Origin of the sequence: Devosia indica, assembly GCF_003056405.1 — a bacterium.
Lineage (GTDB): Bacteria > Pseudomonadota > Alphaproteobacteria > Rhizobiales > Devosiaceae > Devosia > Devosia indica.
The window spans coordinates 1-114,106 of the sequence record NZ_PYVZ01000013.1 but is presented as its reverse complement, the minus strand read 5'-3'; the positions used below and the strand labels follow the sequence as shown (position 1 = coordinate 114,106).

The 114,106-nt window shown below is 62.2% G+C and carries 106 protein-coding genes, 1 tRNA gene, 1 other RNA gene, 1 pseudogene and 1 riboswitch; of the genes and pseudogenes, 42 read left to right on the top strand and 67 right to left on the bottom strand.

The genetic code is table 11. From position 1 onward, the window contains the following. Positions 1-330: 330 nt before the first annotated feature. Together hemA and DDE76_RS13575 are read left to right on the top strand one after the other, a co-directional pair. On the top strand, positions 331-1,611 hold the full coding sequence (gene hemA, locus DDE76_RS13580) for a 5-aminolevulinate synthase (protein WP_104892067.1): 1,281 nt from the start codon (positions 331-333) through the stop codon (positions 1,609-1,611). 860 nt (positions 1,612-2,471) lie between these two features. Beyond that, positions 2,472-2,957, top strand: a complete 486-nt coding sequence (locus DDE76_RS13575; protein ID WP_104892068.1) for a flavodoxin family protein — start codon at positions 2,472-2,474, stop codon at positions 2,955-2,957. 31 nt (positions 2,958-2,988) lie between these two features. Here DDE76_RS13575 and DDE76_RS13570 read toward each other — a convergent pair whose 3' ends face one another. Together DDE76_RS13570 and mscL are read right to left on the bottom strand one after the other, a co-directional pair. After that, complete coding sequence (locus DDE76_RS13570; RefSeq protein WP_158672379.1) at positions 2,989-3,624, bottom strand: response regulator transcription factor; 636 nt, start codon at positions 3,622-3,624, stop codon at positions 2,989-2,991. 287 nt (positions 3,625-3,911) lie between these two features. Then, complete coding sequence (mscL, locus tag DDE76_RS13565; RefSeq protein WP_198650918.1) at positions 3,912-4,349, bottom strand: large conductance mechanosensitive channel protein MscL; 438 nt, start codon at positions 4,347-4,349, stop codon at positions 3,912-3,914. 182 nt (positions 4,350-4,531) lie between these two features. Here mscL and DDE76_RS13560 point away from each other — a divergent pair, with 182 nt between their 5' ends. Further along, positions 4,532-6,148 carry an ATP-binding response regulator gene (locus DDE76_RS13560; RefSeq protein WP_104892071.1) on the top strand — a complete coding sequence of 539 codons (1,617 nt, stop codon included), beginning with the start codon at positions 4,532-4,534 and terminating at the stop codon, positions 6,146-6,148. A gap of 24 nt (positions 6,149-6,172) precedes the next feature. On the opposite strand, the gene sthA is transcribed toward DDE76_RS13560, so the two are convergent. After that, the gene (sthA, locus tag DDE76_RS13555) at positions 6,173-7,642 is read right to left on the bottom strand and encodes a Si-specific NAD(P)(+) transhydrogenase (protein ID WP_104892072.1); all 1,470 of its coding nucleotides are present in this window, start codon (positions 7,640-7,642) and stop codon (positions 6,173-6,175) included. A gap of 98 nt (positions 7,643-7,740) precedes the next feature. Continuing rightward, complete coding sequence (locus DDE76_RS13550) at positions 7,741-8,607, bottom strand: LOG family protein (protein ID WP_104892073.1); 867 nt, start codon at positions 8,605-8,607, stop codon at positions 7,741-7,743. A gap of 323 nt (positions 8,608-8,930) precedes the next feature. Here DDE76_RS13550 and DDE76_RS13545 point away from each other — a divergent pair, with 323 nt between their 5' ends. From DDE76_RS13545 to recR, 5 genes are all read left to right on the top strand, one after another. Next, a complete protein-coding gene (locus tag DDE76_RS13545) occupies positions 8,931-9,962 on the top strand; it encodes an HD-GYP domain-containing protein (RefSeq protein ID WP_104892074.1) in 1,032 nt (343 codons plus the stop codon). A 94-nt stretch (positions 9,963-10,056) separates the two neighbouring features. After that, positions 10,057-10,152, top strand: an RNA gene (ffs, locus tag DDE76_RS13540) — signal recognition particle sRNA small type. 134 nt (positions 10,153-10,286) lie between these two features. Beyond that, positions 10,287-12,041 carry a DNA polymerase III subunit gamma/tau gene (locus tag DDE76_RS13535; protein WP_104892075.1) on the top strand — a complete coding sequence of 585 codons (1,755 nt, stop codon included), beginning with the start codon at positions 10,287-10,289 and terminating at the stop codon, positions 12,039-12,041. After that, positions 12,038-12,361 carry a YbaB/EbfC family nucleoid-associated protein gene (locus tag DDE76_RS13530; protein WP_104892076.1) on the top strand — a complete coding sequence of 108 codons (324 nt, stop codon included), beginning with the start codon at positions 12,038-12,040 and terminating at the stop codon, positions 12,359-12,361. Before DDE76_RS13535 ends, DDE76_RS13530 begins: the two co-directional genes overlap by 4 nt. Positions 12,362-12,373: 12 nt before the next feature. Further along, positions 12,374-12,970, top strand: coding sequence for a recombination mediator RecR (gene recR, locus DDE76_RS13525; protein ID WP_104892077.1), 597 nt, complete (start codon positions 12,374-12,376; stop codon positions 12,968-12,970). Between the two features lie 73 nt (positions 12,971-13,043). Here the strand turns inward: recR and DDE76_RS13520 are convergent, their stop codons facing one another. Next, positions 13,044-13,520, bottom strand: coding sequence for a hypothetical protein (locus tag DDE76_RS13520; RefSeq protein ID WP_104892078.1), 477 nt, complete (start codon positions 13,518-13,520; stop codon positions 13,044-13,046). Between the two features lie 74 nt (positions 13,521-13,594). Next, positions 13,595-15,004 (bottom strand): DNA recombination protein RmuC, encoded by a 1,410-nt coding sequence (locus DDE76_RS13515; protein ID WP_157955800.1) that lies wholly within the window; start codon positions 15,002-15,004, stop codon positions 13,595-13,597. A gap of 149 nt (positions 15,005-15,153) precedes the next feature. Here DDE76_RS13515 and def point away from each other — a divergent pair, with 149 nt between their 5' ends. The 3 genes from def (at position 15,154) to truA (ending at position 17,443) form a co-directional block, all read left to right on the top strand. Next, positions 15,154-15,669, top strand: a complete 516-nt coding sequence (gene def, locus DDE76_RS13510) for a peptide deformylase (protein ID WP_104892080.1) — start codon at positions 15,154-15,156, stop codon at positions 15,667-15,669. Between the two features lie 110 nt (positions 15,670-15,779). Then, on the top strand, positions 15,780-16,703 hold the full coding sequence (gene fmt / locus DDE76_RS13505) for a methionyl-tRNA formyltransferase (protein WP_104892081.1): 924 nt from the start codon (positions 15,780-15,782) through the stop codon (positions 16,701-16,703). After that, positions 16,703-17,443, top strand: a complete 741-nt coding sequence (gene truA, locus DDE76_RS13500) for a tRNA pseudouridine(38-40) synthase TruA (protein WP_104892082.1) — start codon at positions 16,703-16,705, stop codon at positions 17,441-17,443. The genes fmt and truA overlap by 1 nt, the downstream gene beginning before the upstream one ends. Here truA and DDE76_RS13495 read toward each other — a convergent pair. From DDE76_RS13495 to dapD, 5 genes are all read right to left on the bottom strand, one after another. Further along, positions 17,440-18,006 (bottom strand): hypothetical protein, encoded by a 567-nt coding sequence (locus DDE76_RS13495; RefSeq protein WP_104892083.1) that lies wholly within the window; start codon positions 18,004-18,006, stop codon positions 17,440-17,442. The two genes, truA and DDE76_RS13495, sit on opposite strands and share 4 nt — an antisense overlap. Before the next feature lie 14 nt (positions 18,007-18,020). Next, the gene (locus DDE76_RS13490; RefSeq protein WP_104892084.1) at positions 18,021-18,560 is read right to left on the bottom strand and encodes a hypothetical protein; all 540 of its coding nucleotides are present in this window, start codon (positions 18,558-18,560) and stop codon (positions 18,021-18,023) included. Then, entirely contained in the window at positions 18,557-19,711 is a 1,155-nt protein-coding gene (gene dapE, locus DDE76_RS13485) for a succinyl-diaminopimelate desuccinylase (protein ID WP_104892085.1), read from the bottom strand. Before dapE ends, DDE76_RS13490 begins: the two co-directional genes overlap by 4 nt. 17 nt (positions 19,712-19,728) lie before the next feature. Next, the gene (locus DDE76_RS13480) at positions 19,729-20,205 is read right to left on the bottom strand and encodes a DUF805 domain-containing protein (protein WP_104892086.1); all 477 of its coding nucleotides are present in this window, start codon (positions 20,203-20,205) and stop codon (positions 19,729-19,731) included. An 89-nt stretch (positions 20,206-20,294) separates the two neighbouring features. Further along, the gene (gene dapD, locus DDE76_RS13475) at positions 20,295-21,137 is read right to left on the bottom strand and encodes a 2,3,4,5-tetrahydropyridine-2,6-dicarboxylate N-succinyltransferase (protein WP_104892087.1); all 843 of its coding nucleotides are present in this window, start codon (positions 21,135-21,137) and stop codon (positions 20,295-20,297) included. A 308-nt stretch (positions 21,138-21,445) separates the two neighbouring features. On the opposite strand from dapD, the gene DDE76_RS13470 reads away from it, so the two are divergent. Then, positions 21,446-22,384, top strand: coding sequence for a GGDEF domain-containing protein (locus tag DDE76_RS13470; RefSeq protein ID WP_104892088.1), 939 nt, complete (start codon positions 21,446-21,448; stop codon positions 22,382-22,384). A gap of 52 nt (positions 22,385-22,436) precedes the next feature. On the opposite strand, the gene DDE76_RS13465 is transcribed toward DDE76_RS13470, so the two are convergent. Then, positions 22,437-23,258 (bottom strand): prephenate dehydratase, encoded by an 822-nt coding sequence (locus DDE76_RS13465; protein WP_104892089.1) that lies wholly within the window; start codon positions 23,256-23,258, stop codon positions 22,437-22,439. Positions 23,259-23,541: 283 nt separating this feature from the next. Between DDE76_RS13465 and DDE76_RS13460 the strand changes: the two genes are divergently transcribed. The 3 genes from DDE76_RS13460 (at position 23,542) to DDE76_RS13450 (ending at position 26,115) form a co-directional block, all read left to right on the top strand. After that, positions 23,542-24,318, top strand: a complete 777-nt coding sequence (locus DDE76_RS13460) for a c-type cytochrome (protein WP_104892090.1) — start codon at positions 23,542-23,544, stop codon at positions 24,316-24,318. A 79-nt stretch (positions 24,319-24,397) separates the two neighbouring features. Then, positions 24,398-25,336: a 2-hydroxyacid dehydrogenase gene (locus tag DDE76_RS13455; protein ID WP_104892091.1), complete on the top strand. Its 939-nt coding sequence runs from the start codon at positions 24,398-24,400 to the stop codon at positions 25,334-25,336. 83 nt (positions 25,337-25,419) lie between these two features. Then, positions 25,420-26,115, top strand: coding sequence for a YqaA family protein (locus DDE76_RS13450; protein ID WP_104892092.1), 696 nt, complete (start codon positions 25,420-25,422; stop codon positions 26,113-26,115). Here DDE76_RS13450 and DDE76_RS13445 read toward each other — a convergent pair. Next, a complete protein-coding gene (locus tag DDE76_RS13445; RefSeq protein ID WP_104892093.1) occupies positions 26,103-27,452 on the bottom strand; it encodes a leucyl aminopeptidase family protein in 1,350 nt (449 codons plus the stop codon). The genes DDE76_RS13450 and DDE76_RS13445 overlap by 13 nt on opposite strands. 145 nt (positions 27,453-27,597) lie before the next feature. Between DDE76_RS13445 and DDE76_RS13440 the strand changes: the two genes are divergently transcribed. Continuing rightward, complete coding sequence (locus DDE76_RS13440; protein ID WP_157955799.1) at positions 27,598-28,368, top strand: tetratricopeptide repeat protein; 771 nt, start codon at positions 27,598-27,600, stop codon at positions 28,366-28,368. A 161-nt stretch (positions 28,369-28,529) separates the two neighbouring features. Then, positions 28,530-29,486, top strand: a complete 957-nt coding sequence (locus DDE76_RS13435; RefSeq protein WP_104892095.1) for an ABC transporter substrate-binding protein — start codon at positions 28,530-28,532, stop codon at positions 29,484-29,486. A gap of 161 nt (positions 29,487-29,647) precedes the next feature. On the opposite strand, the gene DDE76_RS13430 is transcribed toward DDE76_RS13435, so the two are convergent. The 9 genes from DDE76_RS13430 to DDE76_RS13390 all read right to left on the bottom strand — a co-directional run bounded on the left by DDE76_RS13430 (position 29,648) and on the right by DDE76_RS13390 (position 38,156). After that, the gene (locus tag DDE76_RS13430) at positions 29,648-30,661 is read right to left on the bottom strand and encodes a type II secretion system F family protein (protein ID WP_104892096.1); all 1,014 of its coding nucleotides are present in this window, start codon (positions 30,659-30,661) and stop codon (positions 29,648-29,650) included. Positions 30,662-30,677: 16 nt separating this feature from the next. Then, complete coding sequence (locus tag DDE76_RS13425; RefSeq protein WP_104892097.1) at positions 30,678-31,652, bottom strand: type II secretion system F family protein; 975 nt, start codon at positions 31,650-31,652, stop codon at positions 30,678-30,680. A 2-nt stretch (positions 31,653-31,654) separates the two neighbouring features. Next, on the bottom strand, positions 31,655-33,145 hold the full coding sequence (locus DDE76_RS13420; RefSeq protein WP_104892098.1) for a TadA family conjugal transfer-associated ATPase: 1,491 nt from the start codon (positions 33,143-33,145) through the stop codon (positions 31,655-31,657). Positions 33,146-33,183: 38 nt separating this feature from the next. Continuing rightward, positions 33,184-34,458 carry a CpaE/TadZ family protein gene (locus tag DDE76_RS13415; RefSeq protein ID WP_104892099.1) on the bottom strand — a complete coding sequence of 425 codons (1,275 nt, stop codon included), beginning with the start codon at positions 34,456-34,458 and terminating at the stop codon, positions 33,184-33,186. A gap of 24 nt (positions 34,459-34,482) precedes the next feature. After that, positions 34,483-35,904 (bottom strand): type II and III secretion system protein family protein, encoded by a 1,422-nt coding sequence (locus tag DDE76_RS13410; protein WP_158672380.1) that lies wholly within the window; start codon positions 35,902-35,904, stop codon positions 34,483-34,485. A 13-nt stretch (positions 35,905-35,917) separates the two neighbouring features. Next, positions 35,918-36,832 (bottom strand): Flp pilus assembly protein CpaB, encoded by a 915-nt coding sequence (cpaB, locus tag DDE76_RS13405; RefSeq protein WP_104892101.1) that lies wholly within the window; start codon positions 36,830-36,832, stop codon positions 35,918-35,920. A 209-nt stretch (positions 36,833-37,041) separates the two neighbouring features. Further along, a complete protein-coding gene (locus DDE76_RS13400) occupies positions 37,042-37,554 on the bottom strand; it encodes an A24 family peptidase (protein WP_245891916.1) in 513 nt (170 codons plus the stop codon). 92 nt (positions 37,555-37,646) lie between these two features. After that, positions 37,647-37,856 carry a Flp family type IVb pilin gene (locus tag DDE76_RS13395; RefSeq protein WP_104892102.1) on the bottom strand — a complete coding sequence of 70 codons (210 nt, stop codon included), beginning with the start codon at positions 37,854-37,856 and terminating at the stop codon, positions 37,647-37,649. 114 nt (positions 37,857-37,970) lie between these two features. Next, positions 37,971-38,156, bottom strand: coding sequence for a Flp family type IVb pilin (locus DDE76_RS13390; protein ID WP_104892103.1), 186 nt, complete (start codon positions 38,154-38,156; stop codon positions 37,971-37,973). Between the two features lie 383 nt (positions 38,157-38,539). Here DDE76_RS13390 and DDE76_RS13385 point away from each other — a divergent pair, with 383 nt between their 5' ends. The 4 genes from DDE76_RS13385 to DDE76_RS13370 all read left to right on the top strand — a co-directional run bounded on the left by DDE76_RS13385 (position 38,540) and on the right by DDE76_RS13370 (position 40,962). Next, positions 38,540-38,986 carry a pilus assembly protein N-terminal domain-containing protein gene (locus DDE76_RS13385; protein ID WP_104892104.1) on the top strand — a complete coding sequence of 149 codons (447 nt, stop codon included), beginning with the start codon at positions 38,540-38,542 and terminating at the stop codon, positions 38,984-38,986. A gap of 166 nt (positions 38,987-39,152) precedes the next feature. After that, positions 39,153-39,683: a TadE/TadG family type IV pilus assembly protein gene (locus tag DDE76_RS13380; protein ID WP_104892105.1), complete on the top strand. Its 531-nt coding sequence runs from the start codon at positions 39,153-39,155 to the stop codon at positions 39,681-39,683. Continuing rightward, positions 39,680-40,246: a TadE/TadG family type IV pilus assembly protein gene (locus DDE76_RS13375; RefSeq protein ID WP_104892106.1), complete on the top strand. Its 567-nt coding sequence runs from the start codon at positions 39,680-39,682 to the stop codon at positions 40,244-40,246. Before DDE76_RS13380 ends, DDE76_RS13375 begins: the two co-directional genes overlap by 4 nt. Positions 40,247-40,341: 95 nt before the next feature. Then, complete coding sequence (locus DDE76_RS13370) at positions 40,342-40,962, top strand: HAD family hydrolase (protein ID WP_104892107.1); 621 nt, start codon at positions 40,342-40,344, stop codon at positions 40,960-40,962. A gap of 59 nt (positions 40,963-41,021) precedes the next feature. Here the strand turns inward: DDE76_RS13370 and upp are convergent, their stop codons facing one another. The 13 genes and pseudogenes from upp to DDE76_RS13310 all read right to left on the bottom strand — a co-directional run bounded on the left by upp (position 41,022) and on the right by DDE76_RS13310 (position 54,940). After that, on the bottom strand, positions 41,022-41,663 hold the full coding sequence (gene upp / locus DDE76_RS13365; RefSeq protein ID WP_104892108.1) for a uracil phosphoribosyltransferase: 642 nt from the start codon (positions 41,661-41,663) through the stop codon (positions 41,022-41,024). Positions 41,664-41,689: 26 nt separating this feature from the next. After that, positions 41,690-42,907 carry a phosphopentomutase gene (locus DDE76_RS13360; protein WP_104892109.1) on the bottom strand — a complete coding sequence of 406 codons (1,218 nt, stop codon included), beginning with the start codon at positions 42,905-42,907 and terminating at the stop codon, positions 41,690-41,692. A gap of 5 nt (positions 42,908-42,912) precedes the next feature. After that, a complete protein-coding gene (gene deoA, locus DDE76_RS13355) occupies positions 42,913-44,226 on the bottom strand; it encodes a thymidine phosphorylase (protein ID WP_104892110.1) in 1,314 nt (437 codons plus the stop codon). Between the two features lie 148 nt (positions 44,227-44,374). Further along, entirely contained in the window at positions 44,375-46,741 is a 2,367-nt protein-coding gene (locus DDE76_RS13350) for an aldehyde dehydrogenase family protein (protein WP_104892111.1), read from the bottom strand. 191 nt (positions 46,742-46,932) lie between these two features. Beyond that, complete coding sequence (deoC, locus tag DDE76_RS13345) at positions 46,933-47,922, bottom strand: deoxyribose-phosphate aldolase (protein WP_104892112.1); 990 nt, start codon at positions 47,920-47,922, stop codon at positions 46,933-46,935. Then, complete coding sequence (locus DDE76_RS13340) at positions 47,919-48,713, bottom strand: purine-nucleoside phosphorylase (RefSeq protein WP_104892113.1); 795 nt, start codon at positions 48,711-48,713, stop codon at positions 47,919-47,921. The genes deoC and DDE76_RS13340 overlap by 4 nt, the downstream gene beginning before the upstream one ends. Next, positions 48,710-49,120, bottom strand: a complete 411-nt coding sequence (locus DDE76_RS13335) for a cytidine deaminase (RefSeq protein WP_104892114.1) — start codon at positions 49,118-49,120, stop codon at positions 48,710-48,712. The genes DDE76_RS13340 and DDE76_RS13335 overlap by 4 nt, the downstream gene beginning before the upstream one ends. Before the next feature lie 177 nt (positions 49,121-49,297). Then, a complete protein-coding gene (locus DDE76_RS13330) occupies positions 49,298-50,272 on the bottom strand; it encodes an ABC transporter permease (protein WP_104892115.1) in 975 nt (324 codons plus the stop codon). After that, positions 50,272-51,360 carry an ABC transporter permease gene (locus DDE76_RS13325; protein WP_104892116.1) on the bottom strand — a complete coding sequence of 363 codons (1,089 nt, stop codon included), beginning with the start codon at positions 51,358-51,360 and terminating at the stop codon, positions 50,272-50,274. Before DDE76_RS13325 ends, DDE76_RS13330 begins: the two co-directional genes overlap by 1 nt. A 116-nt stretch (positions 51,361-51,476) precedes the next feature. Next, positions 51,477-53,027: pseudogene (locus DDE76_RS13320) on the bottom strand (ABC transporter ATP-binding protein); the annotation flags it as partial. Positions 53,028-53,056: 29 nt separating this feature from the next. Beyond that, the gene (locus tag DDE76_RS13315) at positions 53,057-54,058 is read right to left on the bottom strand and encodes a BMP family lipoprotein (RefSeq protein WP_104892118.1); all 1,002 of its coding nucleotides are present in this window, start codon (positions 54,056-54,058) and stop codon (positions 53,057-53,059) included. 178 nt (positions 54,059-54,236) lie between these two features. Further along, a complete protein-coding gene (locus tag DDE76_RS20045) occupies positions 54,237-54,359 on the bottom strand; it encodes a hypothetical protein (protein WP_281261862.1) in 123 nt (40 codons plus the stop codon). A gap of 116 nt (positions 54,360-54,475) precedes the next feature. Beyond that, positions 54,476-54,940, bottom strand: a complete 465-nt coding sequence (locus DDE76_RS13310; RefSeq protein WP_104892119.1) for an SRPBCC family protein — start codon at positions 54,938-54,940, stop codon at positions 54,476-54,478. 216 nt (positions 54,941-55,156) lie between these two features. Between DDE76_RS13310 and DDE76_RS13305 the strand changes: the two genes are divergently transcribed. From DDE76_RS13305 to DDE76_RS13295, 3 genes are read left to right on the top strand one after another with little or no spacing between them, the layout of a single operon-like run. Beyond that, positions 55,157-56,383, top strand: coding sequence for a cell surface protein (locus DDE76_RS13305; protein ID WP_425430633.1), 1,227 nt, complete (start codon positions 55,157-55,159; stop codon positions 56,381-56,383). Between the two features lie 46 nt (positions 56,384-56,429). Further along, positions 56,430-57,368, top strand: a complete 939-nt coding sequence (locus tag DDE76_RS13300) for a DUF6384 family protein (RefSeq protein WP_104892120.1) — start codon at positions 56,430-56,432, stop codon at positions 57,366-57,368. A 4-nt stretch (positions 57,369-57,372) separates the two neighbouring features. Then, the gene (locus DDE76_RS13295) at positions 57,373-58,941 is read left to right on the top strand and encodes a coiled-coil domain-containing protein (RefSeq protein ID WP_104892121.1); all 1,569 of its coding nucleotides are present in this window, start codon (positions 57,373-57,375) and stop codon (positions 58,939-58,941) included. A gap of 8 nt (positions 58,942-58,949) precedes the next feature. Here the strand turns inward: DDE76_RS13295 and DDE76_RS13290 are convergent, their stop codons facing one another. Beyond that, a complete protein-coding gene (locus DDE76_RS13290; RefSeq protein WP_104892122.1) occupies positions 58,950-59,348 on the bottom strand; it encodes a VOC family protein in 399 nt (132 codons plus the stop codon). Between the two features lie 3 nt (positions 59,349-59,351). After that, positions 59,352-60,023 (bottom strand): response regulator, encoded by a 672-nt coding sequence (locus tag DDE76_RS13285; protein ID WP_104892123.1) that lies wholly within the window; start codon positions 60,021-60,023, stop codon positions 59,352-59,354. A gap of 177 nt (positions 60,024-60,200) precedes the next feature. On the opposite strand from DDE76_RS13285, the gene DDE76_RS13280 reads away from it, so the two are divergent. The 3 genes from DDE76_RS13280 to DDE76_RS13270 all read left to right on the top strand — a co-directional run bounded on the left by DDE76_RS13280 (position 60,201) and on the right by DDE76_RS13270 (position 65,617). Then, entirely contained in the window at positions 60,201-63,791 is a 3,591-nt protein-coding gene (locus DDE76_RS13280; protein ID WP_104892124.1) for a peptidoglycan-binding protein, read from the top strand. A gap of 141 nt (positions 63,792-63,932) precedes the next feature. Beyond that, on the top strand, positions 63,933-64,859 hold the full coding sequence (locus DDE76_RS13275; protein WP_104894755.1) for a sulfite exporter TauE/SafE family protein: 927 nt from the start codon (positions 63,933-63,935) through the stop codon (positions 64,857-64,859). Continuing rightward, entirely contained in the window at positions 64,856-65,617 is a 762-nt protein-coding gene (locus DDE76_RS13270) for a TIGR02186 family protein (RefSeq protein ID WP_104892125.1), read from the top strand. The genes DDE76_RS13275 and DDE76_RS13270 overlap by 4 nt, the downstream gene beginning before the upstream one ends. On the opposite strand, the gene pdeM is transcribed toward DDE76_RS13270, so the two are convergent. Both pdeM and DDE76_RS13260 read right to left on the bottom strand, forming a co-directional pair. Beyond that, positions 65,614-66,321, bottom strand: a complete 708-nt coding sequence (gene pdeM / locus DDE76_RS13265; RefSeq protein ID WP_104892126.1) for a ligase-associated DNA damage response endonuclease PdeM — start codon at positions 66,319-66,321, stop codon at positions 65,614-65,616. The genes DDE76_RS13270 and pdeM overlap by 4 nt on opposite strands. Before the next feature lie 82 nt (positions 66,322-66,403). Next, entirely contained in the window at positions 66,404-68,890 is a 2,487-nt protein-coding gene (locus DDE76_RS13260) for a ligase-associated DNA damage response DEXH box helicase (RefSeq protein WP_104892127.1), read from the bottom strand. Positions 68,891-68,959: 69 nt separating this feature from the next. Between DDE76_RS13260 and DDE76_RS13255 the strand changes: the two genes are divergently transcribed. Next, positions 68,960-69,631 (top strand): nucleoside/nucleotide kinase family protein, encoded by a 672-nt coding sequence (locus tag DDE76_RS13255; RefSeq protein ID WP_157955798.1) that lies wholly within the window; start codon positions 68,960-68,962, stop codon positions 69,629-69,631. A 99-nt stretch (positions 69,632-69,730) separates the two neighbouring features. Further along, the gene (locus DDE76_RS13250) at positions 69,731-71,074 is read left to right on the top strand and encodes an MATE family efflux transporter (RefSeq protein WP_104892129.1); all 1,344 of its coding nucleotides are present in this window, start codon (positions 69,731-69,733) and stop codon (positions 71,072-71,074) included. On the opposite strand, the gene DDE76_RS13245 is transcribed toward DDE76_RS13250, so the two are convergent. Beyond that, positions 71,057-72,163 (bottom strand): quinone-dependent dihydroorotate dehydrogenase, encoded by a 1,107-nt coding sequence (locus DDE76_RS13245; protein ID WP_104892130.1) that lies wholly within the window; start codon positions 72,161-72,163, stop codon positions 71,057-71,059. The two genes, DDE76_RS13250 and DDE76_RS13245, sit on opposite strands and share 18 nt — an antisense overlap. After that, a complete protein-coding gene (locus DDE76_RS13240) occupies positions 72,160-72,519 on the bottom strand; it encodes a DUF952 domain-containing protein (RefSeq protein ID WP_104892131.1) in 360 nt (119 codons plus the stop codon). Before DDE76_RS13240 ends, DDE76_RS13245 begins: the two co-directional genes overlap by 4 nt. 118 nt (positions 72,520-72,637) lie before the next feature. Between DDE76_RS13240 and DDE76_RS13235 the strand changes: the two genes are divergently transcribed. From DDE76_RS13235 to aac(6'), 3 genes are read left to right on the top strand one after another with little or no spacing between them, the layout of a single operon-like run. Next, positions 72,638-73,288 (top strand): S24 family peptidase, encoded by a 651-nt coding sequence (locus DDE76_RS13235; RefSeq protein ID WP_104892132.1) that lies wholly within the window; start codon positions 72,638-72,640, stop codon positions 73,286-73,288. A gap of 8 nt (positions 73,289-73,296) precedes the next feature. Further along, positions 73,297-73,749: a hypothetical protein gene (locus DDE76_RS13230; RefSeq protein WP_157955797.1), complete on the top strand. Its 453-nt coding sequence runs from the start codon at positions 73,297-73,299 to the stop codon at positions 73,747-73,749. A gap of 28 nt (positions 73,750-73,777) precedes the next feature. After that, entirely contained in the window at positions 73,778-74,230 is a 453-nt protein-coding gene (gene aac(6') / locus DDE76_RS13225) for an aminoglycoside 6'-N-acetyltransferase (protein ID WP_245891914.1), read from the top strand. A 10-nt stretch (positions 74,231-74,240) separates the two neighbouring features. Here the strand turns inward: aac(6') and DDE76_RS13220 are convergent, their stop codons facing one another. Then, complete coding sequence (locus tag DDE76_RS13220; RefSeq protein ID WP_104892134.1) at positions 74,241-74,621, bottom strand: chlorophyllide reductase; 381 nt, start codon at positions 74,619-74,621, stop codon at positions 74,241-74,243. Positions 74,622-74,797: 176 nt separating this feature from the next. Here DDE76_RS13220 and DDE76_RS13215 point away from each other — a divergent pair, with 176 nt between their 5' ends. After that, positions 74,798-75,292: a DUF2975 domain-containing protein gene (locus DDE76_RS13215; protein ID WP_104892135.1), complete on the top strand. Its 495-nt coding sequence runs from the start codon at positions 74,798-74,800 to the stop codon at positions 75,290-75,292. A 2-nt stretch (positions 75,293-75,294) separates the two neighbouring features. Continuing rightward, a complete protein-coding gene (locus tag DDE76_RS13210; RefSeq protein ID WP_104892136.1) occupies positions 75,295-75,516 on the top strand; it encodes a helix-turn-helix domain-containing protein in 222 nt (73 codons plus the stop codon). An 18-nt stretch (positions 75,517-75,534) separates the two neighbouring features. Here DDE76_RS13210 and DDE76_RS13205 read toward each other — a convergent pair whose 3' ends face one another. Then, entirely contained in the window at positions 75,535-77,181 is a 1,647-nt protein-coding gene (locus DDE76_RS13205; protein ID WP_245891912.1) for a lysine--tRNA ligase, read from the bottom strand. A gap of 147 nt (positions 77,182-77,328) precedes the next feature. On the opposite strand from DDE76_RS13205, the gene DDE76_RS13200 reads away from it, so the two are divergent. Next, positions 77,329-77,739, top strand: a complete 411-nt coding sequence (locus DDE76_RS13200) for a tellurite resistance TerB family protein (protein WP_425430632.1) — start codon at positions 77,329-77,331, stop codon at positions 77,737-77,739. Here the strand turns inward: DDE76_RS13200 and DDE76_RS13195 are convergent. Continuing rightward, on the bottom strand, positions 77,736-78,335 hold the full coding sequence (locus tag DDE76_RS13195; RefSeq protein ID WP_157955795.1) for a TetR/AcrR family transcriptional regulator: 600 nt from the start codon (positions 78,333-78,335) through the stop codon (positions 77,736-77,738). The two genes, DDE76_RS13200 and DDE76_RS13195, sit on opposite strands and share 4 nt — an antisense overlap. Positions 78,336-78,416: 81 nt before the next feature. Here DDE76_RS13195 and DDE76_RS13190 point away from each other — a divergent pair, with 81 nt between their 5' ends. Further along, the gene (locus DDE76_RS13190; RefSeq protein WP_198650911.1) at positions 78,417-79,049 is read left to right on the top strand and encodes a DUF2306 domain-containing protein; all 633 of its coding nucleotides are present in this window, start codon (positions 78,417-78,419) and stop codon (positions 79,047-79,049) included. On the opposite strand, the gene DDE76_RS13185 is transcribed toward DDE76_RS13190, so the two are convergent. Beyond that, positions 79,046-79,864, bottom strand: a complete 819-nt coding sequence (locus DDE76_RS13185; RefSeq protein WP_104892140.1) for a transporter substrate-binding domain-containing protein — start codon at positions 79,862-79,864, stop codon at positions 79,046-79,048. The genes DDE76_RS13190 and DDE76_RS13185 overlap by 4 nt on opposite strands. 61 nt (positions 79,865-79,925) lie before the next feature. Beyond that, positions 79,926-81,134 (bottom strand): O-succinylhomoserine sulfhydrylase, encoded by a 1,209-nt coding sequence (gene metZ, locus DDE76_RS13180; protein WP_104894758.1) that lies wholly within the window; start codon positions 81,132-81,134, stop codon positions 79,926-79,928. 40 nt (positions 81,135-81,174) lie between these two features. Further along, a riboswitch (SAM riboswitch) is annotated at positions 81,175-81,250 on the bottom strand. Positions 81,251-81,327: 77 nt separating this feature from the next. On the opposite strand from metZ, the gene DDE76_RS13175 reads away from it, so the two are divergent. Then, positions 81,328-82,434, top strand: coding sequence for a 2'-deoxycytidine 5'-triphosphate deaminase (locus DDE76_RS13175; RefSeq protein ID WP_104894759.1), 1,107 nt, complete (start codon positions 81,328-81,330; stop codon positions 82,432-82,434). A 68-nt stretch (positions 82,435-82,502) separates the two neighbouring features. Here the strand turns inward: DDE76_RS13175 and DDE76_RS13170 are convergent, their stop codons facing one another. From DDE76_RS13170 to DDE76_RS13160, 3 genes are all read right to left on the bottom strand, one after another. Next, on the bottom strand, positions 82,503-83,306 hold the full coding sequence (locus tag DDE76_RS13170) for an ATP-binding cassette domain-containing protein (RefSeq protein ID WP_198650910.1): 804 nt from the start codon (positions 83,304-83,306) through the stop codon (positions 82,503-82,505). After that, on the bottom strand, positions 83,282-84,340 hold the full coding sequence (locus DDE76_RS13165; RefSeq protein ID WP_104892142.1) for an ABC transporter permease: 1,059 nt from the start codon (positions 84,338-84,340) through the stop codon (positions 83,282-83,284). Before DDE76_RS13165 ends, DDE76_RS13170 begins: the two co-directional genes overlap by 25 nt. 79 nt (positions 84,341-84,419) lie before the next feature. Next, a complete protein-coding gene (locus tag DDE76_RS13160) occupies positions 84,420-85,403 on the bottom strand; it encodes a sugar ABC transporter substrate-binding protein (protein WP_198650916.1) in 984 nt (327 codons plus the stop codon). A gap of 228 nt (positions 85,404-85,631) precedes the next feature. Here DDE76_RS13160 and DDE76_RS13155 point away from each other — a divergent pair, with 228 nt between their 5' ends. Then, positions 85,632-86,828 (top strand): ROK family transcriptional regulator, encoded by a 1,197-nt coding sequence (locus DDE76_RS13155; RefSeq protein WP_104894760.1) that lies wholly within the window; start codon positions 85,632-85,634, stop codon positions 86,826-86,828. 33 nt (positions 86,829-86,861) lie between these two features. Here the strand turns inward: DDE76_RS13155 and DDE76_RS13150 are convergent, their stop codons facing one another. From DDE76_RS13150 to DDE76_RS13115, 8 genes are all read right to left on the bottom strand, one after another. Then, the gene (locus DDE76_RS13150; protein WP_104892144.1) at positions 86,862-87,746 is read right to left on the bottom strand and encodes a LysR family transcriptional regulator; all 885 of its coding nucleotides are present in this window, start codon (positions 87,744-87,746) and stop codon (positions 86,862-86,864) included. Between the two features lie 436 nt (positions 87,747-88,182). Beyond that, a complete protein-coding gene (locus tag DDE76_RS13145) occupies positions 88,183-89,241 on the bottom strand; it encodes an ABC transporter ATP-binding protein (RefSeq protein ID WP_104892145.1) in 1,059 nt (352 codons plus the stop codon). A gap of 9 nt (positions 89,242-89,250) precedes the next feature. Beyond that, entirely contained in the window at positions 89,251-91,452 is a 2,202-nt protein-coding gene (locus DDE76_RS13140) for a glycoside hydrolase family 2 protein (protein ID WP_104892146.1), read from the bottom strand. Positions 91,453-91,460: 8 nt separating this feature from the next. After that, positions 91,461-92,279: a carbohydrate ABC transporter permease gene (locus DDE76_RS13135; protein ID WP_104892147.1), complete on the bottom strand. Its 819-nt coding sequence runs from the start codon at positions 92,277-92,279 to the stop codon at positions 91,461-91,463. After that, complete coding sequence (locus DDE76_RS13130; RefSeq protein ID WP_425430634.1) at positions 92,276-93,106, bottom strand: carbohydrate ABC transporter permease; 831 nt, start codon at positions 93,104-93,106, stop codon at positions 92,276-92,278. The genes DDE76_RS13135 and DDE76_RS13130 overlap by 4 nt, the downstream gene beginning before the upstream one ends. A 158-nt stretch (positions 93,107-93,264) precedes the next feature. Next, complete coding sequence (locus DDE76_RS13125) at positions 93,265-94,539, bottom strand: ABC transporter substrate-binding protein (protein WP_198650909.1); 1,275 nt, start codon at positions 94,537-94,539, stop codon at positions 93,265-93,267. 103 nt (positions 94,540-94,642) lie between these two features. Then, complete coding sequence (locus tag DDE76_RS13120) at positions 94,643-95,635, bottom strand: LacI family DNA-binding transcriptional regulator (RefSeq protein WP_104892150.1); 993 nt, start codon at positions 95,633-95,635, stop codon at positions 94,643-94,645. Between the two features lie 56 nt (positions 95,636-95,691). Further along, complete coding sequence (locus tag DDE76_RS13115; protein WP_104892151.1) at positions 95,692-98,127, bottom strand: EAL domain-containing protein; 2,436 nt, start codon at positions 98,125-98,127, stop codon at positions 95,692-95,694. A gap of 162 nt (positions 98,128-98,289) precedes the next feature. On the opposite strand from DDE76_RS13115, the gene DDE76_RS13110 reads away from it, so the two are divergent. Then, complete coding sequence (locus tag DDE76_RS13110) at positions 98,290-99,012, top strand: class I SAM-dependent methyltransferase (RefSeq protein WP_104892152.1); 723 nt, start codon at positions 98,290-98,292, stop codon at positions 99,010-99,012. Between the two features lie 3 nt (positions 99,013-99,015). Here DDE76_RS13110 and DDE76_RS13105 read toward each other — a convergent pair whose 3' ends face one another. From DDE76_RS13105 to DDE76_RS13060, 10 genes are all read right to left on the bottom strand, one after another. Then, the gene (locus DDE76_RS13105; RefSeq protein WP_104892153.1) at positions 99,016-99,660 is read right to left on the bottom strand and encodes a ThuA domain-containing protein; all 645 of its coding nucleotides are present in this window, start codon (positions 99,658-99,660) and stop codon (positions 99,016-99,018) included. Further along, positions 99,657-101,267 carry an acyltransferase gene (locus tag DDE76_RS13100; protein ID WP_104892154.1) on the bottom strand — a complete coding sequence of 537 codons (1,611 nt, stop codon included), beginning with the start codon at positions 101,265-101,267 and terminating at the stop codon, positions 99,657-99,659. Before DDE76_RS13100 ends, DDE76_RS13105 begins: the two co-directional genes overlap by 4 nt. After that, positions 101,267-102,277 carry a hydroxyacid dehydrogenase gene (locus DDE76_RS13095; RefSeq protein WP_104892155.1) on the bottom strand — a complete coding sequence of 337 codons (1,011 nt, stop codon included), beginning with the start codon at positions 102,275-102,277 and terminating at the stop codon, positions 101,267-101,269. The genes DDE76_RS13100 and DDE76_RS13095 overlap by 1 nt, the downstream gene beginning before the upstream one ends. After that, entirely contained in the window at positions 102,274-104,127 is a 1,854-nt protein-coding gene (locus DDE76_RS13090) for a DUF2264 domain-containing protein (protein ID WP_104892156.1), read from the bottom strand. The genes DDE76_RS13095 and DDE76_RS13090 overlap by 4 nt, the downstream gene beginning before the upstream one ends. After that, on the bottom strand, positions 104,128-105,159 hold the full coding sequence (locus DDE76_RS13085) for an ABC transporter ATP-binding protein (RefSeq protein WP_104892157.1): 1,032 nt from the start codon (positions 105,157-105,159) through the stop codon (positions 104,128-104,130). It abuts the gene before it with no gap. After that, the gene (locus tag DDE76_RS13080) at positions 105,156-106,175 is read right to left on the bottom strand and encodes an ABC transporter ATP-binding protein (protein ID WP_104894761.1); all 1,020 of its coding nucleotides are present in this window, start codon (positions 106,173-106,175) and stop codon (positions 105,156-105,158) included. The genes DDE76_RS13085 and DDE76_RS13080 overlap by 4 nt, the downstream gene beginning before the upstream one ends. Beyond that, positions 106,165-107,301 (bottom strand): ABC transporter permease, encoded by a 1,137-nt coding sequence (locus DDE76_RS13075; protein WP_198650908.1) that lies wholly within the window; start codon positions 107,299-107,301, stop codon positions 106,165-106,167. The genes DDE76_RS13080 and DDE76_RS13075 overlap by 11 nt, the downstream gene beginning before the upstream one ends. 1 nt (position 107,302) lies before the next feature. Beyond that, complete coding sequence (locus tag DDE76_RS13070; protein WP_104892159.1) at positions 107,303-108,295, bottom strand: ABC transporter permease; 993 nt, start codon at positions 108,293-108,295, stop codon at positions 107,303-107,305. Positions 108,296-108,535: 240 nt separating this feature from the next. Beyond that, positions 108,536-110,443 (bottom strand): ABC transporter substrate-binding protein, encoded by a 1,908-nt coding sequence (locus DDE76_RS13065; RefSeq protein WP_104892160.1) that lies wholly within the window; start codon positions 110,441-110,443, stop codon positions 108,536-108,538. Positions 110,444-110,798: 355 nt separating this feature from the next. Continuing rightward, positions 110,799-111,806, bottom strand: coding sequence for a LacI family DNA-binding transcriptional regulator (locus tag DDE76_RS13060; protein WP_104892161.1), 1,008 nt, complete (start codon positions 111,804-111,806; stop codon positions 110,799-110,801). A gap of 187 nt (positions 111,807-111,993) precedes the next feature. On the opposite strand from DDE76_RS13060, the gene DDE76_RS13055 reads away from it, so the two are divergent. From DDE76_RS13055 to DDE76_RS13045, 3 genes are all read left to right on the top strand, one after another. Next, positions 111,994-112,067 (top strand) — tRNA-Gly (locus DDE76_RS13055). Between the two features lie 134 nt (positions 112,068-112,201). Then, positions 112,202-113,563 carry a tyrosine-type recombinase/integrase gene (locus DDE76_RS13050; RefSeq protein WP_104892162.1) on the top strand — a complete coding sequence of 454 codons (1,362 nt, stop codon included), beginning with the start codon at positions 112,202-112,204 and terminating at the stop codon, positions 113,561-113,563. A 71-nt stretch (positions 113,564-113,634) separates the two neighbouring features. Beyond that, complete coding sequence (locus tag DDE76_RS13045; protein WP_104892163.1) at positions 113,635-114,003, top strand: hypothetical protein; 369 nt, start codon at positions 113,635-113,637, stop codon at positions 114,001-114,003. Positions 114,004-114,106 lie beyond the last annotated feature (103 nt).

Genomic DNA, 114,106 nt, shown 5'->3' with positions numbered 1-114,106 from the left:
TCCCCTCACTGCTCCCCCGAGCCACTTGATCTAAGCGCAGCGCAAACAATCTATCAACAAGTACTCCAAGGTCCGGTTAATTGCGGCCTCGAACATTATTGCCTGTTTTTACTGGCAGACCAAATGTCACCGGGCGGTGTTGGCAGGGTGGTGAGCTTACTTTAGAATAGCTCTTATGTTCGCTGGGCCACCCCAATGCATCCAAGGGGTTAGGCACGGCAGCGCGTCGAATTGACCTATATCAATGCGGCGTCACGGGGATTAGGTAGAGCATGAAAGAGCCAGGTCCGGCCGCCCCGCCGTTCCAGTGCTCGCAAAGGAATGGCTCCCATGGACTATCGCGGAATATTCGAGGATGCAGTGGATACACTGCGCGCGGAGAAGCGCTATCGCGTCTTTGCCGACCTTGAGCGAATCGCCGGCAAGTTTCCCAAGGCCGTGTATCGAGACGACGCGGACAATGCCCGCGAGATTACGATCTGGTGTTCCAACGACTATCTGGGCATGGGCCAGCACGACAAAGTCGTGACGGCGATGCAGCAGACCGCTGCCAGCATGGGTGTGGGCGCGGGTGGCACGCGCAACATTTCAGGCACCAACCGGCCGCTGATCGAGCTTGAGCGTTCGCTCGCCGATCTGCACCGCAAGGAAGCAGCGCTGGTTTTCACCTCGGGCTTTGTCTCCAACGAAGCGGCGATTTCGACCATTGCCCGCCTGCTGCCCGACTGCATCATCTTTTCCGACCAGCTCAACCATGCCTCGATGATTCAGGGCGTGCGCCAGTCGGGCATGGAAAAGAAGATATTCCGGCACAATGACGTGGCGCACTTGCGCGAATTGCTCAGCCAGGTCGATCGCAAGCGCCCCAAGCTGATCGCCTTCGAAAGCGTCTATTCGATGGATGGCGACGTCGCCCCCATCAAGGAAATCTGCGACCTGGCCGAAGAATTCGGGGCGCTGACCTATATCGATGAAGTCCATGCCGTGGGCATGTATGGCCCGCGCGGCGGCGGCATTGCCGAACGCGACGGATTGATGGACCGGATTGATGTCATTGAGGGCACGCTGGCCAAAGGGTTTGGCGTGATGGGTGGCTATATCGCCGCCAATCGATCGATTATCGATGCGGTGCGCTCCTATGCACCCGAATTCATATTTACCACCGCCCTGCCCCCGGCCCTCTGCGCGGCCGCCCGCGCCTCCATCGAACATTTGAAGGGCAATGGCGAGGAGCGCCTGATGCATCAGCGCCAGGCGCGGCTCACCAAGGCGATCCTAGCTGATGCCGGCCTGCCGGTGATGGCCACCGATACCCATATCGTGCCGCTGATCGTGGGCGATGCGCGGGCCGTCAAGGCGGCCAGCGACATGCTGCTCGACAAGCACAATATCTATATCCAGCCGATCAACTACCCCACGGTCCCCAAGGGCACCGAGCGGCTGCGCATCACGCCGACGCCGCTTCACACCGACGAGATGATCTTTGAGCTCCGTCATGCGCTGGTGAGCGTGTGGACGAGCCTGGAACTGCCGCGCGAGCGGGCCGACCCGGCCATTACCGCCAGCAAGCTGACCAGTGGCGATCTGACCCTGCCCAGCCTGGGCGGATGAGCCTACGGCGTTGCCGTCCAAAACGTTCAAAGATCCTTCCGCCTTGCCCAAGGCATGCCGAAGTGCCGGACGACGCATGAGTCTCCGGTTTCGCGATTGGACGTGTCCCGAGGCGCGTGCGTCTCAGTAAAACTAAGTAATAGAGACGTCGCCGCCTCGGGACGCTGGGTTTCTCCTGCTGTCGTGGCCCCTATTGATCGCTCGTCGCAAGGTGGCCCGGCTAGCAGACGAGCCCTGGAGCGAATCCAGTCTCACCAACTCCTCCCGCAACTGTTCGCTGCAGTCCGCCCATCGCGGGAGAGATGGGAGGAGTATGGGGGAGGTTTTGGGGGCGGGGATAAAAAACTTGGCCGGGTGTGGTGATGGCCGACCTCGTCCTTCGAGGCTTCGCACCTCGGGGCGAGGTCTTTGAGGGAAGCTGTGTTTCGCAAGCCCTCATGGTGAGGTGGGATCGAAGCGACCCTCGAACCACGCGGGCGCCTTCAGCGAAAGTTGCACCAGTTCAGGATGGGCCCCGGCCTGTGCCGGGGTGACAGCCGGTGGGTTTTATCAGGCCATGCAACAAGTCTGACGTCATGGCAGGAGTCCACCCCATTCCTGCCAGTCCCATTCATACTGCCACTCGACCATAGGTCTCGCGGCTTCCTCGCCTCTGGCCACGCCTTTGCCGCGCTCTGACACCATTACGCCGCCAAGGATGGCGTGTTGATGCGTATGCTGCCGCATCAGGCAAGGCCGGCTCCCAAATAGCGGGGCAAGGATTGCCGATCGCGTCGCCAACGGCCATGACTTGATCGACGTCAAGAGTGGGCCGCAGTTTGGTGCCTATACTCCCTGATACATTGCTGGGAGCATGTGCCATGCCCATTCTGATCGTCTATGACAGTATCTTCGGCAATACCGGCCAGATCGCCAGTGCGATGGCCGACGAACTGAACACGACCCACCAGACGCGGCTCGCCTCGGTTCAGGAAGCCAGGGATATCGACCTTGGCGGGCTCGACCTGCTGATCGTCGGTTCGCCGACGCGCGGATTTCGGCCCACCCCCGAGATCCAGGAGTTCGCTTCCCGGCCCGACCTTTCGGGGCGCGCGGCAACCTTCGATACCCGGATCGACCTCGACACCATTGAGCCTGCGCCCTTGCGCTGGGTGGTGCAAGCCGGCGGCTATGCTGCCGAACGGCTGGCCCGCGAACTGTCGGAGCAAGGCTGCACCATAGTGGGCGAGCCGGCGGGCTTCGTGGTTACCGGCCAGGAAGGCCCGCTCAAGGCCGGCGAGACCGAACGCGCCGCACAATGGGCGCGACGTCTCGTGGAGGCGGTGCCCGAAACCGGAGTGGGCTGATCCACCGACCCCGGTCACGGCGACCAGCGTGCTAGCTCGTAAGGACAATGCGCATCAGGTCGGCGGTGTTGCGGGCGCCCAGTTTCTCCATGACCCGGGCCCGGTGCACCTCGATGGTCCTTGGGGAAATGCCCAGCTCGCGCCCGGCCTCCTTGTTGGACTGGCCATTGGTAATCAATTGCAGCACTTCGCGCTCACGCGGGGTGAGCTGAGAAAAACCGCGCACCTCAACCGGACGGCCACCGGCCTGCATGGCGCCCAGATGCACATCCTTGCGCAAGGCGTCCCGCACCACACCCAGCAGCAATTCGCTGTCGATAGGCTTGCTGAGCACATCGGTTGCCCCCAGCTTCATGGCGGTGACGGCTGCCTCCAATTGCGGCTCGTTGGCCAGCATGACAACCGGGGCGCCGGTGCGCAGTCCCTTGACCCGGCGCAGCAGGTTCAGCCCGTCTTCCTCCCCCTGGTTGAGATTGATGACCGCCACATCCGGCCGCCGTCGCTCCAGCGCGGCGAGGAAATGCGCGGCCTCGAGCGAGAAGATGGTCTGAAACCCCTCAAGGCGAAACAGCACGCTGAGCGCCTCGCAGGTGCCGGGATCCGGATCGACGAGATGGACCAGCCGGTCCCGATTGAGAAATGCGTGGTAGTAGGAATGCGTGTTCATGCCATAGCCCCTTCCGGCAAGTTCGCTTCTGTAGCGGTCGCCAGGGCGCATAACATTCCGCATGACGAGGACCTGCCGGCCTTCGCCTCGCTGCACCTCTGCCCAGGTGTCCCGCAAGTGTAGTTTGCTCTAAGTGGTGGCGCCGTCCGATACGATGAATCCGTAGGATGGACTACCTACGAAATAGGTAAATATTCTTTTGTTTTGTTGTCAACGACTTTATTCCTAGTTTCCTCGCAATGGAAAGGCCGGCATTGCTGCCGGCCCAAGGACAATCAGGCTCTGCGTCAGGCCTTGCTGTTAGCCCGGATGGCGTCACGAATCTCGGTGAGCAGCACTTCTTCCTTGGATGGGGCCGGCGTTGATTCCACCGGTTCCTTGGCCGCTTCGCGCTTCATGGAATTGATGCCCTTGACCACCATGAAGAGCACGAAGGCGATGATCGTGAACTTGACCACGGCATTGATGAAGAGCCCAATATTGAGCGTTGCCACGCCCGCTTCCTGAGCTGCGGTCAGGGACGGCACGGGCACGTCATTGGGGTTGGACAACACAACGAACAGGTTTGAAAAATCGATCCCACCCAGCACAAGGCCTATCAACGGCATGAAGATGTCGTCAACGATCGAAGAGACGATGGCCCCGAAGGCCGCACCGATGATCACGCCGATGGCCAGGTCGATCATATTGCCCTTGATGGCAAAGTCCCGAAATTCCTTGAACACGCTCATTTAGACCCTCTCGAAATATTGGCCCCGCCCCACTCCGGCGACCGCCGCGTTTAACCACAAACACGGATTGAAAGGCTTTTGGGGCAAAAAGCAATGGGCCCAAGGGCGGTCTTGCGCCGGGCCGGTCCGAGGCTGATAAGGTCGATACAAGTCAACCAGCCCTTGTGCGAACCCAGATGAGCCTGCTCGACCACGATCCGACACGCGCCATTGCGCTGGCCATCGACCATATTCCACAAGGCGTCGCCGTGTTCGACGCCGGCTTGCGCCTGGTAACCTCCAACCAGCGCTACAATACGCTGTTGCATCTGCCCGAAGATCTGATCCGCCCAGGCTCGGCGCTGTTCGATATTGCCCTGTTCATGGCCGAGCGCGGCGATCTCGGGCCTGGCGATGCAGCGCAACTGGCCATTGAGCGCATCAAGGAGCTGACCGCTGCGCCTACGAGCGTGACCCAGCGCCTGGGCAATGCCGGCCAGACACTGGAGTTTCACTCGAGCCGGCTGCCCAATGGCGGGCTGGTGGTCAGCTTTTCCGACGTCACCGCCCGGGTGCGTGCCGAGCAGCAACTGGCCCAGGTCAACCAGACCCTGGAGCGACGCGTGGAGGAACGCACGGCCGCCCTCAAACAGGTCAATACCGAACTGGAAGCGGCCCGCGCCAAGGCCGATGCGTCCAATCACGACAAGACGCGGTTCCTGGCGGCGGCCAGCCACGACTTGCTGCAGCCGTTGAATGCGGCGCGGCTCTATACCTCCACGCTGATCGAACGCGCCAAATCGACAGGCTTTGCCGAACTGGCCAATTCCATCGAGGCGTCGCTGACGGCGGTGGAAGACATCATGTCGGCGCTGCTTGATATCTCGCGCATCGACAGCGGCGCGCTCAAGCCGGCGCCAGCGCCAATCCAGGTGCAGGATCTGCTCAAGAAGACCGAGGTTGAATTTGCGCCCATGGCGCGGGAGCGCTCGATTTCGCTGCGGATCGTGGCCACCAGGGCCAGCGTGATGGCCGACCGCTCGCTGGTGGGGCGCATCGTGCAGAACCTGGTGTCCAACGCCATCAAATATACGCCGGTGGGCGGCAAGGTGCTGGTGGGATTGCGCAAACGCGGCAATCGCTGGCGGCTCGATGTGATCGATACCGGTATTGGCTTCAACAAGGATCAGCACAGGCTGGTCTTTGCCGAGTTTTCCCGGCTCGAACGCGGCGCGCGCATGGCGCAGGGATTGGGATTGGGGCTTTCCATCGTGCAGCGCCTGGTGACAGCGCTTGGACTGACGCTTGAGCTGGACAGCCGCGAGGGCAGCGGGTCGCGGTTTTCGATCTATCTGCCGGCCGTGCGCAATGCCCGGCCGACCAGCCAGCCAGAGGCCTCGCCGCCAGAGCCCAGTTTCGGCACGCTGAGCCTGAAAGTGCTGTGCGTGGACAATGAACGCGCCATTCTCGAGGCCATGGAAGGGTTGCTCACCCATTGGGGATGCGAGGTGCGCACGGCGCTCTCGCTCAAGCAGATTGATCGCGAGCGCCTGCTCGAAGGCTGGTATCCCGATCTGGTACTGATGGATTATCACCTCGACCAGACCTCAGGCCTGGATGCCATCGAGTGGCTGCGGCACAATATTGGCGGGCATTTGCCGGCCGCATTGGTCACTGCAGACCGCAGCCCTGCCGTACGGGCGCTGGCCGAGGATCGCGGCATTGCCGTGGTCACCAAGCCGGTCAAGCCGGCCGCCCTGCGCGCCACGATCAGCGGCCTGGCCAATCAGGGCGGCGGCAAGCGCTCCGGTTAGCGGCTTCCGGGCGTCAGTTGCGCGTCAGATTGCCTTGGGTGCGGCTGCCTTCTTGCGCGACGGGGCCGTTTCCACCTCGTCCACGACCGGCGCCACCGGGGTCACCCGCGGCATGCGGTTCCAGGCGTCGAGCGCGGCAATCTTGTAGGCCTCTGCCAGGGTCGGGTAGTTGAAGGTGTTCTCGACGAAATAGTCGAGCGTGGCGCCAAGATTGAGCACGGCCTGGCCGATATGGATCAGCTCGGTGGCCCCCTCGCCAACGATATGCACACCGAGCAGTTTGCGGTTTTCCAGCGAGACGATCATTTTCATCATCCCCGACTGCAGGCCCATGATGTGACCACGCGAGGTTTCGCGAAACCGGGCCACGCCGCATTCATAAGGAATGTTCTGGGCCCGGACCTGCTGCTCGGTGAGGCCGACTGTAGAAATTTCGGGCACGGCGTAAATGCCATAGGGGAAAAACTCCGGCGCCGGCGGCATCTTGGCCTCGAAGGCATGGAGGGCGGCGATGCGACCCTGTTCCATCGAGGTGGATGCCAGCGAGGGAAAGCCGATGACATCGCCAGCAGCATAAATGTGCGGGATCTGGGTCTGGAACGTGGCCGGATCGACCTTGAGGCGGCCACGTTCATCGGGAACGACGCCGCATTGTTCGAGCCCCAGATCCTGGGTGGCGCCGACGCGCCCGGCCGCATAGAGCAGCATGTCGGAGCGAATCTGACGGCCATCAGTCAGATGAGCGATAGCCCAGCCCTGGCCGTCCTTCTCCACCCGGTCGACCTTGGCGCCGAGCCGAATGGTGACGCCGCGCTGGCGCAGGTCATGGGTGAATTCCTCGATGATTTCCCGGTCGATAAACTCGAGGAAGGTCTCGCGCGGCTCCACAATGGTCACGGGCACATCGAGCGCGGAAAAGATGGTGGCGTATTCGATGCCGATCACGCCCGCGCCAACGACGGTGAGGCTGCGTGGCACACGCAGTTCACCCACCAGGCTGTCGCTATCGAGCACGGTATGGTCGTCAAACGGAATATGAGCGGGGCGATAGGGCGCGGTACCCACCGCGATGACCGCATGGTCGAACGCGAAGCGATGCTCGTCCCCGGCGTGATCGACCACCAGCAGATGATGCTCGTCGACAAAGCGGGCCATGCCGCCAAAAGTGCGCACCCCGTTGCGGGCGAACTGATGTTCGAGCACTTCGATTTCGTAGTCGAGCGTCTTGCGCAGGCGGGCGCCGAGGTCCTTGCCCTCAATGTCCTTCTTGACCCGATAAGAGAGGCCGTAAAAGCCTCGCTCGCGCCAACCGGACAGATTGAGCACGGTTTCACGCAGGGTCTTTGACGGGATGGTGCCGGTATGGACCGAGACGCCGCCCAGACGCAGGCGGTTTTCCACCACAAGAACGGATTTGCCCAGCTTGGCGGCCTGAATGGCGGCCCGGCGCCCGGCCGGCCCCGAACCGATGACCACGAGATTAAAGCGCTCCAAAGCCGCCCCCTGCAAATCAGCCCCAATGCCTATGCCGGCAGTGTGACACCCTGATTGCTGATTGGGCAATGACGGAACAGCAGGGCAGGAATGCGCGCTCAGCCCCCGCGCCAGGTCGGCTCGCTCATCTGGGGCAGGTTGTAGAACTGGCGCACCACGTCCCAGCCTTCCCTGGCCGTATCGACCACAGTGAACAGGTCCGTGTCGTCGGGAGAGATGGTCCCGGCCTCGGCCAAAGCTTCGAGATTGATAACCTTGGTCCAGAAGTCCTTGCCGAACAGCAGGATGGGGATGCGGTCCATGCGGCCAGTCTGGATCAGGGTCAGGCTCTCGAAGAATTCGTCGAGCGTGCCGAAGCCGCCCGGGAAGACCGCAACGGCCCTGGCCCGCATCAGGAAGTGAATCTTGCGGGTGGCAAAGTAGTGAAAATTAAAGCTCAGATCCGGCGTCACATAGAGATTGGGCGCCTGCTCGTGCGGCAACACGATATTGAGCCCGATCGAGGGCGCGCCCATATCGGCGGCGCCGCGATTGCCCGCTTCCATCACGCCGGGCCCGCCACCGGTGGTCACCACATATTCCTTGAAGTCCATCGAGGCGGCGGTCTGCGAGGCGAACTGGGCGAATTTGCGCGCCTCGTCATAATAGCGTGAGGCGGCTTCGAGATTGCGGCGCTGGGTTTCGTTCTTGGCCGCCCAGGCCGGTTTGCCCGGCTCGGGAATCCGCGCGCCACCAAACAGCACCACTGTAGAATTGATACCGTGCTCGCGCAGGCGGAATTCGGGTTTGAGATATTCGAGCTGGAAGCGCACGCCACGCGTGTCCTCCGAGGTCATGAACTCGTCGTCAGCAAAGGCGAGGCGATAGGCTGCGCTGCGCGTCTGTGGCGTATCGGGCGCCTTGCGCGAGACGGCAATATCCTCGCTGGAGGTGCGCAGGGATGTCGGATGACGACGTTTAGACAAGACAAACTCCCGATTGGCCGGCGCGCCACACTTCAGCGCCTGTTGCCTGCCAGCCTTCCAAAGTCAAACAGGCATCCATTTTGGCGACAAAGACCTAAGAAGGGCATAACCACCCGTGGTTGTTCGGGCAAGGGCACGGAGACAGTCAATCGGTTCACGAGTGTGGCAGCGGCGCCGACACGTCCCTGAGGATCGTCCGCGGCAAGACATGGCATGAAATACTTGAGGAGAAAGACTTCTCCCGCTATTTTTTCTTCGAATACCTGCTTTATTCACGACTCCTCAATATTCGAATGGCCTTCTGGTGCATGGAGGGCAATTAATTGCTGCTGTTTACGGATCGACACCTGGTTCCGGAGGGTGAGCTCAAAAGGCTGATCATGCGCGGCGTGTGCCGCATGTTCCCCATCCACGCCGCGCCCACCATCAAGGTCGAAAATGCCCTGATCCTGTGCGATGTCGACCTTGAGAATTTCACCAGTGCCCGCATGTTGCGCCTGGCGCTGGCCGTGCATCGCGCGCCAGACAGCCCTCTGGTGTTCCTGCTAAGGGACCGCACCCACCACACCGAATCCCAGGCCCGGGCCTTGGGGGCCAGTGACATGCTCAGCGTTGACGAGGGATTCAACGCCGCGCTGAGGCACCTGATGAACAGGTATCCGTTTCTTGGTGCCCATCAAAGCTGTGTGCCGCCAGAGGCCCGGCTCGCCATTGAAGACCTGCTCGAGGCCAACACCTGGTACGCCGCCGGCAATTATGAGGGCCGGATTGACGCAGGCGCGCAGGCGGTACTCGACGCCATCGAGGCCGAGGGTATCCATCACTGGATGGATGAGGTGCTGTCCTATGACAATCTGACCTATCAGCATTGCCTGCTGGTGGCGGGCACGGCCGCCGCGTTCGGCTCGTCACTGGGCTTTTCCCGCCAGGACAAGGTACTCCTGACCACGGCGGGGTTCGTGCACGACGTCGGCAAGGCCTTCATTCCGCTTGAAATTCTGAACAAGGAAACGACGCTGGACGCAGCCGAAATGGCCAATGTCCGGCGCCATCCCATGATTGGCTACGCCATTCTCAAGGAGCACGGCGTCCGCAACACGGATGTGTTGGGCTGCGTGCGCTCGCATCATGAATTGCTCGATGGTTCAGGCTATCCTACGGGCCTGATGGGCAACAGCCTGCCGGACCTGGTCAAGATGGTGACCATCTGCGATGTCTTTTCGGCGCTGGTCGAACATCGCACCTACAAGCAACCGGTTAGCCCCGAAGCGGCTTATGACTATCTGGCCGCCAATGGACAATTGTTCGACCAGGCGCTGGTGCGGGCCTTTGGCCCCAGTATCCTGCCGGCCTGATGGCTGGGCGAGGGCTCCGACAAGAGAACGTGACCGGCCGCAACTTTGCCCCGCCCCCCTTGCAACCACAGTCCAAAATCCGCATATAGGCGCCGGGAGGTTGGCGCGGACGTGTTCCTCGCCAACCGGGTCAGGTCCGGAAGGAAGCAGCCCCAACGAGATCCTCACGGGTCGATGCCAGCCTCCTACTCAATTCCCTGTTCAGAAGCGGGTATGGAACAGCGCAATATCGGCATTGGCCTTTTGCGACATGGACCGGCTTGCCCTATGTTCCGGGCATGACCAATGGCAGATTCCCCGGCAAGAAGGACAAGGACAGGCCGCATGGCTGACATTCAGACCACGCCCTACCTGGTCCTGGCCCGCAAATACCGCCCGCGCGACTTCTCGACCCTGGTCGGGCAGGACGCGATGGTACAGACGCTGGGCAATGCGTTTGCGCAGAACCGCATCCACCACGCCTTCATCCTGACCGGCGTGCGCGGCGTCGGCAAGACGACCACGGCCCGCATCCTGGCCCGCGCCTTCAACTATGAAGACGAAACCGGCCGCCACCCCACGCTGGAGCTGGAAACCGAAGGCGCCCATTGCCGTGCCATTATCGAGGGGCGGCATGTCGATGTGGTGGAAATGGACGCGGCGTCCAATACCGGTATTGGCGACATTCGCGAGATCATCGACTCGGTGAAATACGGGCCGGTCTCGGCGCCCTACAAGGTCTATGTGATCGACGAGGTGCACATGCTCTCGACGGCAGCCTTCAACGGGCTGCTCAAGACGCTCGAAGAGCCGCCGCCTTATGTGAAGTTCATCTTTGCCACCACCGAGATCCGCAAGGTTCCGGTGACGATCCTGTCGCGCTGCCAGCGTTTCGATCTGCGGCGCATCCCGGCCGATGTGATGTCGGCCTATCTCGAAAAAATCCTCGGCCAAGAGGAAATCGGGTTCGAGCCGGACGCGTTGGCCATGATCGTGCGCGCCGGTGAAGGCTCGGCGCGCGACTCCCTCTCGCTGCTTGACCAGGCTATCGCGCATGGCAATGGCTCGGTGAGCACAGCGACGGTCAAGGCCATGCTGGGCCTGGGGGACCGGGCGCGGATCATCGACCTGTTCGAAGATCTGATGGGCGGCCGCATTGCCGAGGCCCTTGGTGCGCTCAAGGAACTTTATGATCTGGGCGCCGATCCACAGACCCTGTTGGCGGACCTGGCCGAATTCACCCATCTGGTGACCCGCATCAAGGTGGTACCGGCAGCGGCCGACGATGCCTCGCTGACCCCGGACGAGCGGACGCGTGGCGCCGATCTGGCGCAGCGCCTGCCGATGCGGGCGCTGACCCGGGCCTGGCAGATATTGTTCAAGGGCAATGAAGAAACCGGGCGGGCCGGCAATGCGCTGCAAGCCGCCGAAATGACGCTCATTCGCCTGGCCTATGCTGCCGATCTGCCCAGCCCCGACGATGTGATTTCCAAGCTCACCCAGCAGGGCAGCCTGCCCTCCGGCGGTGGCAGTGCGCCGTCTGCGCCCCGTGGACCCTCCGGCGGCGCGTCCGCCCTGCGCGTCGAGGCCATGGAGACCCGCCCATCGCCCGCTTCGGTGGCGGCGCCCTCGCCAGCGCTTCCCGCGTCTCGGCCACAATCCGTCGCACAGCCGGCGCTGGCCACGGTGGCGTCGTACAAGGATCTCATTGCATTGGCCGCCGCCAAACGCGATGTGCTGGTCAAGCTGGCGCTGGAAAGCCAGATGCGTCCGGTCTCGTTCGAGCAGGGCCGGATCGAGGTGGCGCTGAGCGATGGTGCGGACCCGGGCATAATCGCCACACTCTCGGCGCGTCTGCAGACCTGGACCGGGCAGCGCTGGCTGGTGATGGTCTCGACCAAGGCCCCCGAGGGGCTGACCATCCGGCAGGAAAATGAGCAGCGCAAAGAAGCGGCGACTGCTGCCGCGCATGACGATCCGCTGGTCAAGGCCATATTGGAAACATTTCCGGGCGCCAAGCTGGTGAACGTGACGGTGCGCGACGATGAAGCCGCGCCAGCCGAACTGGCTCCACCCCCACCTGAAGAGGACGACGAATGAAAGACATCATGGGTATGATGAAGGCCGCCGGCGAGATGAAAGCCAAGATGGAGGCCATGCAGGCCGAACTCGCCGATCTGGTGGTCGAAGGCAATTCCGGTGGCGGCATGGTGGCCGTGGCCCTGACGGGCAAGGGCGACATGCGGGGTCTCAAGATCGACCCCTCACTGCTCAAGCCGGAAGACGCTGAAATGGTCGAGGACCTGATCATAGCTGCCTTCAATGACGCCAAGGGCAAGAGCGAAGCCGAAGCCCAGCGCAAGATGGCGGAAGTGACGGCCGGCCTGCCGATTCCACCGGGCATGAAACTGCCGTTTTAGGCTGGTGCCGCTGTGGCCTCCGGCGGACCCGAAATCGAACAGCTCATCCAGCTTCTGGCGCGCCTGCCGGGGCTTGGGCCGCGCTCGGCGCGGCGCGCGGTGCTGCACCTGATCAAGAAGAAGGAGCAGCTCATGCTGCCCCTTTCGGCTGCGCTGGACCGCGCCGTGCTGGTGGTCAAGAGCTGCGAGGTGTGCGGCAATGTCGACACCACGTCGCCCTGTTCGATCTGTGCCGATCCGCGGCGGGGCGAGAGCGGCATCCTGATCGTGGTGGAAGACGTCGCCGATCTCTGGGCGCTGGAGCGCGCCGGGGTGGGACAGGTCCGCTATCACGTGCTGGGTGGCGTATTGTCACCCCTCGATGGCGTGGGGCCGGATGATCTCAACCTCGAAGGGCTGATCGCACGGGCGCATGATTATGCGGAAATCGTCCTGGCCATGAATGCCACGGTTGAGGGGCAGACAACCGCACACTACATCACCGACCGGCTCACGGGGACAAGTATCCGCGTGACGCGCCTTGCCCATGGCGTGCCGGTGGGCGGAGAACTGGATTATCTCGATGAGGGCACATTGAGCCAGGCGCTCAAGGCGCGGACCGAGATCTGACGCGATCGCCCTCCCCTTGACGGGGAGGGATCAGCGCGAGGCGGGAACTGTCCGCTCAAAGCATCAAGCAGGCCTAGTGCAAATGCGGGTCGAATTCCTCGCTGCCATGCCAGGCATGGTCATCGTCGACCGGGCCGTCCTCGTCCTCCTCGTAGAATACTTCTTCACCGATCAGGGCGTCACGGGCGTCGGTATCGTCGGGCGAGAGGGCGTCAAGGTGGTCGGCGGGATCGGATGACATGGAGGCATCAATATTGCCGGTGTCTTCAGTGTTATCGAGGTCCCGCTGTAATTCGGCAATGGCGCGGTCGAGCTCTTCGAGCATATAGGCCGGGTCCTGACCGCCGAAGTCACCGCTCTCGCGCGCGGCGGCCTCGTGGCGCATTTCCCACAGTCGCTCCAGCCGGTCCCGCACCGGGCGGTCATCGCCATAAAGCAAATCCTCGATTTCGCTCTGGCTATAGGGCTGGGCAATGCCGGGGGTGTCGGCATTTTCGAAGCTGGTTTCCTGGGGCACGAGACTGCCCGGATGATGATGGTTCTGCACCATGACTGATCTCCCTTATGCAGTTGCACGAGGGTGAAACGCACAGGCGGGACCTGAGTTCGATCACATGGTCGAATTCAGTTCAGGTCCCCAGGTTCGTCCTTGACCAGCCGCAAGGCTGGCGCTTCATCGCTGCCGCCGTCCCATGTGGGTGGCATGGGTTTGCTGGATTTGGCGCCGAGTTCGCGCAGCATTTCGACCTGCCGCACGACATTGCCGCGACCATTGGTCAACTGATCCTTTGCCTTGGCATAGGCGCGCTGAGACTTGTCAATCGCGTCCCCGACCTGGTCCATGGTGCCGAGAAACCCGGCCACCTTGTCGTAAAGCTGGCCGGCGCGCTCGGCGATTTCCTCGGCATTCTGGTGGCGCTTTTCGATGTCCCAGACATTGCGCACCGTGCGCAACACGGTCATCAGCGTGGTCGGGGTGGTCAGCATAACCCCCTTGCCCATGCCGAATTCGACCAGCTTGGTATCGTGCTGAATAGCAGTGGCCAGCGCGGATTCGATGGGCACGAACATCATCACATAGTCCAGGCTGGACTTGGCGGCCCGGTTATAGCCCTTGTCGCCCAAGGTGGTGATGTGGCCGCGCACCGACGCGATATGTGCGCGCAAGTGCTGGTCGCGATCATCATCGGGGCTGTTCACAAAGGCTTCGAATGCAGTCAGGGACACCTTGGAGTCGATCACCAGCCGGTCGCCATTGGGCATCAGGATTTCAACATCGGTGCGCAGGCGCTGGCCATCCTCGCCGCTATGGCTCTGCTGGGTGAAATATTGCTCGCCCTCTCGCAGGCCCGACTGTTCGAGAATGGTGGCCAGAATCATTTCGCCCCAGGCGCCCTGGGTCTGCGAATTGCCCTTCAAAGCGCGTGTAAGGTTCTGCGCCTCGGTGGTGATCTGCAGATTGCTTTCAGCCAGGGCGCGGATGCGCTCGCCCATGGCGGAGCGGTCTTCCACCAGGTTCTTGTGGAACTCGGTGATCTTGTCCTGCAGAGGCTTTAGCAGCGTGTCGACCTGCTCGCGGTTCTGCTTGGTGAAGGTCTCGCCATGGGTGCGCAGCACATCGCCGGCGATGGCTTTGAACTCGTCGGTCATCTGCTGGCGCGCTTCCATGAAGCGCTTCAAATTCGCCTCATTCTGGCGCGACTGCTCGTCGAGCCGCGTGCGCATGGCGGCGAGCTCGGATTGCAGCCCAGAGGATTTTTCACGCTCGTTGTCGAGGAGATCGGTAGCGCGGTCCCGGTCGCGCTCAAGCTGGGCTTCAAGGTCACGGATACGCGTGTCACGGGAGGCGATCTGTTCGAGAAAGCTCGCCTTCAACCCCTCGGCCGCCTCGCGGGCCTGCTGTTCGGCGCGGGCCGCGTTGGCGCGCGCCGAAGCCACCAGCCAGATGATCAGCAGGACAACCAAGGCCAGCACGCCGGCCAGCAAGGCCATCGCCGTGGTGACGGGGAACTGGCCAAGGGTGAACAATGTCATATCAAGATCTCGCATGGCGTGAGCTTAATCCGATTCTGCTGTTCGCAAAATGTTCTGCTGCTGCGGTGGATTGAACCGGGCTGCAGTTGACCCGGGAGCCGGAAATCGCCATATCGAGGGCAATCCATTCATCGCCGGACTTTTCTGCCATGGCCGTTCGCCCCATTCTGATCATTCCCGATGCGCGCTTGCGTGCCGTTGCCGACCCGATCATCGAGGTTGATGACGAGATCAAATCTCTGGCCAAGGACATGCTGGACACCATGTATGACGCGCCTGGCATAGGCCTGGCCGCCCCGCAGATCGGGGTGATGAAGCGCATTGTGGTGATGGACCTGGCCGGCGAGGGTGAACCCCCGGCCCCGCTGGTGATGATCAATCCCGAAATCACCGCATTCGGCGACCAGATGCAGGTGACCGAGGAAGGCTGTTTGTCCATTCCCGAGCTCTATTATGAGGTCGAGCGGCCCAATGAGGTGACGGTAAAATATACCGATCTCGATGGGCAGGAAGTGGTCAAAGAGGCCGAGGGCAAGTTGGCAGTGTGCATTCAGCACGAGCTCGATCACCTCGATGGCGTGCTCTATATCGACTATCTCAGCCGGCTGAAGCGCGACCGCGTGATCAAGAAATTCGAAAAGCAGGCAAAGCGGGCCGCTGGCTGATATCCGGTGGCCGCGACCTCGCCCTTCGACAGGCTCAGGATGAGGTCTATGGGAGTGCTGCGTTCGCGTAGACCTCATGGTGAGCCTGTCGAACCACGAGGTCGTTGACCATGCGCGTCGTCTTCATGGGTACGCCCGAATTTTCTGTTCCAACGCTAACCGAGATTGTCTCGGCCGGACATGAGGTAGTGGCGGTCTATACGCGTGCACCCAAACCGGCGGGGCGGGGTCAGGCGGAGCGCAAGAGCCCCGTGCATGAAGCGGCCGAGGCGTTCGGCATTCCGGTGTTTACGCCGCGCTCTCTTAAGGCCGAAGCCGAGCAGGCCCAGTTCGCCGCGCTTGGGGCCGAGGTCGCGGTGGTCGTTGCCTACGGGCTGCTGCTGCCCAAGCCCATTCTCGAGGCGCCTGATTATGGATGCCTCAACCTGCATGGCTCGCTCCTGCCGCGCTGGCGCGGGGCGGCGCCGATCCAGCGCGCCATCATGGCCGGCGACAAGCAGACCGGCATTGTGGTGATGCAAATGGATGAAGGTCTGGATACCGGCGCAATGGGGCCGACCGAGATCATCGCTATCACGCCCGAGATGACCGCGGGCGAACTGCACGACCAGATGATGCGGTTGGGTGCCGATCTGATGGGCCGGGCGCTAGCGGCGCTGGAACGCGGGAGCCTCGATTTCACGCCGCAGCCGGAGAGTGGCGAGACCTATGCGGCCAAGATCGACAAGGCCGAGGCGCGGATCGATTTCTCCAAATCGGCCGAAGAGGTTCACAATCTGATCCGGGGCCTGTCGCCCTTTCCGGGTGCCTGGTTCGAAATGGAACTCGCTGGCAAGCCGGTGCGGATCAAGGCGCTGCGCTCGAGCCTGAGCGAAGGCGCCGGGGCGCCGGGTGCTCTTTTGGGCGACGAGCTGGTGATCGCCTGCGGCGCTGGCGCGGTGCGTCTGATCCAGGTGCAGCGCGAGGGCAAGGGCGCCATGGATGCAGCGACATTCCTGCGCGGCGCCGGGACGCTGCCTGCCACAGTGACCTGATGCCACGCTACAAGCTGACTATCGAATATGACGGCACCCCCTTCTCCGGCTGGCAGCGGCAGAAGGACAGGATGAGCGTGCAGCAGGCGCTGGAAGAGGCGATTGCCGGTTTTTCGGGCGAGACGGTGACGACCCAGGCGGCCGGACGTACCGATGCGGGGGTGCATGCGCTTGGCCAGGTGGCGCATTTCGACCTGTCCAGGGCATGGGACCCGTTCCGCATTCGCGAGGCGCTGAACTATCATCTGCGCCCCCACCCGGTGGTCGTGGTGGAGAGCGAGGCGGTACCCGACACGTTCGAAGCGCGGTTTTCGGCGACGGCGCGGCACTATGAATATCGCATTCTCAACCGTCGGGCGCCTGCCGCTATCGAGCGAAACCAGGTCTGGCACGTCCCCAAGCTACTGGATGCAGAGAAAATGCACGAAGCGGCGCAGACCATTCTGGGCCACCATGATTTTTCCACCTTCCGTTCCTCGGAATGCCAGGCCAATTCACCCATGCGCACTCTAGATGCGTTCGAGGTGAGCGGGGATAACGAGATCATCGCGATTACTGCGAGTGCCCGGAGCTTCCTGCATCACCAGGTGCGGTCTATGGTGGGCTCCCTCAAGCTGGTGGGCGAGGGCAAGTGGAGCCCGGCCGATTTTCGCGCGGCGCTCGATGCGGCGGACCGGACACGCTGTGGCGCGATGGCGCCGGCGAGCGGACTGTTCCTGACCGGGGTCGACTACCCTTAGACAGGCCCCATGGTCTGCAGGATGATGCCGCCAAGCACCATCAGACCCACAAATTGCGCCACCACCTGAGCAACAATGAAGATGGCGATCTGCACCGGCGCCAGAGTGACGATGCGGCGAGCAATGTTGATCTCGATGATGATGCTGAGAAGGCCCACGACCAGCAGCATGATGTCGCTGCCGCCGAGCAGGACGATGCTGATTGCGCCGATCAGCGAGACGTAGAAATTGACCCAGTTGTCGGCCACCAGATAGGGCATGAAGCCATCGAGCCGGCCCATCATCTGCAAGACGGCATAGGCCGCGCCAATCTGTAGTGCGAACAACAGACCCGAGAGCAGCGTCATGCCGGCGGCGGCGCCGGAGGCCGGGCCGACGCCGAGCAATTGCGGGCCAAAGACGCTGACGGCAATGGCAAGCACCAGAGCGATGAAGCTGCCGATCAGGCCGCGCTGGGAAAAATCGAAATAGTTGGCCGCGTCCTGCCGCCCCAACACCAGGGCCCAGGCGCCGCGGGCGGCGTCGAGCGCTTCTTCAACAAAGGTCGGTGAGGACTGGGGCAAGGAACAGACTCGGCTCAGGCGGCGGGAACGGGTGCTGGCATGATGTAGAGTGCGATGGGCGTTCCGGCAAGGAGCAGCACCGTCAATACTGCAAAGGCGATGGAAACACCGATGCTCCACCCGCCTGCCAACCGTCCCAGGCGAAAGAGCATATAGGCCATCGCCAGCCAGAGCAGCGGCAACAGAAACCCTATGGTGAGCGAGAGCAAAGCGCCCAGGCCAACATAGAAGGTCAGCGCATAAATGCTGGGGACCAGCAGCGGCAGAACCGGATCACGCTGGCGCAAGGCATAGCGGGTTCCGTAGATGCCGATCAGGGGCGCTGCGAGGAACAGGGACTGGAAGACGAGCGTTGCGGTGAGTTCGCCCAGGGTTGGCACTCCATAATTGAGCGACCCCAGCACCACGGCCAGGAAGGCGAACAGGTAGAACAGCACCAAAGCCGTCACCAGGCCCGCCCGGGTGAAGCGGAAGCGCGCCTGCCAGCCGGCCTCATTGCGCAGGATCATGATCCAGCCATAGACCGACTGGCGCAGGGCGTTGATGATCTTCATGCCGGATCTCCGGCAAAGTAACGGCGCATGAAGGCTGAATATACTTCCGTCAGCCCGGTGAGGTCGGCCAGGGCTATGTGCTCATCGGCCTTGTGCATGGACGGGCCGACAAGTCCGCATTCAACCACGGGGCCATATTGGGCGATGAAGCGCGCATCCGAGGTGCCGCCGCCGGTGGAATATTCGGGCGGCTTGCCATTTCGCTGGGCAATGACCGCCGAAAGCGTTTCGATATCCGCACCGAGCGGGGAGAGGAAAGCACGCGAGGGCGTGCCGGACATCTCAAAAGCGATGTTGGTGCCGCAGGGATTGACGCTGGCAATGCGGGCGCGGACCCAATCGGTCAGGGTCTCGGGGGTCCAGATGTCATTGTAGCGGATATTGAAGCGCAGTGTTCCGCTCATCGGGATGACATTGCTGACCGGATTACCGACATCAATGGTGGTCAGCTCGAGATTGGAAGCAGGGAAGTGGTCGGTGCCGGCATCGAGCTTTTCGCTTGAGAGCGCCGTTGCCACAGCGGCCAGCACGGGAAGCGGGTTATTGGCCTTGTGCGGATAGGCGACATGGCCCTGGGTGCCGGTGACGGTGACCTTGCCCGAAAAGGAACCGCGACGGCCGATCTTGATGCTGTCACCCAGGGTTTGGGTGGAACTGGGTTCGCCGACAATGGCGAAGTCGAAATGATGGCCGTGTTCCGCCATCCACGCGACGAGCTTTTCGGTGCCGTTGATGGCATCGGCCTCCTCGTCATTGGTGATGGCGAGGTGAATGGTGCCGGCTCCGGGCGGGATCTCGGCGCAGGCGGCAATGAAGGCGGCGATGCCCGATTTCATGTCGGCAGCACCGCGACCGAAGATCTTGCCCTCCTCAATGCGGGGCGTGAATGGATCGGATGTCCAGTGCGCGCTGTCCCCGGGCGGGACGACATCGGTGTGGCCAGCAAAGAGCAGGCGGCGACCGCCCTGCCCTCTGGTGGCAAAGAGATTGCCGACCGGATAGGAGCCGTCGCCTTCGAACCGCAGGCGGGTCACCGCAAAGCCGATAGCCTCGAGTTCGGCCTCCAGCAGATCGAGCGCACCCGCCTCCTCGGGGGTGACCGAGGGGCAGGCGATGAGGCGGGCGAGCAGGTCAGCAGGGTCGATGGTCACGACGGCTCCGGTTTGGTTCAGGCGGCACCGTCCAGCGGATCGGGACCATAGTTATTGGGTCCGGCGGTGCCTTTAAGGAAGCCGAGCTGGACCAGCATGTAGATTGCGAAAATCGCGAAGATGAGGTTGAGGGCGCCCAGCCAGATGGAGGGTACCGGGACCATGACGCCGCCCATGTCGGTCATGGAGGAGCCGATGCCCGTTGCCGTGAGCAGGTTGAGCAGCACGGAGCCGGCGATCAGGATCTTGAGGTCGGTGCCGTTGTTGTCGCGATCGTGGCGGCGCTTGATGCCGACGCAGTAGCTGGGCCAGATCAGCGCCAGATTGATGAGCACGCCGAACCAAGCCATGACCGTGCCATTGCCGAAGCTGAGAATGCTCAGCACAATGCTGGCCAGGATCGAAATAACGATCAGCACCACGATGCCGATCCACCATTGCTGGCGGCCGATGCGGCCGTCGGTGGTGGTCAGAAGCGCTTTGATATTGTCCATTTTTGTCCCCCTCTCATGATGCAGGAATCAGATCCTGCCAACATCAGAGTAGGATGCTGGCGCCGTGTAAACCAGCGCCAGCCCTCCGTTTAGTCCCGCAGCAGGTCGTTGATGCCGGTCTTGGAACGGGTCTGGGCGTCGACGGTCTTGACGATGACGGCGCAGTAAAGGTTCGGGCCGGGCGTGCCATCGGGGAATGGCTTGCCCGGAAGCGAGCCGGAGACAACCACCGAATGGGGCGGCACATAGCCCATATGGATTTCCCCGGTCTGGCGGTTCACCACCTTGGTGGAAGCGCCGATGAAAACACCCATGGAGATCACCGAGCCTTCGCCCACGACGACGCCCTCGACGATTTCGGAGCGCGCGCCGATAAAGCAATTGTCCTCGATGATGGTCGGGCCCGCCTGGAGCGGCTCGAGCACGCCGCCAATGCCGACACCGCCGGAGAGGTGCACATTCTTGCCGATCTGGGCGCAGGAGCCGACCGTGACCCAGGTGTCGACCATGGAGCCTTCACCGACAAAAGCGCCCAGATTGACGAAGCTGGGCATGAGAATGGCGCCCTTACCGATATGGGCGGAGCGGCGGACGATGGCGCCGGGCACGGCGCGGAAACCGGCTTCGCGCCAGGTATTGTCGGTCCAGCCCTCGAACTTGGTGGGCACCTTGTCCCACCAGGTGGATCCCTGCGGCGCGCCGGTCATCGGCTCATTGTCGTTGAGGCGGAAGGAGAGCAGCACGGCGCGCTTGAGCCACTGATTAACCACCCAGGTGCCATCCACCTTTTCGGCAACGCGGGCCTGGCCGCTGTCGAGCAGGTTCAGCGCTTCATTGACGGCATCGCGCACGTCGCCCGTGGTGTTGAAATTGACCTCGGCGCGGTTCTCGAAGGCGGCGTCAATAGTCTGGGCGAGTTGCTCGTGCGACATGGCGTATCCTGGCGGTTGGAAATTTGCGCGGACCATAGCCGGGGCGGTCGGGGAGTCAACGGATATGACACGGCAAGCGGGCGTGCCCCCGCAATTCGGGCATGGTTCGAAGCCGCCCCGGCATCACTGCCTCGCGGTTGCACGGTGAAAAGCGGCTTTCGCTCCTGTTTAAACAAAGAAGAGGCGAAAGCCGCGTCCCACGAACAAGACCACCCGGGTGACATTTCAAGTCTCTGCGTGACTTTGGAGAATATTTAACCCGCCAAGGCCCATTCTAGACCATCAACAGGTGCGAACGGGATCATGGCATGGGGCGAATAGTGCAGGTGGTGAGAGGATCGCTTGTCATCAAGGTGTTTGCCGTGTGCTTTGGCGCGATACACCTGCCGCTCATATCATTGCTGCTTTACCTCGGGCTGGGCCGTCCTGCCGACCCTGTTCCCATACTGATCGTGGCGCTGGTGGCCACGCTGCTTGGCAGCGCCCTGGCGTTTCTTGCCGTCTATCAATTCGTCAGCCCCATCGACCGGCTGGTGAAGGCCATGGACCGCTACCAGAAGGAAGGCGTGGAGCCGTTTGTCGAGGTGCGCGGGTCTGATGGACTGCGGCGACTGGCGGACAAGCTGCTCTCGCTGGTGCGCGCGCAGGAGCTCAATATGCGGGCGCTGCAACGCCAGGCCAACAGCGATCCGCTGACGGGGCTGGGCAATCGCCGCTGGCTGCACAACGCGGTTTCCGTCGAGATGAGCCGGGCCGCGCGCCGTGACCAATGGGTGTGGGTCGTGGTGTTTGACCTGGATCACTTCAAGACAATCAACGACACCTATGGCCATGCGGCGGGGGACGACGTGCTGATGACCGTGGCCGAGGTCACCCATCGCCAAGTCAGACCATATGATCTGCTGGCCCGTGTAGGCGGCGAGGAATTCTGCATTGTGGCGACAGATGATGCGCCCTCGCTCGGGATTATTGTCGCAGAGCGTATCCGCGCGGCTCTCGAGAGTTGCAATCCGATCATCGGGGGCATCGCCGTGCCGGTCACGGCAAGCTTTGGCGTCCATAGAGGCGACCCCAGGACGGAAAGCTTTGAGGACATGCTGCGGCGGGCCGATGCCGGCCTTTACGCAGCCAAGGGCAATGGCCGCAACCTGGTGGTGGACAGCAAGGATGCGCCCCCGATCGGAGATCAGCCACAGCGCGTATCGCTGACGATCGAACTTGCCGAGGGCGATGGACAAACCGCCTGAGACAAGCAGAGCGGTCCTATCCATTCACCTGCCGAACGCCTCGGCGTCAACCTCAATCGGCCGCCGGATAGACGCCGAGAATGCGGAAATAGTCGGTGAAGAAGCCCAGCTCTTCGAAGGCGTGCTGCACGCCGATGTCGTCGGGGTGACCCTCGATATCGGCGTAAAACTGGGTGGCGGTGAAGGCGCCGCCGACCATGTAGCTTTCGAGCTTGGTCATGTTGACGCCATTGGTGGCAAAGCCGCCCATGGCCTTGTAGAGCGCGGCGGGCACATTGCGGACCCGGAAGACAAAGGTGGTTTTCACCTTGCCCTGGTTGGGCGCGCGCTGCTCGGTCGGCGAGAGCACCAGGAACCGGGTGGTGTTGTGGTCGGCATCCTCGATGTTTTCGGCCAGGACATTGAGCCCGTAGATTTCCCCGGCAAAGCGCGAGGCAATGGCGGCCACGGCCGGATCGGCCTTCTCGGCGATCTCGCGGGCCGAGCCGGCGGTGTCGACGGCATTGATGGTGCGCAGGCCGTTGGCAGAGATGAACTTGCGGCATTGGCCCAGCGCGACCGAGAGCGATTGCACCGCCTTGATATCTTCAAGCCGGGCGCCGGGAACGCCGAGCAGGGTCATTTCCACCCGCAGATAGGTCTCGCCGATGATGTTCAGGCCGCTTTCGGGCAGCAGGTGGTGAATGTCGGTGATGCGGCCATAGAGTGAGTTCTCCACGGGCACCACGGCAAAATCGGCCTTGCCGGACTGCACCGCATTGAGCGTTTCCTCGAAGGTAACGCAGCCAAGAAACTCTTCGCCGGGAAAGACATTGGCAGCAGCCGCATGGCTGAATGCGCCGGGTTCACCCTGGAAAGCGATCTGCTTGGTCATTGATGGTCATCCGTGAATAGAAAGGCAGGCGGGTTGTGGCGCGGGCTCAGTATGGAGTCAATCTGCAGGCAGCATCTGCGGTGGCGCGGAAAATCGTCTCGCATTGGCCATTTTCCACTGCCCGGTCATCGCCGCGGCGGTTTGACCTGTTGCGCCAGAAGTGGTCTTGATACTATGTTCCGCGCGCGTCGAGCCGGCCGGTTGAGGCAGATTCCGTTACGGGATCGCAGTTTGGGCTGGCTCGGGAAATTGTCCACAGGGGATGGACCGGCAGAGAGACCAAATGGATTCGTTTGAGCTAAACAAGATCATCGGCGCCGTGCTCGGCACCCTGTTGTTCATTATGGGTGTTGGGTTCCTGGCGGAAGCCATCTATCACCCGATCGAGAACCGCGGCCCCGGCTACGCCTTGCCCGAACCGGAAGTGGCCGAAGCCGGCGCTCCGGTGGAAGAAGTGCCCGTGACGCCGTTGCCGGTGCTGCTGGCCAGTGCCAGCGTGGACAATGGCGCTGCCGCCGTGCGCAAGTGCCAGAGCTGCCATACCTTTGGTGAGGGCGAAGCGGCCAAGCAGGGCCCGAACCTCTACCACATTGTCGGCGCCCCCAAGGCCCATATGGAGGGCTTTGCCTATTCGGACATTCTGCTGCAACAGCAGGCTGAAGGGCAGACCTGGACCTATGAAAACCTGGACGCCTTCCTGACCAATCCGCGCGACTATGCGCCCGGGACCAAGATGGCGTTTGCCGGCGTGCGCTCGCCCGAGGAACGCGCCGACATCCTGGCCTATTTGCAGACCCTGTCCGCAGACCCCGTGCCGTTCCCGGAACCGGAAGCAGCGCCCGCGGAAGAGGCCGCGCCGGCTGAAGGCGAGGTCACTGAGGTCGAGACGATCCCTGAAGAAGTGGTTGCGCCCGAAGAGGCCAGCGAAGAGACCGTGACCACCGAGCCGGGCGCCGCTGTGGAAACGCCAACCGAAACGCAGTCGGACTCCCCTGTGGAAGGCACGCCCGTGCAGGAAACTTCGCCGGCAAGCCCGGAAGCGCCGGCTGCCAGCCAGTAAGGCTGTGCCTGACTGACGAGGACTTCCAAGAAAGCCGCGCCCCAAGGTGCGGCTTTTTCCATATCAAGGACCGTTTCTGATGTTGCTGCTGCACCTTTCCGATGTCGACGAAGCGAGCTGGGCCCGGGCATTTGCCGAAGCACTGGCCCCCTACCCCGTGGTGCGGCGGGGCGACAGTTTCGACCCGGCCGAGATTCGCTATATCTTTGTCTGGAAGCCCCAGGCCGACGCTTTTGACGGGCTCGTCAACCTCAAGGCAGTGCTGTCGCTCGGCGCCGGGGTGGATGCCTTGCTCAAGCACCCCAACCTGCCCGATGCGCCGATCGTGCGGTTCGTGGATGAGGATCTGAGCCAGCGCATGAGCGATTATGTGGTGGCCCATGTCACCATGCATCACCGCCAGTTCACGCGCTTTCAGGCCGACCAGAAGGCGCGCCGCTGGGACCAGTACTACCCCCCTGCCGCAGGCGAGACCACGGTGGGCATCATGGGCATGGGCGTGTTGGGGCAGGACGCGGCCAGGCGCCTGAAACCACTCGGCTTTGATTTGCGAAGCTGGAGCCGCACGCCCAAGGTCATGGACGGGGTGGAGGGCTTTGCCGGTCAGGCCGAGTTCGACGCGTTTCTCGCCGGCACCGATATTCTGGTCAATCTGCTGCCGCTGACGCCGGAAACCACGGGAATTCTCAATCGTGCGACCTTTGCCAAGCTGCGCCGCGACCGGCTGGCTGGTGGCCCGGTCATTGTCAATGCGGCAAGGGGCGGGCACCAGAAGGAAGCCGATATCGCCGCGGCTCTGCAGGACGGAACGCTGGGGGCGGCGAGCCTTGATGTGTTCGAAGTCGAGCCCCTGCCGCAGGACAGCCCGCTCTGGGCAATCGAAAATTGCTACATCACCCCGCATATCGCCGCCATTTCCAGTGAGCAGAGCGGCGTGCGCTATTTCACGCAGGTGCTCACCGGACACGAGGCGGGCAAGGCGCTGCCAAATGTGGTGGACCGCGCGCGCGGGTACTAGATCGACACATAAAATTCACTGGTCAGGGGCCAGTGTGTCGTTCAAGCAGGCTGGATGAAAACAATGGGAGCCGGTCGAGGGGCATGACCGATACAGCGCAACAGGAAAAACCGGGGCTCTATGAACGGTTGAAGGCCGCTACGGGGCATCCTCTGGCCGAGCCGATCCTGGCGCTGATCTGCTTTCTCGAAGCGATGATCGTCCCGGTGTTTCCCGAAGTGATGCTGGCGCCGATGATCCTGGCCGACCGCCGGCGCGCCTGGCGGCTGGCCACAATCTGCACCGTTTCATCGGTGGTGGGCGGCGTATTCGGCTATGCGATCGGCTATTTCCTGTTCGACACCATTGGCAAGGCGATCGTGGAATTCTACGGCGCAGGCGTCGGGTTCGAGCAGTTGCGCGAGAATTTTGTCGCCAATGGCCCGTTCATGATCATGGTCGGTGCGGTGACGCCCATCCCATACAAGATCATCACCATCACCAGCGGGGTGGCGGGGATCGATATCTGGACCTTCATACTCTACGGGTTCATCGGGCGCGGCCTGCGCTTCTTCGTGCCTTGCGGGCTGTTCTACTTTTTCGGGCCGGTGGCCAGCACCTTCATCGAAAAGCACAAGAAATGGGCCGGCTGGGTGATGCTGGCAGCGGTCATCGGCGGGTTTGCCGCCGCGCCGCTGCTGTTTCCCAAGCACGGTACCGAAGTGACCGATCAGGTGATCGAGCGGACCACCGGCACCGATATCATTCCCGGCTCGATGGCCCCGGTTCAGTCCGAATAACGCTGCCGGAGCAGGCCGTAGATCGCGCGGATGGCCTGATCGGTGCCGCCGGCCGGACGACCGGGGCGCGCATCGGGCGCCCAGCCGAAAATATCGAGATGCACCCAGGCCCCCGCCTTGCCCACGAAGCGCCTGAGGAACAGCGCCGCGGTGACAGACCCGGCATGTCCACCGCTGGCCGCATTGTTCAGATCGGCAATGCGGGAGGACAAGAGGCTTGCATAGGGTGACCAGAGCGGCATGGGCCAAAGCGGGTCTTCGGCCGCAAGGCCCGCAGCGGCCAGACCGGCAGCCACCTTGTCGTCTGTTGAATAAAGCGCGGGCAGTTCGGGGCCAAGGGCAACGCGGGCGGCGCCGGTGAGGGTGGCCATATCGATCAGCAGGTCCGGCGCTTCCTCGTCAGCCAGGGCCAGGGCATCGGCCAGGATCAAGCGGCCTTCGGCATCGGTATTGCCGATCTCCACGCTGATGCCGGCGCGCGAGCGCAGGACGTCGCCGGGCCGGAAGGCATTGCCGGCAATGGCATTTTCAACGACAGGCAGCAGCACGCGCAGGCGCAGCGGAAGCCCCGCATCCATGATGGCATGGGCGAGCCCGAGCACATTGGCCGCACCGCCCATATCCTTCTTCATCATCAGCATGCCGGTGGCCGATTTGATGTCGAGACCGCCGGTATCGAAGGTGACGCCCTTGCCGACCAGAGTCACCTTGGGATCTGTATCCTTGCCCCAGCGCATATCGATGAGCCGTGGCGCCTGGGTGCTGGCGCGGCCCACGGCGTGGATCATGGGGAAATTCTGTTCGAGCAGATCGTCGCCCTTGATGACGGTGAGGCTCATGCCGTGGCGGGTGGCCAGATCCCGCGCACGGGCCTCGAGGGCATCGGGGCCCAGATCATTGGCGGGGGTGTTGATCAAATCCCGTGTCAGGCTGGCGGCCGCCACCTGGCGCTCGACCTCATCGGCATCGGCCGCTTCGGGGAGGACAAGGCGCGGCGCCGGCGAGGCGGCGCGATAGGTCTCGAAGCGATAGGCGCCCAGGCGGAAGGCAATGGCGGCCAGGGTCGGATCGCCATAATCGCCCTGCAATTGATAGTCACCCTCGGGCAGGCCTGCAGCGGCCAGGCCGGCCACAAAGACAGGGCGCCCCTGAGCCGCGCCGGTGCCGAACAGCCAGGCCGCAATGGCGCCCGTGGCATCGGGCATTGCCAGCAGACGGCCCTGCTGGCCGGTAAAGCCATTGGCCTGGGCCCAGGCCCGCTGCCGATCGTCCAGCGGCCCGGCCTCCACCCCGTTTTCAGGAATGAAAATGAGCGGGATGGCGGCTTGGTCAGTCATGGCAGAACTCCGTTGTGTCCCCCCTGTCTAGCCGGGACCACGCGCCCGCACAACGCCGCAAGGTCGCGGCTTAACCGGGCGTTAGGGTTAATGATCTATTGCTCTGGGAGAGTTCAAATGGCCGGTTCGCGGCCCGGAGTGCAATGTGTTCAACCCAAGACGGATCAGCGGATTGTTGCGCCCCCTGCTCCTGGCAGGTGTTGCAGCCCTTGTGCTTTCGGCCTGTGCATCCAATCGCGGGCAGTTGGCCAGCACAGACTATTCCGGCATGAGTACGGCGCAGAGCCACGCTAATCTGAGCGAATTGACCGCGCGCTATCGCGCCAATCCGACGGACCGCGCCACGGTCATTCATTATGCAGCCGCCCTGCGCGCGGCCGGGCAGCCGCAACAGGCGGCGGCGGCGCTGGAACAGGCTATGCCGCACCATAGCGGCGATGTGGCGATCAGCGTGGCCTATGCCAAAGCGCTGACCGCATCCGGGCGGTTCGAGCAATCCATCGAAGTGCTGCGCAACGTGATCCGGCCCGATGCACCGGACTGGAACGCGCTGCTGGTGCTGGGCGCGACGCTGGACCAGACAGGGCGGCATGAAGATGCAAGGCAGGTTTACGTGCAGGCCGGGGTGATTGCGCCGGGCGAAGCGTCGATCGAGACCAATCTGGGCCTTTCCTATGCCATGACCAATGATCTGGAGGCGGCCGAAAAGCATCTGCGCCGGGCGGTGCAGATGCGCGGCGCCAACACCCAGACACGGCAGAACCTGGCGCTGGTGGTGGGCCTGCAAGGCCGGTTCGACGAGTGCCGCGCGCTCTATGCCGCCGAGCTGCCACCCGACCAGGTGGAGGCCAATATGGCCTATGTCCGGGCGCTGCTTACCCAGCAGAACCGCTGGGACATGATCGAGAAGAGCTGACGTTCTGGCATCTTCGAGGCCTCCGCTCGGTAACATTGTCCATGCGAAGTCAGACCAAAGGTCGATCACTGCCCTCGCCGAAATATATCTTGAGTTTCTCAGTCACCTAAGCAATATGTCTGCCACGCGCAGCGGCAAGCACGACGCCATGGGAGAAACAGATGATCAGAGTTCTTGTCAGCGCTGTCGCGCTCACCTTGTCCGCTTCGGCAATTGCTCAGGATGCACGAACGGTCGTCGACGCCCTTGACCGTACAATTGTGATACCGACTCAGGTTGAGCGCATCACCATTCTTGATCCATTGGCAGCTCTTGAGGCAGCATTGTCGATGGGCATCGTGCCCACCCAGATCGGGCAACGCAGTTTTGTAGCCAAATATCTTGGAGATCCCCTGCTACAATGGCCTTGGTTGGAGCAGGCTCTCGTGGAGCTTGGTGCCGATCCACTTCGAATGAATGCTGATGAAACCGACCTTGAAATGGTTGCCCTTGGTGAACCTGACCTGATCCTTGGGGGTGATTGGTGGGTCGAAAGCGCAGAGGAACAACTGACAGTCCTGGCTCCAACTGTGGCCGTCCCAATCGTTGATGTTCGCTCAACCATCGAACTCTACGGGGACGTCTTTGGCATGCAGGAGAGGGCAAGAGAGGTAATTGAAAACTGGGACAGTCGCATTGAATCCGAATTACGCCTTTTGACCCCAGCGTCGGCTACGCTTGCCCTTATCCGTACTGATGAAGCGGGCACCATCACAATCTTCAATGCTTCAGGCCACGGGGCATATGATTATTTCCAACAAGCAGGCTACACCACCCCGCCGGAAATTCTCGATTTGCCCGTTAACATTGGTGGTTATGCCTCGGGTGTATCTCTCGAGCGCATCGACTTGTTGGCCTCTGCCGACGTGATAGTCGTTCTGGGCTTCTCCGTCGAAGAGACGGAGCAACTGCTGGCCGATCCCATCTTCCTGACTTTGCCTGCAGTCTCTGAGGGCCGGGTTGTGACGATCGGTCAAGGTCCGGTCGCTCAGGCGACAGCGGTCCAAAGCCCGTTGAATTTCGACATCCTGCTTGAAATGGCCAAGGAAGTTGCGGCGGCGGCGGCAAAAGCGAATTGAGCGCCAAAAGCGGCGCGATGGCCGTTTGCATACCACCCCTTCCGGCCCCCTTCCATATTGTTGAGTACTGCCAGTACACTTGGCAGACCGGCTGAGGGACATCCGCTCTCTGCCGCCTGCGGCGGCACGGCAAAGCTTCTGCAGACGAAGCCGCAGGCGCCCTAGTTCCCGCTCATTGTCGATGCGACCGAGCCGGAGAAGACCTCGATCATGGCCGGGGACAGGATGACGATGAACAGCACCGGCAGGAAGAACAGGATCAGCGGCACGGTCAGCTTGGGGGGCAGTGCGGCGGCTTTCTTTTCGGCTTCCATCATGCGCGTTTCGCGGCCCTCCTCGGCCATGACGCGCAGGGCCTGGCCCACCGAGGTACCGTAGCGATCAGCCTGGATCAGCGCGGTCATCACCGATTTCACGCCATCCAGGCCGGTGCGGCGGCCCAGGTTTTCGTAGGCGCGGGTGCGGTCTTCGAGGAAGGACAATTCGGCGGTGGTCAGGGTCAGCTCCTCGGCCAGTTCGGCGGACTGGCCGCCGATTTCCTTGGCGACGCGCTTGAAGGCGTGCTCCATCGACATGCCGGCTTCCACGCAGAGCAGGAGCAGGTCGAGACAATCCGGCCAGGACCGGCGGATGGAGGCCTGGCGCTTCTGGGTCCGGTTCCTGAGCAGCAGCAGGGGCAGATAGGCGCCGACCAGGCCTGCGCCGATGGCATAGACCAGGTTGAGGAACAGCGGGCGATCCCCCGGCGTGACGAAGAGCAGATAGAAGGCGGCAAAGGCAAAAACGCCGATTGGATAGACCAGGCGCTGAAACAGGAATTTTGTCAGCTCCCCCTGCCCGCGCAGCCCTGCCATGGCCAGCTTGTCGACGGTGGTATCGTCCTGGAAGGCCTTCTTCAGGTCGAGGCGCTCAACGGCCCGCTTCATATAGGACTTGGGTTCCTTGCCGCGCCGGATGGAACTGCGGCCATCGCCACTGCCCGATGCGCCGCGCAGGCGCGCCATTTCCTCGGCGCGCATCCGGTCGCGTTCGACCGCGACGCGCTTGATGCGCTTCTTCATGTCCTGGCGGACAATCATGGACGATCCGAAGGTGAAGACAACTGCCGCCGCCGAAACGGCGGCCAGAACGGCGATGAGAAATTCCCGCTGGGTCAGAAGCTCGATGATGTTCATTGACGGCGCCCCCGGGTCAAACTTCGAACTGCACCATGCGGTTCATCACAAATATGCCGGTGGCCAGCATCAGCACGCCGACAGCCAGACAGATATTGCCGACCGGTGTGACGAACAGAGGCTGCAAATAGGTGGGCGTGACCAGCGACACCAGAGTGGCCACCACGAAGGGCAGCGAGCCAATAATGCCGGCCGAGGCCTTGGCCTCGGAGGACATGGCCTTGACCTTCTGCTTCATCTTCTTGCGGTTGCGCAGCACGCGCGCCAGATTGCCCAGCGCTTCGGACAGATTGCCACCGGCCTGCTGCTGCACCGAGATGACCACGACGAAGAAATTGACTTCGGGCAGTGGCACGCGGTCGAGCAGAACCTGCACCGCTTCGGTCATGGACAGGCCAAAATTCTGCTGATCGAGGACGCGGGCAAACTCGGACTTGACCGGCTCCTTGGTGTCCTTGGCTACCACGCGCATGGAATCGTTGAGCGGCAGGCCGGTCTTGACGCCGCGCACAATGGCCTCGACGGCGTTGGGCAACTCGTCGAGAAAGCGGTCCTGATATTTCTTGCGGCGGCGCGATACATAAAAGCGCGGCAGCAGATAGCCGCCCGCCACCGCAAAGATCGCGGCGAAGTAGAATGGCACCTGGACTACGACGAGCACCACGAACAGCACGACCCCGAAAATGATGCTGTTGCGGATGAAAGCCGCGGGCTTGATGGTCATGCCGGCCTGAAAGATCAGATCGGACAGGCTCAGGCGCTTTCTGGCATTGAGCTCGTCGGTCTGGGATTTGAGGGCCTGCTGCACCGAGCGGCGCCGATCTTCGCGCGTGCGGCTGGCATCGGCCTCGCGGCGATTGGCGCGGATGTCGCCCTGAAACGCCTTCATGCGCTGTTCAGCGCGCTTATTGCCCAAGGCCGAGGGCACAAGGGCAAAGCCGGCAGCCCCGATGGTGATGACGAAAAGTGCGACCAGAGCGAGCGTAATCATGATCAGCGCCCCAGAATCTCGTGCTCTTCGATATTGGCCTTTTCGAGCGCCTCGACCAGATTGGCTTCTTCGTTGAAGTAGCGGGCGCGCTCGGTGAATTGCGGCTTGGTGATGCCGGTGGAGCGATGCTTGCCCAGCAGCATGCCATTGGCGTCCTCGCCCATGATATCGTAGAGGAAGACGTCCTGGGTGACGATGACATCGCCTTCCATGCCCAGCACCTCGGAAATGTGGGTGATGCGGCGCGAGCCATCGCGCAGGCGCGCGGCCTGGACGATGACGTCGATGGACGAAACGATCATTTCACGAATGGTGCGGCTGGGAAGGGCATAACCGCCCATGGTGATCATGGATTCCAGACGAGACAGGGCTTCGCGCGGCGAGTTGGCGTGCAGCGTGCCCATCGAACCGTCATGGCCGGTATTCATGGCCTGGAGCAGGTCAAAGGCCTCGGGGCCACGCACTTCGCCGACGATGATGCGTTCGGGACGCATACGCAGGCAGTTCTTGATGAGATCGCGCATGGTGATCTCGCCTTCGCCCTCAAGATTGGGCGGGCGGGTTTCGAGCCGCACCACATGGGGCTGCTGGAGCTGAAGTTCGGCCGAGTCCTCGCAGGTGATGACGCGCTCGTCCTTCTCGATAAAGGCGGTCAAACAGTTGAGCAGCGTGGTCTTGCCCGAGCCGGTACCGCCAGAGATCAGCACATTGGCGCGCACGCGGCCCAGAATGCGCAGCACTTCGGCGCCTTCGGGCGAGATGGAATTGTACTTGACGAGCTGCTGGAGGGTCAGCTTGTCCTTCTTGAACTTACGAATGGTGAGCGCGGCGCCATCGATGGCCAGCGGCGGGGCAATGACGTTGACGCGGGAGCCATCGGGCAGGCGGGCGTCGCAGATCGGCGAGCCTTCATCGACGCGGCGGCCGACCTGGGACACGATGCGCTGGCAGACATTCATCAGATGCGCGTCGTCGCGGAAGCGCACATTGGTCAGGCGCACCTTGCCGGCGACTTCGATGTAGCACTTCTGCGAACCGTTCACCATGATATCGGCGATGTCGTCGCGGGCCAGCAATGGTTCGAGCGGGCCATAGCCGAGGACGTCGTTGCAGATATCCTCGAGCAGATCTTCCTGCTCGGAAATCGACATCACGATCGATTTGAGCGCGATGATCTCGGCGACGATGTCGCGGATTTCCTCGCGCGCGGCCTGGCTCTCCATGGTGGCGAGCTGGCTGAGATCGATGGAATCGATCAGCGCGTTAAAGATTGCGGACTTGGTCTGGAAATATTCCTTGGCGCGCTGGGCATCGGCGGGTGCGCGGACATCGAGCACCTCATCGGTGGTGCGCATGCGCGCGCTCATGCCATCGCCATCGCTGGCGCGGCGCTGCGGCGCAGGTGCCGGGGCGGGCGACGGACTGGCCACTGGCCGTGGTGCCTCGCTCAGTCCGGGCGTATTGCCGCCAAATGTGGTGCGCTTGCCAAACATGAAAGTCCCTACCGTCCTGGTCTCTACGCTTGCAGGCTTCAGGCCCGCTTCTTGAACAGGGATGGAAGCTTGAGCAGGCTCCCCGTTTTTGCCGGCGCATGACCCGGCTGCCGGCCGGTCACATGCATGCCGATATTGGAGAAGATCTCGTTGATCTTGTTGTTGGCCGCGACCTCGGCGATCATCTGCCCGTTATTGGCCGCCGTGCCGAAAAGCTGCGCATCAAAGCCGATCTGGCCGATCAGCTCGCATTCCACCGAGGCGGCGAATTCATTGGCTCCAATCTCGGGCCGGCGTGGAATGCCGAGCTTGTTGATCACCAACCTGGGGCCGGCATCGGTGGGACGCAGCGCCTTGATGGCGTCGGCCATGTTCTTGGCATTGCGCAGATTGGCCAGGTCCGGCTCGGCAACGATGACGACATCGTCGATCGAGGCCAGGGTCTGGCGGGTCCACCCGTTCCAGCCATGGGGAATGTCGAGCATGATGATCGGCACGCTCTTCTGGCAGGTCTCGATGACCTGTTCGAACTCACGTTCCTCGAAATCCCAGGTGTGATCCAGGGTGGCGGGCGCGGTGAGCAGATTGATGTGGTTGGCTGCCTTGCTCATTAGCCGATCCAGCATGGTCTGATCGACCTTCTGGTTGGCCAGAACCGCATCGGCCAGGCCATGGGGCGGGTCCTGATTGAAATTGAGGCCGGCCGTGCCGAAGGGCAGGTCCATATCCACGATCAGGCAATCCTGGCGCAGGCCGGTGGCGATGGCCCAGCCCACATTGTGCGCAATGGTGGAGCTGCCTGCGCCGCCCTTGGCCGAAATGAAGCCAACCGTACGCCCGATCGGGGCGGCGCCTTCGGCGGCATAGAGCTCGGTAATGGCGGTGACGATCTCGGACGAGGTGGCCGGGAGCACGACATATTCGGAAATGCCGGAACGGATCAGCTCGCGATAGAGCAGCACATCGTTGACATGGCCAAGCACGATGACGCGGGTCGAGGCATCGCAGACCTCGGCAAGCCGTTCGAGCGCGGATGGAATCTGATCGGGCGGCAGCGTGGTTTCAACGATGATCAGATTGGGCGTGGGGTTTGACTTGTAGGTCTCGACCGCGCCGTCGATGCCGCCATTGTGCGTCGTCAGCGCCACCTTGGACATGCGCCGGTCGTGCATGGCGCTTTCGACCAGCTGGGCCGACTGGGAATGCTCGCAGAAGGCCTGAATGGTGATGCGCGGCACAAGACGTGCGCCCGAGGCGATCTCGGCTGCCGGCTCATCTGCCTGTGCTGGCTGGTCAGGGGTGAGGAAACTCATAGATCTGGTGCTCCTGATCCGCAATCAGTCCAAAACAAAGCCGACATTGCCGGAGAACCCGCCGCGGAATTCGCCGGTGGCGCCGACGCCGTAAATAGTCTCGAGCCGCCCGAGGAAAATGCCTTCGGCATCGCTGGCCATCATCGTGCGGTCTGTCGGCACGGGGATGGAGTTGGCCGGGCTGGGCGAGACAAGATAGGGGGTGACCAGAATAACCAGTTCGGTCTGCTGGGTCTGGTAGTCGCGCGAGCGGAACAGGGCGCCCAGGATCGGGATATCCCCGAGCAACGGAAACTGCTGGATGTCCTGGCTGGCAGATTCCTGCAGCAGGCCACCGATTGCGAGCGTCGTGCCGCTGGGCAGTTCCACCGATGTCGCCGCCTGACGCTTGGTGATGGAGAAGTCAGCCTGGGGCTCGGACACCGAGGTATCGACCTTAAGGCCGATCGACCCGTTCGACTTGACCGTTGGCACGAATGACAGCTCTACGCCGTAGGGCTTGAAGATCACAGTGCGCGTGTTCTCTTCGTCATCATAGGTGTAGTAGGGCAGTTCGCCACCGGCCAGGAACTTGGCCTCCTGCCCGGAAATCGCCGTCAGGGTCGGCTGGGCCAGCACGCGCAGCGCCCCGCGCCCTTCCAGCGCCCGCACGGCGGCCGCCACCGCGTTCCCGTTGCCGTCATTGTAGCCGACGTTCAGCCCATCGGTGGGGAAGGAATCGGTCAAAAGGCGATTGGTGAACTCGAACAGGTTCAGCGTGCCAACATTGAGCAATGCGCCGAAATTGATGCCGAACTGCTTGGCGATGTCGCGCTTCACCTCGGACACGGTCACCTGCAGCATCACCTGCTGGGCACCCGCGATGTCGATAATGTTGGCGACGTTCTTGGGATCGCCGGCAAACTGGATAGCGACTTCCTGGGCCCGGTCCTTGTCCTCGGCGGACTGGACCGTGCCGGTGAGCACGACCCGGTTGGTATCATCGTTCAGGGTCACCGATTCCACGCTGATGTGGGAGCCGGGAATGACGCGACGCAGGGCGTCTTCGAGGGCATTGCCGACCTGGGAGGGCTCTTCGATGACGCGCAGGTCCAGCACCTGGATAGTGCGACCCTGGTCGTCTAGGAAGAAGACATTGGTGTTACCGCCGGTGATGCCCTGAATGATGCTGCGGGTGCGGGTGCGCATGATCGCAGCAGCCACATCGGGCTGGGAGACGATGACTTCGGCAACACCGGCCGGCAGATCGACAATGACCGACTTGTTCAGCTCGACATCAAGCGAACGCACCGCGCCATAGGCCGAGGCGGCGATGGTTACCTGTGCCGGGGTGGCCTGCGCCATGGCCGGGACGATGGCTGCGGTGGCGCCCATCAGGGCGGCCAGGCCGAGCGTGGCGGCGCCTCGCGAGACCCTGCGCAGTGTCGAATTAATTGGCTTGTCCATCATTGTCTCGCCTCTATTGCGGCAGGATCTGGGGCGTCGGGGACACCTCCGGGGCCTGATTGTTGCCGGGCAGATTGTTGACTTCGGGGGTGCTGTAATCATTGGCGTCAGCAGACATGGCGCTGCCGGCCAGCACGCTCTGCTCGCGGCCATAGCGGATCAGCCGGACGGCCTGATTGGTGGGCACGCCCGTTTCGACGCGATTGAAATCGGCCACCGAACGCAGGGTGAGGCTCAAGCGTCCCCGGGTCGAGGCGTTGACCAGGGTTTCGGCCTGGGCCGGATCGAGTTCGAGCGTGGCAATCGTTGAGTCATTAAACGTTGTCGGGTTGGGGCTGTCTTCGGCGCCGGTTTCGTCGCCCCCGCTGACACCCATTTCACCCAGCCGCTTGCCCAGGGCCAGGACGCGCACATTGGACAGAATGACCTCAGAACGCTGGCCCATCTCGGTGGAGGTGGTGAGGAGCACATCGACATGGTCGTTGGGCACCACGAAACCGCCGGCGCTGGAGGCCGCCGAGACGGTGACCGAGACGCCGCGCTTGCCGGGCGAGAGTACAGCGGAGAGATAACCCTGATCGGCACGGACCAGCTTGGCCTCGCGGATCGGTTCGCCAGGGAAGAATTCGAAGCGGGCGACAGCCCCGGTCAGTTGCTCGGGCGCATCGGGCATGGCCGAAACCGTCACGTATTCGGTGCGCAGCGCGCCTTCGGGCCAGTCCTGCCACTCGACGCGCTCGGGATTGAGCCGCTCACCAACGCCAATCGGCGCCCTGGCCACCAGAATCTGGGTCTTGGCTTCCTGGACGACCTCGGTCCTCACCTCGGTTGTCGGTGCCGGCGGCCTGCTGCCTCGCATGACCAGAAAGGCCGCCAGAGAACCTGCCACGAGGGCAACCAATAACAGGACGATACGCGCGGGTCTCATGCCCTACTCCGGTTGTACGCGAGCCTACTGGCCCAATTCCACCGGATGAACTATGGAAGCAAAGGGTCAAGTTTTAGTTAATCAGGGCTTTGCAAAAGGCGTTAACAAGTTATGAACGCTTGCTTTTTGCGAGTGCGCAAAGCATGCATCAAAAAGACCACCGGCGATTATTTCGCCAGTGGCCCCACCAAAAAGCTGAATACTGACGTTCAGGCCGTAAGGCGCTCGAAAATAGCGGTATTGGAGTAGGTCAGCAGGCCGGCCGCCGCAAGGGCGATGCCATAGGGCACGCCCTGCTTGGGGTCGTGCAGGCGATTGAGCCAGCCCAGCCAGGGGCGACCAGCGAGCAGGGTATCGAGCGGCAGGCGGCGCAGTATCAAGATAAACAGCGTCAACACACCGCCGAGCAAGGCGGCATGCACCAGATAGGGCAAGGTAAGCCCGAAGCCGAGCCAGAGCGTGGTCGCAGCGGCCAGCTTGGCATCGCCACCGCCGATCCAGCGCATGGCGAACAATCCAAAAGCGACAACCAGCACGACAAAGGCGCACAGCACATGCATGGCGAACTGCTGCAAAGGCAGTTCAACCACCAGCGCCATGGCGACAAAACCGGCGACCAGCAGCAAGACCAGCTTGTTGGAGATGCGCATGGTCAAGAGATCCGACGAAGCGGCAAAGGCCATGGCCAGGGGGAAGAAAAACAAGGCTATAGACTGGAACACATCATCCTCCACGCAAGACTTGGCTGCCGGACCAAGCCATTGTTGGCACGGACAGGCTTAAGAAATGGCGAATGGGGAAACGCAGATATTGCCTAGAGCGCAAGACCCGCCATGACTTCGTCGCGGACATAGGCCCAAAGGTCTTCCAGGCCGCCGCCCAACATGAGCGCGGACCCCACAATGGCGACTGAGAGCAGAGAGGCAATCATGGCATATTCCATGGCCGTCGCGCCCTGTTCATCGTCCGCCAGCCTGCGCAGGGCGGCTCCAAGACGAAAATCGATCCTTTGCGGTCCAGACATATGCAATCCTCACCTCAAGAATCGAAATCGCGGGCTCAGCCCAAGGCGAGAGCCCGCGATGCTTTACCAGCCGATCACATCACGGACGTGACCCGCTATGCGCGTGGTGACCTATCAGGGGTCAGCCGGTGCTGCTTCAAAACCCAGTTCGGTGTTGATCGTCTCAAACACGCCCTGGAGGCCATCACCCAGAACGGAGACAGCAGCGATAATACCAACAGAGATGAGCGCGGCGATCAGGCCGTACTCGATTGCCGTCGCGCCCGACTCATCCTGCGCGAAACGTGCGAAAATATTCATTCCCAGGCTCCTTTTTTACACGTCCTCGGGTGAGCGCAGTGTCGGACCACGTCACTCATCGAACATGGCCTGACGCTAGCCGCCACACGTTGAAATAGCGTTAATCGGGCGCCTGGCAGCTAGATTGTGGCGGGTTGCCGTTTTTCTGGTAAACACCACGTTCAACAAGTAGATAAAATTAGATATAGCCGATAACTGCCATTACCTCCATATATCAAGAGCACGGAGATTTATTCGGCGCATTCATATTGAACCGACCTTATGATCTATACTCACACCGCACCAATCCGGAGCGCGCAAGCGATCATTCCCGCGGCGTTTGCCAAGTATTTACCATTCGGGTGGATCGTAGGGGACAGCGTATCAGTACCCAGGTTTGCACCATGTTCCGTTTTGCCGCCACTGCCCTGTTGCTTGCCGCAACTCTTGCGGCACCGATGCCCGCCCTGGCCCAGGACGGCGCGCCGATCAATGTCAATGTGAACATGGCACGCATTCTGCGCATCAGCGCACCGGCTGCAACCGTCATTGTAGGCAATCCCGGCATTGCCGATGTGACCATCCAGGATCCGCAGACCTTGATCCTGACCGGCAAGAGCTATGGGCAGACCAATCTGATCGTGCTGGACAGCCGGGGCGAACCGGTTGCGGACACGCTGGTGGAAGTGGTGCAGATGAGCGCCGGCATCATGACTGTCTATCAGGGACAGAGCCGGACGACCCTGTCATGCGCGCCGACATGCCAGCCGGTGGTGATGATGGGCGATGACACCGGCTATTCGGGCCGGGTGCTCGCTTCCTCCCAACTGGTGCAATCGGCTGCAAACTAGGGCCGCGCCGATCTCCGGTACCGCGTTAAGCTGGCATTTACCCTAAGGTCCAACCCCCGGCTGTGCGTTGATCTTCCTAACCATTGAGTGAGGGTATCCCCCTAGTCTGGCTCCAAAGCGTTGAAGCGGGAGCCAAAGCGAATTGTTCGGCAAGGGCTGGCACAGGATGAAGCGGCAGAGCCGCCATTTTACGCGCGACCAGCGCGGCGTGACGGCTATTGAATTCGGACTGCTCGCCCTGCCCTTTTTCGGCATTATCGGGGCGATCATCCAGACCTCGGTGATCTTCCTGTCCTCGCAGATCCTGGAGAGCGCGGTACAGGATGCTGCGCGCACCATTCGCACCGGCCAGGTGCAGGACGCCGGAACCACGATCGAGGAGTTCCGCGCCGATATCTGTGGCCGCCTCTACGGGCTGTTTCCCGATTGTGCCGGGTTGCACATCAGGGTCAATACGCTGGACAATTTCCAATCCGCCGATCTGGAGCCGCCACTCGACACGGATTGCGAGGAACCCTGCGACTGGACGGTGGGCGAGAGCTGGACGCCTGGCAATGGCAAGGCGGTTACCCTGGTTCAGGTCTATTACCGCTATCCGGTGACGATAAAACTGGGCATTCTTGGCATGTCGAATATGGGCGATGGCCGGCGGCTGATGGGCTCCGCAACCGTCTTCCAGAACGAGCCGTTCTCATGAGCGGGATGCGCGCATTGCTCGATGGGCTGAAGCAGTTTCGTCGTGCCGATCATGGCGCAGCGGTGGTGGAGTTCGCCCTTATTCTGCCGGTCATGCTGTTCACCTATATCGGTATGCTGGAAGCGAGCGCACTGATTACCAAGGACCGCAAGGTACAATCGGTGGCCGGTGCCGTTGGTGATCTGGTGGCGCGCATGGACGGCACAATCACCAATGCTCAGATGGAGGATTTCTTCCTGGCGGCAAGTGGCATCATGACCCCTTATGACTCCAGCGAAGTCCTTCAGGTGGTCACCGCCGTGTGGGTCGACGGCGACGGGGCGACCAGGGTGGTCTGGACCCGACAATATCAGGGCGAGGACTATAGCAGCGAAACCCCACACACGGTGGGAGGCGCTTACGCCTTGCCTGACGAGATGATCGATATCGCCAAGGGCAACATGGTGATCGCCGCCGAAGCCAGCTATAGCCACCCCGCGGGAATCATCATGGACGTGCCGGTCAATCTGTATCGCTCCGCCTATTTCCTGCCGCGCTTCGGCGATCCCATCTCGATCAACTAGTTGTCCTGCCAGGCCGGGCACCGACCCCGCTTGTCCGCGCTTTCCTGCCGTGCCACAAGCCGCTCAGACTTTCTCGAACCAAGCGGACGGCTCACATGGACGACCACATCATTCCCGTATTCGATCTGGGCGGCGTCTTCGTCGACTGGAACCCGATGTATCTGTTCCGCAAGCTGTTCGACAGCGAAGAAGATGCGCAATGGTTTCACGACCATATCTGCACCGGGGACTGGAACCTGGAATTCGATGCCGGCGAGATCTATGCCGAGGGCGTGGCCAAGCTGATTACCCGCTTTCCCAAATATTGGCGGGAAATCCAGACCTTCGACACACGCTGGAAGGAAACCGTGGGCGGGTTCATCGAGGGCACGATCGACATCCACAATGAGCTGATCGAGCAGGATATCCCCACCTTCGCGATTACCAATTTCTCCTGGGAAAAATGGGTCAATTGCCTCGGCGAATGGCCGTTCCTCGAAAAATTCGATGGGGTGGTGGTGTCAGGTCTTGAAGGACTGGTGAAGCCCGATCCGCGGCTCTACCGGGTGTTCTGCGAGCGCTATGCGCTGGCGCCGGAAAGCTGCGTGTTCATCGACGACAGCGAGCCCAATATCGTGGCCGCGCGCAAGTTCGGCATGCAGGGGATCCACTTCAAGGACCCGGTGCATTTGCGGGCCGACCTGATTGCGCTGGGCCTGCCGCTCAAGGCGAAGTAAGTCACCCCTCATCCACCCTTCGGGCACCTTCTCCCACCAGGGGAGAAGGGAAACCCCACCTATCGGGTGCCGTACATGCGGTCGCCGGCATCGCCGAGGCCGGGGACGATATAGCCTTTTTCGTTGAGGTGATCGTCGATGGCGGCGGTATAGACCGGCACGTCGGGATGGGCTTCGGTGAAGTGCTTGATGCCTTCAGGCGCGGCGAGCAGGCAGAGGAAGCGGATATTGTTGGCGCCGCGCTCCTTGAGCTTTTCCATGGCCGCCGTGGCCGAATTGGCGGTGGCCAGCATCGGGTCGACGACGATGATCAGGCGGTCTTCGAGGCTCGATGGCGCCTTGAAATAGTATTCGACCGGCTCGAGCGTTTCATGGTCGCGATACATGCCGATATGGGCAACGCGGGCGGCGGGGACCAGGTCGAGCATGCCATCGAGCAGCCCATTGCCGGCACGCAGGATGGAGGCGAAGACCAGCTTCTTGCCCTTGATGGCGGGCGACTTCATCGGCGCCATGGGCGTCTCGATGTCGATCATTTCCAGTTCGAGATCGCGGGTGACCTCGTAGCACATCAGATGCGCGATCTCGCGCAGCAGGCGGCGAAACCCGGCAATCGAGGTCTCCTTGTTGCGCATGATGGTCAGCTTGTGCTGGATCATGGGGTGATCGATGACCGTCACATTGCCCTGGACCTTGCTCATCGGAACACCTCTTGTCTGTTGGTCTTTTAGAGAAAACTCTTGCCGTGGCGTCCGGGGGACAGGCCCAGCCAGGCAGCGATGCTTTCACCTATATCAGCGAAGCTGGGGCGAATGCCAATCTCTCCCTTGGGCAGGGCTGGGGAAAAGACCAGGATCGGCACCTGTTCGCGGGTGTGATCGGTGCCCGGCCAGGTCGGGTCATTGCCGTGATCGGCGGTGAGAACAAGCAGATCGTCATGCCGCAGGGCCGCAATGATCTCAGGCAGGCGGCTGTCGAACAGTTCGAGCGCGGCGGCATAACCGGGCACATCGCGGCGGTGACCGTATTCACTGTCGAAATCGACGAAATTGGTCATGATGAAAGCGCGATCCGCGGCCATCTCCATGGCGTCGAGCGTCTTGTCGAAGAGCTGGGGAATGCCGGTGCCCTTCAATTTGTGGGTGACGCCGGAGCCGGCATAGATGTCGGAAATCTTGCCGATTGCATAGACTTGGTTGCCGGCGGCCGCATTGCGGTCGAGCAGGGTCGGCTCGGGTGGGGCAATGGCGAAGTCGCGGCGATTGCCGGTGCGCTTGAAGGTATCAGGCGTTTCACCGATGAAGGGGCGGGCAATGACGCGACCGATCTTGAGCGGCTCGGTCAACTCGAACGCGACCCGGCAGATCTCATAGAGCCGGTCGAGGCCGAAATGGGTTTCGTGCGCGGCGATCTGGAACACGCTGTCGATGGAGGTGTAGCAGATCGGCATGCCGGTGCGGATATGCTCCTCGCCCAGCTCGGCAATCACGGTCGTGCCCGAGGCGTGCTTGTCGCCGAGAATGCCCGGCAGGCCGGTGCGCTTGAGGAATTCGGCGATGAGGTCGGGCGGAAAAGTCGGCTCTGTCTGGGGGAAGTAGCCCCATTCGAAGGGGACGGGGACGCCAGCGATTTCCCAATGGCCCGACGGGGTATCCTTGCCTTTGGACACTTCGCGACCGACGCCGAAGCGGCCGCCTTTGGGCGCGTCGGAGAGATTGGGCGGCAGGGCGCCGGTGGAGAGTTTAACGGCGGCACCAAGGCCCAGGGCGTCCATGTTCGGCACATGAAGCGGTCCGGCACGCAGGCCGTCCCGGTCCGCCTTGCCGGCAGCGGCCCATTCGGCAATGTGACCGAGCGTGTTGGACCCTTGATCGCCATAGGCAGCGGCATCAGGGGCGCCGCCAATACCGACGCTGTCGAGGAGGCAGACTATGGCGCGGGGCATGGCGGTTACTCCCTGGGCAAAACGCGTTCATAAACGACGGTAGGATCGGGAACGCCAGATCCGATCCGATAAGCGGCCTTGATGCGCCGCTCAGCTTCGTCCGCAGCGGCCTCGTCGTTTGCGTGCATCCGAGCAATCGGCCGGTTGCTAGCGCCAACGTCCCTCCAGAGCGGTGCCAGGTTGTCGAAGCCCACTGCGTGGTCAATCGCATCCTCTGGCCGCCTTCGTCCTCCGCCCAGAACGACAACTGCCATCCCAACTGCACGAGTATCGATGTACTCTATCTGTCCTTCTTCGTCTGGGTAGACATCGCGAATGATCTTTGCCTTCGGCAAATAGCTGTCCATGCGTTCGATAAAGTCGCTGGGGCCGCCAAGACCAGTCACCATACGCCCGAAGCGTTCTGCGGGTTCGCCGCTGCCGATAATGTCGCCGACCTTTCGTTGGGGCTCATTCTCACCAACGAGGTCCGCGATCTCCGTGCAAAGACTGTAAGTGACGTCAAACAGACGGTTATCTGCGCCTTTCCCTGTGAGGAAGTCGACTGCGTTGCGGACTTCCAGGCCGTTGCCGGCGGCGCTGGCGAGCGGCTCGTTCATATCGGTTATCAAGGCACGCGTCCGCAAGCCTGCGCCATTGGCGACATTGACCAGGCTCTGCGCCAGATCGCGGGACTGTTCCAGCGTCGGCATGAAGGCGCCCGAGCCGGTCTTCACGTCAAGGATCAGCGCGTCGAGGCCGGCGGCGAGCTTTTTCGAGAGGATCGAGGCGGTGATCAGCGCAATGGACTCGACCGTGCCGGTGACGTCGCGGATGGAATAGAGCGTCTTGTCGGCGGGGGCGAGATCGGCGGTCTGGCCGATAATGGCGCAGCCGGCTTCGCGCACCACCTTGCGAAAGAGCGCATTGTCGGGCTGGGTCTGGTAGCCGGGGATGGCATCGAACTTGTCGAGCGTGCCGCCGGTATGGCCGAGACCCCGGCCCGAAATCATCGGCACATAGATGCCGCAAGCGGCCAGGATCGGCGCCAGCATCAGGCTCACATTGTCGCCCACGCCGCCGGTCGAATGCTTGTCGGCGACCGGGCCATCGAGATTGGACCAGTCGAGCACCGTGCCGCTGTCACGCATGGCCAGGGTCAGCGCGACGCGCTCGTCCATGCTCATGTCGTTGAAATAGACCGCCATGGCAAAGGCGGCGGCCTGGGCATGGGAGACCGTGCCGCTGGCAAAACCGGCGATGAACTGGGCAATGTCGTCCTGGGCAAGGGCCTCGCCATTGCGCTTTTTTAGGATGACTTCTTGGGGGAGGAAGACCATTTTGACGTGCTCGCGTGCCTCGCCCTCGTGGTTCGAGGGTCGCTGCGCTCCCGCCTCACCATGAGGGCTTACGAAAGCGCCGAGTTCTCGGAGCCCTCATGGTGAGGTGCGAGCGGTTTCGCGAGCCTCGAACCACGAGGGCGGTTGTTCAGGCCCCGTAGGGGATCCAGACGTTTTTGACCTGCGTTGCCTTGCTCAGGAAATAGTCGCCGGCAAAGCGGGGATCGGCGAGGTCGTAGTAGAGGCCGCGGCTGGTCCAGGTCTGTTTCAGGTTCCCCACCGAGGCTTTCTCGACCATGGCGGAGGCTTCGGCATTGCCGGCGAACCAGAGGCCATCGACACCGTCGTGCTCGGCCAGGGTCTTGGCCAGCGTGACGCTATCGCCGGTGACGATATTGACCACGCCATTGGGCACGTCCGAGGTTTCGAGCACCTGATAGAGATCGGTGATCGAAAGCGGGCTGCGCTCGGAGGGTACCAGCACGACAGGGTTGCCCATGGCGAGAGCCGGGGCGAGCAGGGCAATCGAGCCGAGCAACGGGCGGCTCGGCGGCGCAACAATGCCGAGAACGCCCAGGGGCTCGACCAGGGCTGTAGCGATCATGCGCTGGGGCGGGTTGTGCACGGCACCATCATACTTGTCGGCCCAGCCGGCAAAGGCAAAGAGCCGCTCGACCGATTGGGCGACCTCCTCATGGCCATCTTCGCCGGTCTGCGCCTTGATGCGGGCGGCAAATTCATCGCGGCGATAATCGAGGTTCTCGGCGAGGAAGTAGAGGATCTGCGCGCGGGTATGGGCGGCCGTCGTGCCCCAGCTCAGCGCCTTGCGGGCCGCTTCGACAGCATTGCGGATGTCCTTGCGGTTGCCTTCGCCGACTTCGCCGACCAGCTCACCCTTGGGGCCGAGGACCGGTCGGTTGTAGCCGCTGTCGGGGCGGGCCTGCTTGCCGCCGACATACATCTTGGCGGTCTGGTCGAGGCTGCCCGTGTCGAGGGGGTTGGCTGCGGCGGGCTTAGCCGGCACCTGGGCCGGCGCTGGTTTCAGCGTCTTTTCCCAGGCGGGCTTGAGATAGGCGCTCATGCCTTCGCGCCCACCTTCGCGGCCAAAGCCGCTTTCCTTGTAGCCACCGAAGCCGACGGCGGCGTCAAAGTTGTTGGTGCCGTTGATCCAGACCACGCCGGCCTTGAGCTGGGGCGCAATATCGAGGGCGAGATTGATGTTCTCGCTCCAGAGCGTGGCGGCCAGGCCATATTTGGAATTGTTGGCCAGCGCCACAGCCTCTTCAGGCGTACGGAAGCTCATGGCGACCAGAACCGGCCCGAAGATCTCCTCGCTGACCAGTGTATTGGCCGGCGAGACATTGGTAACGAGCGCGGGCTTCAAAAAGCAGCCATTGGCCGGAAGCTGGCCATCGGGCTCATAGACTTCGGCGCCCTCGGCAATGCCCTTTTTCATCAAATCCTTGATGCGCTCGACCTGCACCGGGGCGACCAGGGCGCCGATATCGATGGACTTGTCGAGCGGATCGCCAACCCGCAGCTTTTCCATGCGCGCCTTGACCTTGGCAATGAAGCGCTCCTCGATGCTCTCCTGCACCAGAAGGCGCGAGCCGGCGCAGCAGACCTGGCCCTGATTGAACCAGATGGCATCGACCAGACCCTCGACGGCGCTGTCGAGATCGGCGTCTTCAAAGACGATATAGGGCGATTTGCCACCCAGCTCGAGGCTGAGGCCCTTGCCGGAGCCGGCGGTGGCGGCGCGGATGATCTTGCCCACTTCGGTCGAGCCGGTGAAGGCGATCTTGTCGATATCGGGATGGTTGACGATGGCGGCGCCGGTGTCGCCCTCGCCCGTGACGATATTGACCACGCCCTTGGGCAGGCCGACGCGCTCGCAGATCTCGGCGAACAGCAAGGCCGTCAGCGAGGTGAACTCGGCGGGTTTGAGCACCACGGTATTCCCGGCGGCCAGGGCAGGCGCGATTTTCCAGGCCAGCATCAGCAGCGGGAAGTTCCACGGGATGATCTGGCCGCAGACGCCATAGGGCACATGGTCGGGGAACTTGCTCGACAAATGCGTGGCCCAGCCAGCGTGATGATAGAAATGGCGGGCGACCAGCGGAATGTCGGCGTCGCGGGTTTCGCGGATCGGCTTGCCATTGTCCATGCTTTCGAGCACGGCAAAGAGCCGGGAATGCTTCTGGATCATGCGGGCAATAGCATAGAGATACTTACCGCGCTCATAGCCGGAGAGAGTGCCCCAAGTTTTGAAGGCGGTGCGGGCGGCCTTGACCGCCGCGTCGACATCGGCGGCGGTGCCATCGGTGATTTCGGCCAGCGAGGCGCCGGTCGCGGGATTGTCGGCGGTGAAGGTCTTGCCCGGCTTGGTCCATTTGCCATCGATGAAATGGCCGAATTTTCGGGACTTGCTGTCGAGCCAGGCAATGGCCTGGTCGGGCGCTTCGGGCGCCGGGCCATAGTCGAGGCTATCGAAGATTTGCGCGATCTTGTTCATTTTGGTCCTCCCGAGGCGCGGTTTCAGCCGGCCCCCGTCCTTCGAGGCTCGCTTCGCTCGCACCTCAGGATGAGGGCCTGCGGAGCATTGGTTCGCTTCGCGCTCGCCTCAGGATGAGGTTCTACGAAGCTGTTTAGCCCTCATGGTGAGGTGCGCGGCGCGCCGCGCCTCGAACCACGAGGGCGGGTTCATCACACCATTGGTTGCCTGTAATCTGCCGCATAGTGGCCGGTCAGCCCGTGCTCCAACTGCCGCTCGATATCGGTCAGCAGGCTCGACGCGCCGAAGCGGAACAGGTGTGGTTGCAGCCAGTTCGTGCCCAGCTCTTCCTTCATCAGCGCCATATATTTGAGCGCGTCGCCAGCCGTGGCGATGCCGCCGGCGGGCTTGTAGCCGATCTCGATGCCGGTCTCTTCGGCGAACCAGCGGATCATGCGGATCATGGTGAGCGAGGTGACCAGATTGGCATTGACCTTTTCCTTGCCGGTCGAGGTCTTGATGAAATCGGCGCCAGCCAGCATGCAGACAAGCGATGCCTTGGCGACATTGGTCTGCGTGGCCAGTTCACCGGTGCCCAGAATGGTCTTGATATGGGCGTCGCCGCAGGCCTTGCGGAAGGCCTTGACCTGATCGTAGAGCGCCTGCCAGTCGCCCCGCAGCACCATGCCGCGCTCGATGACGATGTCGATTTCCCTGGCGCCATCCTTCACCGAAGCCTCGATCTCATTGAGCTTGGTTTCGACCGGCGCCAGGCCATGCGGGAAGCCGGTGGAAACGGCGGCAACGGGAATGCCGGAGCCGTCCAGGGCGTCGACCGCGGTCTTGACGAAGCTATGATAGACGCAGACGGCGCCGGGCAGAATCCGGCGATTGCCCATGTCGAGCTGGTCAAGGATGTCGCGGCGAATGGGATTGCGGGCCTTGGCACAGAGGCGCTCGACGCGGCCGGGGGTATCGTCGGCGTTGAGCGTGGTCAGGTCGATCATGGTAATCGCCTTCAAGAGCCAGGCGAGCTGATAGTCCTTCTTGACCGTGCGGCGCGCGCCAATGGTGCCGGCGCGGCGCTCGAGCGCCGAGCGGTTCATGCGGACGCGCTCGACCCAGTCGAGATCGAGCGGGTAGCCGGGATTGCGCTTGTGCACCGGCTCGGTTGTGGTGTTGTCGACGACCTTGAGACTCATAGTTCCTCCACCAATGCGGGGATCAGTTTCTTGAGTTTTTCAGCCCCCTGAACAGCCATAAGCTTGGTGTGCTCATGGCTGATATTTTCGCTCGACAGGCCCGCGCCCATATTGGTGATGGACGAGCAGGCCCAGACTTTCATCCCCAGGAAACGCCCGAGAATGACTTCGGGTGCCGTGGACATGCCCACGGCATTGGCGCCTAAACGCATGGCCATCTGGATTTCGGCCACCGTCTCGAAGCTGGGGCCGGAATACCAGAGATAGCCCCCTTCCCCGAGCGCGTAGTCGAAACGCTGGGTCAGCTCCGTTGCCTTGGCGCGCAGGGCGAGATCGTAGCAATTGACCATGTTGACAAAACGGCGGTCGGTCGGTTCGCCGATCAGCGGGTTCATGCCGGCATAGTTGATGTGATCGGCAATCAGCATCAGGTCGCCGGGCTGAAAGCGCTGGTCGACAGAGCCGGCGGAATTGGTCAGCAAAAGCGTTTCGGCGCCGAGTTCGGAAAGGGCCTCCAGCGCCGGGCGCATGGCGGCGGCATTGCCGTGTTCGTAATAATGCTGGCGGCCGGTGAGGACCGCGACGCGCTTGCCGCCCATCTGGCCGATCAAGAGGTCTCGGCCATGGCCGGAGACGCCACCGCCGGGAAAGCCCTTGAGTTCCGAATAGGGAATGGTGATCTTTTCATCGAGCAGATCGCCAATGGCCGAAAGGCCGGAGCCGAGCACGATGGCGGCAGCGATCGGCTCCTTGCCGGCAATCTTGCGGATGGTCTTGGCGGCCTTGGTCATTTTCCCAGGAACTCCGGACCAAACGAATGCGGCAGGAGCTGGCCCAGGGTCTGCACCAGCGGGTCTCCATCGACGCCGTGGGAGATGACTTCCACGTCGAGATCGGCGAATTCGCGGATGCGCTGGCGGCAGCCGCCGCAGGGGGTGACGGGGGTGACGCCCGGACCAGTAACATAGATGCGGCGGATGCGCTTGCCGCCGCCGGCCAGCATGGCAGCAATGGCACTGGGCTCGGCGCAGTTGCCCACCGGATAAGCGGCGTTTTCGACATTGCAGCCAGCATAGATCTTGCCGTCATCGGCCAGAATGGCGGCGCCGACCTGAAACTTCGAATAGGGCGCATAGGCGTTGGCGCGCACGGCCTCCGCGGCGTCGAACAGGGCCTTGTCGGTTTCTGGAGTATTCATCAGTTCAACTCGGCTCACTTGGACTGGGATATCCTTCCCGTCTCCCCTGAGGGGAGAAGGTGGCGCGCATGCGCCGGATGAGGGGTTCAGCATCGCGTTCTATTTGTCTGGCCTTCACCCCTCACCCCTGAAGGGGCGAGGGGGCGAAAGCGCCGACAATCTAGTGCAAGGGGCGCCTTAGCGCTCCTTGGTATATGGGACGCCGGCGGCCTTGGGCGCGACGGCACGGCCGATGAAACCGGCGAGCAGCACCACGGTCAGGATATAGGGCAAAGCCTGGATGGCCTGCACCGGCACCTCACCGATGAAGGGGAAGCTCTGGCCCTGGATGCGGAACTGGATTGCATCGAGGAAGCCGAACATCAGGCAGACCAGCAGGGCCGGACCCGGGCGCCATTTGGCGAAGATCAGCGCCGCCAGCGCTATATAGCCACGACCTGCCGACATGTTGTTGTTAAAGCCTGCCGACTGGGCGATCGAGAGATAGGCCCCGCCAATGCCCACGAGCACCGCGGTGATGATGAGCGCCTGATAGCGCAGGCGTGTCACCGAAATGCCAGCAGTATCGATGGCCTTGGGGTTTTCGCCCACGGCACGCAGGCGCAGGCCAAAGCGACTGCGGAACAGCACCCAGGCGGTCACCGGCACGGCGATGAAGGCGACATAGGTGATGATGTTATGGCCCGATATCAGCTCGCCATAGATCTGGCCGAGAACCGGGACATCGCGCAGTTCTTCGGCAAAAGGCAGGGTGATGGGGTTGAACCGCTGGTCGCCCGAAAGCTGGGGCGTGTAGCCGCCGCGGCGGAACCAGGACTGGCCGAGGAAGGTGGTGAGACCGGCAGCGAGGAAATTGAGCGCCACGCCGGAAATGGTCTGGTTGCCCTTGAAGTTGATTGAGGCCAGACCGTGAATGCCGGAAAAGACCAGCGCAGCGCCAACCCCCGCCAACAGGCCTAGCCAGGCCGATCCGGTGACGGCGGACATGGCCGCCGCGGCAAAGGCGCCAGCCAGCAGCTTGCCTTCCAAGCCAATATCGATGATGCCCGAGCGCTCCGAATAGAGACCGGCCAGGGATGCCAGGATCAACGGCACCGCCAGGCGCACGGTGGAATCCAGGATCAGGGTGATGTCGACGAGGATTTGGTCCATCACTTGTCTCCCGCCGTTGCGTCAGGTTGGAAGAACATGCGCGAGAGCGGGCCGCGCATCATATCGCCCATGGCGCCGGTGAACAGAATGACCAGCGCCTGGATGGTGACGATCATTTCGCGGGTGATGCCGGGCATCTGGAAAGCCAGTTCCTGCCCGCCCTGATAAAGCATGCCGAACAGCAGCGCCGACAGGCCAACGCCGATGGGATGGCCCTTGCCCATGAAGGCGACGGCAATGCCCACAAAGCCGGCGCCGTTAACGAAGTTGAGGATCAGGCGGCCCTGCACGCCGCCGACATTGTTGACCGCGACCATGGCGGCGAACGCGCCGGCCAGGGCCATGATGATCATGATCATCTTCTGGTTGGAAATGCCGGCATAGTTGGCGGCCACCGGGTTGTTGCCCAGGGCACGGACCGAGTAGCCGAATTTGGTGCGCCAGATCAGCCAATAGACGAAGAACAGCGCAGCAATGGCCAGGAAGAAGGTGAGGTTGACCGGCGAGTTGCGGAACAACTCGATGAAGCCGCGCAATTGCGGTACGCGGGTGATGGCCTCAAGCGGGGCGCTTTCATCGGAATTGACCCCTTCGGGCTTGAGGATGCGGCTGATGATGAAGCCCATCATCGAGACGGCGATGAAATTGAACATGATGGTGGTGATCACCACGTGGCTGCCGCGCTTGGCCTGCAGATAGCCGGGAATGAAGGCCCAGGCCGCGCCAAACAGGGCGCCGCAGATGATCATCAGCGGGAAGACCAGCGCCCAGTGCATGCCGTTGAGCGCCAGGCCGATCAGGATGACGCCCAGCCCGCCGACATAGGCCTGGCCCTCCGGGCCGATATTGAACAGCCCGGCGTGATAGGCCAGCGACACGGCGAGGCCGGCAAAGATGAAGTCGGTGGTGTAATAAAGCGTGTAGCCGAAGCCAGAGCCATAGCCGAAGGCGCCATAGAGCATGATGCCGACCGCCTGGAGCGGGTTCTGCCCCACGGACAGCACGATCAGCCCGCCGACGAGGAAGGCCAGGGTTACATTGAGCAAGGGCAGGAGGACGACGTCGGCCCAGCGTGGCAATGGGGTCATCAGTTGGTATCCCTGCCGGAATTGTCTTTGGGGCTCATTTCCACCAGCGTCTGCTGCACTGGTGTCTCATGCTCGGGCAAGGTACCCGGTTCAGTGACCACATTGTCGGTGTGCGAGCCGGTCATGCGCAGGCCCAGCTCGGTCTCGTCGGCCGTGGCCGGATCGGCCTCGCCCACGATCTGGCCATCGAAAATCACCAGGATACGATCGGACAGGGAACGGATTTCATCGAGTTCCACGGAGACGAGCAGAATGGCCTTGCCGGCATCGCGCATCTTGATGATCTGATTGTGGATGAACTCGATGGCGCCGATATCAACGCCGCGGGTGGGCTGACCGACGACCAGCACATCGGGATCGCGTTCCATCTCGCGAGCCAGCACCAGCTTTTGCTGATTGCCGCCGGAGAAATTGGCGGTCTTGAGGTCGAGCGCGGCAGGGCGCACATCGAATTTCTTCATGTAGTCCTGGGCAGTGGCCCGGGCCTTGGCGATATCGAGAGCCGGACCGTCGCCATATTTGCCCTGATAGCCCAGAATGGCATTTTCCCATGCGGCAAAATTGGTGATCAGCCCCATGCGCAACCGGTCTTCGGGCACATGGGCCAGACCTGCCTTGCGGGCGCGGGCAGCGCCATCATCGCCCTCGAGCGAGAGCGGATTGCCATTGACCCGGATGGTGCCCGATTTCTGGTCGCGCATGCCGGCGATGGATTCGAGCAGTTCGGACTGGCCATTGCCCGCCACGCCGGCAATGCCGACAATTTCGCCGGCCCGGACCTGGAAATTGACACCCTTGACGCGCGGCGTGCCGAAATCGTCGGTGACGACGAGGTTCTCGACTTCGAGCAGTACCTTGCCGGGCTTGGCGGCGCCCTTTTCCACGCGCAGCAGCACGCGGCGGCCGACCATGAGTTCGGCCAGATGTTCGGGGCTGGTATCGGCGGTGGGCAGGGTTTCGACCATTTCACCCTGGCGCATGACCGAGACTTCGTCGGTGATCGCCATGATCTCGCGCAGCTTGTGGGTAATCAGGATGATGGTTTTGCCTTCCGCCCGGAGCTTGCCCAGAATGCGGAAGAGGTGGTCAGCCTCGGCCGGCGTCAGCACGCCGGTGGGCTCGTCCAGAATGAGCGTTTCGGCGCCGCGATAGAGCGCCTTCAAAATTTCAACGCGCTGCTGCTGGCCCACCGAAAGATTGCCGACAATGGCGTCGGGATCGATGTCGAGGCCATAGTCCCGCGCCAGATCCTTGAGGTGGCCGCGGGCGCGGTTGAGCGTGGGCGTAAGCAGGGCTGAATCCTCAGCGCCGAGCACGACATTCTCGAGTACGGTGAAATTGTCGACCAGCATGAAATGCTGGTGCACCATGCCAATCCCCAGCGCCAGGGCATGGCGGCTGTCGGTGATTTCATGGGCCACACCATCCACTAGGATGGTGCCGCTATCGGCGGTGTAGAAGCCATAAAGGATCGACATCAGCGTCGATTTGCCGGCACCGTTCTCGCCCACAATGCCATGCACCGTGCCGCGTTTTACGGCGAGGTGAATGTCCTTGTTGGCGTGGACCGGACCGAAATGCTTGTTGATGCCGACAAGCTCGATAGCGAGCGCAGAGGCAGCGGCCCCGGAGGACCGCTGCTCGTTTGTCGGGTTAAGACCTGTCATCGCAGTCTCACCCTTTTTGGTTCAAGCCTTTAGAGAGCGTCGCAGTTCTGGTCCGTGCGGTAGTCGTGCACGGTGACGGCGCCCGAAATGATGTCGGCAGTGGCCTGATCGACAGCCGCCTGCATCTCCGCGGTGATCAGGTCGGCATTGTTCTCGTCGAACGCAGCGCCCACACCTTCTTCGGCCAGGCCCAGAACGATGGTGCCCGGCTCCCAGGTGCCGTCCTCGACGCCCTTGAGGGCATTGTAGGTGGCAACATCAACGCGCTTGAGCATGGAGGTCAGGACCGATCCGGGATGCAGATGGTTCTGGTTGGAGTCCACGCCGATGCCGAACTTGCCGGCGTCGGCCGCGGCCTGCAGCACGCCTGCACCGGCGCCACCGGCAACCTGGAAGATGACGTCCACGCCCTGGTCGAGCTGGGACTTGGCAACTTCAGTGGCCTTGACCGGGTCGTTGAAGGCATCAAAGCCGGTGCCGACATAGGTTTCGAGCACTTCTATGTCGGGGTTCACCGACTTGGCGCCCTGGGCATAGCCGCAGGCAAAGGCTTCGAGCAGGTCGAAATTGAAGGCCGGAACAACGCCGATCTTGCCGCTTTCGGACTTCATCGCAGCGAGGATGCCGACGAGGTAGGAGCCTTCATGCTCCTTGAAGACCACGGACTGGACGTTGGGCAGGTCAACGACGGTGTCGATGATGGTGAACTTGGTATCGGGGAATTCCGGTGCGACTGCGCGCAGAGCGGTTTCCCAGGAGAAGCCGGGGAGCACGATCGGGTTGTTGCCGCGCGAGGCGAACTGGCGAACAGCCTGCTCGCGCATGGCGTCGCCCGAGATTTCCAGATCCTGATAGGCGCCGCCTTCTTCGCGGAAGCGCTCGGCGCCGGTATAGGCCGCCTCGTTGAACGATTTGTCGAACTTGCCGCCACCGTCATAGACGAGTGCACCATCGGCAAACGCGGCACCGGCCATGATGGCGCCAAGTGCAACACCGCCTGCGACGGCCTTGGTAAGGGTCGAAAGTTTCATTGATTTATGTCTCCCTGTCTCGCACCAGCATCGGGCCAGGCCCGAGGGTCAATCTGCGTGCGCTAACAGCGGATAAAATCGTGCAATGGCGTCTGCCGCAAGAGGGAAGGCGCAAATTTTTCCCAATTGGTCAAAAATGGTTGAGAGTTCTGTGCGGCAGGGCCGGGAGAGCCCCGCTTCAGAAGCGCGCCAGCAGGGTCTGGAAGAGCTGCCCCAGATCGACATCGACGAACAGCGTCACAAGCACCGCGGCGGCGGCGATGACGTAAAGAGCAAGGCTGTCGCGTGTGTCGGTGGACATGGTGGGATTTGAATCAAACTGGTTTCAACACCCTTTCTCTAACCCATGGGCAGCGGCGAAATCATGGCCGAGTTGCGGCCGATTCCGGCATGGTTAAACATTTCTGAAGATTTCGCTCAGGCGGGACCGAGCGGCTCGATATCGGCACCCATGGCGGTGGCGAAACGCTCGAAGAAGCCATCGATGATCCGTTGCGCCGAATTGCCGATCACCGCCTTGCCCAGCTTCATGATCTGCCCCGACGCGCCGCCATGCGCGGTGAAAGACAACAGCGTCTGCTCGCCATCGTCGGCAAGCACGATGTCGGCAGCGCCTTCGGCCAGCCCGAGCAAACCGCCCTTACCCTTGCCGGCCAGCGTATAGCTCGCCGCCGGGACCACATTGGTGAGCACCAGTTCGCCTTTGAAGACCGGCTTGACGACGCCGAGATTGACGGTAATCGCCAGATCCAGCGTATCCGGGCCGGTCCAGCCAATATGGCTGCAGCCGGGAATGGCGGCCTTGAGCATTGCTGGATTGTTCAGGGCCTCCCAGACCAGAACGCGGCTGGCCGCTATGCGGTAGCGTCCACCAAAATCCATCAGGTCCGGCGCCTCGCTGCAATTGGCGCGGAGACGAAACTGTCGTGCTTTGCAGCCATGGTGTTCCCCCAAGTCTTTACGTGCGGCTTTTTCGCACCAATATGGACTAAATAGTTGCCGGGCCGCGCAGTTGCAATTGTCAGGCGGCCCTGCAGACGCAATCTAGTGCGGGCCGCCGCTTCGCCAGCCCGGCAATATGTCCAGAGGGAGCCAGGGATGACCGACCAAGTGACCACAGCCACCACTGCCAGCGCACCGAACATGTCGGTGATGACAGAAAAGCCGTTGCAGTATCTGGACAAGGCGGTCAATGCCATTCGCGACCTTGGGATCTGGCCCGAGCAGCAGGCCGAAGCGCCGATCACCGGTCTTCTGGCGCAGATTACCGAACTGGACGAAACCCGCGTGATCCTGATCGGCCGGACATTGAGCCAGGCCAGCGCCTTTAATGAAGTGGTGCGCGAGCAGGTGGCCGCCATGAAGATCGGCGAGCGCTATGAGGACATCACCAAGGGCTTCGATTCCATCCGCGACGATGCAAAGGGGATGGTCGACCAGCTCGAAGACAACAAGATCGATTTGTTCGAGCGCGCCTCGAATGTGTGGATGAAGGTGAGCCGGGGCGATATCGCCACTCGCTTCAACAAGATCCGGGACACCTATCTCGAGGTCACTGCCGACACCAAGGACCAGATTGACCGCGAGCACACCATTCTCGAGGCTTATCGCGACTTCCGCGGTGCGCTGAAACAGTCCGAAGTGATGGCGCTCGAAGTGCTGCAGACCGCCGAGGCGCGGCTCAAGGAAAAGAAGGACATTCTGCAAAAGGCCGCCGACGAGCTGGCTGCCTATGCCGGTGACGTCCCGGCCGACCGGGCTCGGCTGGAAATGGCCCGCGACGAGCGGTTGCGCGAAATGCAGAACGAGGAAAAGCGCTACCAGATCGCCAAGGACCTCTCGGACAATCTGACCATTTCCTACAATACCTCGGAAGTGGTGATGGCGCGGCTGATGCAGACCACCAATGCCAAGGAGCGGGTCTATCAGCAGTCGATCTCGTTCTTCTCGACGAACGAAACCGTGCTGACGGCCTTGTCGGCCTCGTTCACCGGCATGTTCGGCCTGCATGAATCGACCGAAACGCTGAACGCGATGAAGGAGGGCATGAGCAAGTCGCTCGAGACCCTCTCCGAAATCGGCGACAAGGTGCAGGAAGAAGCGATCAAAGCTGGATATGGCCCGACCGTGCGCGCCGATGCGGTCAAGAAGCTGGTCGACAGCGTGGTCAACTTCCAGGAGAAGAGCCGCGGCATCATCAATGAAATGCGGGTGGCCTCGACCAAGAATTCGGCAGAGATCCGCGACGCGGTGGAGGATGGTAAGCGGCGCCTGGCGACGCTGGCGGCCGAGGGCAATGCCCTGTTGCTCGACACCAAGGGCTGAGGCGACGAGGCCACTGGCAAAGGCATTGCATTGAGTAAGGCACTGCATGAGTAAGGCGACGGCGAAACCCTCTGCTCCGCTCGACGAGGTCATGCTGGCGATGGACGTGGTCGACACGCTTCGTCACCAGCAAAATCTTGTGGCGCGGGAACTCGACGGGGTGACCCGCGAGCAGCAGCTTATCGAGAGGCTGCGCGCGGTCTATCACCAGCAGGGCATCGAGGTCCCCGACCATATCCTGAAGGAAGGGGTTTCGGCGCTGGCCGAAAGCCGGTTCACCTATGATCCCCCTGCCCCGGGTCTGGGCACCACGCTGGCGCGGCTTTATGTGGGACGCAAGCAATGGGGCCGGCCGGTGATGGCCGGGCTGATCGCGCTCGTGGTGCTGGGGGTCGGTTATTTCGGCGTCTGGCAACCTTACCAGCGTGGCCAGGCGGAGCAGGCGCGGCTGGAGCTGAGCGAGGGCCTGCCGGCCGAGATGGATGCGCTCTACCAGACCATCTACGAAGAGACCAAGGTGCAGCAGGCGGTGACCGAAGCCGAGGCCCTGGTTGAGCGGGGCAAGGCATTTGCGGCCGAAGGGGATCGTGCGGGCGCCGAAGACGCGGTTGCGCGCCTCGTGGCGCTGCGCGACCAGTTGCGGCTCGAATATGTGCTGCGGGTCGTCAATCGCGAGGGCGTGCAGTCCGGCTTCTGGACCTTCCCCGAGATCAATACCGAGGCGACCAATTACTATGTGGTGGTCGAAGCGCTGGACCCCGACGGCAATGCGCTGACCCTGCCCATTCTCAATGAGGAGAGCGGCGAAACCGAAGAGGTCGATATCTGGGGCGTGCGCGTGTCCGAAAGCGTTTATGACTCGGTGGCCGCCGACAAGCGGGATGACGGCATCATTCAATCCAACATCATGGGCCGAAAATCCGATGGTTTCCTCGACGTTGAATATGCCGTGCCGGTGCTGGGCGGCGCGGTGACCAGGTGGTAGGCCAATGAGCATTCGCGGACCCCAGGCCCTGGCCAGCCTTGAAGAGGCCATGCGCGACATCCGCCGGGAAGAAGACGAACTCTCCAAGCGCGTCTCGCGCGCCGCCGAGCGGGCGAGCAAGATCCGCGAGCATGAGGCCGAACTGTTTCGCCAGCTTGCCCGGCTGCGGCTCGAGCCTGCCGTGCAGTCGGAACTGGACGGACGCATTTCAGCAGCCGAAGCGCGGGCGCGCGACACGCTCAAGGCGCATTCAAAAGATGTCAGCAAGGCGGAAAAGGCCATCAGCGCATTGGATGCCAGCCGCGCCGAGCTGACCGACAAGCGGGCCTCCGCGATTGCGCTGCTCGAGGAGCAGCAGGCGCAGCTCAAGGCATTGACCACGGCGCAGGCCGGCAAGCTTGCCGCCGACCCGGTCTATGCCGCCAAGCGGGCGGAAACCGAAGAGCTGGACCGGATTGCCGAGCAATCGCTGCGCAAGACCGAACAGGCCGAGACCGATCGCGAGGAAAAGGGGCGGCCCTATCGCGAGGATCCGCTGTTCATGTACCTCTGGGATGCCGGCTATGGCACCTCGACCTACAAGGCCAGCAACCTGATCCGCTATCTGGACAGCCTGGTGGCGAACCTGATCGGCTTTGCCAAAGCGCGGCCGAACTACGCCATGCTCAACGAGATTCCGCTGCGGCTGCGCGAACATGCCGAGCGGCAGGAGGCCAATGTGAGCGCGGCGGAGGCCGAGCTGGCGGCGCTGGAAGTGGCAGCGGTGGATGCTGCGGGCGGCAAGCCGCTGCGCCAGGCCATTGCGCTGGGGCAGCAAAGCATCGAAACGCTGGACGCCGAAATTGCGCGTCTCGAAGACGAACGCGATGCAGCCGCCGAAGCGCTGCAAATCCTGGCCGAGGGCAAGGACCCGGCGTTCGAGGGCGCGGCGGCCGAGCTGGCGGCGGCACTGGGCCGGGAAGATATCCAGACCCTATTGGCCGAGGCGCGTCAGACCCGCACCGGCCAGGACGACACGCTGGTCGCGCAGATCGACGAAGCGCGGGCACGGCTGCGCGAGGAAGAAGAGGAAAGCCGCGAACAGCGCGAGCGGCTCAAGACCCTGGCCGCGCGCCGCCGGGAGCTGGAAGACATCCAGTGGGAGTTCAAGAAGCAGCGCTTCGACGATCCCGGTTCGAGCTTCAAGGAAGACCGGCTGGTGGGCGACCTGCTCAACGACTTCCTGCGCGGCGGCATTTCGGCCGCCAGCTATTGGGATCAGTGGCGCAAGAGCCAGAACTGGGCGCCGGGCAGCGAATGGGGCGCAGGCTACAAGAGCACGCGCAGTTCGCAGCGCTCGAACACCTCCAGTCCCTGGCCGCCCAGTGGCGGCGGTTTCCAATGGCCTGACGGCAGCTTTGGTGGCACTGGCAGCCGCAAGGGCAAGTCCAAGGGCGGGATGAGCGGCGGCTTCGGCGGCGGCTTCGGCGGCGGCTGGGGCGGCGGTTCTTCCGGTGGTGGATTCTCGCGGCCCCGGACGGGCTCGTCAGGCTCACGCAAGCAGGGCGGGTTCAAGACCGGCGGCGGCTTTTAGGCGCCCCCTCAGTTCTGCACGGGGGTCGCCATCAGTTCCCAGACATTGCCTTCGCTGTCCTCGAAATAGGCGGAATAGCCCCATTCGGACTGGGTGCCGGGGGTGATGACCGCCCCGCCCGCGACCAGCACGCGCTCAAGAATTTCGTCGACCGCCTCGGGGCTTTCGGCGCGGTGCGAGAGCACGAAGCCGGGGGTGCCATCGAGGCTTTCGGGCTTGCCGGCTGTCTGGGCGATCTGTTCGCGCGGGAACAGCACGAAGGAAAACTTGTCGTCGAAGAAGAAGGCGACATGGTCTTCGCCCGCACCGATCTGTTCGTCGGAAATATCGAACAGGGCGCGGTAGAAGGCGAAAGCACGTTCGAGATCGTCGACGCCAATGGTGATGATGGAAATTTCGGGTTTCATGGATCAGGCCTTGTCTGCGCCGGTGGAAAACAGGGCTTCGAACTGACCATCCTCGATCCGCGCAGCGGCGATCACCGCCTGGGTGCGGCTGTCGACATCGAGCTTTTGCAGGATGGCCGAGACGTGTGCCTTGACCGTGGCTTCCGATATGGAAAGCTCATAGGCGATCTGCTTGTTCATCAACCCATCGCTGAGCATCATCAAGACACGCACCTGCTGCGGGGTCAGGGTCGCCAGCCGCTTCATCAATGCGGTCTGTTCATCTTCACCCCCCAGGGTGGTGCCGGAGGGCACGAAGACTTCGCCGGAAAGCACGGTCTCGATGGCGCGGCGAATCTCGGTCGGCCCCTCGGATTTGTGCAGATAGCCGGCAGCGCCAAGTTCAAAGGCGCGCCGCACGACGGTGGCGTCCTCGACCGCAGAAATAATCATGACCGGAATATCGGGATATTGCGCACGCAGCAGCAACAGCCCGGAAAAACCGCGGACGCCGGGCATGTTGAGGTCGAGCAGCACCAGGTCGCAATCGCGATCGGCGTCGAGCGCCGTGCTCAGGCTCGACAGATCGCCGGCCTCTTCCACGCTCACCGTGGCGTCTCCGCCGGCCAGGGTCTGGCGCAGGGCCGCCCTGAACAGGGGGTGATCGTCGACGATGATGATGCGGCGGCGCGTCATGGAGCAGAACCTAACCCTGGACTTGTTGATTATGCCTGAATCGCACGGATTACCGGCACTTGCCCTTGCATATTGCGACAATGCTTAACGGGTTCTTTACCATGTTTTCTCAAGAGTGAGCGTTATACCTTCGTGTTGAATCGCGAGGGGTCCGTCTATTGTGACGAAGGACCTGTCATGCCGCGCGCCCACACTCTGTCAGATTTTGCCGACCAGGCTCGCGACCCCAATGCGGGCGAGTGGCAGGCTTTGCGCGGAGAGCTGGTCGCCCTGCTCGACAAGGTCGAGAGCCATTATGGGCAGGTTGAGGACGAGCAGCCCGAACCGCCCGCCAGCGCGCTGGCTCAGCGGGTCCGGAACCTGCGCAATCAGGTAACCGGCTCGGAAACCAATACACGGCACCGCGAGGCGTTGCGCACGGTCAAGCGGGCCGTAGACCGGTTCACCGACCGTGACATGGCCATGGCCGAACCCGACATGCCGGACGAGTTGACGGCAGCCATTGCGGAAATCCGCGGCCGCCAGGGCATTGCGCCTAGTCCGGCGCCGGTGCGCCGCACCAGCGAGATGCCGGAGTTGCGCGAACTGGGCACGCTGGTCGGCGGTATGAGCCAGCGGCTTGAGCGGCTTGAAGGCGAACTCAAGACGCAGCGCTCGAGCTCGAGCCATGTGCGTGAGGTGGCGGGGCAGGTCGAGCAATTGACCCAGGTGGTCGAATTGCTGGCGGGCGCCGTTGGCGAAACGGGCCAGGTCAAGCGGCTCGAAGCACAGATCGCCGCGCTGGGCGCAATGATCGAGGAAGGTCCGCGCAACGATCTTTCCATTCTCAATGCCCGGCTGGACGATGTGTCCACCACGGTGGGCAAGCTGGCCGAACTGCAGGCCCAGCAGATGGAACGGGAAATTGCCCGCGACCAGCGCCGCAATGCCCAGACCGACCCCGCCGACGTGCTGGCACCGGCGATGCGCTCCATCGAAGACGGGGTGCGCAATGTCTATGACCGGATCGATGCGATCGAGCAGACGGTGTCGCTGTCCTCAACGGACTTTGAAAAACTGACCAGCGAAATGGCGGCCTTTACCCAGGCGATGCAGACCAAGGGCGACAATCCCGACGCCCTGGCCAGCCGGCTCGACGCGGTTGTGGCTCGGCTGGACGGGATCGACGCGGGCAATGCGCAGGTGGACGCGCTCAGAGCGGACATGACGGCCCTGCGCGAGGCCGTGCTGAGTGGCATGGAACCCCGCTTTGCCCGGCTCGAAGACAAGATAGAGCTTCTGAGCGATCGTATGGTGCCGGTGGACACCAAGGCGGTGGAAGACCAGCTCAAGCTGCTGATGAGCCGCATGGACGATGCCGGCGCGCAGCTCGATGCCCTGGCCCGGCAGCAGGATGCGGGCGAACGTCCCGATTTTGAATCGCTGGCGACCATGGTGGCGGAGCGCACCAGCGACGCGGTGAGCCGCAAGGCACCGGCGCCGGTGGCCATGTTCGGTCCGGACAGCCTGAAAAGTATTGAGGACCGGATTACCGGGCTGATCAAGACGGCGGGAAAGACACCCGATTACGAGCAATTGGCCGAACTGGTCGCGGCACGCGCTACTGAAGCCATGAGCAAGGCACCGGCCGCCGCTGCGGACAATATGGATGCGCTGGAAAAGCGCATGGCGGCGCTGCTCAACACGGCAGGCAAGGAAACCGCCGAACGCCTCGCCAAGCTGGAGGCAGTGCTGGCCGGCAAGACCGATACGGCCCCTGCCCCGGTACCAGAGCCGGCACGCGCCAGCGCTGCTCCCAAGCCGCAGCCCAAAGCGCCTGACAATCAGTTCGAGCAGGCGCTGAGTACGCTTGAACCAGACAATGGAAAGCTCGACTCCATCCTGGCCGGTCTGACGGGCGCCCGAGGCGACGCCATGCCAGACAATCCGGCGGACGAGAAGCCGCTATTCGACAAGGGATTTGGCGACAAGGCGCCTGTGCGCACGGCCCTCAGCCAGGAAGCCAGCCGGGCCGCTGCGCCCGCCCTGTCGGCAGAGGCGCCAAAGCCGCGCGCCGAGCCCCCCACGTTTGACCCCAACCGCGCCGAACGGCCACCGCGGCCTCGTTCGAGCTTTGCCGAGCTCGATGCTGATCCTTTTGCACCACCGGCTCGCCCGGCTGACCCTGCGGCGGAAGAAGCGCGGGTGGTTGCCTCCAATACCAGCACCTTCGTTGCCGCGGCGCGAAGGGCGCAGCGCGCGAAGCAGGAAGAAGTGCAGCCTGCCGCCAGCAGCAATTCCATTATCGGGCGCGCGCTGGCCCGGGTTCGGTCGCGCCGGGAGGCCGCTCCTGCTGAAGATGCGCCGCCCGTGGCCGAGACCGCAACACCAGCCGTTTCCGTCGAACCGCAGCCCAAGGCCCAAACCGAACGTCCCAAGCGCCGGAAAAAGCCAGCGGCAGAAAAGACGGTTGCGCCGGTGCCAATGGCCGACGACGCGGACAAGCAACCCGGCTTCCTGACACGCCATCGCCGCCCGCTATTGCTGGCGGCAACGCTGGTGGCCGTCTCGATGCTGACGCTGAACCTGGTGATGCAGCGCATGGGGTCCGAAGCGGCGTCGCCTGCGGCTGCAGCCGCCACACCGGCCGAACCGGCCGCGACCAATTCGGACAGCTCCGAGGATGTGTCGAGTGTGATACCGCCCCGCGTCATCGATCTGGTCGATACCACCGCGACCGGCTCAATCAATCCGGGCGAGCCAATGAGCTTTTCGCGCGACAACAAGATTGCGCCGACCACGCCGATGCCCCCCGCACTGCTGGCTGATGGCGGACGAATCTCGATTGCCGAGACGGAAGCGACGGACGACACGCCAGTGCTCACCGGGTCGATTGGCCCGGCCGCAGAGGCGAGCGAGGCTGCCGTTGAGGCGTTCGACCTTCCCCCCGAGGGGATCGGACCGCTGGAGCTGCGCCAGGCAGCCGCCAATGGCAATGCCAAGGCACAGTTTGAAGTCGCGGCCATTCTGGGCGAAGGCCGGGCCGTGGAGAAGGATTTGGAGGCTTCCGCGCTCTGGTACGAACGCTCGGCGGCACAGGGTTTCGTGCCCGCCCAGTATCGGCTGGGCAATCTCTATGAGATGGGCAATGGCGTCGAGAAGGACCTCGAGCAGGCGCGCCTGTGGTATCAGCGCAGTGCCGAAGCGGGCAATCGCATGGCCATGCACAATCTGGCCGCGCTATACGCCGGCGGCGCGATGGGCGAGCAGGAATTCGAGCTGGCTGCCGAATGGTTTGCCCAGGCGGCCGCGCGCGGCATGACCGACAGCCAGTTCAATCTGGGCATGCTCTATGCCCGCGGGCTGGGGGTGGAGCAGGATTTCGAGCAGTCCTACAAGTGGTTCTCGCTGGCAGCGCTGAATGGCGACCAGGATGCGGCCAAGGCCCGCGAGGATATCGCCAAGTCCCTGACGGCCGAGGCGGTCAACCGGATTGGCGCCGAAGTGGACGCCTGGACGATCGAGAGTGTTGATCTGGCAGCCAATTTTGCACCCATCGGCACCTGGAGCGATACGTTCGATCCGGGCGAGGACATTGGCAGCGGCGAGGTGATCGCCAAGGTGCAGCAGGCACTGAGCAAGCTGGGCTTTGACGTCGGGACGGCAGATGGCGTGGTCGGACCAAAGACGCGCGATGCGATCCGGGCCTTCGAGCGGGCCACCGGCATGAGCGAGAGCGGCGCCATCAATCCGCGCCTGCTGGCCGTTCTGGGCAGCCAGCCGGTTTAATCCGGTCTCTTCATTTGACAGCGTCATGGCCCGGACGTAAGCCCGGGCCATAATGTTTTTGCCCGTTCGCGCCGGGCCTTACCACTTGTTGACGGACCGTCCTGTAGGATGGCCCGTAACACCTATTACGGGACCCTGGTCTTGCAGATCTATCTGCCAATAGCCGAGCTTTCCGTGAACCTCTTCTTTCTCGTGGGGATCGGAGGGGCCGTCGGCTTTTTGTCTGGTCTGTTCGGAGTGGGCGGTGGGTTTCTGCTGACGCCGCTGCTGATCTTTTCGGGCGTACCGACCGCGGTGGCGGTGGCCTCGGTGACCGGGCAGGTGGTCGCGGCATCGACCTCGGGGGCGCTCAGTCACTACCGGCGTGGCGGCGTTGACCTGCATCTGGCGATGTATCTGGTACTTTCGGGCATTGTGGGCGCGTTTGGCGGCGTGGCGGCCTTCGACCTGTTGCGCGAAGCAGGCCAACTCGACCTCGTCATCTCGCTGGGCTTCCTGGTGCTGCTTGGCTTTGTCGGTGTGCTGATGCTGCAAGAATCGGTGCGCGCCCTGCTCAAGCGCCGCCAGGGCGTGGTGGTGCGCGAGCGTCAGGCCAATCAGCACAATTGGATTCATGGTTTGCCCTGGCGTGTGCGCTTCAAGAAAAGCCGGCTCTATATCAGCGTGCTGCCGGTACTGCTGATCGGATTGTTCATCGGCTTTGTCGGGTCGCTGCTGGGCATTGGCGGCGGCTTCATCATGGTGCCGGCGCTGGTCTATCTGCTGCGCGTTCCCGGCTCGGTGGTGATTGGCACCTCGCTGGCGCAGGTGGTGGCCATGATGGCTGCAACAACCGTGCTGCATGCGGTACAGAGCCAGAGCGTCGATATCTTGCTTGCCTTCTGCCTGATGGTGGGTGGGGTGGCCGGGGCCCAGTTCGGCGCTGCGGCCGGCATGCATCTGCGCGGGGAGCAATTGCGGGGGCTGTTGGCGCTGCTGGTGCTGGCCGTTGCCATCCGCTTCGGGCTATCCCTTGTGCTGACGCCCGATGATGTGTTCTCCATGGCCGTGACGAGTGTGGCGCCATGATCCGGTTTGCACTCGCCGTTTTCGCCATTGTGTGCATGGTCCTGCCGGCGGGAGCGGAGCGCCTGTTCTCGAGCGTTTCGACCGAAACGGTGCAGATCACATCCAGCTTTGATGGTGAGCGGCTGACCTTTTTCGGCACCATCGCCCCCGATGCGGGTGCAGAGCAGAAATTCGTCGAAGGCCCGTTTCACGTCGTGGTGGTCGTTGTCGGACCGACACAGGACCGGGTGGCGCGCAAGAAGACCAATAATTTCGGCGTCTGGCTCAATACCGAGCAGGTCGAGTTCAAGGGCTTTCCGAGCTATTTCCACGTGCTGGCCAGCACCAGGCTGCGGGACATTACCGATGTGAACACGCTGACCACCAACTATATCCTGCCCGAGTCCCATGCCATTTCGCCCAATCCGGCCGGCTGGTGGCAGACGTTGAACTTCGGGCATGAACTGATCCGCCTGATGAGCGAGCAAGACCTGTTCGGCGTGCAGGAGAACGGCGTGCTGTTCCATTCGGAGAGCTTTTATTCGGCACAATTGACCCTGCCGAGCAATGCGCCGCCGGGGCCCTACATCGCCCAGACCTATGTGTTCAAGGATGGCGAAATTGTCGCGCGCAAGTCAGACGGATTTGCGGTGCGCAAGATCGATTTCGAGCGCTTCGTGGCGCTCTCTGCCACGCAATATCCGCTGCTCTATGGGCTGGCCTGTGTCGCCCTGGCGCTGTTCACCGGCTGGCTGGGCGGGGTGCTGTTCCGGCGTTAGCCGCCCACCAGGCGCTTGACCGGCACGGGATAGGTGCGGTCGCGGCCCAGCATGACCACTTCCAGGGCCGGCCAGTGGAACAGACCGGCAAAGGTGGGCGAGAGAATATTGAGGGCGCCGGTGGAGGCGCCATAGGCGGGCAGGATCAGCAGGCGGTTGTCATGCACGAAACAGGGCTTTCGCGTGGCGCGGCCATTGATGGCGATGCGGGCGGCCGGATGCAGATGGCCCGCAACAAGTCCCGTTCGCCCTTTCCTGGGCTCGTGAGAGAAGATCAGACCGTCCAGCTCAAGCGCGGGCAGGCAGGTGCCGCCAATGACGTGGGGGAGCGGATCGTGATTGCCGGACAGCCAGGTGCAGGCAAAAGACTCGGTGATGGCATCAAGCCGCATGCGATCGGCCGGGGTGAGGAGAGACGCGGAATCCGGGCGGTGAAAACTGTCGCCCAGTGAGAGCAGTTCGCGGGCACCGGTGCGCCGCAGATCGGCTTCCAGACGCGTCAGGGTCATCGCCGTGTCGTAGGGCGGCAGCATCTGGCCGCGCCGGGCGAAGCTGGCCATTTTTTCAAAATGCAGATCGGCCACCAGGAGGGTTTGCCGGGCGCGCCAATAGAGCGCGCCAGAGGGCAGAGGCTCGAAATTGTGGCCGGCAAAGCGAAGCACAGGCGTTTCCGGAATGGGGAGAGAGTGAGCGGCGTTGTTCATATAGTTTTTGCACTGTCCGAAACGAAGGCCCCCTCATCCGCCCTTCGGGCACCTTCTCCCACGAGGGGAGAAGGGAAGTGGCTCAGTGTTCCCCCGTAGCCTCTCGCAACAATTCTTCTGCTGCATCAGCCATAGCTGATTCCCGGGCTTCCCCGAAAATGGGTTCCTTGCCGATATCGAGCATGACGGGCACGGCGAGCGGGGAGATCTGATGCAGCGGCTTGTGGATGATGTGGTGGCGGATGCGGGCGAGCATCTGGCCCAATCGTTCGATATCGAGCAGGCCGCGGGCGGCGTCGCGGCGGGTGGCCTCGATCAGGATATGGTCGGGTTCGTGCTGGTAGAGCACGTCGTAGATGATGTCCGAGCTCATGGTGATCTGGCGCCCGGTCTTTTCCTTGCCGGGATGACGGCGCTCGATCAGCCCGGCAATGATGGCGCAGTTCCGGAAGGTCCGCTTCATCAGCGCCGATTCATCGAGCCAGGCTTCCAGGTCATCACCCAGCATATCCTCGGAAAACAGCTCATCGAGGGAGAGCCGGTCGGTGCGGATGAGCGCAGAGAGATCGCCCAGCCCCCAGATGGCCAAGGCGTATTCGCTGGCGACGAAGCCTAATGGCCGGGCGCGCATGCGTTCCAGCCGGCGCGTCAGCAGCATGCCAAGGGTCTGGTGGGCGAGGCGGCCTTCGAAGGGGTAGCAGACCAGGAAATTATTGGTGCCGCGCGGGAAGGTTTCGACCAGCAGGCTATCGCGGCGCGGCATGACGGAGAGATCGCGCTGCAGGCGCAGCCAGTCGCTGACCTGATCAGGCAGTTTCTGCCACTCGCCGGGGCTATCCATAATGCGGCGCACGCGCTCGGCCAGATAGGTCGAGAGCGGGAACTTGCCGCCCATATAGGAAGGTATTTTCGGGTCCTTGGAAAAGGCGCGGGAGACGAAAGCCTCGTTGTCCTTCATGCCCTCGAAGGCGACGATTTCACCGCCGAACATGAAGGTATCGCCCAATGAGAGCGTGCCGAAGAAGTATTCCTCCATCTCGCCCAATACGCGCCCGCCAGCGCCGATGGGGCCGGTGGTGCGGCCCTGCTTCTGACCACGGGCGCGGACCAGGCGGACACGCACCATGGGCTCTTCAATGATGGTGCCGATATTGAGCCGATATTGTTGAGCGACCTGCGGATGGGAAAGGCGCCATTTGCCATCCGGGTTCTGCTTGAGGCGCGCATAGCGTTCATAGGCGCGCAGCGCATAGCCGCCGGTGGCGACGAAATCGAGGACCTTGTCGAACTTTTCGCGGGTGAGGTCACGATAAGGCCAGGCGCAGATGACTTCGGCGTAAAGGCCGTCGGCCAGGAAAGGCTCGGCGCAAGCCATGCCCAGAACGTGCTGGGCCAGCACGTCATAACCGCCAGACATGGGGTCTTCACTATCCTGATGGCCTTCGGCCACCGCTTCGACCGCCGCTTCGCATTCGAGCACTTCGAAACGATTGGAGGGCACCAGCAGGGCGCGCGAGGGATCATCAAGCCGGTGATTGGCGCGGCCGATCCGCTGCAGCATGCGCGAGGACCCCTTGGGCGCGCCGACCTGCACGACGAGATCCACATCACCCCAGTCGATGCCGAGATCGAGCGTGGAGGTGCAGACCACGGCCTTGAGCTTGCCCGAGGCCATGGCAGCTTCGACCTTGCGACGTTGCTCGACCGAGAGCGAGCCGTGATGCAGGGCGATGGGCAGCATCTCGTCATTGATGTCCCAGAGACCCTGGAACAGCATTTCGGCCTGTGAGCGGGTATTGACGAAGAGCAGCGTGGTCTTGTGCCGCTGGATCGTCTCGTAAAGCTCACGATGGGCATAGACGGCGGAATGGCCGGCCCAGGGCAGGCGCTCCTGGGTCTGGAGAATGGACAGTTCGGGCGGAGCACCACCGGCCATGTGCAGGAGATCGGTGCGGCGCTGCGGCAGCGGCCGGGCGATCCAGTCACGCAGCATCTCCGGTTGGGCAATGGTGGCCGAGAGCGCGGTGATCCGCATGTCCGGGGCCAGCCGGGCCAGCCGCGCCAGCCCGAGAGACAGCAATTCGCCGCGCTTGGAGGTGACCAGCGCGTGGAGTTCGTCGAGCACGACGCGGCGCAGCGTGCCAAACATCAATTCGGCATGGGGATGCGAGATCAGCAGGGCCAATTGCTCGGGCGTGGTCAGCAGCACCTGGGGTGGCTTGACCCGCTGGCGCGCGCGCTTTGCGGCGGAAGTGTCGCCGGTGCGGGTTTCGACGCGGATGGGCAGGCCCATTTCGGCGATTGGGGTGGACAGGTTGCGCTGCACATCGACCGCCAGGGCCTTGAGTGGCGAGACATAGAGGGTATGGAGCCCTTCGAACCGGCCATCGACGAGATCGGACAGAGTGGGCAGGAAGCCGGCCAGTGTCTTGCCGGCGCCAGTCGGGGCGATGAGCAATTGACTGGCGCCGGACTGGTGCGAGGCTAGCACGTCGCGCTGATGGGCACGCGGGGTCCAGCCCCGGGCGGTGAACCAGTCATCGATGATCGGTGGAAGGTGCGGCGCCAAGGATCACCTGCTGCAAATCAGTTCAAACCCTATATGATCGCAGCCGAGGATACCAAGGAGGAAGCGGACGTGCCCGAAACCATCCGTCTCACGCCGACCGAAATGCTGTCCCGGCTGATGCCGCATGTGCTGGAAATGGAAAGCCAGGCCGAGGGCAAGCGCATCGCCATTGGCATCGCGGGCGGGCCCGGAACGGGCAAATCGACGCTGGCGGCCGAGCTCGTCGCCATGCTCAATGCGGTCAGGCCGGGCAGTTCGGCGCTGGTGCCGATGGACGGCTTCCATATGAAGCATGCCAAGATCGAAGCCATGGGCCAGACCGAATTCAAGGGCGCGCCGCATACCTTCGAAGGGGCCGCGTTTGTCAGTTTCCTGCATCATCTCAAACATGCGCGCGAAGTGGTGCGCGGGCCGGGCTACAGCCGGAAGATCGAAGACACGGTGGACGACGCCTTTACCGTCGATCCGGATGTGAAGGTGCTGGTGGTGGAAGGCAATTACCTGCTGCTGACCCAGGGGCCGTGGGCCGGGGTGAAGGCGCAACTGGACTATGCCGTGTTCGTCCATGTGTCGCGCGACACCGTGCGCGAGCGGCTGATGAAGCGCCATGGCGAGGAAGGGCTGTTTACCGCCGAGCGCAACAAGGCGCATATCGAGCGCAATGACCTGCCCAATTACGACCTTGTGGAAAGCTCGCGAGAGCGGGCCGACGTGGTGTTCGAGCTGGAAGTGAGTGGATAGGCGGTGCGCGTAGGGCTGCCAGGCAAGTCGGAACATGTCGGGCTTTTCTTGGCCTGCCGGAATGCTATGAACTGAGTGTCGTTCCCCTGAGTCCATCCGATGACCACCCGACCGCAGTTCCCCTTTGACGTGCGCAGCCGCGACGTCTGGTCCATTGCCCTGCCTGCTTCGATTGCCTTCATCACCGAACCGGTAGTGGGGTTAGTGGACATTACCGTCGTCGGGCGCCTGGGCGATGCGGCGCTGCTGGGCGGGCTGGTGCTGGGCGCTCTGGTGTTCGATTTCGTGTTCTCAATGGCCTATTTCCTGCGCATCGGCACGGCGGGGCTGGTGGCGCAATCGGTGGGCGCACGCGATCCACGCGACGGACTGCTGCACGTGGCGCGGGCCCTGATCCTGGGGTTGGGCATTGGTGTTGGCCTGTTGCTATTGGCCGGGCCGATCCTCTGGGCTGCGGGGGCGCTGCTGGCGCCCGATCCGGGCGTGGCCGATGCGTTGGCGGAGTATTACCATGTGCGGATCTGGTCGGCGCCATTCTCGCTGGTCAACTATGCGCTGTTGGGGTGGTTCTATGGCCGGGCGGCGGCACGCACCGGCATGCTGCTCCAGTTGATGCTGCATGGCATCAACATCGTGTGCAGCATCGTGTTCGTCTATGGCCTGGGCTGGGGCGTGGCCGGCGCGGCGATGGGCACGGTACTGGGGCAGGTAGTGGCGGCCTTGATGGGCCTCGCCATTCTGGTGCGGCACTATGGCGGCATAGCGAGCCTACTATCCCGCATTGCACCGGGCGAGATGGGCGATACAGTCGCAATCGGTCGCATGTTCGGGCTCAGCCGGGACCTGATGATCCGCTCCATGGCGCTGATGGGCGCCTATGCCTGGTTTGCTGCGCAGGGCTCGCGCATGGGCGAAGTATCCCTGGCGGCCAATGCCGTATTGTTGAACCTGTTGATGGTGGTCGGCTTTTTCCTTGATGGCATTGCGCAAGCTGCCGAGCAATTGACCGGCAAGGCGGTGGGGGCAAATTGGCGGCCCGCCTATGACCAGGCCTATCGCCTATCGATGATCTGGGGGCTGGTCATTGCGCTCGGACTGGGCGCGGCCTGGTATCTGGGCGGACCGTGGGTCATCAATTTCATGACCACAAATGCAGAGGTGCGGGCACAGGCGCTGACTTTCCTGCCGGTGGCCGCCCTGTGTGCGCTCAGCTTCATGCCGGCTTTTGTCTATGACGGCATTCTGATCGGCACGACGCAGAATGTGGTGATGCGCAATGGCATGATTGCGTCGCTGGTGGTGTTTGTCGGTGTGGCGCTGGTGCTGCGCGACTGGGGCAATTGGGGACTGTGGGTCGCCATGCATAGCTGGTTTCTGGCGCGCGGGGCGATTTACTGGTGGGCGCTGGAGCGCAAGAAAGCCGGGCTATTCAGCCCGGCCTGAGCTCCATTCGTCCGTCCGCGTTCCCACCAGTTCGGCAATGTTCTTCTTGCCAGCGGAGCGCACACCAGCGACGAGGCCGCGCTTGATGCGCTCAAGCAGATCGAGGCCGCCAAAGACCAGCGCCGAATAGAGCTGGATGGCATTGGCGCCCGCTTCGAGCTTGGCCAGCGCTGATTGCGGCGAATGAATGCCACCGACACCGACGATGGGCAGCGCCCCGACGCGCTGGCGCATTTGGGCGAGGCGCTGGGTCGAGAGGGCGAAGAGCGGCTTGCCGGAGAGGCCGCCGGTTTCCTCGGCATGTTCCATGCCTGCGACGGGATCGCGGGAAATGGTGGTGTTGGAAACGATCAGCCCGTCGAGATCGGTGTCGAGGATGACCCGGGCAATGGCGTCCATGCCGGCCTCGTCAAGATCGGGCGCAATCTTGAGCAGCACCGGTACGCGGGTCTTTGCCTTGGCGCGGGCGGCAAGCACTTCGCCCAAGAGGCGGCGTAAGGCCTCGTCAGTCTGCAGGTTTCTCAGCCCCGGCGTATTGGGTGAAGAAATGTTGACGGTGAGGTAATCAGCCAGATCGGCAAAGCGCTGCACGCCCAGCACATAGTCGGCGACAAAATCCTCGCTGTCCTTGTTGGCGCCGATATTGACGCCGAGTGCTCCGGGCACGCGCAGCCCCTTGAGCCGCGCAAAAACGGCCTCGTGGCCTTCATTATTGAAACCCATGCGGTTGATGACACCCTCGGCGGCACCGACGCGGAACAGGCGCGGCCTGGCATTGCCCGACTGGGGGCGCGGCGTCACCGTGCCGATCTCGACCATGCCAAAGCCCATTAGCGCCAGGGGGCGCGGCACTTCGGCGTTCTTGTCAAAGCCGGCCGCCATGCCGACGGGATTTTTCAGCTCGATGCCGCATAGAGTTGTGGCCAACTCGGGCGGATCGGCATGTTCCTGTTGCGGGGCAAAGCCCATGCGCAGCGCGGTGATGGTTGCACCATGTGCGGTTTCGGGGTCCATGCGCAGCAACGCATCGCGCGTCAGATTGGCAAGGCCGGCATTGCGCAGCAGCGGCGAGAATGCAGAAAAGATCATCGGACGGCCTCCGGCAGCGCGCAGTTTCCATTCGCATCGACGCTGATGGACGCTTCCCAGGCAACACTGGCGAGATCGAGCGGCCCGCCATAGAGGTGGGGAAAGAGCTGCCCGCCGCGGGATGGTTCCCAAACCAGGTTTTCGCCAAGATCAGCACTGCGCACGGCCAGCAGAACCAGATCTGCCTCGCCTTTGAAATGCAGGCGCAGGGTTTCGGACAGTTGCGCGGCGGTGGAGAAATGCATGTAGCCATCGGCTGCATCGATCAGCATGCCCGCATAGTGGCCGGCCTCGCGGGCCTGGGCAAAGCTGGCGCGGGTGGCAATCTTGTAGATCAGGTCAGGCGAATGCGGCATGGGCACCTCGAGGCAGGGCGATCTGGATGTCGGGGTAATGCGGACGCGCCCTCTTTACAAGGTGAATGCGCGTGCCTAGTATAGGATTGTTTTCCGTTATAAGACTGATTTCCTTGCCATGCTTTCACACCGCGCCATCTGGGATGGTATCGACGCGCTGGCGCGCCGGCAGGGTGTTTCCGTGTCTGCGCTGGCGAAGCTGGCCGGGCTGGACGCAACGGCATTCAATGTCTCCAAGCGGGTGAGCAAGGACGGGCGTGAGCGCTGGCCCTCGACCGAGAGCATTTCGAAGATCCTGGAAGCCACCGGGGAGAGCTTTGACAGTTTCCTCTCCGGCACCGGCGCCTATATGGCGATGCCGAGCGGGTTTGCCGAGCCGGATCTGCGCAATATTCCACTGCTGGGTCTGGCGCAGGCCGGCCATGGTGGCTTTTTCGACAGTGCGGGGCATCCGGCGGGGCATGGCTGGGACGAGGTGGCACTGCCCACGCCCGATGAGGACGGCATTTATGCGCTGGAGATTTCCGGCGACAGCATGGAGCCGCTGTATCGCGAGGGCGACAGGATCGTGGTGTCCCCCACCGAGCAGGTGCGGCGTGGCGACCGTGTGGTGGTCAAGACGCGAGAGGGGGAGGTGATGGCCAAGATCCTCCATCGCCAGAGCGCGCGGCAAATCGAACTGCATTCGGTCAATCCGGCCTATGAGCCGCGCATCTTCGACATCGTCGATATCGAATGGATGGCCCGGATCATCTGGGCGAGCCAGTAGGTGCGCCGATGAGCGAAACACGCTGGACTACGGGCCGCGGCAAGCTGGGCTTTCTCAACCCGCTGCTGGGCCAATGGCACCATGAGGGCGGCGCTGGCGCGGAGCGCTTCAGTTGCACAAGGACATTCGACAAGGTGCTTGGCGGCAAATATGTCGAGCTGATTGCCGACTGGTCGCTGGGCGCAGGCAAGACCTATCAGGAAAAATGCCTGTTCGGTGCCGACAAGGACGGCGTCGTGCGGTTCTGGTCGTTCACGTCGGATGGCAAACGGTCCGAAGGCTGGTTGAGCGCAGCGCCCGAGATCGCCCCGGACGCCATCTGCTTTGAAGCCGATATGGACATGGGCCGTGCCCGGCAGGTCTATTGGCCTGGACCGGGAGACGCTATCATGTGGGCCGTGGAAAGCCGCAACAAGGCTGGCTGGAAGCGCTTCGTCGATCACGTCTACCGGCCGGTGTGATGGGACCAATGCAGGCGAGGAGGCGCGAGTGAAGATTGCCGTTGCGGCGCCGGACGATGCGCCAGACTGGATCGCCATGCGCTCTGACTTGTGGCCGGGCGGCGGTGATGGCGGCACGCATGCCGATGATATCAACCGGTTGCTGGCCGACGCTGGCGATACAGTCAATCTGATCGCCAGAGATGGGAGCGGACATGCGCTTGGGTTCGCCGAAGCCAGCCTGCGGCGCGACTATGTGAATGGCTGCCAGACGACGCCGGTGGCTTTTCTCGAGGGTATTTACGTGGTGCCGGAAGCGCGGGGGCGCGGCGTCGCCAAGGCATTGGTGGCGGCGGTGGAAGATTGGGCCCGGGCCTCGGGGGTTTCCGAACTGGGGTCGGACGCAGCGCCCGACAACATGGCCAGCCTCAAGATGCACCACGCGCTCGGCTTCGAAGAAACCCAGCGCGTGGTGTTTTTCAGGAAGCTGCTCGGCGCATGAGCGGACTTGGCTAGTCGCACCCTGCCCGTGCCAGCATGTCGGCGACGATGATCGGTGTCGCTGGTGTCGTCTGCCATTCACTGACATCGGGGGCCCCGGCCCTGAGGGCGCTGGCGACGCCATCCCAACTCAGGCTCATCGACCCTGCGCAGCCCGAGGGCGCCAGGCCGCTGTCCCGCGCCTGCCTGAACAAGACACCGGTGGTTTCTCCAATACCCGAAAGGTAGGCGGTGAGAACCTGCCGGGCGTGATCGTGGCGCGGCGCGTTGTCCATGGCATCCATCACCTGGGCAATGGTGATGTTTCCCGAACTCTGCTGAGCCTGAGCCGGCAAGGGCAAAATGGCCAGTATCAGTGCAGCTGCGAGCAGGATGTGTCGTTTGCATGTCATCGTGTCGATCTCCGTTTGCGGACGGCATCATTTCGTGCTGCAATAATTTATTATTGTCAAACAGTAATTTTTCTGTCATTTCTGGTTGTACAAACTGGAGACCGATGATGATGGAAACCCTATCCACGCACCCTACAGTGCCGCCATCTCCAAAGGAGAAGCGGCTTTTTCATGTATTGGCGATCATAGCGGGCGCTGTTGCCGCGCTGCTGCCGATCGGGCTTGTGGGATTCTGGATGGGCGTGGTTTCCGATGGCGTGTGGGGCAGCGCCGTGCCGGGTCTGCCAATCCATGCGGAGCTGGACCTGGGCAAGCGTGTGGGCGCAGCGATTCTGGGCTTTATCCCAATGGGGTTGCTGGTCTGGGGCATTCTACGGGTGCGCCAGACATTCATGGCCTTCGCGGGCGGCGAGGTGTTCTCGGCCCGGGCCATTTCCGGTCTGCGCGACTTCGCCATTGGCGTGGGCACCAGCGCCTTGATCAAGCCATTGATTACCGCCCTGCTCAGCCTTTTCCTCACATGGGATGCGCCAGCGGGCAGCCGCCAGCTCGTGCTCCAGTTCGGCAGTGACACAGCGCTATTCGTGTTGTTCGCCGGGGCGTTCCTGGCTGCGACCTGGAGCATGCAGCGTGCTGCATTGCTGGCCGAAGAAAACAGCCAGTTCGTCTAGCCATGCCAATCAAGGTCAATCTGGCGGTGATGCTGGCGCAGCGTGGGGTCAAGTCCAAGGACCTCGCGCAGGCGATCGGCATTACCGAAGCCAATCTCAGCCTGCTCAAGCAGGGCAAGGTCAAGGGCATGCGGTTTGAAACGCTGGCGGCAATCTGCGCACAACTGCGATGCCAGCCGGGCGATATTCTCAGTTATGAAGACGAACCGGTGGCGGGGGAGTGATCCCCGCCACCGGCCGGATCAGTTTGCCAGCAGCTCGCCAGCCAATGCCTTGCCGATCAGCTTGCGCGTGTTCTCTACGCCATAGAGCGCAGCAAAGGAGCCGAAGCGTGGGCCGCGTTCCTGACCGATCAGAACCTGATAGAGCATCTGGAAGAAATCGCCCGAGACACCGGGGCCGCCGGTGGGGCTCTTTTTGCTGTGATCCTGATAGCGCTCGATATTGCGCGCCACGTCGAGCGCCGCGTTCTGGATGGTTTCGTTGCTGGCATCAGCCGGCAATTCAGCAAAAGACGCCGAGAGCGCTTCGAGTGCAGCCCGTTCAACATCATCCGGGGCGCGATAGGACTTTTCCACGAAATCGCGGAAATAGCGCATGGCATAGCCGACCAGCGCATCGAGATGGGGATGCGTCTTGGGCGAAACACCGGGCGCATAGGCCGAAATATAACCCCACATGACTTCGGGGGTTTCCGGGTTCGAGGCCGTCGCCAGGTTGAGCAGCAGGCCAAAGGTCACCGGCATGTCCACCTTGGGCACATTGCCATAGTGGACATGGAAGGCCGGGTTCTCGACGCGGGCGGCAGCCTCCTGCTTCTGGTAGGACGCGACATGGGCGAAATACTCGTCCACGGCGCGCGGTATGACGTCGAAATGCAGGCGCTTGGCGACGCGGGGCTTGCCGAACATGTAGAGCCCAAGGCTTTCGGTCGGGGCATAGGTCAGCCACTCGTCGATGGTCAAGCCATTGCCCTTGGACTTGGAGATCTTCTGGCCTTCGGCGTCCAGGAACAGCTCATAGACATAGTGCTCGGGCGGGGTGCCTCCCAGGATCGAGCAGATCTTGTCGTAGATCACCTGGTTGGTCTGGTGATCCTTGCCGAACATTTCGAAATCGACGCCAAGCGCGGCCCAGCGCATGCCGAAATCGGGCTTCCACTGCAGCTTCACATGGCCGCCGGTGACCGGAACGGTGGTATCGCGCCCGTCCTCGTCGGCGAAGGTGATGGTGCCGTCCTTGGCGTTGACCTCCTTCATCGGCACGTAAAGCACACGGCCCGATATTGGCGAGATCGGCAGGAAGGGCGAATAAGTTGCCTGGCGCTCGGCACCGAGCGTGGGCAACATCACCTTCATGATGTCGTCATAGCGTTCGGCAGCGCGCAGCAGCACGGTGTCGAACTTTCCGGACTTGTAATAGTCGGTGGCACTGGCGAATTCGTAGTCGAAGCCGAAAGTGTCCAGAAACCGGCGCAGCATGGCGTTATTGTGCTCACCGAAGCTGGCAAATTCGTTGGTCCAGGGGTCCGGTACCGAAGTCAGCGGCTTTTGCAGATGCGGCTCCATCGCCTCCCTGGAGGGGACGGTCTCGGGGATCTTGCGCATGCCATCGAGATCGTCGGAAAAGCAGATGAGCCGGGTGGGGATCTCGTCGCGCGTGAGCAGCCGAAAGGCCGTGCGCACCATGGTGGTGCGGGCCACTTCGCCAAAGGTGCCGATATGGGGAAGGCCCGAGGGACCATAGCCGGTCTCGAACAGCGCTTCACCCTTGCCCGACTTTTCAAGCCGTTTGACCAGCTTGCGCGCTTCCTCGAAGGGCCATGCGCGCGCAGTCTGCGCGGGCGCGAAGAAATCGGGGTCAAGGGCGGGCAAAGTGGCGGGCGACACTGGGTGGCAGCCTTTCAAAATCTTGTCGGAAGAAGACGGAGCCCGGTCAATGCACCGGAACCGGGCGGACGTCAATGTCGCAGGTGGTTGCGTGGGCCTTTGGGAGCGCATAGTTCTTGGTGCCGGAGCCCATTGGAAACGACGATGATGAACACCGCTCAAGATGCCCTTATTCACCTGATGATCCTGGCCGCGTCGTCCGACAGCGCCATGACGGAGAAAGAGCTGGCGCGCATCACCGCACTGATCGACCGCCTGCCGGTGTTCGAAGGGTTCGACCCAGAGCGCCTCGAGGAAGTGGCCAATGCCTGTGCCGACAAGCTCAACGGGCCGAACGGGTTGGACCGGGTGATCGAGGATGCCATTGCCGCCCTGCCCGAAAAACTGCAGGACACAGCCTATGCCGTGGCCATTGAGGTCACTGCTGTCGACCTGCATCTGGAACAGGAAGAACTGCGCTTCCTCGAAATGCTACGCGACTCGCTGTCCCTGGACCGATTGACCACGGCCGCCATTGAAGTGGCAGCGCGCGCCCGGCATCGGCGCCTGCCTGACTAATCCGCCAGCGCCAGACCGCCCAGCAAGCCCAGAACATCGGTGACCGAGGCAATGGCCCGGTTGCGACCCAACTTGCCCACCAGTACCAACGTGGCGTAGCCGTGGATAAGGCTCCAGACCTGGGTTTCCACCACGCCCGGCTCCTGCCCCTCTTGCACGAAGGGGGCGCAGGTATCGGCCAGCACGGCGTAGGCGCGGGCGCCCGAGCGGCCCAGCTCCTCACTTGAACCGGCCAAGGACCAGATCTGGCGGAACATCAGGTCGTAAAGGGCCGGGTTGTCGCGGGCGAAGTCGAAATAGCCCAGGCAGATTGCCTCCAGCCGCGCCCGCGGCTCTTGCGGGGCTGCAGCCGCCCTGGCTTCCATGACATCGGCAAACATCTCGAAGCCTCGCGCAGCAATGGCGTCGAGCAGGCCGGGCAGGCCATCAAAATGATGGGCTGGCGCGGCATGTGACACGCCAGCCAGGGCGGCGCATTTGCGCAAGGTGAGGCCCGATGCTCCATCACGGGCGAGCAAGGTCAGCCCCGCACTGATAAGGCCTTCCCGCAGGTCGCCATGGGCACCAGCGCGCGTTTTTTCAAGCGAAATGGTCATGGCCAGCACTAAGCAAGCGCGCTTGACAGTGTCAAGGAAAAGTGGCCTTTACACTGTCAAGCTAGCGCGGAGGATCGGACAATGCTGACGACTGGATTGGAATGGACACGCACGGGCGTGCTATGGTTCTTCACGATCGGCGTGGCAGTGTTTTCATGGCGATTCATGGTGGGCGGCGTCGAAGCCACTATGGAGTTCGTGGCCTATCATGCCCAGTTGCGGCCAATTGCCTTTTTCGCGCATGTCATTCTGGCGCCGGTCGCGCTGGCGCTGGTGCCCTTCCAGCTTTGGCAGGGTTTGCGTGACAGGCGACCGCTGGTTCATCGCCTGATGGGACGAGCCTATGGCATGGCCGTTGTGATCTCCGGCGCCAGCGGGCTCTGGCTGGCCGTTACCACCGAGGCAGGACCGGTTGCAGCCTTTGGCTTTGGCCTCCTGGCCGTTCTGTGGCTTGGCACGACACTCACGGGTATCCGTCTCGCCATGCGCGGCGATCGCATTGCCCATCGCCGCTGGATGATCCGCTCCATCGCCCTGACGCTGGCGGCCGTGACCCTGCGCATACAGATCCCGGTTGGCATGATACTCGAAATTCCGTTCGACACCGCCTATCCAGTGATCGCCTGGCTGTGCTGGGTGCCAAACCTGATCGTGGCGGAATTGATACTACGCTGGCCGCGCCGGTCGACAGTCAGGCTGCGGGCGCCGGCTTAGTAGAACCCCACCGGGAACCAGCGCAGGTAAAGTTCGTCGAGGGCGCCGTTTTCCTTCAGGCGCACCAGCGCCCAATCGATGGAATGGCGCACCGGATCCTGACCAGCAGGTACGGCGATGGTGAGGCCTTCACCAAACAGATGCGGGCGGAAATAGGCGTCCCCGGCAAAGCCGCAGCAGGCCAGATTGTCATTGAGCCAGAACGATGCGCGCATGGCGTCGCCAAACGAGGCCAACACAGAGCCGGACTTCACCGCTTCGAGCGCGGCACTTTCGGTGTCGAAGGGGATGGCTTCCACTGCCGGCAGATAGCGATCGAGGAATTCGGCATGGACACTGCCGGCGCGCACGGCAACCGGTTCACCCGCCAGGGCGTCCGGACGAAAGCCATCAATGTCCTGTGCGCGGGTGACGAAACGGCCGGGCAGCGCCAGATAGGTCGAAGAGAAATCGAAGAGTTCGCCATTCTCCGGGGTCATGGCAAGGCCAGCAATCAAGGCATCGCCCAGATTGTCGGAAAGCGCTGTAGCGACCTGATCCCAGGGCCAGACCTGGATGGTGCAGGCCACATCGACTTCGACACAGATGCGCCTGGCCAGGTCGATATTGAAGCCGACCAGTTCACCGCTCTCATCGCGATAGTTGAAGGGCGGAAAATCGGCGGTGGTGAGAAAGCGGATGGCCGGGACAGGCGTGGGGCTGGGCAGCATTTCCCGCGCGTCGGGATCTGCGTGATAGGGCAGCGTCTGGGCGAAGACAGGGGCGGCGAACAGTGCACTGGCTACCCCCATCAGCAATAGAACTGGCTCGCGCATTGCGCCCCCTCATACGGCCTTCGGCCACCTTTTCCCACAAGGGGAGAAGGGACACCAGAGGCTAGACCTGATCCAGCCCATACATCAGGTCGGCGATCAGGTCATCGGCGTCCTCAAGCCCCACGGAGAGGCGCAAGAGGCCCGGAGTGACGCCGGTTTCGAGGCGCACTTCCTCGGTGAGCCGTTGATGCGTTGTCGTGCGCGGATGGGTAATGAGCGATTTGGCATCGCCCAGATTGTTGGAAATCAGGATCACGGCCAGCGAATCCGCCAGCGCAAAGGCCGCCTCCTGCCCGCCCTTGACGTCGAGCGCCAAAAGCGTTGACCCGCGCTTCATCTGCTTTTTGGCCAGCTCATATTGCGGGTGGCTCTCATGGTGCGGGTAGATCACCTGGTTGACTTTGGGATGGCTGGCGAGGGCCTCGGCGATCTTTTCGGCGCTGTTGGTCATCTGCTCAACGCGCAGGGCGAAGGTTTCCAGCCCCTTGGTCAGCACCCAGGCATTAAAGGGCGAAAGCGTTGCGCCGGTGTGACGCAGGAAGGTGTGCACATCGCCTTCGATGATCTCCCTGGAGCCCAGCACGATGCCACCCATGACGCGGCCCTGGCCGTCGATATGCTTGGTGGCTGAATAGGTGACGATGTCGGCACCCAGTTCGAGCGGCTTCTGGTAGAGCGCGGTGGCAAAGACATTGTCGACGATCAGCCTGGCGCCATGGGCATGGGCGATTTCTGCGACGGCGGCAATATCGACCAGTTCCAGGGTGGGATTGGTCGGGGTTTCGATGAATACCAGCTTGGTATTGGGCTGCATGGCGGCAGCAAAATTGGCCGGATCGCGTCCATCGACCAGGGTCGAGGCGACGCCGAAGCGGGGGGCAAAGTCTTCCACCACATAGCGGCAACCGCCGAACAGAGCCTGGGAAGCGACGATATGGTCCCCTGCCCTGACCTGGCTCATGACCGCATTGGTCACTGCCGACATGCCGGTGGCAAAGCAACGGGCCGCCTCGGCGCCTTCGATCAGGGCCATGCGGTCCTGGAGCATGTCGTAATTGGGATTGGCGAAGCGCGAATAATTGTGCCCGCCCGGCACCTTGCCCTGGAACAGCAGTTCGGCATGTTCGGACGACGGATAGGCATAGCCCGAATTGAGAAACAGGGCTTCGCTGGTCTCGTGGAACTGGCTCCGCTTGCCCCCGCCATGCACCATCTGAGTGGCGGCCGAGCGTTGCTTCGGATCGCGGAGAGGGTTGTTCTGTTTGGACATGATCAGCGCTTTCAAAACAAAAAAACCGGCTCGCAAATGGCGGCCGGTTCCAACGGTCTTTAGCGATTTGTTTTAAGTGGCTGCAAGCGACCGGCCAAATCACCACTGGGCTGTGATGTAAGGCCAATTGGCAGTTGGCGTCAATTGCCCAGGTTGCTAGGGAAGAGCAGTCGCAGGGATGGAAGCAAGCATCATGGTCGAGACCTGGCCGAAAGGCGTCTTTCCGGCGCGGTTGATCGAGAAGCTGCATGCCGAAGGCGCAATCATCGCCTCCCGGCCGTTGGACACCGACCAGGTGCAACCAGCGAGCCTGGACCTGCGGCTGGGCAAAACTGCTTTTCGCGTGCGCTCGAGCTTTCTGCCAGGCCCGAGCCATTCGGTGGCCGAGCGCATCGAAGCGCTCAAGCTGCATGAAATCGACCTCAGCAAGGGCGCGGTCCTGGAGCGTGGCTGCGTCTATCTCGTGCCGCTCGAGGAGACCCTGGCGCTGCCCCCCGAGGTCAGTGCATCGGCCAACCCCAAAAGTTCGACCGGGCGGCTCGATGTGTTCACCCGCGTCATAGGCGACCGGGCGCGCGGCTTTGATCAATTGCCCGCAGGCTATACTGGCCCGCTCTATCTCGAAATCAGCCCGCGCACTTTCCCGGTGTTGGTGCGCACCGGCTCTCGCCTCAGCCAGATGCGGTTCCGCTGCGGAGATAGCCGGCTCAGCGTGGCCGAGCATCAGGCACTGCACGCCTCGGACACGCTGGTGATCGGTGGCGACCTGCCGGTTGGAGAAGGCATTGCCCTGTCCATCGATCTCAAGGGTCAGGGGCGTGACGGGCTGATCGGCTTCCGCTCCAAGCGGCATACCGCCGTGGTCGATGTGGACAAGAAAGCGGCGCTGGATGTGCGCGATTTCTGGGATCCGCTTTATGCCCGCGGGCAGAGCGAGCTGATCCTGGATCCGGATGAATTCTACATTCTGGTCAGCCTGGAAGCGGTGCATGTGCCGCCCACCCATGCAGCCGAGATGGTGCCATTCGATCCGCTGGTGGGCGAGTTCCGTGTGCATTATGCGGGGTTTTTCGACCCCGGCTTCGGCCATTCGGCTGCAGGCGGCACCGGCAGTCGCGCCGTGCTGGAAGTGCGCAGCCGGGAGGTGCCGTTTCTGCTTGGCCATGGGCAGACCATTGGCCGGCTAATTTACGAAGCGCTGGCCGAACAGCCGGACCGGCTCTATGGCACGGATCTGGGCTCGAACTACCAGGCCCAGACGCTCAAGCTCTCCAAGCACTTCAGGGCGTTTGAAGGCTGAAGCCGGCGCCCCGGTAAGGATGCGCCGGCTTCCGACGGCCCGACGGAGGAACGGTGCCGGGTCTTGTTCTATGCAGCGCTGGCCGTCGCGCCGGGGGCGGCTTTGGCCCCGGTCATGAAGGCCACAGCATCGGACATGGTATAGTCCTTGGGGTCGATGACGCAGAGGCGCTGACCCAGCCGATGCACATGGATGCGGTCGGCCACTTCGAAGACATGGGGCATGTTGTGGCTGATCAGGATGATCGGAATGCCGCGCGCCCGCACATCCAGGATGAGGTCGAGCACGCGCCGGGATTCCTTGACGCCCAGGGCCGCCGTCGGCTCATCAAGGATTATGACCTTCGAGCCGAAGGCCGCTGCGCGGGCCACGGCGACACCCTGGCGCTGGCCGCCGGAAAGCGTCTCTACCGCCTGGTTGATATTCTGGATGGTCATCAAACCCAGGTCAGACAGCTTCTGGCGGGCGATGCGCTCCATGGCGGGGCGATCGAGTTGGCGCAGCACCTTGCCCATGAAGCCCGGCTTGCGGATTTCCCGGCCCATGAACATGTTGTCGGCGATCGACAGCGCGGGCGACATGGCCAGTGTCTGATAGACCGTTTCCACCCCGGCATGGCGTGCATCGATGGGTGAATTGAAGTGGACCGGCTGCCCATCGAGGTAGATGTCGCCACTATCCACCTTGATGGCGCCCGAGAGGGCCTTGATCAGCGAGGATTTGCCGGCACCGTTATCACCAATGACCGCGAGGATTTCGCCGGGCATGAGCTCGAAATCGCAATTGTCGAGGGCCGTGACCCGGCCATAGCGCTTGCACAGATTGCTGGCGGAAAGAATGGGTTGCATCAGGCCGATACCTTTCTGATCCATTGGTCCACGGCAACGGCGCCGATAATGAGCACGCCGATAAGCAGGTAGGTCCACTGCGCGTCGGCCCCGAGAAGCCGCAGGCCGAGCGAGAAAACGCCGACGATGAGGGCGCCGAAGAACATGCCCAGAATGGAACCGCGGCCGCCGAAAAGGGAAATGCCACCAATCACCACGGCGGTGATGGATTCGATGTTGGAGAACTGGCCGGAGGTGGGGGAGACCGAGCCGATGCGCCCGATCAGCGCCCAGCCGGCAAAGGCACAGATCAGGCCGGACAGGGCATAGACAGAAATCAGAATGCGTTTGGTGTTCACGCCGGAAAGCTCGGCAGCCTCCGGATCGTCGCCCACGGCATAGACATGACGCCCCCAGGCGGTGTGGCGCAGGATATAGGCCAGCACCAGGACCAGCAGGATGAAGAAGATGACGCCATAGGTGAAGACGGCGCCGCCCACGCTGATGGACTGGCCGAAGAACTGGAGGAGCGGCGCGCTCGCTTCGATATCCTGGGCGCGAATGGTTTCATTGCCCGAATAGAGAAAATTGGAGGCCAGCGCGATCTGCCACATGCCCAGCGTGACGATGAAGGGCGGCAGCTTTATGCGGGCAACAAGCCAGCCATTGACGAAGCCGATGAAAGTGCCAATGGCCAGTCCGCAGGCTACGGCGACGGCCGGCGGCAGGCCGAGGCGAAAGGTGAACTGGCCCATGATGACGGAGCTCAGCACCATGATGGCGCCCACCGAAAGGTCGATCCCGGCGGTGAGAATGACGAGCGACTGGGCGGCCCCGACGATGCCGACAATGGCGACCTGCTGCAGGATCAGCGTCAATGCAAAGGACGAAAAGAACTTGGTGCCCAGCAGCGCGCCGAACACGGCGACCGAGAGCACCAGTACGATCAGCGGGACCAGCGCAGGATTGGAATGCAGGGCATGCTGGACGCGCGACAGCATGGTGTGCTGATGCTCAAAACTCGCAATGGCGTCAGCGCGGGCGACGAGGCCCCCATCGGCCTCTGTCTGGTTCGACATGGGTATCCTCCCCGGTTCCCAATCGACGGCAGGGGCGGTGACCACCGGCCCCTGCCATCACTCTAGTGCAGATTGACGATCAACCCCAGCAGAGGGCTTCACCCTCGGTGGTATCGATGGATTCGACGCCGTCGACCGGCTCATCGGTGACAAGGCTTACGCCGGTGTCGAAGAAGTCCTTGCCCGGGGTCGGCTCGGGCTTGGTGCCGTTGTCGGCCCAGGCCTTGATGGCCTCGACGCCCAGCGCTGCCATCTGCAGGGGATATTGCTGGGAGGTTGCGCCAATGACGCCGTCCTTGACATTGGCGACGCCTGGGCAGCCGCCATCGACCGAAACAATCAGCACGTCGTTTTCGCGGCCGAAGGATTTGAGCGCCTCATAGGCACCAGCAGCCGAAGGTTCGTTGATGGTATGGACCACGTTGATGGTTGGATCCTTGACCAGCAGGTTTTCCATGGCCTCGCGGCCGCCTTCTTCATTGCCGGCGGTCACGTCGTGGCCGACAATGCGCGGATCGGTTTCGTCGCCCCACTTGTTGGGATCGGCCAAGTCGATGCCGAAGCCCTGCAGGAAACCCTGATTGCGCAAGACATCCACGGTGGGCTGGCTGATGCCCAGATTGAGCAGGGCAATTTTGGCATTGGCGGCTTCTGCGCCAAGCTTGCCTGCCGCCCATTTGCCGATCAGTTCGCCGGCCAGGAAATTGTCCGTGGCAAAGGTGGCGTCGGCTGCATCGATCGGGTTGAGCGGGGTGTCGAGCGCAATTACGAGCAGCCCGGCATCGCGCGCCTGCTGCACCGACTGCACAATGGCCGACGTATCCGAAGCGGTCAGCAGAATGCCGCTGGCCCCGTCGGCTATGCAGGTTTCGATGGCGGCAACCTGGGTCTCATGATCGCCGTCGATACGACCGGCGAAGGATTTCAGTGTAATGCCCAGTTCGGCCGCCTTGGCCTCGGCGCCTTCCTTCATCTTGACGAAGAAGGGATTGGTGTCGGTCTTGGTAATGAGGCAGGCCGAAACCTCCTGCGCCACTACGGCGGGGGTCATGGCCGGGGACATGGCGGCAAGGCACAAGGCCGTGCCGATAAGCAGCTTGTTCACGATTCTCTCTCCCTTTGCAGACTTGCTGCGAGCAGGCTCCTCCCCCTCGCAAATGCGTATCTGCTTGTCTTGACGCCCTCATCGTGGAGAGGATTCCTGACCCCGTCAATATGTAAATCTAATTTATTTATTTATTCAGCCCTGACCATCTTCCGCATCGCAATAGCTGTCTCTATGGTGCCCGGCATGGATGAACCGATCATCAGAACCGTCAGTCGCGGCGTGAACCAGAGCGGGGTTCGCGACCACAATGTGCGCCTGCTGCTGACCCTGCTGCAGCGGCATGGGCCCATGGCGGGCAGTGATCTGGCGCGATTGGCAAACCTTTCTCCGCAAACAGTTTCCATCATCCTGCGGGAGATGGAGAGCGAAGGGCTGCTGGCCCGGGGCGCCCCGGTCAAGGGCAAGGTGGGAAAGCCCTCGGTACCGATGCGCCTGGCCGAAGGCGGGGTGCTCTCATTGGGCTGCAAAATCGGCCGGCGCAGTGCCGTGCTGCTGCTCGCCGATTTCCGCGGCACGGTGCGGGAGGAACTGCGCCTGACCTACAATTACCCCATGCCAGAACCGATCTTCGCGTTTCTGCGCGACGGGATGGAAACCATTCTGTCCAAATGCAGTCCTGCAGAACGCTCGCGGATCTGTGGCATCGGCATCGGCACGCCGTTTGAGCTGTGGAAATGGAGTGATCTGGTCGACGCACCGGCCAAGGAATTCGCGTCCTGGCGGCATGTAGACTACCAGGCCGAACTCGCGCGGTTCACCGACCTGCCGGTGCAGGTGGTGAACGACGCCACGGCGGGTTGCCAGGCTGAGCATATCTATGGCCGAGGCAAGGAATTCCGCGACTACGCCTATTTCTTCATCGGCGCCTTTATTGGTGGCGGGATCGTGCTCAACCACTCGGTCTATCAGGGCCATCAAGGCAATGCCGGCGCCCTGGGATCGTTGCGCAGTTTCGGACCGCAGGGGGAAAGCCAGCAGCTAATCGATACGGCCTCGATCCATCTGCTGGAAGCACGGCTGGCGGAAAACGGGCATGATCCGCGCGACCTGTGGACCCAACCACAGGACTGGAGCAGCTTTGCCCGGTTCGTCGAACCCTGGATCGGCCGGACGGCGCAGGAACTGGCGAAGGCCAGCCTGTCAGTCTGTGCCGTCATCGACTTTGAGGCCATCGTGATCGACGGCGCGTTTCCCGACGCGGTCAAGCATGAGCTGGTCGAGCGCACGCGGCGCTATCTCGTCAATCAGGACATGCGCGGGCTTATTGCACCGCAGATCGAAGCGGGTGTTGTGGGGTTCAACGCCCGGGCCATCGGCGCGGCCACCAGCCCGCTGTTCGAGCGCTATTTCCTGAACGGCAATCTCAGACTGCAGGGGTAGTTGAACCGGTTCAATCCATTTACTGTGCAGACGCTAGATGCTGAATTGTCCGCCGCCGCGAAAGTAGGTCCGCACATAGTCGATAAATGTGGCCAGTGGCTCTGACAGGTCCGGGTTTAGCACTTTGACGCCCAGCCCATCCTCACCCAGCGGGCAGGTCCGATTCAGTTCGGGCAGCTCAACAAGACCTGGCGCCAGATACCATTTCGGCCCGATGGTCACCGCGAGACCATTCTGCACCACGGCGCGCAGCAATGGTGCGTTGGATGTGGTGTGCATGATGCGGTAGTCGCGGCCGGCCCCGGCGAGTGCGGCCAGCGCCATGTCCCGCCACGCACATCCATCCGACCAGAGAGCCAGAGGCAGCCGCGGCTGAAATTGGACATCATGGGCTTCTGAACCGATCCAGTAGAGTTGGTCCATGCGCAACAGTTCGACCCCTTCGATGCCCGACTTCGTAGAGACGATGATGGCGTCGAAACTGTCGATATCGGGGCGGTTTCGCAGTGACCGGCTGTCGGTGGTGAGAATTTCCACCTCGACCTGCGGGAAGCGGCGCGCAAACCGAGACAGCGCCGGCAAGAGAAACGCCTGGGCATAGTCATCGCAGATACCCAGCTTGACTGTGCCGCCGGGCCTGGGCGTCAGGAACGCGTTGACCGTCTCCTCGTTGAGCCGAACGATCGACTTGGCATATTCGAGCAAACGAAGGCCCTCCGGCGTCAACAGGTTACGCCGGCCAGACTTGGAAAACAGCGACACACCCAGCATTTCTTCCAGCCGCTTCATCTGGGCGGAGACAGTGGACTGGGTCTTGTTCACACGGTGGGCAGCGGCGCCATAGCTTCCGGTTTCGGAAATAGCGAGGAAGCTGCGCAGGAAGTCGGCATCAAGGGTCAACATGACCCCAGTATACATCGACTGCGCCGATATAAAAGACGAAAAACATTCGTTTGATGAATGTGAATTGGACTGCAAAGCTTGCGCTATTGTTCGCAAACCGGAGTTCACCTCATGCTCAAAAGATCCCAATCCCAAGGTTCGGCCTGGACCGGATGGCTTCGCGCGACACTGGCGCAGTCGTGGCGTTGGCTAGCGGGTAGCCGCCGTGCGAACGAGCACCCGCGCCTACCGCAAGAACTGGCGAACGCCGAGGACTGGTTATTGGACGATGTGGGCATGAGCACTGGGAGCCGTTGCGGCCCACCTCGTTCCCGGCCCGATCATTGCCCCAAGTCATTCGAAGAAAAGCGGGCGGGACATACCTGGCAAAAGATGAAGTGACTTGGCCTCTGCCATCAGGAAAGCGTGCGGCCGCTCGCTGCTGCAGCGCCAAGGCGCCGTCGCTGCTTGCCTAGCGCAGCCGCTGCCCGTCGGTGCCAAATACCAGCAGGTCGGCCGGATCGAACTTGGCCGAATAGCGGTCGCCGGTCTTGAGGGTTCGGTTATTGTCGGTGGCGATGGTGATGAGTTCGGCGCCCTTGTCGCGGGCATAGGCATAGGTTTCCCCACCCAGATGCTCGATAATCTCGACCGTCACGTCGAGGGCGGCGCTGCCTTCGGTGGAGAAATGCTCGGGGCGGATACCAATGGTGACCTCGGTGCCTGCGGCGAGCGCAACGGGCGACGGAATGACCTGGCCGGGGAAATCGACGAGCCGAACGCCACCCGCCTCGGCCGTGCCGACGAGAAAATTCATCTTGGGCGAGCCGATAAAGCCAGCCACGAAGATGTTGTCCGGGTCATCATATAGCTCAAGCGGCGAACCAACCTGTTCAATACGGCCGTCGCGCAGCACAACGATCTTGTCGGCCAGGGTCATGGCTTCGACCTGGTCGTGGGTCACGTAGATGATGGTGGTTTTCAGCTCCTGGTGCAGCCGCGCCAGCTCGATGCGCATATGCACGCGCAGCTCGGCATCGAGATTGGAAAGCGGCTCGTCGAACAGGAAGACGTCGGGGTGACGCACGATGGCACGGCCGATGGCGACGCGCTGACGCTGGCCGCCGGAGAGTTGGCCGGGGCGGCGGTCGAGCAGCGGCTCAAGCTCGAGAATGCGGGCGGCTTCGGCGACGCGGCTCTCGATCTCAGCCTTGTTGGCGCCGGCAAACCGGAGCGCAAACCCCATATTCTCGCGGACGCTCATATGCGGATAAAGCGCATAGGTCTGGAACACCATGGCAATGCCACGCTTGGACGGATCGACATCGTTCATGCGTTCGTCGCCAATGAACAGATCGCCACCGGAAATCTGTTCCAGCCCGGCGATCATGCGCAGCAGGGTGGACTTGCCGCAGCCCGAGGGGCCGACGAACACGACGAATTCCTTGTCGGCAATGTCAAGATCAACGCCACGGATCACCTCGACAGTGCCGAAGGATTTTTTCACATTGGTCAGCTTCAAACCGGACATGGGATTTCCTCAGCTCGCAGACAGGGTGAGTTCAGCGCGGCCAAGCCGTTCGCTGGTGACGGTGACGGTGATCGGGCCGGGGCCAGTCGAGCGCAGCCAGAAGCCGGTTGAACCAGCGCGCAACGGCACGAGACAGGGACCGAGACGCTCGGCCGCGCCCGAGACGGTGATGGACACTGGCTCGGGGAAGAAGGGGAGCGTCCTGCCGGACTGGTCGATGGCGCGGACCATGATGCGCGTGGTGTCGCCATCGGCGCCGATTTCGGTCGCGTCGGGGACGACCTCAAGCGCGTGGGCAACCGGGTCAGAGACGAAGTCGACGGACCTGGCGGGTTTGCCGTCGATAAAGCCGATAATGGTGGCGTCTTCCCAGCTCATGCCCCACAGGCCCAGTTCCTCATCGGTCAGGTGTTCGCGCTTAATGATGACGGGAGCGTGCGGAAGATGGGGGAAAGCATCACGGTCGGGCCGGAAGCGCTTAGGCGGATTATTGCCATAGCGCAGTTCGACCTCGTGGCAATTGGTGAGGATCATCAGGGGCAGCACGCCGCCAATATTGCGTTCACCACGCGCCCAGAAGGTCACCGGCTTCAGGATCACTTCGTCGGACGGGTCGCACTGGCTGATATAGGCGTAGGCGGCGAATTTTGGCTCGCGGAACATGTCCATGACGCCATGATGGCAGATGCGGTCGCCGGAGCCGAAATCCTTGTGGGTATTGTAGTCAAAGGCGCACCAGCCGATGCACCCGGCGATCTGCGGGTCGCCATAGGCAGCGTTGAGGACTTCGAGATGACGCAGCACGTGTTCGGCCTGGCGCTGTTCCTGATCCCAGGACTTGGTGGGATACATGTGACCGCCATACTCGGTGATCATGTAGGGCACGACGCGGTCGAGGCCGGTGACTTCCTGCTGCGGCCGAAGTGGCGTGCGCGGACGGTTGCCGCCCCATTCCTCCTGGCCCAGAATGAAGTCATTCATGGTGTAAACATCTTCGAGCAGTTCGCTATCGGTAATGTAGCGCACACCACCGGTCTGCCTTGTGCTGTCGAGTTCGTGTGCCAGTGCGTTGGTTCGCAGGTAGAAGTCGTGATCATCCTGGCTTTCGTTGATGCGAACGCCCCAGATGACGATGGAAGGATGGTTCCAGTCGCGGGTGATCATGCGCCGAACATTCTCGACGCTCTCGTCCTTCCAGCTTTCGCCGCCGATATGCTGCCAGCCCGGGATTTCCTCAAAAACCAGAAGCCCCAGTTCGTCGCAACGGTCGAGGAAGTAGTGGGACTGCGGATAGTGCGAGGTGCGCACCATGTTGAGCTTGAGTTCGCGCTTAAGGATTTCCGCGTCGCGCTCCTGCGCCGACTTGCCCAGAGCATAGCCGACATAGGGGAAGGATTGGTGCCGATTGAGGCCGCGGAGCTTTAGTGCCCGGCCATTGAGCTTGAAGCCTTCCGCGGTAAATTCGGCGCTGCGGAAGCCGAAGCGGAATGTGGCCTCATCCTGCCCCGAGGCTGTGTCAATTATGATGGCAAGCGTGTAGAGCGCGGGATTGTCGATATCCCAGAGTTCGATATCGGAAAGACCATCGAAGGCCAGATCAACCATTGGGCCGGCAATGGCGGCATCGGTGGTCGCCAGGGTCCTGCCTGCGGCGTCACTGAGCGTGGCCAATAGCGTGCCCGAGAGCGGCAGGTCCTGCGGATTGGCGAGTTCGATGCGGGCGCGGACCGACTTCTGCGCGACCAGCGCGTCCGGGGTCTCCACCTTGCCATTGCCCACAAAGATGCCCGATGTCACCCGCAGCCAGGCTTCGCGGTAAAGGCCGGCATAGGTGAGGTAGTCGATCTGCCCGCCAAAGGGCGGGATTTCAGGGTTCTCGCTGCCATCTATGGTGACGGTCAGCACGTTCTCGCCGTCAAGCAGCTTGCCGGTCAGACGGGCCTCGAAGGGGGTGTAGCCATCCTTGTGCGCGGCGATCTCCTCGCCATTGAGGCTGACTTTCGCATTGGCCATGGCCCCGTCAAAGACAACGGCGACCTCCCTGCCCTGCCAGGCCGGATCGGCGGCAAAGCGCTTCTCATAGGTGAAGACGCGCTGATAGGTCCTTTCGTCGAAATAGGAGAAGGGCAGCTCAACCGCATTGTGCGGCAGGCGGACGCTATCCTTGCCTTCGAACAGCCAGCCGGAATTGAAGTCGATCAGGGGACGCATGCAGTACTCTATTTGACGGCACCCAGCATGCCTTCGACGAAGCGGCGCTGGAGCAGGAAGAAGATGACAAGGGTGGGAAGGGTCGCAACAATCGCGCCCACCATGACCAGGCCGAAATCGGGGGTGTAGCCAGCGCTGAGGGCGGCCACTGCCAGGGTCAGGGTGAACATGTCGTTGGTCTGGAGCACGATCAGCGGCCAGAGATAATTGTTCCAGTGCATCATGAAGACGATGATGGTCGCCGCCGCATAGGTGGAGCGCATCACCGGCATATAAACGAACAGGAAGATTTGCCACTCCTTGAGCCCGTCGATCCGGGCGGCATCACGCAGTTCATGCGGGAAGGCTTTGGTCGCCTGGCGGAAATAGAAGATGATGAACACCCAGGCCACGGTGGGCAGGATGATGGCCTGGTAGGTGTTGATGAATTTGAGGTTCGCCATCATCACAAAGAGCGGAATCATCAGCGCCGCGAAGGGGATGGACAGCATCAAGAGCAAGCCACCGAACAGCTTTTCGCGGAAGCGGGAGCGGAACATTTCAAAACCATAGCCGGCCAGCGAGGACACCAGCAGGGTCAGCGCGGTGCCAACTCCGGCAATGAAGAAGGAGTTGAACAATACCCGTGGCAGGTCCACGGAGGTCAGAAAAGTGCCGATATTGTCGAACAGAGCGGTGCCCGGCGTGGCCTTGCCCTTGATGATGTCGGGCGAGGTATTGGTGGCGGCGATGGCCATCCAGACAAAGGGAAAGACCGAGACAAAGGCAGCCAGGCTGAGCGCCAGATAGGTGGCCGCCCGGCCGAGAAGGGCGAGAGGATTGCTCATGCGCGGCGATCCCTTGCAACCAGGAACTGGATATAGCTCAGAATGGCGACCAGCACGACGATCACATAGGAGACCGTGGCGGCATAGCCGAAGCTGGGCATGAAGCGGAAACTGAGATTGTAGATGTACATGGACAGGGTCAGCGTCGAATCCGATGGTCCGCCCTGGGTGAGCAGGTTGGGTTCGTCAAACAGCTGCAGCGTGCCGATGGTGGAGATAACGGCGGTGAACAGGATCACCGGCTTGAGCATGGGCACGGTGATGTACCAGAATCGGGCCCAGGTGGGCACGCCGTCGATGCGCGCCGCCTCATAGATCGAGCGGTCTATGTTCTGCATGGCGGCGAGGTAGAAGATCATGTTGTAGCCGGTCCAGCGCCAGGTGATGGCCGAGACGACCACGAATTTGGCCCAGAACGGATCGGCGAGCCAGGCGATCGGCTCCGACACGATGTGCAGGCCGAGCAGAACCTGGTTGATGATCCCGTCGCCAGCGAACATGGACTTGAAGATCACCGAATAGGCGACCAGCGAGGTGACGCAGGGCAGGAAAATGGCGGTGCGAAAGAAGCTGCGGCCCCAGAGCTTGCTGTCATTGAGGGCACTGGCAAAGAGCAAAGCCAGGACCAGCATGATCGGCACCTGGATCGCCAGGAAAACCAAGGTATTGGTCAATGCCCGGAGAAAAACCGGATCCTGCGTCAGCCGGACAATATTGGCAAAGCCACCGAAGCTGAACGACATGCCGCGCCCGACCTGGAAGCTCATCCAGAGCGACCACAGGATCGGGTAGATCATAAAGATGCCGAGCAGAACCAGTGCGGGCATGACAAACAGCCAGCCGCTCACCTGCTCTTTTCGCGCCAAGCCAGATTGCGCCACGCAAACCCCCATCCGCTCTTGTCATGCATTCGCCGATGACCCCCGCCTTGCGGCGGAGGCCTCGGGGAGAACCGGGAGGCACAAGGCCCGCCGGCGATCCGGACTTACTGGGTCTGCTGACGGACCTGGGCGTCAATCGCGGCAACGATCTCATCGATATTGCCACCACTGGTGATCGCCGGGATCTGTGCCACGACCGCGGAGTCGGCTTCTTCGGTGAAGATGCCATAGTTGACCGCGGGGATCTCGGCGAGCCAGTTGGAGAAGTTCTGCCATACCGGCTGACCACCGAAGAACTCGTCGCTGGCCTGGAATGCCTCGCCCTCACGGGCCGGCATATACGTGCCCAGGGCCCCCTGATTGACCAGAATTTCCTGATAGAAATCGACGTCGCTCCCCCAAACGCTCTTGAGGAAGTCGATGGCCAGATCCTTCTGCGGGGCAGAGGACAGGACGTACCAGCTCGAGCCACCCAGGTTGGACGCGTTCACCGAGCTTTCGACATCGCCCATGCGCGGAACCGGGGCAACGCCCCACTGGCCGGACTGATCCGGATTGGCCTTGATCGTTGCCGTCATCCAGACACCCGTGGGTGTGGCCAGCGTGTCACCGGAAGTGAAGCTCCCGGTATATTCGGTCCACCCCGAAACCGGCTTGGTGATACCGCCGGCCAGGATACGCTGATAGGTCGAGAGCACCTCATGGAAAACCGGATTGTCGGCGATGGTGACATTGCCGTCGGCGTCAAAGTACCAGGTCCCTGCCGACTGCATCATGATACGGAACAGATCGGACGCATTGGGGTCGATCGGCAGCAGCGTTTCACCGGTCTTTTCCATCACATCCTGGCCGATTGCGATGAGCTCATCCCAGGTAATGTTTTCCAGATCGGCAGCCGTGTATCCGGCTTCTTCGAGCTTGTCGGCACGGTAGAAAAGGCCGGTCACGCCGGAGTCGAAGGGCATAGAATAAGTCTGGCCGTCGACCGTCGCCACTTCCACCTTATAGGGCGCGAAGGCCGAGTAGTCGATCTGGTCGGTCAGCGGCTCGAAGGCGCCAGGGAACGACAGCAGATACTTCTGCGCGCGATAGTCTTCGATCAGCACGATATCGGGCAGGCCTTCGGTGGTACCCGAAGCAAGCTGGGTCTGCAGCTTCTGCTCCATGGCGGCCTTGTCGAAGATCTCCACCCGGATGGTATCGTCAGGATGTTCGGCCTGATAGCGCGAGAAAGCTTCTTCCATGGTCGCGCCATTGAAGTTCGGATCCCAGCACCAGACCAGGATTTCGGCTGCCGAGGCGGCCGTGACACTGAACATGGATACGCTGGCCATCGCGACAGCAAGCGAGCGCTTCAGGCCCGTGGACATACGAGTCATTGAATTTCCTCCCAATTGGGTGTTTCCTCATCACCCTGAGAGCAGACTAATATGACTTTTGGTCGCCGCGCAAGAATTTCAGTAAATATTTACTGGAAGAAATTTACCGCGCCTGTTCATCGGCGAGCGCGCGGGTGCTGGCGCGCCAGACAATGCGCGACGCCAGGCTGATTTGCTTGGCCAGGTCGCGCCCACCGACCCGCTCAAGCAGCAGTTCCACGGCGGTTTCGCCGATCTCCTCGGCCGGCAAATGCACGGTTGTCAGGGGCGGATTGAGAAACTGCGCCACCGAGATGTCATTGAAGCTGGCCACCCCGATATCACCGGGAATTGAAAGGCCCGCTTCGTGCAGGGCGCGATAGGTGCCGATGGCCATGGAATCGTTGAACGTGATAATGGCATCGACCGGCCGACGCTCGGCAAGGATTTCACGCGTCAGGCGGTAGCCGCCCTCCTCGGTATTGTCGCCATTGCGGAACAGGCGGTCGTCGAACCAGCCGGCCGCCGTCATCCATTGCACGAAGGCCTGAGCGCGCCGGTCACTCCAGCCGATATAGGCCATGCGTCGATAGCCGCGCTGCGCGAGCGCTGAGAGCAACTTTTCCATGGCCGCCCGCAGATCGGCAGAGACCGAGTCGATCTGGTCGTCATGGGGCACATGGTCAGCGAAGACAATCTGGCGGGAATGATGGGCCAGCCATTCGGTTTCGTCCTCGTCGTGCCGGCCGATGACGATGGTGCCGGACGCGTCCTGGAGCAGCTTGGCGTCCGGCCGCGCATCGGTGTGGTAAACTTTTACCGTTTCGATCTTGAGGGCGGCGCAACGCCGCTCGATGCCAAGGCGCAGGGCCACGTAATAGGGATCGACCAGTTCGCGCTCCGGCGCCAGGAAGTGAACCAGGGCCAGCTTGTTCAGACCCTGCTGAATGGCGCGGTTGCGATTGCGCGGGGTTGCGTAGTTGAGGGCTTCGGCCGTCTCGATGATGGCCTGCCGCTTGCGATTGGAAATCGACAGGGTGGAGTCATAGTTGAGAACGCGCGACACGGTGGCGCTGGAGACGCCGACCGTCGCGGCGATTTCTTTGATCGTGACCATGGCGCGCACGCTATCTCCGGGTCGACGATCCGGTCAATCTGTTTGCTGGGGGCGCCTCAGGCCGAAACGCCTACTTCCAGCAGGTCGTCCCAATCAATGGCGCCGGGGCGCCCAAGCAGAAAGCCTTGTGCTTCGGTGCAGCCTTCCTTGCGCAGGACATCGAGCTGCTCATGGGTTTCCACCCCTTCGGCCAGCACCGGCACGGAAAGGCTGTGGCCAAGGGCCAGGATGGCCCGCACGATAGCCTTGGACTGCTCATTGCTTTCAACCTCACTCATGAAAGAGCGGTCGAGCTTGATCTTGTCGAAGGGGAAACTGCGCAGTGTATCGAGCGAAGAATAGCCGGTGCCAAAATCGTCGATTGCGATGGAGACGCCCATGGCCTTGATCTGGCGCAGAATGTGCAATGCCCGCTGCTTGTCACCGATAATCGCGGTCTCGGTCACTTCCAGTTCGAGCCGGTCAGGCGTCAGGCCCGTCACAAGCAAGGTGTTGCGAACCGTATCGATCAGGTCGACCTGCGCAAGCTGAATGCCTGAGACGTTGACCGCAATCTTATAGGGTTCGGGCCAGGAGGCAGCATCTTCACAAGCGGTCCTGAGGACCCAGAGGCCGATGGCATTGATGGCGCCGCACTCTTCGGCCACCGGGATGAACTCGGCGGGCGACACATCGCCATGCCCGGGCCGTTTCCAGCGCAGCAGGACCTCGTAACCGGTCACCTTGCCGGTCGAAACAGACCGCTGCACCTGATAGGCGAGATAGAAGCCGCCCTGTTCTACCGCGGTCCATAGATCGCGTGCCATGTCGCGCCGATGACGGGCATGCTCGTCCATATCCTGCTCGTAATAGCAGATGGCCCGGTCATATTCGGCCTTGGCGCGATACATGGCCAGATCGGCATTGCTCAGCAGCTTGGACAGGTCAACACCGTCATCAGGATAAACGGCGACGCCGATGCTGCCCCCGCTGGAAACAGTCAAGGCATCATTCTCGATGCGCAGCGTGAGTGCTTCTTCGAGCCGCGTGAGGAATTCGCGCAAGGCGTCCATGGAGGTGAACTCCTTGAGCGCGGCGAATTCATCACCCCCAAGACGAGCCATCATCTCGCCTTCACGCAGCAAGGCATTGAAGCGGGACGCTATGGTCTTGAGCACCAGGTCACCGGCGGCATGACCATGGCTGTCATTGACCTCCTTGAAGTGATCAAGATCGATGGCAACCACGGCGATCTTGCCGCCATTTTCCCTGACCTTGGACAAGGACCACTCGAAGGCTTCATTGAACCGCGCCCGGTTGGGCAATCCGGTCAGGCCATCATGCCGCGCCAGGTGGGCTATGGCGCGCTCGGAGCGGTGCCGTTCGGTAATGTCATCAATCGTGGTCACCCAGGAGCCGTCGCCGACAGGGTTATGGCTGATCTGGACGACCCGGTCTTCGCTGAACTTGTGGACGATTTCGCCACCGTGCCGGATCAGGCTTTCGTGGCTATCCAGAATTTCAGCCAGCCGCACATCGATATCCTGGAAATCGGCATCGACCCCTTGCAAAGTCTTGCGGCAGACCTGGGGGAAGGTGATGCCGGTCAGGTCCTGGGCACTATCGATACCGAGCAGGTTGGGAAAACGCTGATTGTAGAGCTGCAAGGTGCCATCGGCATCAAACAGGCCCAGGCCCTGCGCCATATTGGTCAGTGCCAGTTCAAGCCGCGTGGACACCTCGCTGAGCCGGCGTGCGTCGCGCAATTGCCTGTCGCGCTCGCGTTCGGTGCGGCGGCGATCGGCTTCGTCCAGCATGGTGCTGCCCAGGGCCAGGGCAAGCAGCAGTACGGAGATGAAGGCCAGGGCCACCGAAAGCCAGAAGCCGTCCACGCTGCCATTTGCGGACAAGGGGAAGCAGAGCGAAAAATCGGCCGCCGCCATGGCCGTGAAATGCATGGCGCAGATCGCGCCGGTCAGCAGAAATGCACCGCCAAACAGGCCCCGCAGCGAACGGCCCATGCCCGTGCGGAAGGCCAAGCCACCAAGCACAATGCCGGACAGGATCGAAACAGCGACCAGACCGGGATTCCATTGCAGATTGCCGCCCATGATCAGGGCTGCAATGCCGGCATAGTGCATTGAGGAGATGGCAACGCCGACAACGGCCCCACCCAGCACATGGTCCCAGACGCTGGTGCCGCGCACCGCCACGGCAATGCCCGCACCGCAGACCAGGATGGCGATCAGCATGGAAAGGGCGGTCAGGCCCAGATCATAGTCCAGCGTGAAGCCAGGCCGGAAAGCGAGAACCGCGACGAAATGAGTGGCCCAGATGCCAAAGCCGACTGCCAGGGCAGCGACACCAGTCCAGACCATGCGCATGTGGTCCTTGGACCTTTGAGCGTGGCGCAGCAGGCCAATGCAGGCATAGGAGGAAATCAGGCAGATGGTTGCCGCCAGAAGGATTAGCCCGGGCTCGTGGGCCTTGAAAAAGAAATCAATAATCGGCACCGGCAGACCTACGCGAAAACACCAGGATTGCCGGACTTCCTGACCCAGAAGCCCTTACCGAAGCGTGACTTGCAGGGCACAATGTCATCATTGTGATCAAGTTCTGGGCATTTTTCGTAGTGACCTGTAGCATCGCAGCGAACCGGAAAAGCACACATCATAATGAGCACAAGCCTTTATCCAGCGGATTTTTATGCCGAGCGGCGGCGGCATACTTTGCATGCTGCGCGGCGCGTTCTGGGGGCGTTGCCGGCGGGGCTGCCGCGCGGTCGCATTGCCGATATCGGCTGCGGAACCGGCACTTTTCTGGCGGCCGCGCTGGAGATGGGTGCCGAGGCCGCATTCGGCTTTGAGGGCGACTGGGTGACCCAGGACATGCTGGATGAACAGCGCATCACCTTTACGCCGCGCGACCTGGAACAGGGTTTTGCCGGGCCACAGGTCGATCTGGTGATGAGCCTGGAAGTGGCCGAGCATCTCTCGCCGGGCCGGGCGCCGGGGTTTGTTGCCGATCTTTGTGTGATGGCGCCGGCGGTGCTGTTCGGCGCGGCGATTCCCGGTCAGGGCGGGGTGGGCCACAGCAACGAACAATGGCCGAGCTATTGGGCCGGGCTGTTCGCACAGCATGGTTTTGGCGCCCATGACGTGCTCAGGCCCGTGATCTGGACGGATGAAGCCATCCCGGCCTGGTACCGGCAAAACACGATTCTTTATCTGCGCCCGGAGCTGGCCGCGCAACTGGGGCTGACGCCGAGTGAGATTACTCAATTGGACCGGGTGCACCCGGCCTTCTGGGATCGAGCCAATCGTGAGCTGAAATATGCCAATGCGCTGCCCGAGTCCGAAGTGCTGCGCCGGCAGGCCGAACAGCAACAGCAGCAATAGGCGTCAGCGTGCCGCCCAGAGCAGGCCGCGCTTGAGAATAGTGCGGATCTGGGGGATTTCCAGCTCGTCTGCCGTATGGCCGAGGGAGGAGTAGAACACCCGCCCCTTATCGTGCGTCGTGGTGAAGACCACCGGCATGACCACGTCCTTGCGCCAGGGATGGTGCTCGCCTGAAAACGTGGTGGTCGCCAGCACGTCAACGGCGGGGTCGTAGTTGAGGTAGTATTGCTCGGAGGTGTGCTCGAAACTCTCGATGCCCGCCATGATGGGGTGATCGGAGCGGGTGACATCGACCCTGTAGGTCATGATATTGCCTGGGTGCTGCACCCAATAGACGCTGGCCGCATAGCGGAAGGGAACGCTGGCGCGGAATGTGGTGGCCAGGCCCATATGATAACCGGCCAGGCCGGTGCCGGCGCGGATGGCGGCGATCAGATTGTTCATCTTCTCGGGCGCCAGCGTGCCATCGGTGATGACGGGGACGATGAGGTCGTTGGTGCCGACGTCCTCGGTGCCAAGAGCATCGTAGTCCGACGTGACCGTGACAGCGAAGCCCTCTTCCTCAAGCAATTGCCGCACCACATGGGCACCGCGCTCGGGCGTGTGCAGTTCCATGCCACCCCAGACCACAAGGGCTTTTTTCGTCATAGTCCCAATCCTACAGCTTGTGTTCGATGGACACCCCTGGGCACGAAGCGGAAGGCATCGTCCTCACCGAGCAGCTTGGCGGCCAGATGCACGACAGAGAGCCACATTTCGGTACCCTGCAATCCCGGTTGCTGGCCATCGGCGAAGGCGAAGCCTTGTTCGTCCACCCAGCGCTGGCCGGCACGCACAATGACGGCACGCGCGATCTGTTCGGCCTCGGCGCGGCGATGATCGGTCTGGCCAAGGCAGAGCAGGAGCGGGTGGATGGTGTCGAGCAGATTGCAGGCCGTATAGGTCGGCCCAGAAAACCCGCCATAGTTGCGATAGTTGAGCAGCACGGAGTCAATGGCCGCTGCCGGGCGCGGCACGGCCACACCGAACTGGGCATAGGTGCCGCGGGTCAGCCGGTAGAAGCCATTGACCGGTTGCAACAATCCCTCGTCCGTAGTGGGTGAACCCCAGAGGCCGGAGGCGCGATCCTGATTGAGGGCCAGCCAGCCGAAAAGCGTATCGCGCGCATGGCCGGTGGTGAAATAACGGGCGTTGAAATAGAGCGCCGTGCCGATGGCATCGACGGCCGCCCCGGCGCCCCAGGCGCGGCTGCGCCAGGGCAGGCTTTCCAGCCATCGGCAAAGATCGGGCGCCGCGAGTTCTACGGCAGGGATCGGGTGTTGCGGCTGAGCACCCAGCACTTCAAGCGCATAGCCCACAGCCAGGACATTATAGAGCGCCAGCCCGTCATCGCGCATCGCCATGCCCGGCCCGGGGGGCTGATAGGGATCGGGAAACAGGCCGGTTTCGGGATCCTGCACCGCCTGCAGGCGGGCAATGGCCGCCGGAACATCCAGCCCATCAGGCACGCCGCCGAAGCCGGTTGCGATCTCGATGGCATCGCAAAGATGGCGAATGCTTTTGCGGCTCTCGCCATGGCCTTCGCGGGAAAGATAGTCTCCATCCGTCCTGTTGCGCTGCAGGATCGCCTGGTATTGCGCAGCAGCGCGCTCGCCCAGCGCCTGCAGTTGCGCGCGGGTCTCGTCGCGCCGTCCACGCCCGCGAAACCGCAGCACCTTGGCCGGGACGCCAGCGACGATGGCCATGTCCGGCACGTCCTTGCTGACCACGGCACCTGCCGCAATCACAGCGCCCCGGCCAATATTGACCCCATCAACCACCACGGCATTGGCACCAATCCAGACATCGTCCCCGATGGTGATGCCGCGGGTCTCGTGCTTCTGGCGGTAGATGGGCGTGTCAGGATCGTCATAGCCATGATTGAAGCCGACGAGTGAAACATGGCTGGCGATGCGGACACCATCGCCGCAGGTCACCTTGCCCGAGATCATGGCATGGGGATTGACCGTGCAATGGGCACCTAAGGTGACCTCACCGCGAACCAGCGCATGCCCGGCGATCCAGCTCTGTTCACCCAGCGCCAGCCTTGTTGTGAAAATGGCGGCGTCGGCGGCGACATAGGCAGTGGGATGGAACTGGGCCCCTGCCCGCTTCACCAATTCGGCTTGGCGAGCGCGGTGCTCGGGGCTGTCAACCTCCTCAGGGGTGCGGTCCCAGGTGAGGTATTGCAGGCGTTGGTGCTGCCAGTCCCTCATCAGGCCAGCCGCTCCAACAGTTCTGGCTCAATCTCGTAGAGCATCGGTTCGCCGCGCACGAAGCGTTCAATCTCTTCGACCGCCATCAGGCCCAGACGCGCCCGCTCGGTGCCGATAGCACCGGCGACATGGGGCGTGAGAAAGACATTGGGCAGGCTGAAAAAGGGCGAGCTGGCTGGTGGCACTTCCGGATCGGTCACGTCAATAACGGCATGGATGCGGCCGGTCTGCAGTTCGGCCAGCAGGGCTTCCTCTTCGACCAGCGCGCCGCGGGCGGTATTGATGAAGGCTGCTCCGTCCTGCATCAGCTTGAGCTGGCGCGACCCAATCATGCCCCTGGTGGAAGGGAGCGAGGGGGCGTGCACCGAGACGACATCGGACCGCGCCATGAGGGTGTCGAGATCGACCAGCTCGGCCTGCTGCGCGATCGGATCGTCGGGCTGCACGAAGGGATCGTAGAGCAACACATTGAGATCAAATCCGCCGAGCAGGGCTGCAACGCGGCGGCCGATGCGCGATGCGCCCACCAGACCCACGGTGCGGCGGAAATTGCCGATCGGCTCGTCCATCAACTGATAGGCGCTGCGGCGGGTCGGATCGTCGCGGTACAGATCGCGCAGTTCGAACACACGCTTATTGGCGAACAGGATCGCTGCCAGGGTGAACTCGGCCACCGGCACCGCATTGGCTTCGGCTGCATGGGTGACGCGAATGCCCGACGCATAGGCGGTGGGATCGACGGTATATTTGACCGTGCCGGCGGCATGGGCGATCAGCTTGAGGCGCGGGGCAGCGCGCAGCACGTCGGGGGTCAGCATGGGGCAACCCCAGCCGGTGACCAATATGTCGGCCTCTGCCAGCAGCGCCTTGTCCTGCGGCGCGGAAAAGCCGGATAGCGGCGTGTGCGAGAGGATTTCGCAGCTTCGCCCCAGCCGGTCCAATGCCTCCTCCTCAAACACATGAGAGGTCTTTTGCGGATCCAGGGCAAAGATGAGTTTTGGCCGCATCAGAAGCGCTCCGGCACCAGAATGGCGCTGACATCACGGCCCTCGCGCGCAAACAGGGCCTCCAGCGCTGCAAGGTCCGGCGCGTGGGGCGGGCTGGCCAGCGCCTTTTGCGCCTCTTCTCCGGCAGGCAACGCCAAGGCCGCGGTCACCAGCACCGTTGTGCCGGCAGGAATGTCGCCACGCAGTTGAGGCACAATGGTCTTGGAGACGACAAGATTGGAGTTGGGCAAAGCGCGGAAGGCCCGGCCCTCACGCTGGCCGCCAAGATCGAGGATGACACTGACATCGGTGGCCGAATGCGCCTCGCCCCGGCCCGGTGCATCAAGATAGGTATCGGCATTGAGGTCTGCCCGGGCAATGGCGAAGCCCCCCTCGGTGCCATGCAGGTCGCGCGGCGTGGTGATGCGGTGGACGCGAATATGCCAGTGATGCGCCGGCACCAGCCAGGTTTCGACCGTGACGTCGCTCCAGGGTTTCCATCGCGCGAACAGGCAGTTTTCGGCGATCTGGGCGGTCTCGTTGGTCTCGCGCACCCGGTAGTGGCGGCCATCATCGCTGAGCGCCAGCGCCCCGTCGAATGCCCCCTGGTGATAGCTGCGTTCATCGACCTCGACTGAAAAGCCGTAGCGGCTGGAATAGACGAATTTGGCGTATTTCTCGGTACCATGCCGCATCTGCCAATTCTGCTGGCCGCTCGAAAGCGCCACGACATTGCCGGGAGAGTGCTGCATGACCATGCCGGGATGCTTGAGCGGAACGGGTTTGGAGTCAAACCCGGCCGCTTCCTCCTCGGCTGTCCAGAAGGGGTGATCGGCCGGCAGCGCCAGTGGCAGGAAGGCCTTGAGCGCCCAATAGGGCGAGCCGGCGGAATTGTAGCTCTCGGACATGAAGAGATTGGGATAGCCATAGCCGATGGAGAGCACGCCATTGCCGTGCGCAATGGGCTTGTCGGCCCACCAGCGCAGATGGCGCAGGAAGTGGCCCTTGATCTTGCCCCAGGGCAGAGCCTCGAGGTCGGCGAACGCCAGAGCGCCCCAAAAGCCGCCGCAGGCGAAGCGATAGGTCAGGCTGCGCCCGAAGGCCAGCGTGCCGCCATCTTCATCGAACCAATGCTGGATGTCCTTGGCGAACAGGGCCGCGCGCTCCTTGTAGGCAGCAACACGCTTTTCGTCGCCCCGGGCCAGCTTGGCATAGATCAGGCCATAGAAGTGCATGGCGAAAGGAATGTAGTGGTCGATGCGGCGCACATTGCCGTCGCGATACCAGCCATCGCCCAGATAGAAGCCATCCAGCTCCTCAAGATATTTTTCGGTCAGGCTGCGATCGAAGTCGACGCCGCATTCTTCCAGGCCCAGATCGACCAGGATGCGGAAGAACTTCCAGTTATTGTCGGCATAGTCGAACTGGCGGGCATGCTTGAGATAGGCCGCCAGATTGTCCTTGGCCTTTTGCGGCAGCGGCGCCCAGACAAGATGGGGCACCATGCGCATGGTGAAGCCGATTGCCGCCAGCTCGACCATGCGCTGATCGGTTGAATTGACCTGTCCCCAATATTCGGGATGGTCAGGATCGGTACCATTGGCGAGGCCCTGGCGATAAAGCTCCCAATGCGCGAAATCGGCGCCACCAGCAGCCAGCGGGGTCAGCCCCCAGAGCGGGCGGGCAAAGCCTTCCAGGTCGGCGGCGGCACGGTCGAAATGGGCCCCTGCCCCATCGAGTCGGACGCGGGCGCCCCCCTGCGAGAAATAGGGCAGCAAGGGATCAAACAGATCGCGCAGGCCCTTTTCGACGTCGGCGCGAGACTGGAGTGGATTGCCAAACAGCGGATTGGCGGTGGCGGGATCATAGGTCATTTATGCGATAGCCTTTTGCGGTGCATCATAGGCACCGGTCAGTTCGAGTGTTTCGGCAAAGTGGCAGGCCGCCTGCTGGGCCGTGCCGTTGATGGCGTGCAGAGCCGGCTTTTCGCTGCGGCAGCGGTCCTGGGCATATTTGCAGCGGGTGTGGAATGGGCAGCCCTGCGGGCGATTGCCGAGATAGGGAATTTCGCCCTTAAGTTCGGTCCGCCGGCCCTTGCGCCGGGTCGGGTCGGCAATGGGCAGGGCCTCGAGCAGCATCTCCGTGTAGGGATGGCGGGGCCGCTCGAACAGCATTTCGGTGGGCGCATTCTCCACCACGTGACCCAGATACATCACCACAACGCGGTCGGCGATGTAGTTCACCACGCCCAGATCGTGGCTGATGAAGATATAGGTGAGGCCGAAATCTGCCTTGAGATCATCGAGCAGGTTCAGCACCTGGGCCTGAATCGACACGTCAAGCGCCGAGACGGCTTCGTCGGCAATGACCAACCTTGGGTCGAGCACCAGGGCGCGGGCAATGCCGATACGCTGGCGCTGGCCGCCGGAGAACGCATGCGGATAGCGGCCGGCGGCATCGGCGGCAATACCAACCTTGGCCAGCGTGTCATAGACGCGCGCTTCCAGGTCCTTGCCGCGCAGGAGCTTGTGGATCCGGAGCGGTTCGGCGACGATGTCGAAGACCCGCATATTGGGATTGAGCGAGCTCATGGGGTCCTGGAAGATCATCCGGATGTCGCGGCGGAAAGGCTTGATCTCCCGCTTGTTCAACGTGGTCAGATCGACCGTCTCGCCGCCCTCGGGATGGTAGCGGACATGTCCCGAGGTCACCGAGAGAGCCTTGATGATGCAGCGGCCCAGCGTGGTCTTGCCACATCCGCTCTCTCCCACGATAGCGAGCGTTTCGCCCTGTTCGACAGTGAGATTGATATCGTTGAGGGCGACGAGGTCGCGGCCCTTGCCGAACAGGCCGCCCCCGAGGGTGAAGACCTTGGAGAGATTTTCAACGGACAGCAGCGTGGTCATGCGAGGGCCTCCGCCGGTTCACGGGTGAGGAGATGGCAGCGCGCCACATGGCCGGCGCTGAGCTGGGTGCGTTCGGGGCGCTGGTCGGGGCATGGCGCGAAGGCATGCGGGCACCGGCTGGTAAAGGCGCAGCCCGCAGGCCGGTCCCTGGGTGAGGGTACCGTGCCCTTGATGGGAGAGAGCCGTTGCCGGTCGGCCTTGCGCGAAAGGCGCGGCACCGAGTTCATCAATGCCTGGGTATAGGGGTGCTTGGGGCTGCGGAAAACCTCGTAGACGTCGCCCTGCTCCACCACATCGCCCAGATACATCACGGCAATATCGTCGGCGACTTCGGCCACCACACCCAAATCGTGGGTGATAAACAGCATGGCCATGCCGTAGTCGTCCTGAAGCTGGCGCAGCAGATCGAGGATTTGCGCCTGGGTGGTGACATCGAGCGCGGTGGTCGGCTCGTCGGCGATCAGCAGCTTGGGGGTACAGGCCAGCGCCATGGCGATCATGGCGCGCTGCCGGAGGCCACCTGAAAGCTCGAAGGGATAGGCGTTGGCGCGGTCGCGCGCGCCGGGAACACCGACCTGGTCGAGCAAAGCGACGGTACGCTCGCGGGCCTGTTTCGGGCTCACCCTGTCATGCAGGATAATGATCTCGTCGATCTGGTCGCCGATGGTATGTACGGGCGAGAGCGAACTCATCGGTTCCTGGAAGATCATCGAGATCTCGGCGCCGCGAATGGAGCGCATAGCGAGGCTGTCGGGCTTGAGTTGGGCGATATCAACGGCGCCCTGGCCGGTATCGAACAGAATCTCGCCGGACGGGATGACCGCGTTCTTGTCGAGCAGGCGAAGGACGGCGCGGGCGGTGACGGACTTGCCGCAGCCGCTTTCTCCGACCAGGGCCAGCGTCTTGCCTGGGGTGAGGGTCAGATCGACCTGCCGCACCGCCTCGATATCGGCCTCGTCGGGCGAGGAGAAGCTGATCGACATGTTTCTCACGGTCAGGAGTGGTTTATCGGCCATGGGGGTCTGCGGCATCACGAAGGCCGTCTCCGAAGAAGTTGAGGGCAAGGATGATCACCACCACGCAAATGCCGGGGGCGAGAAGCCAGGGCGCCGTGGCCAGGGTACGGATGTTCTGGGCTTCCTGAAGCAGCGTGCCCCAGGAGACGATGGGCGCCTGCAGGCCGAGGCCGAGGAAGCTCAGCGCGGTTTCGGCCAGGATCATGCCGGGAATGGCGAGTGTTGCCGCAGCAATGATGTGGCTGGTGAAGCTGGGCACCATGTGGCGGGTGATGATGCGCCAGTCGCTGGCGCCGTCGAGCTGGGCGGCGGTGACGAAATCCTCGGTGCGCAAGGAGAGGAACCTGCCGCGCACCACGCGGGCCAGTTCGGTCCAGCCGATCAGCGAGAGGATGATGGTGATGGCGAAATAGGTCTGCAGCGCCGTCCAATCCTTGGGCAGAGCCGCCGCAAGGCCGAGCCAGAGCGGGATGGTGGGCATTGAGCGGATGAATTCGACGACGCGCATGACAGCGCTGTCGAACCAGCCACCGTAGAAGCCGGCAAAGCCGCCAATGATGATGCCGAAGAACAGGCTGAGCGTGACACCGGCCAGACCAATCGACAGCGAGATGCGGGTGCCGTGGATAAGACGGCTCAGCAGGTCGCGTCCGAGCCGGTCGGCGCCCAGAATATAGAAGGGATCGCGGGGGCCTTCGACGCCCATAAGCTTGACCGACATGGGGATGAATCCAGCCAGCAAGTAGGGCTCGGACGGGGCGAAGAAGCGGACCGGAATAACCACTTCGGGATCGACCACGAAGGTGCGGCGCATGGCCTGGGGGTCGACCTCGGATTTGTAGCCGTTGACGTGGGGTTGGAAGGACCAGCCGCCATCCTCGTTCTGGAGAAAAAGATGCAGCCCTTGTGGCGGCGCATAGGTGAACCGGGCGCTGTAGGCGGACGGATCAGTGGGCGCCAGAAATTCGGCCAGGGCGGCGATGAGGTAGAAAATGATGACCAGCCAGAGGCTGACCACGGCAAGCTGGTGCTGGCGGAAACGCCGCCACATCAGGGCAAGCTGGGACTCGCGGCGCACCTTGCGGGGGGCAGCAGCCTCGGCCGGGGATATTGTCTCGACAGCCATATTACTTGCTCCCATAGCGGATGCGCGGATCAATCCAGGCCAGCAGCAGGTCCGAAACCAGCGTCCCGATAACGGTGAGTATCCCGAGCAGCATGATGATCGCGCCGGCCAGATACATGTCCTGGCTGGTCAGCGAGCGCAGCAGCAGCGGGCCGGCAGTGGGCAGGTTGAGTACCACCGAGACGATGACCGAACTGGACACCAGGGTCGGTAGCAGCCAGCCAATGGTGGAGACCAAGGGGTTGAGCGCCACGCGCACGGGATATTTGAGGATTACCTTCCACTCCGGCAGGCCCTTGGCCCGGGCCGTGGTGACATAGGGCTTTTTCAGTTCATCGAGCAGATTGGCGCGCAGGATGCGGATCAGCTCGGCCGTGCCGGCGGTGGCCAGAACGAGCACCGGCGCCCAGGCGCGGGACAGGAAGTCCCAAATGCGCGGCAGGCTCCAATGGGCATTCTCGAACTCGGGCGAAAACAACCCGCCAATAGTGGTGCCGAACCAGACAAAGCTGAGATACATCAGCACCAGCGCCATCAGGAAATTGGGTACGGCCAGGCCGATGAACCCGCCAATGGTGGCCAGGTAGTCGCCCAGCGAATATTTGCGCACCGCCGCATAGATGCCGATGGGCAGGGCGATGGTCCACATGGCAATGACAGCCAGGCCTTCGATCAGGATGGAATTGCCCAGGCGTCCCCAGATCAGGGTGGTGACTGGCGCCTTCCATTCAAAACTCTGTCCGAAATCGCCCCGGCCGAGGATGCCGGAAATCCACTTCCAGTACTGCACCAGGAAGGGTTCGCCAAAGCCGTATTGCTGGCGCAGCGCTTCGATGGTGGACGGGTCCACCCGGTCGCCATTGGAGTTGAGCGTGGCCACATAGGTGGTCAGGTAGTCGCCAGGCGGCAATTGTATGATGGCGAAGGCGACGACGCTGACGGCGAAAAGGGTCAGCACCATGGCGATCAGGCGGTTGAAAATGAAACGCAGCATGGGCGTCTTCCTGGAATAGCGAACTGGATGCGCCCTCGCCCCTTGCGAGAGACGGACCGATTATCTGCGGCCGATAGAACGGCGGAGGGAGGGCTTCCTGCAATCGCCTGGCTGTCGTGCCCAGGCGATCCCTCACCTGCCCCCTGAGGGGCACCGTCTCCCCAAGGGATAAGGCAAGCTTTTCAAGCTCTCAGCCAGCCCGCGGCCTCTGGGGAGGGGCCGCGGGAGGCCGGGAGGGACCTATTCAGCGGCGAAGTACCACTGGAACGGGTCGTAGGGACCTGGGGTCGGGAACAGATAGGCGTGCAGCATCGGTTCGGCGATGTTCCGCATATTGTTCTTGGCGATGTAGTAGCCATTGCCAGGCAGGCTGACACCGATGACCGGGAAGTTCTCCTTGGAGATTTCCAGGATCTGCTTCATCAGGTCGGAACGGACATCCGGATCACCCTCGGCGCGGAGCTGCGTGTAGAGATCCATCTGCGCCTTGGCCCAATCAGCCGGCTCCTCGGCAATCTCGGGGTTGGCGCCGTTGTACCAGACCTGCCAGCGGAAGGCCCAGACGCTTTCGCCATTGGCGGGGAAGTAATAGCGCGGCTCCTGCACAACATCGAGGCCGCCGTCGCCCTGCCAGATCTGGGCATCGTAGTCACCCAGCGGGCGCTTGTCGTAATAGAGCGTGCGATCGATATTGTTGAGCTCAATGTCCAGACCACCGGCCTCAAGCTGCAACTGCATCAGCTCCATCATGTCCACCCATTCCGAGCGGAAGGAGGCGATCAGGTCGATGGTGATCTGCAGCGGCGTACCATCGGCGAAGGTGTAGAACTCACCGGACTTGACCAGACCCGCCGCTTCGAAGGCGGCAGCGGCCGCATCGGGGTCGTATTCCGTGTACTGCTTGGCGAATTCCTCATCATAGAAGGGGCTTTCGGGGCGCGGCGCGACCTGGAAGGGTTCGCCCTGGCCGGTAAAGACCACATCAATGATCTCCTGGCGATCGAGCAGATGGCTGACGCCAATGCGGAAGTCCTTGTTCTGGAACAGCTCGCGCCGCTTCTCATCGACATGGTTCATGTTGAACTGGAGCACCAGCGTATTGGACGTCGATGGCACGTTGGCACCGAGGCGATAGTCGCCCGCTTCCTGGCCATCAAAGAACAGGGGCTGGTTGGCGACAGTAGCGATGTGGCGGTCCTGGAAGTCGATCTCGCCATTGAGCGCCATCAGCGTGATCTCTTCGAGCGAGTCCGAAACGCGCATAGTGAGCCGGTCAATGTAAGGAAGCTGGTTCCCCTCGGTGTCGACCTTCCAATAATAGGGATTGCGCACAAAGGTGGTGCGTGTTGCATCGCCGGTCAGCGGCTCCTCGATCATCCACGGGTTCATCATCGGCAGGTCGGGATTGGCCCAGCGGATGGTTTCGGTAGCCCAGGAGCAGCGGTCCTGCATGTGCAGCTCCCAGGTCTCGAAGCCGGCGGCCTGGGCATTGGCTTCGGCATCCGGATTGTATTTGGGGTAGAACTGGCTGCAATATTCCTTGTTGAGCGAGACAACGGTGAAGCCGTTGACGCTGGCCAGATCGTCCATGATCAGGCCGTTGGGATTTTCAAAGACAAAGCTGAATGTCGTCTCGTCGATGACCTCGACAGTGACCGGGTTGTTGGGGTTCTTGATGAAGGTGCCGGCGCCATAGCTGGGCTCGCTCATCAACTCGACAGCGAAAGCGATATCAGCGCTGGTGAAGGGGGAGCCGTTGTTCCACTTCAGACCTTCGCGCAGCTTGAAGGTGTAGACGCGCGAATCCTCGCTGACTTCCCAGCTTTCGGCGAGGTTGGGGATGATCTCGTCCCACTCGCGATTGTAGCGCACCAGACCGTCATAGGCGACGGTTCGGGCGATCCAGGCGTTATCCAGGCCGCCGCGCAGGGCACTGCGCCAGGTGCCGCCATAGGTGCCGATGCTATCCACAGGCTCGACGACCAGCGGATTGGCAGGCAGGCGCTCCTCAACGGGCGGCAACTCGCCGCTTTCCACCAGCGCATCGAGCATGGGCGCCTGCTGCTGGGCCCAGGCCGGCCCGGCTGCGGCCAATATGGCTGTCAGGGCCACTGCCCCGGCCAAACCAGACAAATGGTTCAATCTCATTGTTGTCCTCCCTCGGTCGACACCGGCTGGCCTCGACGCAAATTCAGGTCCGGCTTTCCTCTGGGCCGGTCCATCAGATCCTCACGCTGGGGTGAGGTGCTCATTGCCGTTCAGCTTCCCTCCCGGGAGCGAAATTTCGCGCTGCGTTCAGCTTTGGTGATGGCTGGGCATGCTGATGCGGCAGACGCAAAGCTACGCACGAAATTACGCAAATTCAAGCTTTTTGCGCATATTGTGCAATTTACGCAAACTTGCGGAAATTGCATCGAAATGCCAGCCGGCTAGGTGCCATGGAGCGGCGCCGAAGCGGCGGTTTTTCAACATGCGAACACGAAAAATTTCGATCGCCGGACGATCAGAGCGGCCGATGCACCGTCTCGCCATCGATCAGGGACAGGCCGATTTCGAGCTGCTGGACGGCCAGTTCACCATCGAGCCGATTGGCCAGCAAGCGCACCACGCCGCGGCCGAGCGCTTCGCGATCGACCCGCACCGTGCTGAGGCGCGGACTGGCCATGCCGGCGATCGGCAGATCATCGAAACCCATGATGGAAAAGCCGGTCCGCATCGGCGAATCCTGACCCAGCAGGGACTCGACCATGGTGACGGCAACGCTGTCATTCCAGCAGAAGACCGCGGTCACGTCGTATTTGCCGTCAAGCAGGGACGCAAGCAGATCCTTGCTGGTGTGCTCGTTGGAAATCACCACAACCCCTTCGGTGCCGGGGTTGGCAGCCACCGCCGCTTCGAACCCGCGCCGGCGCTGCAGGATGGTTGGGCGGTGGCGGTAGGTGTAGTGCAGGATCTTGCGGTGGCCGGCATCAATGAGGTGCTGGGTGGCCTGATAGGCGCCATAAAAATTGGCCGGACATACAGAGCTGAAGCGCATCAGCGGATCGCTACCATTGGCCAGCACCAGCGCCAGTTCGTTGTCCAGCACCCATTGCGCGAGAGCCTCATCTGGATCGATCCCGGCCAGGATGAGGCCATTGGCACCGGTCTTTGAAACCTGGCGGCGAACGAAGTCGAGCGTTACCAGGTCTTCATTGACCAGACGAACGTCCAGCACCAGGCCCAGCGCCTCTGCCTGGGCGCGCATGCCCTCGACAATGTCGTAGTAGAAGCTGGCCAGACTGCCCACGGCACTGTTGATCGGCACCAGAGCCAGGGCCCGCTTGTCGAGGCGAAGCCCGGCGGGCGGGTGCTTGCTCTTGTAGCCCATCATCCGGGCAACCCGCTGCACATCGGCGCGCACCGCGTCGCTGATGCCGATCTCATTGGCCAGCGCCCGCGACACGGTGGACACCGAGACGCCCAGCTTCTCAGCGATATCGGCCTGGCTGGCGCGCTTGCCCGGTGCCATTGCGGTTCCTTTCCTGCTGCATTACGCAATATTTGCGTTTGTTGAGCAAAGCAAGAGCCAAATATGCCGGTTGCCTGGTCCAGGCCCCCTCAAATGAACAGAATGGAGACAGCCCTTCTGCCGCGCGTTCATCGGCGCAATACCGCCGCTTGACGCTTGTCAAGAATTCCCGCATTTAGGGGGCGTTGCGGGTGTAGCTCAATGGTAGAGCAGAAGCTTCCCAAGCTTACGACGAGGGTTCGATTCCCTTCACCCGCTCCATTCCGTCGCCATTGCTGTTAACCTAAAGCGCTGTTTTAGTTCATAAAAGGCTGAATGCTGGCCGCTGCGCGCTTTTTGCACCGTGATTCCTGTGCCACAAAGTGTGCCACAAACTGTGCCACGGAGGGCAGCCCATGCCTCGCTTAATTAATCTTGACCGCTATTTGAAGCGAAGGGGTCAAAGCTGGTTCTATCACAGGCGCGTCCCGACCGGCTTGCTGGATCAAGATTCAAGAGCACCCGTAGTGCGCCAGGCATTGGGCACGAGAGACCTGGCGGCAGCTCGGCGCGCTCGGGATCTTTTGGAAGCCGCAGACGATGAACGGTGGTCAGCGATGATGGCGGGAAAGCGGACCGCCCTTTCTGACGATCGTCACGCCTCGGCCGTAAGGATGGCACTGGCTCTGGGGTTCGGTTATGTGCCTGCAGCAGACCTCGCGGAAACGGCCAACTGGCCGGACTTGGCCGAGCGATTTGAGGCCGTCATGCCGACGGACACGCCGCCGACCGTTGTCGACGCAGCTCTCGGACTCGCGGAAGCCCCCAGCGCAAAGTTCAGTGATGCACTGGAAGTCTACTGCACCGAAATCAACCGCGCGGAGCTCGCCAAGAAATCTGAGCGGCAGCTGCAAAAGTGGCGCGTCATACCTGAGCGCGCCATCCGCACTTTCACCGAACTCATTGGCGATAAAGAACTGACTTCGATCACACGCGCGGATGCGGTGAAGTTCTATCGCCACTGGCTCGACAAAGTTAGTCCTACCGATCCGAAAGTTGCGCCAATGAGCGCTTCATCTGGCAACCGACAGATCGGCGAACTTCGAAAGCTATACAGGGCCTATTTCGACCACGTCCACGACGACCCAGACCGTCCGAACCCGTTCCGCGGGCTGAGCTTTAAAGAGGCCGACGATAAAAAACGCCCCGCCTTCTCGGACGCGTGGATGATCGATCATTTCCTAATGGGGACGTCCCTCAAAGAACTGAACATTGAGGCTCGGGCTATCCTCTGGACCATGATAGAGACTGGTGCCCGCCCATCAGAGATCTGCAACTTGCGTGCCGAAAACATCTCGATCGATGATGCAGTCCCCCACCTCTTGATTGCCGAACGACTTGATCCGCTTGATCCTCGCCAGCTCAAAACGACAAGTAGCAAGCGATATGTGCCCCTGGTCGGCGCCGCTCTCGCGGCCTTGAAGCGGTTCCCCAGAGGTTTCGAACGCTATCGGGAAAAAGAAGAAGCACTTAGTGCCACGATCAACAAATATCTCACGGACAATGGGCTGCGAGAAACCAGCAAGCACAGCCTGTATTCGATCCGGCACAGTTTCGAAGACCGCATGATAAGGGCCGGATTCGACGTGGAGCTTCGGATCGCACTTTTTGGTCATACCTTGCAGCGACCAGTCTATGGAGATGCTGGCGGACTGGCATGGAAGGCGGCCCGACTTAGCGATTTGGCACTTCCGTTCGATCCGCGCAATTTGAGCTAATTTTATTTCAGAATAGAAATTTGAATGGCCGAGTATCTGCTGGCCCAAAGCAGCTACTGGAGCCTCCAAACGTGACTTTCGACGATGAATATGACCTTTCGCCTGAAGACTTGGACTATGAGTGGCTGACTGACATGCCAGCGCTCCTAGCTTTTTTCGACGAGACGCGCGGAAGCATCCCTGCGACTTTCGAGCAAGGTGAGCACCATGAAGCGGACGCCGCTGTGGCCCTTTACCTGCAGATGGTTACGGCCGAAATCGAGTTGAACGGTGGCCACCTGACCGCAGCGACGGAATTCTTGTCCGTCATGGTTCAGCGGAACCATTTGGTCGCAGTAAAGCTCACGCAGTTTCTGGCGGAAAAGCACATCAAGAAGGCGAATGGCCAGATGCTGAATCCAAAGAACATTGTGAAAGTGTTGAATGTCACTGAGATCTGACCCTCTAGGGGCAGAAGTTTTCACTGAGAAATGACCCATGTTTTGATCGTCCCCTGGCTGTTGGTCGGGGGATCCAGGAGTGATCGACATGGCGTTATTGAGC

Coding starts and splice junctions, on each gene's coding strand:
- hemA (WP_104892067.1), top strand. CDS start 331: ATGGACTATCGCGGAATATTCGAGGATGCAGTGGATACACTGCGCGCG.
- DDE76_RS13575 (WP_104892068.1), top strand. CDS start 2,472: ATGCCCATTCTGATCGTCTATGACAGTATCTTCGGCAATACCGGCCAG.
- DDE76_RS13570 (WP_158672379.1), bottom strand. CDS start 3,624: ATGAACACGCATTCCTACTACCACGCATTTCTCAATCGGGACCGGCTG.
- DDE76_RS13560 (WP_104892071.1), top strand. CDS start 4,532: ATGAGCCTGCTCGACCACGATCCGACACGCGCCATTGCGCTGGCCATC.
- DDE76_RS13535 (WP_104892075.1), top strand. CDS start 10,287: ATGGCTGACATTCAGACCACGCCCTACCTGGTCCTGGCCCGCAAATAC.
- DDE76_RS13530 (WP_104892076.1), top strand. CDS start 12,038: ATGAAAGACATCATGGGTATGATGAAGGCCGCCGGCGAGATGAAAGCC.
- DDE76_RS13520 (WP_104892078.1), bottom strand. CDS start 13,520: ATGGTGCAGAACCATCATCATCCGGGCAGTCTCGTGCCCCAGGAAACC.
- DDE76_RS13515 (WP_157955800.1), bottom strand. CDS start 15,004: ATGACATTGTTCACCCTTGGCCAGTTCCCCGTCACCACGGCGATGGCC.
- def (WP_104892080.1), top strand. CDS start 15,154: ATGGCCGTTCGCCCCATTCTGATCATTCCCGATGCGCGCTTGCGTGCC.
- fmt (WP_104892081.1), top strand. CDS start 15,780: ATGCGCGTCGTCTTCATGGGTACGCCCGAATTTTCTGTTCCAACGCTA.
- truA (WP_104892082.1), top strand. CDS start 16,703: ATGCCACGCTACAAGCTGACTATCGAATATGACGGCACCCCCTTCTCC.
- DDE76_RS13490 (WP_104892084.1), bottom strand. CDS start 18,560: ATGAAGATCATCAACGCCCTGCGCCAGTCGGTCTATGGCTGGATCATG.
- DDE76_RS13480 (WP_104892086.1), bottom strand. CDS start 20,205: ATGGACAATATCAAAGCGCTTCTGACCACCACCGACGGCCGCATCGGC.
- dapD (WP_104892087.1), bottom strand. CDS start 21,137: ATGTCGCACGAGCAACTCGCCCAGACTATTGACGCCGCCTTCGAGAAC.
- DDE76_RS13470 (WP_104892088.1), top strand. CDS start 21,446: ATGGGGCGAATAGTGCAGGTGGTGAGAGGATCGCTTGTCATCAAGGTG.
- DDE76_RS13465 (WP_104892089.1), bottom strand. CDS start 23,258: ATGACCAAGCAGATCGCTTTCCAGGGTGAACCCGGCGCATTCAGCCAT.
- DDE76_RS13460 (WP_104892090.1), top strand. CDS start 23,542: ATGGATTCGTTTGAGCTAAACAAGATCATCGGCGCCGTGCTCGGCACC.
- DDE76_RS13455 (WP_104892091.1), top strand. CDS start 24,398: ATGTTGCTGCTGCACCTTTCCGATGTCGACGAAGCGAGCTGGGCCCGG.
- DDE76_RS13450 (WP_104892092.1), top strand. CDS start 25,420: ATGACCGATACAGCGCAACAGGAAAAACCGGGGCTCTATGAACGGTTG.
- DDE76_RS13445 (WP_104892093.1), bottom strand. CDS start 27,452: ATGACTGACCAAGCCGCCATCCCGCTCATTTTCATTCCTGAAAACGGG.
- DDE76_RS13435 (WP_104892095.1), top strand. CDS start 28,530: ATGATCAGAGTTCTTGTCAGCGCTGTCGCGCTCACCTTGTCCGCTTCG.
- DDE76_RS13430 (WP_104892096.1), bottom strand. CDS start 30,661: ATGAACATCATCGAGCTTCTGACCCAGCGGGAATTTCTCATCGCCGTT.
- DDE76_RS13425 (WP_104892097.1), bottom strand. CDS start 31,652: ATGATTACGCTCGCTCTGGTCGCACTTTTCGTCATCACCATCGGGGCT.
- DDE76_RS13420 (WP_104892098.1), bottom strand. CDS start 33,145: ATGTTTGGCAAGCGCACCACATTTGGCGGCAATACGCCCGGACTGAGC.
- DDE76_RS13415 (WP_104892099.1), bottom strand. CDS start 34,458: ATGAGTTTCCTCACCCCTGACCAGCCAGCACAGGCAGATGAGCCGGCA.
- DDE76_RS13410 (WP_158672380.1), bottom strand. CDS start 35,904: ATGGACAAGCCAATTAATTCGACACTGCGCAGGGTCTCGCGAGGCGCC.
- cpaB (WP_104892101.1), bottom strand. CDS start 36,832: ATGAGACCCGCGCGTATCGTCCTGTTATTGGTTGCCCTCGTGGCAGGT.
- DDE76_RS13395 (WP_104892102.1), bottom strand. CDS start 37,856: ATGTCTGGACCGCAAAGGATCGATTTTCGTCTTGGAGCCGCCCTGCGC.
- DDE76_RS13390 (WP_104892103.1), bottom strand. CDS start 38,156: ATGAATATTTTCGCACGTTTCGCGCAGGATGAGTCGGGCGCGACGGCA.
- DDE76_RS13385 (WP_104892104.1), top strand. CDS start 38,540: ATGTTCCGTTTTGCCGCCACTGCCCTGTTGCTTGCCGCAACTCTTGCG.
- DDE76_RS13380 (WP_104892105.1), top strand. CDS start 39,153: ATGAAGCGGCAGAGCCGCCATTTTACGCGCGACCAGCGCGGCGTGACG.
- DDE76_RS13375 (WP_104892106.1), top strand. CDS start 39,680: ATGAGCGGGATGCGCGCATTGCTCGATGGGCTGAAGCAGTTTCGTCGT.
- DDE76_RS13370 (WP_104892107.1), top strand. CDS start 40,342: ATGGACGACCACATCATTCCCGTATTCGATCTGGGCGGCGTCTTCGTC.
- upp (WP_104892108.1), bottom strand. CDS start 41,663: ATGAGCAAGGTCCAGGGCAATGTGACGGTCATCGATCACCCCATGATC.
- DDE76_RS13360 (WP_104892109.1), bottom strand. CDS start 42,907: ATGCCCCGCGCCATAGTCTGCCTCCTCGACAGCGTCGGTATTGGCGGC.
- deoA (WP_104892110.1), bottom strand. CDS start 44,226: ATGGTCTTCCTCCCCCAAGAAGTCATCCTAAAAAAGCGCAATGGCGAG.
- DDE76_RS13350 (WP_104892111.1), bottom strand. CDS start 46,741: ATGAACAAGATCGCGCAAATCTTCGATAGCCTCGACTATGGCCCGGCG.
- deoC (WP_104892112.1), bottom strand. CDS start 47,922: ATGAGTCTCAAGGTCGTCGACAACACCACAACCGAGCCGGTGCACAAG.
- DDE76_RS13340 (WP_104892113.1), bottom strand. CDS start 48,713: ATGACCAAGGCCGCCAAGACCATCCGCAAGATTGCCGGCAAGGAGCCG.
- DDE76_RS13335 (WP_104892114.1), bottom strand. CDS start 49,120: ATGAATACTCCAGAAACCGACAAGGCCCTGTTCGACGCCGCGGAGGCC.
- DDE76_RS13330 (WP_104892115.1), bottom strand. CDS start 50,272: ATGGACCAAATCCTCGTCGACATCACCCTGATCCTGGATTCCACCGTG.
- DDE76_RS13325 (WP_104892116.1), bottom strand. CDS start 51,360: ATGACCCCATTGCCACGCTGGGCCGACGTCGTCCTCCTGCCCTTGCTC.
- DDE76_RS13315 (WP_104892118.1), bottom strand. CDS start 54,058: ATGAAACTTTCGACCCTTACCAAGGCCGTCGCAGGCGGTGTTGCACTT.
- DDE76_RS20045 (WP_281261862.1), bottom strand. CDS start 54,359: ATGTCCACCGACACACGCGACAGCCTTGCTCTTTACGTCATCGCCGCC.
- DDE76_RS13310 (WP_104892119.1), bottom strand. CDS start 54,940: ATGGATTTTGGTGGACGCTACCGCATAGCGGCCAGCCGCGTTCTGGTC.
- DDE76_RS13305 (WP_425430633.1), top strand. CDS start 55,157: ATGACCGACCAAGTGACCACAGCCACCACTGCCAGCGCACCGAACATG.
- DDE76_RS13300 (WP_104892120.1), top strand. CDS start 56,430: ATGAGTAAGGCGACGGCGAAACCCTCTGCTCCGCTCGACGAGGTCATG.
- DDE76_RS13295 (WP_104892121.1), top strand. CDS start 57,373: ATGAGCATTCGCGGACCCCAGGCCCTGGCCAGCCTTGAAGAGGCCATG.
- DDE76_RS13290 (WP_104892122.1), bottom strand. CDS start 59,348: ATGAAACCCGAAATTTCCATCATCACCATTGGCGTCGACGATCTCGAA.
- DDE76_RS13285 (WP_104892123.1), bottom strand. CDS start 60,023: ATGACGCGCCGCCGCATCATCATCGTCGACGATCACCCCCTGTTCAGG.
- DDE76_RS13280 (WP_104892124.1), top strand. CDS start 60,201: ATGCCGCGCGCCCACACTCTGTCAGATTTTGCCGACCAGGCTCGCGAC.
- DDE76_RS13270 (WP_104892125.1), top strand. CDS start 64,856: ATGATCCGGTTTGCACTCGCCGTTTTCGCCATTGTGTGCATGGTCCTG.
- pdeM (WP_104892126.1), bottom strand. CDS start 66,321: ATGAACAACGCCGCTCACTCTCTCCCCATTCCGGAAACGCCTGTGCTT.
- DDE76_RS13250 (WP_104892129.1), top strand. CDS start 69,731: ATGACCACCCGACCGCAGTTCCCCTTTGACGTGCGCAGCCGCGACGTC.
- DDE76_RS13245 (WP_104892130.1), bottom strand. CDS start 72,163: ATGATCTTTTCTGCATTCTCGCCGCTGCTGCGCAATGCCGGCCTTGCC.
- DDE76_RS13240 (WP_104892131.1), bottom strand. CDS start 72,519: ATGCCGCATTCGCCTGACCTGATCTACAAGATTGCCACCCGCGCCAGC.
- DDE76_RS13235 (WP_104892132.1), top strand. CDS start 72,638: ATGCTTTCACACCGCGCCATCTGGGATGGTATCGACGCGCTGGCGCGC.
- DDE76_RS13230 (WP_157955797.1), top strand. CDS start 73,297: ATGAGCGAAACACGCTGGACTACGGGCCGCGGCAAGCTGGGCTTTCTC.
- DDE76_RS13220 (WP_104892134.1), bottom strand. CDS start 74,621: ATGACATGCAAACGACACATCCTGCTCGCAGCTGCACTGATACTGGCC.
- DDE76_RS13210 (WP_104892136.1), top strand. CDS start 75,295: ATGCCAATCAAGGTCAATCTGGCGGTGATGCTGGCGCAGCGTGGGGTC.
- DDE76_RS13200 (WP_425430632.1), top strand. CDS start 77,329: ATGAACACCGCTCAAGATGCCCTTATTCACCTGATGATCCTGGCCGCG.
- DDE76_RS13195 (WP_157955795.1), bottom strand. CDS start 78,335: ATGACCATTTCGCTTGAAAAAACGCGCGCTGGTGCCCATGGCGACCTG.
- DDE76_RS13190 (WP_198650911.1), top strand. CDS start 78,417: ATGCTGACGACTGGATTGGAATGGACACGCACGGGCGTGCTATGGTTC.
- DDE76_RS13185 (WP_104892140.1), bottom strand. CDS start 79,864: ATGCGCGAGCCAGTTCTATTGCTGATGGGGGTAGCCAGTGCACTGTTC.
- metZ (WP_104894758.1), bottom strand. CDS start 81,134: ATGTCCAAACAGAACAACCCTCTCCGCGATCCGAAGCAACGCTCGGCC.
- DDE76_RS13175 (WP_104894759.1), top strand. CDS start 81,328: ATGGTCGAGACCTGGCCGAAAGGCGTCTTTCCGGCGCGGTTGATCGAG.
- DDE76_RS13170 (WP_198650910.1), bottom strand. CDS start 83,306: ATGGATCAGAAAGGTATCGGCCTGATGCAACCCATTCTTTCCGCCAGC.
- DDE76_RS13165 (WP_104892142.1), bottom strand. CDS start 84,340: ATGTCGAACCAGACAGAGGCCGATGGGGGCCTCGTCGCCCGCGCTGAC.
- DDE76_RS13160 (WP_198650916.1), bottom strand. CDS start 85,403: ATGTCCCCGGCCATGACCCCCGCCGTAGTGGCGCAGGAGGTTTCGGCC.
- DDE76_RS13155 (WP_104894760.1), top strand. CDS start 85,632: ATGGATGAACCGATCATCAGAACCGTCAGTCGCGGCGTGAACCAGAGC.
- DDE76_RS13150 (WP_104892144.1), bottom strand. CDS start 87,746: ATGTATACTGGGGTCATGTTGACCCTTGATGCCGACTTCCTGCGCAGC.
- DDE76_RS13145 (WP_104892145.1), bottom strand. CDS start 89,241: ATGTCCGGTTTGAAGCTGACCAATGTGAAAAAATCCTTCGGCACTGTC.
- DDE76_RS13140 (WP_104892146.1), bottom strand. CDS start 91,452: ATGCGTCCCCTGATCGACTTCAATTCCGGCTGGCTGTTCGAAGGCAAG.
- DDE76_RS13135 (WP_104892147.1), bottom strand. CDS start 92,279: ATGAGCAATCCTCTCGCCCTTCTCGGCCGGGCGGCCACCTATCTGGCG.
- DDE76_RS13130 (WP_425430634.1), bottom strand. CDS start 93,106: ATGCCCGCACTGGTTCTGCTCGGCATCTTTATGATCTACCCGATCCTG.
- DDE76_RS13125 (WP_198650909.1), bottom strand. CDS start 94,539: ATGACTCGTATGTCCACGGGCCTGAAGCGCTCGCTTGCTGTCGCGATG.
- DDE76_RS13120 (WP_104892150.1), bottom strand. CDS start 95,635: ATGGTCACGATCAAAGAAATCGCCGCGACGGTCGGCGTCTCCAGCGCC.
- DDE76_RS13110 (WP_104892152.1), top strand. CDS start 98,290: ATGAGCACAAGCCTTTATCCAGCGGATTTTTATGCCGAGCGGCGGCGG.
- DDE76_RS13105 (WP_104892153.1), bottom strand. CDS start 99,660: ATGACGAAAAAAGCCCTTGTGGTCTGGGGTGGCATGGAACTGCACACG.
- DDE76_RS13100 (WP_104892154.1), bottom strand. CDS start 101,267: ATGAGGGACTGGCAGCACCAACGCCTGCAATACCTCACCTGGGACCGC.
- DDE76_RS13090 (WP_104892156.1), bottom strand. CDS start 104,127: ATGACCTATGATCCCGCCACCGCCAATCCGCTGTTTGGCAATCCACTC.
- DDE76_RS13085 (WP_104892157.1), bottom strand. CDS start 105,159: ATGACCACGCTGCTGTCCGTTGAAAATCTCTCCAAGGTCTTCACCCTC.
- DDE76_RS13080 (WP_104894761.1), bottom strand. CDS start 106,175: ATGGCCGATAAACCACTCCTGACCGTGAGAAACATGTCGATCAGCTTC.
- DDE76_RS13075 (WP_198650908.1), bottom strand. CDS start 107,301: ATGGCTGTCGAGACAATATCCCCGGCCGAGGCTGCTGCCCCCCGCAAG.
- DDE76_RS13070 (WP_104892159.1), bottom strand. CDS start 108,295: ATGCTGCGTTTCATTTTCAACCGCCTGATCGCCATGGTGCTGACCCTT.
- DDE76_RS13065 (WP_104892160.1), bottom strand. CDS start 110,443: ATGAGATTGAACCATTTGTCTGGTTTGGCCGGGGCAGTGGCCCTGACA.
- DDE76_RS13060 (WP_104892161.1), bottom strand. CDS start 111,806: ATGGCACCGGGCAAGCGCGCCAGCCAGGCCGATATCGCTGAGAAGCTG.
- DDE76_RS13050 (WP_104892162.1), top strand. CDS start 112,202: ATGCCTCGCTTAATTAATCTTGACCGCTATTTGAAGCGAAGGGGTCAA.